The organism is Pseudoalteromonas sp. APC 3358 (assembly GCF_030408075.1).
Classification (GTDB): Bacteria; Pseudomonadota; Gammaproteobacteria; order Enterobacterales; family Alteromonadaceae; genus Pseudoalteromonas; species Pseudoalteromonas arctica.
Genome location: NZ_JASDCE010000005.1, coordinates 1 through 115,343 on the forward strand (window position 1 = coordinate 1; position 115,343 = coordinate 115,343).

109 protein-coding genes, 5 tRNA genes and 2 rRNA genes are annotated in these 115,343 nt (G+C 39.1%); 80 read left to right on the forward strand and 36 right to left on the reverse strand.

The features are described 5' to 3' along the window. Together QL995_RS09080 and rrf are read left to right on the forward strand one after the other, a co-directional pair. Positions 1-105, forward strand: a 23S ribosomal RNA gene (locus QL995_RS09080); the annotation flags it as partial. 212 nt (positions 106-317) lie between these two features. After that, a 5S ribosomal RNA gene (gene rrf, locus QL995_RS09085) occupies positions 318-432 on the forward strand. 177 nt (positions 433-609) lie between these two features. On the opposite strand, the gene QL995_RS09090 is transcribed toward rrf, so the two are convergent. The 3 genes from QL995_RS09090 to uvrD form a co-directional block, all read right to left on the reverse strand. After that, positions 610-1,458, reverse strand: coding sequence for a chemotaxis protein (locus tag QL995_RS09090; protein ID WP_197173315.1), 849 nt, complete (start codon positions 1,456-1,458; stop codon positions 610-612). Positions 1,459-1,560: 102 nt separating this feature from the next. Then, positions 1,561-3,630, reverse strand: coding sequence for a GNAT family N-acetyltransferase (locus QL995_RS09095; protein WP_290294026.1), 2,070 nt, complete (start codon positions 3,628-3,630; stop codon positions 1,561-1,563). Continuing rightward, complete coding sequence (gene uvrD / locus QL995_RS09100) at positions 3,608-5,773, reverse strand: DNA helicase II (RefSeq protein ID WP_007586555.1); 2,166 nt, start codon at positions 5,771-5,773, stop codon at positions 3,608-3,610. Before uvrD ends, QL995_RS09095 begins: the two co-directional genes overlap by 23 nt. 303 nt (positions 5,774-6,076) lie before the next feature. On the opposite strand from uvrD, the gene QL995_RS09105 reads away from it, so the two are divergent. From QL995_RS09105 to QL995_RS09115, 3 genes are all read left to right on the forward strand, one after another. Next, positions 6,077-6,301 carry a hypothetical protein gene (locus tag QL995_RS09105; RefSeq protein ID WP_002963009.1) on the forward strand — a complete coding sequence of 75 codons (225 nt, stop codon included), beginning with the start codon at positions 6,077-6,079 and terminating at the stop codon, positions 6,299-6,301. 116 nt (positions 6,302-6,417) lie between these two features. Beyond that, entirely contained in the window at positions 6,418-6,786 is a 369-nt protein-coding gene (locus QL995_RS09110) for a YacL family protein (protein WP_024592461.1), read from the forward strand. A gap of 105 nt (positions 6,787-6,891) precedes the next feature. Continuing rightward, a complete protein-coding gene (locus tag QL995_RS09115; RefSeq protein ID WP_007586550.1) occupies positions 6,892-7,515 on the forward strand; it encodes a dUTP diphosphatase in 624 nt (207 codons plus the stop codon). A gap of 15 nt (positions 7,516-7,530) precedes the next feature. Here QL995_RS09115 and yrfG read toward each other — a convergent pair whose 3' ends face one another. Continuing rightward, positions 7,531-8,178, reverse strand: a complete 648-nt coding sequence (gene yrfG / locus QL995_RS09120; RefSeq protein WP_007378908.1) for a GMP/IMP nucleotidase — start codon at positions 8,176-8,178, stop codon at positions 7,531-7,533. A gap of 61 nt (positions 8,179-8,239) precedes the next feature. On the opposite strand from yrfG, the gene nudE reads away from it, so the two are divergent. The 7 genes from nudE to QL995_RS09155 all read left to right on the forward strand — a co-directional run bounded on the left by nudE (position 8,240) and on the right by QL995_RS09155 (position 12,841). Then, the gene (nudE, locus tag QL995_RS09125; protein ID WP_007586548.1) at positions 8,240-8,812 is read left to right on the forward strand and encodes an ADP compounds hydrolase NudE; all 573 of its coding nucleotides are present in this window, start codon (positions 8,240-8,242) and stop codon (positions 8,810-8,812) included. Continuing rightward, on the forward strand, positions 8,805-9,608 hold the full coding sequence (cysQ, locus tag QL995_RS09130) for a 3'(2'),5'-bisphosphate nucleotidase CysQ (RefSeq protein WP_290294027.1): 804 nt from the start codon (positions 8,805-8,807) through the stop codon (positions 9,606-9,608). The genes nudE and cysQ overlap by 8 nt, the downstream gene beginning before the upstream one ends. Positions 9,609-9,744: 136 nt before the next feature. Next, positions 9,745-9,821: transfer RNA gene (locus tag QL995_RS09135), tRNA-Met, on the forward strand. Positions 9,822-9,900: 79 nt separating this feature from the next. Next, a tRNA-Met gene (locus QL995_RS09140) sits at positions 9,901-9,977 on the forward strand. Between the two features lie 62 nt (positions 9,978-10,039). After that, positions 10,040-10,116: transfer RNA gene (locus tag QL995_RS09145), tRNA-Met, on the forward strand. Positions 10,117-10,680: 564 nt separating this feature from the next. Continuing rightward, on the forward strand, positions 10,681-11,295 hold the full coding sequence (locus QL995_RS09150; RefSeq protein ID WP_007587018.1) for a trimeric intracellular cation channel family protein: 615 nt from the start codon (positions 10,681-10,683) through the stop codon (positions 11,293-11,295). Between the two features lie 34 nt (positions 11,296-11,329). Further along, a complete protein-coding gene (locus QL995_RS09155; RefSeq protein ID WP_024590552.1) occupies positions 11,330-12,841 on the forward strand; it encodes a YifB family Mg chelatase-like AAA ATPase in 1,512 nt (503 codons plus the stop codon). On the opposite strand, the gene QL995_RS09160 is transcribed toward QL995_RS09155, so the two are convergent. Together QL995_RS09160 and QL995_RS09165 are read right to left on the reverse strand one after the other, a co-directional pair. Beyond that, a complete protein-coding gene (locus tag QL995_RS09160; RefSeq protein ID WP_290294029.1) occupies positions 12,838-13,542 on the reverse strand; it encodes a response regulator transcription factor in 705 nt (234 codons plus the stop codon). The genes QL995_RS09155 and QL995_RS09160 overlap by 4 nt on opposite strands. Before the next feature lie 216 nt (positions 13,543-13,758). Continuing rightward, entirely contained in the window at positions 13,759-16,254 is a 2,496-nt protein-coding gene (locus tag QL995_RS09165) for a prolyl oligopeptidase family serine peptidase (RefSeq protein ID WP_290294030.1), read from the reverse strand. Between the two features lie 84 nt (positions 16,255-16,338). On the opposite strand from QL995_RS09165, the gene QL995_RS09170 reads away from it, so the two are divergent. After that, positions 16,339-17,415: a hemolysin family protein gene (locus QL995_RS09170; RefSeq protein ID WP_024590554.1), complete on the forward strand. Its 1,077-nt coding sequence runs from the start codon at positions 16,339-16,341 to the stop codon at positions 17,413-17,415. Between the two features lie 32 nt (positions 17,416-17,447). Here the strand turns inward: QL995_RS09170 and QL995_RS09175 are convergent, their stop codons facing one another. Further along, positions 17,448-18,659 carry an EAL domain-containing response regulator gene (locus QL995_RS09175; RefSeq protein ID WP_290294032.1) on the reverse strand — a complete coding sequence of 404 codons (1,212 nt, stop codon included), beginning with the start codon at positions 18,657-18,659 and terminating at the stop codon, positions 17,448-17,450. A gap of 166 nt (positions 18,660-18,825) precedes the next feature. Between QL995_RS09175 and QL995_RS09180 the strand changes: the two genes are divergently transcribed. The 5 genes from QL995_RS09180 to QL995_RS09200 all read left to right on the forward strand — a co-directional run bounded on the left by QL995_RS09180 (position 18,826) and on the right by QL995_RS09200 (position 24,466). Then, positions 18,826-19,842, forward strand: a complete 1,017-nt coding sequence (locus QL995_RS09180; RefSeq protein WP_101217613.1) for a site-2 protease family protein — start codon at positions 18,826-18,828, stop codon at positions 19,840-19,842. A 131-nt stretch (positions 19,843-19,973) separates the two neighbouring features. After that, positions 19,974-21,215 carry an HlyD family efflux transporter periplasmic adaptor subunit gene (locus QL995_RS09185; RefSeq protein WP_290294033.1) on the forward strand — a complete coding sequence of 414 codons (1,242 nt, stop codon included), beginning with the start codon at positions 19,974-19,976 and terminating at the stop codon, positions 21,213-21,215. A gap of 202 nt (positions 21,216-21,417) precedes the next feature. Continuing rightward, positions 21,418-21,600 (forward strand): hypothetical protein, encoded by a 183-nt coding sequence (locus QL995_RS09190; RefSeq protein WP_290294034.1) that lies wholly within the window; start codon positions 21,418-21,420, stop codon positions 21,598-21,600. Between the two features lie 13 nt (positions 21,601-21,613). Next, a complete protein-coding gene (locus QL995_RS09195; protein WP_155945840.1) occupies positions 21,614-21,787 on the forward strand; it encodes a hypothetical protein in 174 nt (57 codons plus the stop codon). A gap of 567 nt (positions 21,788-22,354) precedes the next feature. After that, positions 22,355-24,466, forward strand: a complete 2,112-nt coding sequence (locus QL995_RS09200) for a peptidase domain-containing ABC transporter (RefSeq protein ID WP_290294035.1) — start codon at positions 22,355-22,357, stop codon at positions 24,464-24,466. 46 nt (positions 24,467-24,512) lie between these two features. On the opposite strand, the gene QL995_RS09205 is transcribed toward QL995_RS09200, so the two are convergent. Continuing rightward, entirely contained in the window at positions 24,513-25,823 is a 1,311-nt protein-coding gene (locus QL995_RS09205) for a TIGR00366 family protein (RefSeq protein ID WP_290294036.1), read from the reverse strand. 169 nt (positions 25,824-25,992) lie between these two features. Between QL995_RS09205 and QL995_RS09210 the strand changes: the two genes are divergently transcribed. Both QL995_RS09210 and QL995_RS09215 read left to right on the forward strand, forming a co-directional pair. Beyond that, positions 25,993-27,060 (forward strand): potassium channel family protein, encoded by a 1,068-nt coding sequence (locus QL995_RS09210; RefSeq protein ID WP_007587041.1) that lies wholly within the window; start codon positions 25,993-25,995, stop codon positions 27,058-27,060. Continuing rightward, the gene (locus QL995_RS09215) at positions 27,060-27,257 is read left to right on the forward strand and encodes a PLDc N-terminal domain-containing protein (protein ID WP_007587044.1); all 198 of its coding nucleotides are present in this window, start codon (positions 27,060-27,062) and stop codon (positions 27,255-27,257) included. The genes QL995_RS09210 and QL995_RS09215 overlap by 1 nt, the downstream gene beginning before the upstream one ends. Positions 27,258-27,293: 36 nt before the next feature. On the opposite strand, the gene QL995_RS09220 is transcribed toward QL995_RS09215, so the two are convergent. Together QL995_RS09220 and QL995_RS09225 are read right to left on the reverse strand one after the other, a co-directional pair. Beyond that, on the reverse strand, positions 27,294-28,328 hold the full coding sequence (locus QL995_RS09220; protein WP_007587047.1) for a hypothetical protein: 1,035 nt from the start codon (positions 28,326-28,328) through the stop codon (positions 27,294-27,296). 69 nt (positions 28,329-28,397) lie between these two features. Then, complete coding sequence (locus QL995_RS09225) at positions 28,398-28,856, reverse strand: EVE domain-containing protein (RefSeq protein ID WP_290294037.1); 459 nt, start codon at positions 28,854-28,856, stop codon at positions 28,398-28,400. A gap of 77 nt (positions 28,857-28,933) precedes the next feature. On the opposite strand from QL995_RS09225, the gene tesB reads away from it, so the two are divergent. Continuing rightward, a complete protein-coding gene (tesB, locus tag QL995_RS09230; RefSeq protein ID WP_002957902.1) occupies positions 28,934-29,791 on the forward strand; it encodes an acyl-CoA thioesterase II in 858 nt (285 codons plus the stop codon). A gap of 21 nt (positions 29,792-29,812) precedes the next feature. On the opposite strand, the gene plsB is transcribed toward tesB, so the two are convergent. Beyond that, on the reverse strand, positions 29,813-32,251 hold the full coding sequence (gene plsB / locus QL995_RS09235) for a glycerol-3-phosphate 1-O-acyltransferase PlsB (protein WP_101217114.1): 2,439 nt from the start codon (positions 32,249-32,251) through the stop codon (positions 29,813-29,815). A gap of 417 nt (positions 32,252-32,668) precedes the next feature. Between plsB and rpsJ the strand changes: the two genes are divergently transcribed. From rpsJ to QL995_RS09340, 21 genes are all read left to right on the forward strand, one after another. Beyond that, positions 32,669-32,980 (forward strand): 30S ribosomal protein S10, encoded by a 312-nt coding sequence (gene rpsJ, locus QL995_RS09240; protein WP_002957900.1) that lies wholly within the window; start codon positions 32,669-32,671, stop codon positions 32,978-32,980. A 27-nt stretch (positions 32,981-33,007) separates the two neighbouring features. Continuing rightward, positions 33,008-33,643 (forward strand): 50S ribosomal protein L3, encoded by a 636-nt coding sequence (gene rplC, locus QL995_RS09245; RefSeq protein ID WP_002957898.1) that lies wholly within the window; start codon positions 33,008-33,010, stop codon positions 33,641-33,643. Between the two features lie 17 nt (positions 33,644-33,660). Further along, positions 33,661-34,266, forward strand: a complete 606-nt coding sequence (gene rplD / locus QL995_RS09250) for a 50S ribosomal protein L4 (RefSeq protein ID WP_002957897.1) — start codon at positions 33,661-33,663, stop codon at positions 34,264-34,266. Then, a complete protein-coding gene (gene rplW, locus QL995_RS09255; RefSeq protein ID WP_002957896.1) occupies positions 34,263-34,565 on the forward strand; it encodes a 50S ribosomal protein L23 in 303 nt (100 codons plus the stop codon). Before rplD ends, rplW begins: the two co-directional genes overlap by 4 nt. 15 nt (positions 34,566-34,580) lie before the next feature. Next, positions 34,581-35,405 (forward strand): 50S ribosomal protein L2, encoded by an 825-nt coding sequence (rplB, locus tag QL995_RS09260; protein ID WP_002957895.1) that lies wholly within the window; start codon positions 34,581-34,583, stop codon positions 35,403-35,405. A 15-nt stretch (positions 35,406-35,420) separates the two neighbouring features. Then, a complete protein-coding gene (gene rpsS / locus QL995_RS09265) occupies positions 35,421-35,699 on the forward strand; it encodes a 30S ribosomal protein S19 (protein ID WP_004588689.1) in 279 nt (92 codons plus the stop codon). A gap of 13 nt (positions 35,700-35,712) precedes the next feature. Further along, entirely contained in the window at positions 35,713-36,045 is a 333-nt protein-coding gene (gene rplV, locus QL995_RS09270; RefSeq protein ID WP_002957892.1) for a 50S ribosomal protein L22, read from the forward strand. Between the two features lie 11 nt (positions 36,046-36,056). Beyond that, positions 36,057-36,758: a 30S ribosomal protein S3 gene (gene rpsC, locus QL995_RS09275; protein ID WP_002957891.1), complete on the forward strand. Its 702-nt coding sequence runs from the start codon at positions 36,057-36,059 to the stop codon at positions 36,756-36,758. A gap of 12 nt (positions 36,759-36,770) precedes the next feature. Next, on the forward strand, positions 36,771-37,184 hold the full coding sequence (rplP, locus tag QL995_RS09280; RefSeq protein ID WP_002957890.1) for a 50S ribosomal protein L16: 414 nt from the start codon (positions 36,771-36,773) through the stop codon (positions 37,182-37,184). Next, positions 37,184-37,375: a 50S ribosomal protein L29 gene (gene rpmC / locus QL995_RS09285; RefSeq protein ID WP_002957889.1), complete on the forward strand. Its 192-nt coding sequence runs from the start codon at positions 37,184-37,186 to the stop codon at positions 37,373-37,375. Before rplP ends, rpmC begins: the two co-directional genes overlap by 1 nt. Then, on the forward strand, positions 37,375-37,632 hold the full coding sequence (gene rpsQ / locus QL995_RS09290; protein WP_002957888.1) for a 30S ribosomal protein S17: 258 nt from the start codon (positions 37,375-37,377) through the stop codon (positions 37,630-37,632). Before rpmC ends, rpsQ begins: the two co-directional genes overlap by 1 nt. A 487-nt stretch (positions 37,633-38,119) precedes the next feature. Next, positions 38,120-38,587 carry a tRNA (adenosine(37)-N6)-threonylcarbamoyltransferase complex ATPase subunit type 1 TsaE gene (gene tsaE / locus QL995_RS09295; protein WP_007586392.1) on the forward strand — a complete coding sequence of 156 codons (468 nt, stop codon included), beginning with the start codon at positions 38,120-38,122 and terminating at the stop codon, positions 38,585-38,587. 27 nt (positions 38,588-38,614) lie between these two features. After that, positions 38,615-39,958, forward strand: a complete 1,344-nt coding sequence (locus tag QL995_RS09300; protein WP_024597271.1) for an N-acetylmuramoyl-L-alanine amidase — start codon at positions 38,615-38,617, stop codon at positions 39,956-39,958. 36 nt (positions 39,959-39,994) lie between these two features. Next, positions 39,995-41,842, forward strand: a complete 1,848-nt coding sequence (gene mutL / locus QL995_RS09305; RefSeq protein ID WP_197173305.1) for a DNA mismatch repair endonuclease MutL — start codon at positions 39,995-39,997, stop codon at positions 41,840-41,842. Between the two features lie 10 nt (positions 41,843-41,852). After that, positions 41,853-42,770 (forward strand): tRNA (adenosine(37)-N6)-dimethylallyltransferase MiaA, encoded by a 918-nt coding sequence (gene miaA, locus QL995_RS09310; protein ID WP_007586400.1) that lies wholly within the window; start codon positions 41,853-41,855, stop codon positions 42,768-42,770. 78 nt (positions 42,771-42,848) lie between these two features. Continuing rightward, the gene (gene hfq, locus QL995_RS09315) at positions 42,849-43,112 is read left to right on the forward strand and encodes an RNA chaperone Hfq (protein ID WP_007586402.1); all 264 of its coding nucleotides are present in this window, start codon (positions 42,849-42,851) and stop codon (positions 43,110-43,112) included. A 15-nt stretch (positions 43,113-43,127) separates the two neighbouring features. After that, the gene (gene hflX / locus QL995_RS09320; protein ID WP_007586404.1) at positions 43,128-44,417 is read left to right on the forward strand and encodes a ribosome rescue GTPase HflX; all 1,290 of its coding nucleotides are present in this window, start codon (positions 43,128-43,130) and stop codon (positions 44,415-44,417) included. Positions 44,418-44,517: 100 nt separating this feature from the next. Next, positions 44,518-45,687: an FtsH protease activity modulator HflK gene (hflK, locus tag QL995_RS09325; RefSeq protein ID WP_010554352.1), complete on the forward strand. Its 1,170-nt coding sequence runs from the start codon at positions 44,518-44,520 to the stop codon at positions 45,685-45,687. A 5-nt stretch (positions 45,688-45,692) separates the two neighbouring features. After that, a complete protein-coding gene (hflC, locus tag QL995_RS09330; protein ID WP_010554353.1) occupies positions 45,693-46,571 on the forward strand; it encodes a protease modulator HflC in 879 nt (292 codons plus the stop codon). Between the two features lie 214 nt (positions 46,572-46,785). After that, positions 46,786-48,099 (forward strand): adenylosuccinate synthase, encoded by a 1,314-nt coding sequence (locus QL995_RS09335; RefSeq protein ID WP_010554354.1) that lies wholly within the window; start codon positions 46,786-46,788, stop codon positions 48,097-48,099. A 111-nt stretch (positions 48,100-48,210) separates the two neighbouring features. Next, positions 48,211-48,849 (forward strand): SEL1-like repeat protein, encoded by a 639-nt coding sequence (locus QL995_RS09340; RefSeq protein ID WP_007586412.1) that lies wholly within the window; start codon positions 48,211-48,213, stop codon positions 48,847-48,849. Between the two features lie 70 nt (positions 48,850-48,919). Here the strand turns inward: QL995_RS09340 and QL995_RS09345 are convergent, their stop codons facing one another. Continuing rightward, a complete protein-coding gene (locus tag QL995_RS09345) occupies positions 48,920-50,767 on the reverse strand; it encodes a sodium:proton antiporter (RefSeq protein ID WP_290294039.1) in 1,848 nt (615 codons plus the stop codon). Between the two features lie 870 nt (positions 50,768-51,637). Here QL995_RS09345 and proB point away from each other — a divergent pair. After that, positions 51,638-52,744: a glutamate 5-kinase gene (proB, locus tag QL995_RS09350; RefSeq protein ID WP_010554355.1), complete on the forward strand. Its 1,107-nt coding sequence runs from the start codon at positions 51,638-51,640 to the stop codon at positions 52,742-52,744. After that, entirely contained in the window at positions 52,741-53,988 is a 1,248-nt protein-coding gene (locus QL995_RS09355) for a glutamate-5-semialdehyde dehydrogenase (RefSeq protein WP_007586417.1), read from the forward strand. Before proB ends, QL995_RS09355 begins: the two co-directional genes overlap by 4 nt. Positions 53,989-54,064: 76 nt before the next feature. On the opposite strand, the gene QL995_RS09360 is transcribed toward QL995_RS09355, so the two are convergent. From QL995_RS09360 to QL995_RS09375, 4 genes are all read right to left on the reverse strand, one after another. After that, entirely contained in the window at positions 54,065-56,272 is a 2,208-nt protein-coding gene (locus tag QL995_RS09360; RefSeq protein ID WP_010554356.1) for an EAL domain-containing protein, read from the reverse strand. 59 nt (positions 56,273-56,331) lie between these two features. Next, positions 56,332-59,550, reverse strand: a complete 3,219-nt coding sequence (locus QL995_RS09365) for an ATP-binding protein (RefSeq protein ID WP_290294040.1) — start codon at positions 59,548-59,550, stop codon at positions 56,332-56,334. After that, positions 59,550-60,812, reverse strand: coding sequence for an extracellular solute-binding protein (locus tag QL995_RS09370; protein ID WP_290294041.1), 1,263 nt, complete (start codon positions 60,810-60,812; stop codon positions 59,550-59,552). Before QL995_RS09370 ends, QL995_RS09365 begins: the two co-directional genes overlap by 1 nt. A 178-nt stretch (positions 60,813-60,990) precedes the next feature. Next, positions 60,991-61,066, reverse strand: a tRNA-Ala gene (locus QL995_RS09375). A 166-nt stretch (positions 61,067-61,232) separates the two neighbouring features. Between QL995_RS09375 and QL995_RS09380 the strand changes: the two genes are divergently transcribed. Then, the gene (locus tag QL995_RS09380; RefSeq protein WP_010554359.1) at positions 61,233-61,628 is read left to right on the forward strand and encodes a hypothetical protein; all 396 of its coding nucleotides are present in this window, start codon (positions 61,233-61,235) and stop codon (positions 61,626-61,628) included. A gap of 1 nt (position 61,629) precedes the next feature. Continuing rightward, a complete protein-coding gene (locus tag QL995_RS09385) occupies positions 61,630-62,130 on the forward strand; it encodes a prolyl-tRNA synthetase associated domain-containing protein (RefSeq protein ID WP_010554360.1) in 501 nt (166 codons plus the stop codon). Here the strand turns inward: QL995_RS09385 and QL995_RS09390 are convergent. Then, positions 62,097-63,245: an MFS transporter gene (locus QL995_RS09390; RefSeq protein WP_282115018.1), complete on the reverse strand. Its 1,149-nt coding sequence runs from the start codon at positions 63,243-63,245 to the stop codon at positions 62,097-62,099. The two genes, QL995_RS09385 and QL995_RS09390, sit on opposite strands and share 34 nt — an antisense overlap. 198 nt (positions 63,246-63,443) lie before the next feature. Between QL995_RS09390 and QL995_RS09395 the strand changes: the two genes are divergently transcribed. From QL995_RS09395 to QL995_RS09410, 4 genes are all read left to right on the forward strand, one after another. Next, positions 63,444-63,983 carry a DUF2058 domain-containing protein gene (locus QL995_RS09395; RefSeq protein WP_002957867.1) on the forward strand — a complete coding sequence of 180 codons (540 nt, stop codon included), beginning with the start codon at positions 63,444-63,446 and terminating at the stop codon, positions 63,981-63,983. A 183-nt stretch (positions 63,984-64,166) separates the two neighbouring features. Continuing rightward, a complete protein-coding gene (locus QL995_RS09400; protein WP_002957866.1) occupies positions 64,167-64,490 on the forward strand; it encodes a c-type cytochrome in 324 nt (107 codons plus the stop codon). Between the two features lie 165 nt (positions 64,491-64,655). Then, positions 64,656-65,423, forward strand: coding sequence for a class II aldolase/adducin family protein (locus tag QL995_RS09405; RefSeq protein ID WP_010554363.1), 768 nt, complete (start codon positions 64,656-64,658; stop codon positions 65,421-65,423). A 26-nt stretch (positions 65,424-65,449) separates the two neighbouring features. Next, positions 65,450-66,625, forward strand: coding sequence for a mandelate racemase/muconate lactonizing enzyme family protein (locus tag QL995_RS09410; RefSeq protein ID WP_007375956.1), 1,176 nt, complete (start codon positions 65,450-65,452; stop codon positions 66,623-66,625). A 94-nt stretch (positions 66,626-66,719) separates the two neighbouring features. Here QL995_RS09410 and QL995_RS09415 read toward each other — a convergent pair whose 3' ends face one another. The 8 genes from QL995_RS09415 to QL995_RS09450 all read right to left on the reverse strand — a co-directional run bounded on the left by QL995_RS09415 (position 66,720) and on the right by QL995_RS09450 (position 72,442). Then, the gene (locus QL995_RS09415; protein ID WP_290294043.1) at positions 66,720-67,091 is read right to left on the reverse strand and encodes a hypothetical protein; all 372 of its coding nucleotides are present in this window, start codon (positions 67,089-67,091) and stop codon (positions 66,720-66,722) included. A gap of 49 nt (positions 67,092-67,140) precedes the next feature. Beyond that, a complete protein-coding gene (locus QL995_RS09420; protein WP_290294044.1) occupies positions 67,141-67,980 on the reverse strand; it encodes an amidohydrolase family protein in 840 nt (279 codons plus the stop codon). A 10-nt stretch (positions 67,981-67,990) separates the two neighbouring features. Next, the gene (locus QL995_RS09425) at positions 67,991-68,719 is read right to left on the reverse strand and encodes an SDR family oxidoreductase (protein ID WP_197102058.1); all 729 of its coding nucleotides are present in this window, start codon (positions 68,717-68,719) and stop codon (positions 67,991-67,993) included. Positions 68,720-68,740: 21 nt separating this feature from the next. Further along, complete coding sequence (locus QL995_RS09430) at positions 68,741-69,229, reverse strand: peptidylprolyl isomerase (RefSeq protein ID WP_007586440.1); 489 nt, start codon at positions 69,227-69,229, stop codon at positions 68,741-68,743. A gap of 66 nt (positions 69,230-69,295) precedes the next feature. Continuing rightward, entirely contained in the window at positions 69,296-70,765 is a 1,470-nt protein-coding gene (locus QL995_RS09435) for a LysM peptidoglycan-binding domain-containing protein (protein ID WP_290294045.1), read from the reverse strand. 55 nt (positions 70,766-70,820) lie between these two features. Further along, positions 70,821-71,843 carry an MBL fold metallo-hydrolase gene (locus QL995_RS09440; protein ID WP_290294046.1) on the reverse strand — a complete coding sequence of 341 codons (1,023 nt, stop codon included), beginning with the start codon at positions 71,841-71,843 and terminating at the stop codon, positions 70,821-70,823. A 63-nt stretch (positions 71,844-71,906) separates the two neighbouring features. After that, the gene (locus QL995_RS09445; protein ID WP_290294047.1) at positions 71,907-72,212 is read right to left on the reverse strand and encodes a cell division protein ZapA; all 306 of its coding nucleotides are present in this window, start codon (positions 72,210-72,212) and stop codon (positions 71,907-71,909) included. After that, positions 72,212-72,442 (reverse strand): hypothetical protein, encoded by a 231-nt coding sequence (locus QL995_RS09450; RefSeq protein WP_007586448.1) that lies wholly within the window; start codon positions 72,440-72,442, stop codon positions 72,212-72,214. Before QL995_RS09450 ends, QL995_RS09445 begins: the two co-directional genes overlap by 1 nt. 238 nt (positions 72,443-72,680) lie before the next feature. Between QL995_RS09450 and rlmJ the strand changes: the two genes are divergently transcribed. Beyond that, on the forward strand, positions 72,681-73,520 hold the full coding sequence (gene rlmJ, locus QL995_RS09455; protein WP_101217101.1) for a 23S rRNA (adenine(2030)-N(6))-methyltransferase RlmJ: 840 nt from the start codon (positions 72,681-72,683) through the stop codon (positions 73,518-73,520). A gap of 105 nt (positions 73,521-73,625) precedes the next feature. Here rlmJ and QL995_RS09460 read toward each other — a convergent pair whose 3' ends face one another. From QL995_RS09460 to QL995_RS09470, 3 genes are all read right to left on the reverse strand, one after another. Beyond that, positions 73,626-74,444 (reverse strand): META domain-containing protein, encoded by an 819-nt coding sequence (locus QL995_RS09460; RefSeq protein ID WP_101164326.1) that lies wholly within the window; start codon positions 74,442-74,444, stop codon positions 73,626-73,628. Positions 74,445-74,563: 119 nt separating this feature from the next. After that, positions 74,564-75,130, reverse strand: a complete 567-nt coding sequence (locus QL995_RS09465) for a PhnA domain-containing protein (RefSeq protein WP_007586451.1) — start codon at positions 75,128-75,130, stop codon at positions 74,564-74,566. 78 nt (positions 75,131-75,208) lie between these two features. Beyond that, positions 75,209-75,958: a transporter substrate-binding domain-containing protein gene (locus QL995_RS09470; RefSeq protein WP_290294049.1), complete on the reverse strand. Its 750-nt coding sequence runs from the start codon at positions 75,956-75,958 to the stop codon at positions 75,209-75,211. Positions 75,959-76,108: 150 nt separating this feature from the next. On the opposite strand from QL995_RS09470, the gene QL995_RS09475 reads away from it, so the two are divergent. The 7 genes from QL995_RS09475 (at position 76,109) to QL995_RS09505 (ending at position 85,264) form a co-directional block, all read left to right on the forward strand. Continuing rightward, positions 76,109-77,374 (forward strand): EAL domain-containing protein, encoded by a 1,266-nt coding sequence (locus QL995_RS09475; RefSeq protein WP_101217098.1) that lies wholly within the window; start codon positions 76,109-76,111, stop codon positions 77,372-77,374. 2 nt (positions 77,375-77,376) lie between these two features. After that, entirely contained in the window at positions 77,377-77,991 is a 615-nt protein-coding gene (locus QL995_RS09480; RefSeq protein ID WP_007586454.1) for a paraquat-inducible protein A, read from the forward strand. A 94-nt stretch (positions 77,992-78,085) separates the two neighbouring features. Further along, complete coding sequence (locus QL995_RS09485; protein ID WP_225913250.1) at positions 78,086-78,448, forward strand: hypothetical protein; 363 nt, start codon at positions 78,086-78,088, stop codon at positions 78,446-78,448. A 112-nt stretch (positions 78,449-78,560) separates the two neighbouring features. Then, positions 78,561-79,937, forward strand: coding sequence for a TolC family protein (locus tag QL995_RS09490; protein ID WP_290294050.1), 1,377 nt, complete (start codon positions 78,561-78,563; stop codon positions 79,935-79,937). After that, positions 79,927-81,480 (forward strand): efflux RND transporter periplasmic adaptor subunit, encoded by a 1,554-nt coding sequence (locus QL995_RS09495; protein WP_290294052.1) that lies wholly within the window; start codon positions 79,927-79,929, stop codon positions 81,478-81,480. The genes QL995_RS09490 and QL995_RS09495 overlap by 11 nt, the downstream gene beginning before the upstream one ends. 8 nt (positions 81,481-81,488) lie before the next feature. Beyond that, positions 81,489-84,608, forward strand: a complete 3,120-nt coding sequence (locus QL995_RS09500) for an efflux RND transporter permease subunit (protein ID WP_007586458.1) — start codon at positions 81,489-81,491, stop codon at positions 84,606-84,608. A gap of 200 nt (positions 84,609-84,808) precedes the next feature. After that, on the forward strand, positions 84,809-85,264 hold the full coding sequence (locus tag QL995_RS09505; RefSeq protein ID WP_007586459.1) for a hypothetical protein: 456 nt from the start codon (positions 84,809-84,811) through the stop codon (positions 85,262-85,264). A gap of 176 nt (positions 85,265-85,440) precedes the next feature. Here QL995_RS09505 and QL995_RS09510 read toward each other — a convergent pair whose 3' ends face one another. After that, positions 85,441-85,947, reverse strand: coding sequence for an ACT domain-containing protein (locus tag QL995_RS09510; RefSeq protein WP_007586460.1), 507 nt, complete (start codon positions 85,945-85,947; stop codon positions 85,441-85,443). Positions 85,948-86,326: 379 nt separating this feature from the next. Here QL995_RS09510 and QL995_RS09515 point away from each other — a divergent pair, with 379 nt between their 5' ends. The 7 genes from QL995_RS09515 to QL995_RS09545 all read left to right on the forward strand — a co-directional run bounded on the left by QL995_RS09515 (position 86,327) and on the right by QL995_RS09545 (position 94,968). Further along, positions 86,327-88,561, forward strand: coding sequence for an ABC transporter permease subunit (locus QL995_RS09515; RefSeq protein WP_010554378.1), 2,235 nt, complete (start codon positions 86,327-86,329; stop codon positions 88,559-88,561). A 15-nt stretch (positions 88,562-88,576) separates the two neighbouring features. Beyond that, the gene (pstA, locus tag QL995_RS09520; RefSeq protein ID WP_007586463.1) at positions 88,577-90,226 is read left to right on the forward strand and encodes a phosphate ABC transporter permease PstA; all 1,650 of its coding nucleotides are present in this window, start codon (positions 88,577-88,579) and stop codon (positions 90,224-90,226) included. A gap of 27 nt (positions 90,227-90,253) precedes the next feature. Beyond that, positions 90,254-91,081 (forward strand): phosphate ABC transporter ATP-binding protein PstB, encoded by an 828-nt coding sequence (gene pstB, locus QL995_RS09525; protein ID WP_007586464.1) that lies wholly within the window; start codon positions 90,254-90,256, stop codon positions 91,079-91,081. A gap of 46 nt (positions 91,082-91,127) precedes the next feature. Next, positions 91,128-91,829, forward strand: a complete 702-nt coding sequence (gene phoU / locus QL995_RS09530) for a phosphate signaling complex protein PhoU (protein WP_007586465.1) — start codon at positions 91,128-91,130, stop codon at positions 91,827-91,829. 150 nt (positions 91,830-91,979) lie between these two features. Then, on the forward strand, positions 91,980-92,657 hold the full coding sequence (locus QL995_RS09535) for a TIGR00153 family protein (protein ID WP_002957838.1): 678 nt from the start codon (positions 91,980-91,982) through the stop codon (positions 92,655-92,657). A gap of 39 nt (positions 92,658-92,696) precedes the next feature. After that, on the forward strand, positions 92,697-93,965 hold the full coding sequence (locus QL995_RS09540; protein WP_007586466.1) for an inorganic phosphate transporter: 1,269 nt from the start codon (positions 92,697-92,699) through the stop codon (positions 93,963-93,965). 82 nt (positions 93,966-94,047) lie between these two features. After that, the gene (locus tag QL995_RS09545; protein WP_007586467.1) at positions 94,048-94,968 is read left to right on the forward strand and encodes a hydrogen peroxide-inducible genes activator; all 921 of its coding nucleotides are present in this window, start codon (positions 94,048-94,050) and stop codon (positions 94,966-94,968) included. 24 nt (positions 94,969-94,992) lie between these two features. Here the strand turns inward: QL995_RS09545 and QL995_RS09550 are convergent, their stop codons facing one another. Beyond that, on the reverse strand, positions 94,993-95,205 hold the full coding sequence (locus QL995_RS09550) for a hypothetical protein (RefSeq protein ID WP_024592496.1): 213 nt from the start codon (positions 95,203-95,205) through the stop codon (positions 94,993-94,995). 181 nt (positions 95,206-95,386) lie between these two features. Then, complete coding sequence (locus tag QL995_RS09555; protein ID WP_290294053.1) at positions 95,387-97,918, reverse strand: GGDEF domain-containing protein; 2,532 nt, start codon at positions 97,916-97,918, stop codon at positions 95,387-95,389. Positions 97,919-98,105: 187 nt separating this feature from the next. Between QL995_RS09555 and queA the strand changes: the two genes are divergently transcribed. The 6 genes from queA (at position 98,106) to QL995_RS09585 (ending at position 104,776) form a co-directional block, all read left to right on the forward strand. Continuing rightward, positions 98,106-99,137 (forward strand): tRNA preQ1(34) S-adenosylmethionine ribosyltransferase-isomerase QueA, encoded by a 1,032-nt coding sequence (gene queA / locus QL995_RS09560; RefSeq protein WP_290294054.1) that lies wholly within the window; start codon positions 98,106-98,108, stop codon positions 99,135-99,137. A gap of 183 nt (positions 99,138-99,320) precedes the next feature. Next, entirely contained in the window at positions 99,321-100,448 is a 1,128-nt protein-coding gene (gene tgt / locus QL995_RS09565; protein WP_290294056.1) for a tRNA guanosine(34) transglycosylase Tgt, read from the forward strand. A 25-nt stretch (positions 100,449-100,473) separates the two neighbouring features. After that, positions 100,474-100,809, forward strand: a complete 336-nt coding sequence (gene yajC / locus QL995_RS09570) for a preprotein translocase subunit YajC (protein WP_007586472.1) — start codon at positions 100,474-100,476, stop codon at positions 100,807-100,809. Positions 100,810-100,828: 19 nt separating this feature from the next. Beyond that, the gene (secD, locus tag QL995_RS09575; protein ID WP_007586473.1) at positions 100,829-102,688 is read left to right on the forward strand and encodes a protein translocase subunit SecD; all 1,860 of its coding nucleotides are present in this window, start codon (positions 100,829-100,831) and stop codon (positions 102,686-102,688) included. Between the two features lie 9 nt (positions 102,689-102,697). Continuing rightward, positions 102,698-103,645 (forward strand): protein translocase subunit SecF, encoded by a 948-nt coding sequence (gene secF / locus QL995_RS09580; RefSeq protein WP_007586474.1) that lies wholly within the window; start codon positions 102,698-102,700, stop codon positions 103,643-103,645. 321 nt (positions 103,646-103,966) lie between these two features. Further along, positions 103,967-104,776, forward strand: coding sequence for a transporter substrate-binding domain-containing protein (locus QL995_RS09585; RefSeq protein ID WP_290294057.1), 810 nt, complete (start codon positions 103,967-103,969; stop codon positions 104,774-104,776). Positions 104,777-104,829: 53 nt separating this feature from the next. Here the strand turns inward: QL995_RS09585 and suhB are convergent, their stop codons facing one another. After that, complete coding sequence (suhB, locus tag QL995_RS09590; RefSeq protein WP_002957826.1) at positions 104,830-105,633, reverse strand: inositol-1-monophosphatase; 804 nt, start codon at positions 105,631-105,633, stop codon at positions 104,830-104,832. A gap of 276 nt (positions 105,634-105,909) precedes the next feature. Between suhB and QL995_RS09595 the strand changes: the two genes are divergently transcribed. After that, entirely contained in the window at positions 105,910-106,326 is a 417-nt protein-coding gene (locus QL995_RS09595) for a VOC family protein (RefSeq protein WP_010553381.1), read from the forward strand. Between the two features lie 44 nt (positions 106,327-106,370). Here the strand turns inward: QL995_RS09595 and QL995_RS09600 are convergent, their stop codons facing one another. Continuing rightward, on the reverse strand, positions 106,371-107,033 hold the full coding sequence (locus tag QL995_RS09600; RefSeq protein WP_010553380.1) for a LiaF domain-containing protein: 663 nt from the start codon (positions 107,031-107,033) through the stop codon (positions 106,371-106,373). Between the two features lie 328 nt (positions 107,034-107,361). On the opposite strand from QL995_RS09600, the gene QL995_RS09605 reads away from it, so the two are divergent. From QL995_RS09605 to QL995_RS09630, 6 genes are all read left to right on the forward strand, one after another. Continuing rightward, positions 107,362-107,928, forward strand: a complete 567-nt coding sequence (locus QL995_RS09605; RefSeq protein WP_007586486.1) for a BON domain-containing protein — start codon at positions 107,362-107,364, stop codon at positions 107,926-107,928. A gap of 72 nt (positions 107,929-108,000) precedes the next feature. Further along, positions 108,001-108,159 (forward strand): YqaE/Pmp3 family membrane protein, encoded by a 159-nt coding sequence (locus QL995_RS09610; protein ID WP_002957822.1) that lies wholly within the window; start codon positions 108,001-108,003, stop codon positions 108,157-108,159. A gap of 378 nt (positions 108,160-108,537) precedes the next feature. Continuing rightward, the gene (locus tag QL995_RS09615; RefSeq protein WP_010553379.1) at positions 108,538-109,044 is read left to right on the forward strand and encodes a hypothetical protein; all 507 of its coding nucleotides are present in this window, start codon (positions 108,538-108,540) and stop codon (positions 109,042-109,044) included. Between the two features lie 247 nt (positions 109,045-109,291). Continuing rightward, a tRNA-Ile gene (locus tag QL995_RS09620) sits at positions 109,292-109,368 on the forward strand. Between the two features lie 307 nt (positions 109,369-109,675). Continuing rightward, complete coding sequence (locus QL995_RS09625; protein WP_290294058.1) at positions 109,676-111,802, forward strand: ATP-binding domain-containing protein; 2,127 nt, start codon at positions 109,676-109,678, stop codon at positions 111,800-111,802. After that, positions 111,783-112,490, forward strand: a complete 708-nt coding sequence (locus QL995_RS09630; protein WP_182768338.1) for a DUF2290 domain-containing protein — start codon at positions 111,783-111,785, stop codon at positions 112,488-112,490. Before QL995_RS09625 ends, QL995_RS09630 begins: the two co-directional genes overlap by 20 nt. Before the next feature lie 135 nt (positions 112,491-112,625). Here the strand turns inward: QL995_RS09630 and QL995_RS09635 are convergent, their stop codons facing one another. The 3 genes from QL995_RS09635 to QL995_RS09645 form a co-directional block, all read right to left on the reverse strand. After that, the gene (locus tag QL995_RS09635) at positions 112,626-113,507 is read right to left on the reverse strand and encodes a site-specific integrase (RefSeq protein WP_290294059.1); all 882 of its coding nucleotides are present in this window, start codon (positions 113,505-113,507) and stop codon (positions 112,626-112,628) included. Further along, the gene (locus tag QL995_RS09640; protein WP_197185563.1) at positions 113,500-113,721 is read right to left on the reverse strand and encodes a hypothetical protein; all 222 of its coding nucleotides are present in this window, start codon (positions 113,719-113,721) and stop codon (positions 113,500-113,502) included. Before QL995_RS09640 ends, QL995_RS09635 begins: the two co-directional genes overlap by 8 nt. A 461-nt stretch (positions 113,722-114,182) precedes the next feature. Then, positions 114,183-114,449: a helix-turn-helix transcriptional regulator gene (locus tag QL995_RS09645; RefSeq protein ID WP_101162788.1), complete on the reverse strand. Its 267-nt coding sequence runs from the start codon at positions 114,447-114,449 to the stop codon at positions 114,183-114,185. A gap of 76 nt (positions 114,450-114,525) precedes the next feature. Between QL995_RS09645 and QL995_RS09650 the strand changes: the two genes are divergently transcribed. Together QL995_RS09650 and QL995_RS09655 are read left to right on the forward strand one after the other, a co-directional pair. Beyond that, complete coding sequence (locus tag QL995_RS09650) at positions 114,526-114,729, forward strand: hypothetical protein (RefSeq protein WP_242401503.1); 204 nt, start codon at positions 114,526-114,528, stop codon at positions 114,727-114,729. Next, positions 114,726-115,106: a hypothetical protein gene (locus QL995_RS09655; protein WP_290294060.1), complete on the forward strand. Its 381-nt coding sequence runs from the start codon at positions 114,726-114,728 to the stop codon at positions 115,104-115,106. Before QL995_RS09650 ends, QL995_RS09655 begins: the two co-directional genes overlap by 4 nt. The last annotated feature ends 237 nt before the right edge of the window (positions 115,107-115,343 follow it).

Here is a 115,343-nt window from a genome sequence, read left to right on the forward strand (position 1 = left end):
AAGTCTCTGAAGGGCCGTTGAAGACTACAACGTTGATAGGCAAGATGTGGAAGTGGTGTGAGCCATTAAGCTAACTTGTACTAATTACCCGTGAGGCTTAACCATACAACGCCAAACGCGTTTTATGTGATAGTGAAACAAGCGAAGAAGTTAATATAACTAAAGTAGAAATTACTTAAGAAAGACTTAAAAAATATTATCAGATATTTTCCAAATTCAAGAGGTGACTCTTAGCGCGTAGCGTTAACATTGAGGCACCTTGCGCAAAGAAAATGGTAGCACTACGTGCTTGTCATTGATTCTTTGCACCTAATTTGCTTGGTGACAATAGCGTTTTGGACCCACCTGATTCCATGCCGAACTCAGTAGTGAAACGAAACAGCGCCGATGATAGTGTAGCATTTGCTATGTGAAAGTAGGACATTACCAGGCTTCAAATTGTAGAAAGCCCGAATCTAACGATTCGGGCTTTTTTACGTCTGCAAAAAAGTGAAATATGAGTAACTAACATTACGCACTCGATTTCTCTCCAATTTATCTAAATGTACAAGTCGAGCTGAATAGCTCATTACTTCAGTACTAAAGTTTATAACCAAATCTAAAGGCTATTTAAAATAGTCCGTAAGCTTGAGTTTCTTCACTTTCAGATTCTTCTAGTTGTGTTGGTTTAAATATTACGCTTGGATCAATTAATACACTGTGCTTTTGTGAAAGCTTGATTAATCCTCGCATCATATTTTTAGTTTGTGGGTCTAGATCAAAACCAACCTCAGTGAGCTTATCTAGTGGTTTAATGTCTTCTTTTTTATAGTCGATATTATCTTCGACTTTATCTACCAATAACCCTACGTGTGGGTTTAAGCCGTCTTTAGTGGTAAAAACAATAATAGGTTTATAGTCTAAGGTTATTTGCTCTTTAGCTGATTCGAATAAACGCTCTAGCTGAATTAGGTTACTACGCTTAATTTTTTCGAGCAGAGCTGATACTTGTTTATAATCGCTTTGATTATGAGCTGATATAGCTTCTTTTACCGTTTCTAGCAATGATTGGAAAGGTTCGTTAAGTCGAGACATTGTTAGTTTTAAGTCTTCATTATCGGTGTTGAACTCTTTGTAAAACAGAACAAAATCTTGTAGTTCTGCATCATTGCTTGAAATAGAAGCCGAGCTATTTAGCAAGGTACTTTGAAGGGTATTGAACCAGTTTAATAGTTTTTCTTGCCATGTTCTTAGTTGTTTTAGTACATGCGCATTACTTTGTTCGGTTGAGATATTATTTAAAATAATACCTAAATCAAACACAGGCGTTGGTATATCCATATAATCTTTAACACCAATAAAGCTTTTATTATTGTTGGGTAAAGTTGTTAGATTATTGTCAAAGCGCTCTGTTAATAAAATATCGAGTATTTTAAGTGAAATTGTTTTGCAGCCCACTTTAAAGTTTATTAATTCCATGCCTTTATCTTAATTTACCTGTTAATGCTTTAAGGATAGAACAAATTAAATAAATAGCTTAAAGATGGATAAGATTTAATAGAGATAGGTAACTAGGTGTTATTAGATGGCACTAGTGAGGTTTTTTATGGCACGTTTAAATTGATTCTCAAGCTGCTTTTTTCCTAATAAACCTAAGTGTTGAATCACTTTTTCATTACATTCATTTTGCATCACTAACTTTATTAAAAGTTGTTTATCAGACTCTGTTAATTGAGACATACAAGAAGGAGACTGATTCACTACCTGCCAGAGAGTCGCAGAGATATTAAATTGAGTGAAGTTACTGTTTACGAGCAAGGCTAATCGTTCGCGAGTCTCGGGGCTTACTAACTCATCGCTAAATCCTTCAATTAAAATACTTACAAGTTGCCAATCTAGTGTTTTAAAATGTGTTAAAAGAGCATAAAAAAAGTCGTTTTTAAACTGCTTTTTCAAAGGTTGGATAATTGCACTTTTATTGCTTAAGCATTTAACCACAAGCGCTGAATGTTCAGCTGTGCTTTTATCGCGTTGATAACCCAGTTTTACGGTATCAAACCCTTGTTTTTGCCAAAAGTTAAGTAGCTGCGCTGTTGCGCCAAAACTTGCACCAAACCAATTACATTGGCTTTTCACTTGCGACTCGCAATAGCTAAGTAGCTTTTTACCAAAGCCCATATTGTGAGAGCTCGGATCAATCGCTATTCGTACAACGCGAGCGCTCAACTGTGTTAAGTAGTCATTATTAAAGCTAAGTTGTGAGAGGGTTTGAGCCATTAAATGACCCTGTGGGCGGCGCTCTCCGCTTATAACCTGTAGAGCAAGTTCTTCACTTAAACCACCTTCTATTGCGATTAAACATACACCAACTAATTGATTGTTAATTTTGCTGATGAATATTCGTTGCGATGGCGCGTCTAGTAGTTGGCGTAAATCGTTTACACTACTTTGATAGTGAGCCAATGCAAGCAGGGCAATAACTTGTTGCAGTAAAGGCTCATTGTTTACAAGGGATTGCTGAGTTATTTCGCTATGAACTGGCTGCTCTAATTGCTCACTACTTAACTCTTTATATTGTGCATCGAGTGCAAGCAAGGTGCGAATGTGCTTCTCGAGGGGATCGTGTTTAGCAAAACGCAGTGGCTCATCAAGCGTTACAACTTTAGAGGCTTTATAGTGCGCTTTTATATAGTTACTAAAGCGAATGGTATAACCCCTACCATTGCCCTCATACCCAACCAGTGTACTTGCAAATACTATACGAGGGTAATGAGCTAGCATTTTTAGCAATAACGGAACAGGGATCGCGGCAGCTTCATCAATGAGTAATAAATCGCACACAGGTAATGCATTTAATAACGCGTCAGGTGCAACGTAGTGCAAGTTGGCGAGCTGTTTATGTTCAGCGTTGTATTGAAGGCTCAGCTCGTTAGCTAAATGTTTAAAGCTACTATGGGTCGCTTTAAACTGAGTGCTGCAAATAATTACTTTTTTATCAGTCAATTTTGCGGCAGCTAAGCCAAGTGCTGCCGACTTACCTCTGCCTCTATCAGCATTAATGAGTAAAGGTCTGTTGGCACGGCCATTAGCTACTTTTACTATTTGTTCAACGCAGTTTTGCTGTGGTAGATAATCAATTTTATTATCCGTAACAGAGCTGACGAGATTACTAATACAGCCATTTTGTTCACTAAAATGAAAAGCGGGTAATCGCTTAATAATAGCCGCGAAACGATGATTAAATAAACTGTAGTCAATACTTTGACCGTGTGATTGCACTGTACTTAATGAGGGGTCTTGCCAAAAGGCTAAATCATTTAATTCGGGCAGTAATAAAAACAGTATACCGCCTGCTTTAACAGTGCCGGTAAGTGCTGCAAGTTTATCAGGGTGCAAACCACTAAAACCATCATAAACAGCATGAGCAAATTCTTGCCCTAAAATTTGGTGAGTGCGAGTAGGCCAGTACGAATTTTTAATCGCGCACTGCTTTGATACAACGAGTGTATTGTTTTCATCTATTAATGAGTTAAGTAATTCATAACACCAAGCAGGGCTGCCGGTAATCAACACTAGCTGACGATGATACGCGCCAGCTAGTTGTTGTTCTAACTCATTTAGGTGAGATTTATACAGCTTGTAATCGTGCATAGGCCGTTACTAACCATTTACTGCCAAGGTCGTCAAAGTTAACTTGTACGCGAGATTGCGCGCCACTGCCTTCGTAATTAAGTACGGTACCAACACCAAACTTAGCATGCAAAACTCGTTGCCCTAAGTTAAAGCCACTGTCTTCAAATGCGGCATGGCTAACTGATGCGCTAAAACGCCCGGCGGCAGGTGGACGAGAAACCTGTGTTTTAATACGGATTTCTTCTACGCAGTCCTCAGGTATTTCGCGTAAAAAGCGTGATGGGCTATGGTATTTTTCTTGCCCGTATAAACGGCGACTCTCAGCATGGCTAATGTATAACTTATCCATTGCTCGTGTCATGCCTACATAACAAAGGCGGCGCTCTTCTTCCAAACGACCAGACTCTTCGTTACTTTGCTGAGAAGGGAACATGCCTTCTTCTACGCCCACCATAAACACTAGCGGAAACTCTAATCCTTTAGCTGAGTGAAGTGTCATCATTTGAACGGCGTCTTCGTGTTCTTCTGCCTGCCCTTCACCTGACTCAAGTGATGTATGTGCTAAAAAGCCTTGTAAAGGCGAGCTGTATTCTTCGTCTTCAGGAAGTTCGTACTGGTCACATGCGCTAATTAGTTCTTCTAAGTTTTCTACGCGAGCACGGCCTTTTTCACCTTTTTCAGCTTGGTACATTGCCATCAAGCCTGAGGTTTGAATTGTGTACTTGGCTTGCTCATGCAAAGTTAGATCGCTAATTTTATCTTCTATTTGTTCAACTAGTTCTACAAACTTACTTACTGCACCAGAAGCACGACCAGATAAATGCTGTTGTTCTACAATTGCTTTTGCGGCATACCAAAGCGGTAATGATTCTGCTCGTGCACAATCTCGTATATGGCTCAATGTTTTGTCGCCAATACCGCGTGCTGGCGTATTAATTACACGTTCAAACGCGGCATCGTCTTGACGATTACCTACTAGGCGTAAATACGAAAGCGCATCCTTAATTTCTTGTCGTTCGAAGAATCGCATACCACCATAAATACGGTATTTTAAGCCTTCTTGCAGCATGGCCTCCTCGAGTACACGAGATTGCGCGTTACTACGGTATAAAATTGCGGCATCTTGTAGGGCATTACCTGCATTTAACCAGCTTCGTAGTTTGCTACTTACAAAGCGTGCTTCGTCTAACTCATTAAATGCTGCATAAATAGAGATTGGCTCGCCATCGTTACCGTCGGTCCACAAGCTTTTACCCATACGTTCTGAGTTATTTTGAATTAATGCGTTGGACGCTTTCAAAATAGTCGCGGTTGAACGGTAGTTTTGTTCAAGACGAATGGTTTCTGCGCTGAAGTCAGTTAAAAAGCGTTTAATGTTTTCGATTTTAGCACCACGCCAACCATAAATGCTTTGGTCATCGTCGCCTACAATCATAATGCTGTTAGTATCGCCAGCAAGTAACTTTAACCAAGCATATTGAATGGTATTTGTATCTTGGAACTCGTCTACTAGCATATGTGCAAAGCGCTGCTGATAATGTCGTAATAACGTAGGGTTATTTTTTAACACTTCGTAGCTGCGTAGCAATATCTCGGCAAAATCAACTAAGCCGGCTCTATCACAGGCCTCTTGATAGGCGGCATAAACACGCAGCATCATTTGCTCATTAATATCGTATGCTTGAATATCTTTAGGGCGAAGTGCTTCATCTTTTTTAGCGCTTATATACCAGCCAAATTGTTTTGCTGGCCATTTTTTATCATCAATATTCATCGACTTTAATAAGCGCTTGATCATTCTAAGCTGATCGTCAGAGTCTAAAATTTGAAAGGCTTCTGGTAAATTAGCTTCACGGTGATGAGCACGTAAAATACGATGCGATAAACCATGGAAAGTACCAATCCACATGCCACCTACAGGCGCTTTTAGTGTTTCTTCAACGCGGCCACGCATTTCTTTAGCGGCTTTATTAGTAAAAGTAACTGCAAAAATACTGTAAGCGGAGGCTTGCTCAACTTGCATAAGCCACGCAATACGATGAACTAACACTCGTGTTTTACCAGACCCAGCACCTGCTAATACCAGCATGTTTTGTAGTGGGGCTGCAACGGCATCGCGTTGTTTGTCATTTAAGCCATCGAGTAATTGTGAAACGTCCATCGTTACGCCTTTTTAATCAATATTGTGGCCAGTATAACAGGTGTTTTTGTTAGGCTAAATAAAATACTGTTTTTATAAACAGCTATTTATAAAATAGTGTTCAAAACGAGTAACTTGCTAATTAATTGAGCGAATAGAAAAGTGCAAACACATAACAAAAATTGCTAATTTGACCTAAAGTTAGCAAAATTTACTAACTCTCTAAATCTAGACTAATTTAACTATTTGATTTGTAAGCTTTAATAAATTGGCATAGAGTGTGTAAGTAAATAATTATAAAATCAAATAAATACAGAGGTTAGTATGGCAGATCAAGGTTCTGGCGGTAACGTAATCGCAGCATTATGTAATATATTTTTTCCTGGTTTAGGGCAGTTAGTGCAAGGGCGTATTTTAGCGGCTATATTTTTTGCACTCGCTATTATAATAAGTTACGCACTAATTTATGTGCTTGTAGGCTTTGTACTTGTGCCTATTATTTACTTATGGTCGATTATTGACGCAGCGCGTTATAGATCGCGAAGTTAACGGTTTTAAAGTTGAGTAAAATAGCGCCCATGTGGCGCTATTTTACTTTATATGCCCTGTGGTTTACGGGCGTTTACGTATATAATTACGCAATTAAAGATTTACAGGCAAACCCTATGGAATATCAATTTATTCGCGACCCTATTAGTGGGCTACGTATTAAAATAAGCAGTGAACACGCTATTATTGGTCGCTGGCTAAACGAAGAAATAGGCAAAGACAAAGTAGCCATGGTGCAAGCGCTTATTGCATCGGTGAGTTCAAGCTATGAGCCGCTAACGCTAAAAGGCCAAGAAATAGATTTAATATTAACGAAAGACGAAGCATTATTTGAAGCCCATGCGCTTCATCAAGACAGCGAAGACCTAATAGCGTATCAAGATGACGATTTAGCGCTTGAAGAAAATGGTTTAAGTAGTGGTTGTGGCTTTGAAGATTTCATTGATTTAATTGATTCATGGCATGAGTTTACGACGTCACGATAAACATAACTAGCACACTAATAAAAATATACAGCAATGCACAATCAGCATTTTATCTGTATTATTACACCAACGAACATTACGCCAATCAAAACGACAGGAACTGATATGTCTGCCAATTTAAACAAGCTAGTAGTGATGCTAGAAATGCAAAACGCCATGAATACTAAAGTACATGAGCAATGGTTTACTCAAGGGTTTGAATGGTACCGCGCTATTTGGGTTGAGTGTGCTGAAATGTTGGATCATCATGGTTGGAAATGGTGGAAAAAACAAACACCAGATACTGAACAAGTTATTTTAGAGTTGGTTGATATTTTTCATTTTGGTCTATCGCTTAGAATTGACGGCGAAACTAGCTACGAAGACTTAGCAAAGCAACTTGAAACTGAGCTTAGTAATGCTCAACAAGCTGATGATTTTAAACAAACACTAGAGATATTAGCGGCGTCTGCTGTTGCTGATAAAACGTTTAATGCAGGTGCCTTTGCCGGCTGTATGGCGCAAATGGGTATGGATATTGATGATTTATATCGCGGCTACGTAGGTAAAAACACGTTAAACTTTTTCCGCCAAGATCACGGTTACAAAGATGGTAGCTATATTAAAGAATGGAATGGGCAAGAAGATAACGAGCATTTAGTTGAAGTAGTTAAAAGCCTTGATACAGAACATGCAGATTTTGCAAAGTTAGTATATCAAGGGCTAGAAGCGCGTTACCCAAAAATTTAAGTCACGTAAGTTGAGTTAGATAATCTTACGATAGTCGGTAACACTTAGGTAATCGGCTATTTCGTTATGTGGTTGTTGGCTATCTGGGTTAGCAACTGCAAGTAAGTGCTCGATGCCGTATTCTCGTGCGGCATTTAATACCGGCACACTGTCATCTACAAACAAAGTACGCTGCTTATTAAACCCTAAGTCTTTTTGTACTTGGTGCCACAAACTTTGTTGCTCTTTACTTACTCCATATTCATGAGTAGACACTACGCCATCTAGGTAGTTATCAATCGCTGTATGCTCAAATTTAAGCATGACACTCTCAGGGTGGGCGTTGGTAAGTAAAATTAACTCTTTGCCTGCTTTTTTAAGCTCAGTTAAAAAATGAGGTACGTCTTCGCGCATTTTAATTAAATGCTGAGACTCTCGTTTAAGCTCCATTATAGGCAAGCTTAATTGCTGCTCCCAATAATCTAAACAATACCACTGTATTTGACCGCTCACAGCTTGATAGCGTTTTAAAATATCTGCTTTAGCTGCATCTAGGCTAATGCCCCTTGCTAATGCGTGTTGCGCAGGAATAACGTTAAGCCAAAAATGACTGTCGTAATGTAAATCGAGTAATGTTCCATCCATGTCGAGCAAAACGGTATCGATTTTTGACCAATTTAACATAGGAATTTCAACTTATAAGGTTTATTATTGAACTAACTGCCATGATAGCAAATTAACGCCAATGACACAGAAAAAGCACCCAACACCACCACAAATCCTCAGTAACAATGTTGTCGCTAAAAGCCGCCTGTTTACTGTGGAGTCTTTAGAGCTAAAGTTTTCTAATAACGAAGAGCGCCAGTATGAGCGAATTCGCGGCGGTGGCCGGGGAGCAGTGATGATTGTTCCGTTAAGTGCAGACAACGAATTACTACTTGTACGTGAATACTGTGCGGGCACAAACGATTACCAGTTAGGTTTTCCTAAAGGCTTAATCGATCCGGGCGAAACGCCAGAGCAAGCTGCTAACAGAGAGCTTAAAGAAGAAATTGGCTTTGGTGCTGAGTATTTTAAACCATTAAGAACAGTAACAATGGCGCCGAGTTACTTTAATGCCACTATGCATATTTTATTTGCTAAGCAATTATACCCACAAACCCTTATTGGCGACGAACCAGAGCCGCTTGTTGTTGTTAAGTGGCCATTAACTCAGTGGCAGTCATTATTAGACCAAGAAGATTTTACCGAAGCACGCAGTGTTGCAGCTTTGCTATTATTAGATAAGTATTTAGCGTCTGGAGCTGCCGATGAATAAATTAATCGAACCGTGTATTGAATTAGCTGAGCGTGCTGGCGATGCAATTATGGCCATTTATAAAAAAGGCGATATTGGCCAACAAGAGAAATCAGATAATACGCCTGTTACCAAAGCTGACTTAGCAGCAAATGACGTACTGGTTGCTGGATTAAAAGTCTTAGCGCCCGATATCCCAATTATGTCGGAAGAAACACCTATACCTGCACTCGCCGACAGACAGGACTGGCAGCGCTATTGGTTGCTCGATCCGATGGATGGTACAGGCGAATTTATTTTAGAAAGTGGCGACTTTGCAGTAAACATTGCATTGATTGAAAATAATCATCCTGTGCTTGGAGTTATTCATTGGCCTGCAAAAGGTGTGACTTATTTTGCTACAGCTAAAAATGGTGCCTTTAAACGTGAAAACTCAATTGATAAGCAAATATCTGTAGCGCCGCCAGAGAACTTGACGCTTGCAGTGAGCCGCCGCCAAAAAATAGAAGCGGTGAGTCAGTATTTAAATAGTCAGTTTACAACTATTGCTATTGGTTCGTGCTCATTAAAAGCTTGTACTGTTGCAGAAGGCAAAGCAGATTGTTTTTTAAGAATTGGTCCAACGGGAGAGTGGGATACAGGTGCTTCACAAGTTATTGTTGAAGAAGCCGGTGGTTGTATTACCGATGCAGAATTTAACCCGCTAACGTACAATCAACGCGAGAGTACTGAGAACCCTGACTTTATAGTGATGGGACATCCAGACTGGGAATGGCAAAAAATGATTAATCCGCATCAAAGGTTGAGCACAGAATAGCAATTTGATTGCTTTTTGTCCGGTTGAACAACTTTAATTAGTTTAGGCCTTGCATTAAATGTTTATTCCTATATAGTAGCGCTCTCTTCAAGGCAGGCTCGTAAATATTACGAAAATGTTTTAAAGAAATTACAGGCGCGGGATGGAGCAGTCTGGTAGCTCGTCGGGCTCATAACCCGAAGGTCGTCGGTTCAAATCCGGCTCCCGCAACCAATTTTTTATAAGATTTGGTTACTGTAAACTCTAGCTTAAGAGATAAAATAAAGTAGTCGATAGACTTAAAATATACAGGCGCGGGATGGAGCAGTCTGGTAGCTCGTCGGGCTCATAACCCGAAGGTCGTCGGTTCAAATCCGGCTCCCGCAACCAATTCTTTAATTGGAAGCCAAGTTGTAATGTAAGCAACTTTAAACAAGTCTACAAATTTCAGGCGCGGGATGGAGCAGTCTGGTAGCTCGTCGGGCTCATAACCCGAAGGTCGTCGGTTCAAATCCGGCTCCCGCAACCACTGAAATTAAATACCTAAAAAGTTAAAACAAAATAGCACTCTTTATCGAGTGATTTTTTGCGTCTGCAGTTTAATAAATTCTTATAATTATAAAACTCACCGTTACTGCGCAAAACACTTTGCACAAGTAAGCGAAGGTCGTCGGTTCGCTTTTTACAAACTCAAGCTCCCGCAACCACTGAAATTAAATACCTAAAAAGTTAAAACAAAATCGCACTCTTTATCGAGTGATTTTTTGCGTCTGCAGTTTAATGAATTCCTATAATTATAAAACTCACCGTTACTACGCAAAATACTCTGCATAAGTAAGCGAAGGTCGTCGGTTCGCTTTTTATAAACCCAAGCTCCCGCAACCACTGAAATTAAATATCTAAAAATTTAAAACAAAATCGCACTCTTTATCGAGTGATTTTTTGTGTCAGCAGTTTGATAAAATACCTTATATTCTGCTTTATTTAATGACTTTACTCTAATATCTGTGACGTTTAACAAATAACTTATTTTTTAAAAAAGAGTATTTTATGTTAAAACGGTTAAAAGATTTTAAGTAACAATACACATCACATGACAGAACTTTATCACTGGTTTGATTTAATAGGCATTGCGGTGTTTGCTGTGTCGGGCACTTTGCTAGCGTACGAAAAAAAAATGGATGGCTTTGGAGTCGTAGTTTTAGCGACGGTAACTGCTATTGGTGGTGGTACAGTGCGAGATCTAATTTTAGATGTTCCTGTGTTTTGGTTACACGATCAAAGTTACTTTTTTGCCATACTAGCTTCAGTATTTGTTACAACACGCCTTATAAATAAACAAAAGCCGATACCTCATTATATTTTACAAACAGCGGATGCGTTTGGTTTAGCTTTTTTTGCAGTAATGGGGGCGCAAAAAGCGCAGCTTGTTGGTATGCCCGATATGACAGCGGTAATTATGGCTGTAATTACAGGCTGCTTTGGTGGATTAATTCGAGATGTGCTTGCACGCGAGATCCCTATGCTATTAAAAGGTGAGCTTTACGCTATTACCTGTATAGCGGGTGGCACTGTTTATACGCTTGGCATTAGCTTTTCGTTAGTAACCGAAATGGCGATGGTATTAGGTATGTTAATGACCTTATTACTTCGTTTAGCTGCTATAAAATGGCAAATCACATTACACGTTTTTAAATATCCTGACTAAACTGGTGTAATCACACCATTTACTAGGATAAGGAATGTCGTTAGCTCGTATATTTTCTCGTGCTCAAGTGGGTATAAATGCCCCTGAAGTTATTGTAGAAGTTCACCTAGGAAATGGTTTACCCGCTTTTCATATAGTAGGCCTGCCCGAAGCGTCCGTTAAAGAATCAAAAGATAGAGTACGTAGCGCACTCGAAAACTCACAATTTGGTTTTCCCGATCAACGAATAACTGTAAATTTAGCCCCAGCCGATTTGCCAAAAGATGGTGGACGGTTTGATCTTGCTATTGCGGTGGGTATTCTAGTCGCCTCTGGGCAAATAGTGTGTCCTGATATTCACAAGTACGAGTTTTATGGTGAGCTTGCTCTTAATGGTGAGGTGCGTGGTGTAAACGCTATTTTACCTTCGGTACTTGCTGCAAAAGAGCAAGATCGTTGCTGCTTTTTACCTCTTGCAAACGACAGCCTAGCAAGCCTAGTTAATGGCGTTAAACGCAAAGCCGTAAGCTCTATTCAAGAAGTGTGGGGGGATTTACTTAATCAACAACCCTTACCATTAAATATAGAGTATCCCGACTGCACACAAGCCCCTGACTTTTTACTTGATTTAAGCGATGTGAAAGGTCAGCCCGGTGCAAAGCGAGTACTCGAAATTGCTGCAGCTGGCGGGCATAATTTACTTTTTTTAGGCCCTCCAGGTACTGGTAAATCGATGCTGGCCCAGCGAATGGCAACTATAATGCCTACTATGTCGGACGATGAAGCTATTTCGACAGCTGCGCTTTACTCTATTATTGGACAATCCATAGATTTAACTAATTGGCGACAGCGGCCATTTCGTAATCCACATCATACGTGCTCAGCTGTTGCTTTGGTGGGGGGCTCTTCAAATCCCAAGCCTGGTGAAATTTCACTGGCACACAATGGCGTACTTTTTTTGGATGAATTGCCTGAGTTCGAACGCAAGGTGCTTGATTCACTGCGTGAGCCAATGGAAACCGGTACGGTTACTATTTCACGTGCAGCTAGGCAAATGGAGTTTCCGGCGCAGTTTCAGCTTATTACAGCATTAAATCCAAGCCCAACAGGGAGTCATACAGATAAGCGGGCAACTCCCGATCAAGTTATGCGTTATTTATCGCGCGTGTCGGGACCTTTTATTGACCGTATTGATTTGCAAATAGAACTACCTCGTTTAACGAGTGTTGAACTACAAAGTACTCAGCCGGAGGAAAGTAGTGCAGAGGTTAGAGCAAGAGTTGAAGCGGCTTATTACCTACAACTAAAACGCCAAGGTAAGGTTAATGCGAGGCTTAATAATAAAGAAATGAGTGTGCACTGTGTACTGGCGCCAGCAGAGTTACAGTTTTTAGCCAGAGCAAGCGAGAAGTTGTCTTTATCGCCACGCTCTTATCATAGAGTGATTAAAGTGGCGCGTACTATTAGTGATTTAAAAGGCGCTGAAAACATTAGTTTAAATGAGCTTAAAGAGGCACTTAATTACCGCGCATTTGAGCGCCTTATTGCGCAATTAACTAAGTATTAAATAGAAAGCATATACCCTTTACCGCGTACGGTAACAATGCGTTTTTGATCTTTTTCGTCATTTAATTTTTTACGTAAACGACCAATCAGCACATCAACAGTACGATCGTTTGGACTCCAATCGGGCTGGCCTATTTCTTCTGATATTTTTTCACGGGATGTGGCTTTACCTGCATTACTAATTAAGCAAATAAGCACTTTATGTTCGGCTTCGGTTAAGCGTGATTCAACGCCTACAGCAGTAATTAGTGTGCGGTTATCGGGGTGAAGCTTAAAGTCAGCATATTCTATAAATTCTTCGCTTTCGTCGTCTTCTAGGTTAACGGCAACACGCTTATAGAGCGCGCGCATGCGAAGTTCTAACTCAAGTAAATCGACAGGCTTACAAATATAGTCATCAGCACCTTGTGCAAGGCCTGCAATACGATCGGCTTGGGAGTCACGACTCGATAATACAATAACGCCAATATCGGTAAGTGTGTTTAATTCTTTTGCCAGCTGAAGCCCATCACGCTTTGGCAAAACAATGTCAATTATGGCTAATGATATAGCACCGCGCAGGTTTACCCGCTGCCTTACAATGTTAAGTGCATCAGCGCCAGTTGGGTCTACCTCTATTGTAAATTCGGTATCTGCAAAGTGATTTTGGATGCGTTTAACGAGTAGTTCATCGTCTTCAACCAATAAAACATTAATAGCCATAGTACTTTATTTTGAATGCTTATAGCTCTGTATGGTAGCACCATTAGGTAAATGCTGAGAAGGGGGTTTATTAGTTTTAAGTAACTTAATATTTCAAAGGTGTATAAGACGTTATTAGAGGATGAGGTTAGCACCTTTAAACTAATTAAAAGGTGCTAAATAATTAATACTACTATTAATAAATATGTATTAAGTCGTTATTTTAAAGGTTTAGACTCAGTCATTTTTATACATTGAGTCCCACCATTGAGGTTCATCTTTTAGCTTTTTATCAAAGTATGCAAGCATGGTGTTCCACCAATCAAATCGTTTATCGCGTGCAAAAATTTGGTGGTCGGCGCCTTTGTATTCGATTAACTCTACGTCCTTATTAAGCAGTTTAAGCGCAGTGTACATGGTTAAACTTTCGCCAACAGGTACATTGGTATCGCTATCACCATGAAGAAGTAACATAGGAGTTGTTACTTTGTCGGCATGAAACACAGGGCTGTGCTTGCTGTAAAGCTCAGGGTTATTCCACGGAAAGCTATTTTTTGATGCTTCGCCAGAATATAAGTAGCCCCACCAACCTTCACCCCAATACGAGGTAATATTAGAAATACCCGCATGAGCTATTGAAGCACTAAATATATCGGTTTTAGTTGCCAATAACATGGTCATGAAGCCACCGTATGATGCCCCTAAATTTCCTATCTTTTCACTATCAACATAGTTGTATTTCTTTAAAAAGGCTTGCGTGCCTTCGATAATATCGTCTGCAGTGTAGTCGCCCCAGGCATTAACATGCTGCGCTGAAAACTTTTGTCCAAACCCTGTTGCGCCAGTAGGCTGTACTACATAAACAACGTAGCCATTTTCTGCCCATAAGTTAAACGGATAACGACCTGTAAAACCACGCGTAACTGGTGAAGTGCCGCCGTAGTAATACACGAGCGCCGGGTGCTTTTTAGTTTTATCTAAATTGCTAGGAATATAAACGCGGCCAGTTATTTCAACCCCATGTTTATTTTTAAAATTAAACTCCTCTAATGTAGGGAGTCGTGTATTTGCATAGCTACTTGGTTTTGAATCCCATATTAAATCTGTTTTATTTTTACTTACGTTAAGGCGTTTTAGCTGTTGTGGCGCTAAAGCGTTAGTGCCACTTAATAAAATTTCGGTATTACGGTCGTGTGAGTAACTAAATTGTTCAACAATATCCAATCCTGTATTTAACTTTTTAAAGCGCTGTTTACTTAAATCAAATAGGTAAAGCGGTTGAGTGTCTTGCTCTGTTACTTTAATGAGCGCATCGCCGTTTTCTAAAACTTGCAGTTGGCCAATAGCAGAATCGAATTGTTTACTAAGTGCTTTTACGTTTTTACCGCCTTCAGTAAGTAGGTAAAGTTGCCCGTCGTAGTTATTAGCAAGCATTGCTTTTGGTAGAGCTCTACCTACGCCATTTTTAAAGTCAGGGCCTGCAACCACATAAATATCTTTATTTGCGTATTTGGCTAAATTAAACGTTTTGAATTTACCAAGCGATGAAAGCTTGTTTGATTTTAAATCGAGTTCAGCTAACTCTGTTTCAGGGTGGGTTGATGCTTGCATTGCCATTACTGGGCGGCTCATTAATATTTTGCCACGGTTACTATTTGAATCTTCAAGGCTGTAAGAAAGAGGACCTTGGCTAAGTGCTTTTGTTAAACCACTTTTAGTATCAAGCATATAAATTTGGCTGGTGGTACGTGCATACGACCAGCGATCTTGTAGACCTTTATAGTGCTTGGTTAAGCTGTTAGTGCTCTCAGGTGATTTAGACCAGCTAAACAAAAGACTGGTGTCGTTATAAAAGGTAAAGCCATTGGCTCCTTCTAAATCGTTTGCTAATGTTTTTATTGAGAAGTTTTTACGGCTAAGTTGTTTAAGCTCACCATTTAACAAATACACTAAATATTGGTTATCTGGACTCCAAATAATGTTACTTGGTTGGCCTGCTTCGAAGCGATAAAGCGTTTGATTATCTGAATCTTTAAGTACAGTAACTGTATTTGCTTGGTTTTGTGTTTTATCGCTATAAGTGCGAGTAGTAGTAACGTACTGCTTAGCATTAGGTGCGAGTGATAATTGGCTGATTGTAGGGGCATCAAACAATTGCTTTGCAGATAAGCGTTTTGTTTGTGAGGCGCTAAGCGTAATTTTATCAACGTCGCTTTTAGGTGCAAAATCAAGCATTACGTCGTGCCAATTAGCTACTTGTTGGGCTACTATTAAAATAGAGTGAGTACTGTTATTTAAAGCTAACTTATAGCTATTTTTATCGCCTGTTTGTAGTTCGCCATTAATAAATAACTGACCTTGCTCAATCCCTTTTAAGGTAAGCGTACCTTGTGTAAAGCGGGTTGTTTCAATATTAAATTTTAGTGCCTGTAACCCACCTAAAGTGAGCGCATTGATTTTATTAAACGGCTGCCAGTTTTGTTTTTTCCCAAATACAGAAAAACTATCTGAGTCTGCTTGTAGTTGCGGCAATAGGTTATTAATAATGGCATTGCCATGAGGTGTTTGAAAAGGCTTTAACTGCATGTCTTCGGCAAGTGGGCCGATAAACTGAATTTTTGATTTATCCAATGGTGCAGCTATTGCAGCAAAGCTTAAACTGCTAAGCGTTAAAAGAGTCGCAGCATGCTTAAGTAGCTTATTTTGATGACACCAAGGTGCGCTAAATTTCATTATTATGCCTATTATTATTGGAAGTTTGGCCAAATATAGCATGTATTGATACCATGCTCACATATCCAATATAGAGGAGAGAAAGTGACTTTACTGATAGTTTATATGGTAGTGGCGATTGTTATTTCGTTTTTATGTTCTGTGATGGAGGCTGTGCTATTAAGTATTTCGCCCAGTTATGTTGCGTCACTTAGAAAAGATCACCCTGAGCTTGCTAAACAGCTCGAAAAACTTAAAAACAATATAGATCAGCCTTTAGCTGCTATTTTAACTTTAAATACGGTTGCCCATACTGCGGGTGCTGCTGGGGTAGGCGCACAGGCAGCTGTCGTGTTTTCCGATGCGGCTGTAGGCATTGCATCAGCCATTATGACATTCCTCGTATTAATTCTTTCTGAAATTATCCCTAAAACCTTGGGGGCTAATTACTGGCGAGCTCTAACGCCAAGTGTTACTTACGCTTTGCGGTTTTTAGTTATATCGCTAAAGCCTTTTGTATGGTTTGCACAAAAGCTAACAAATTTAATGGGTCCAAAGCACGATGAGGCTTACTATATTCGTCAAGAGATAGAGGCAATGGCTGATATAGGTACGGAGTCGGGTGCATTACATCAGGATGAGTCCGAAATAATTCGTAATTTATTGCATTTTAGACATGCAAAATTATGCGACTTAATGACGCCTCGAACTGTAATTTTTAAAATCCACAAAGACTTAACAGTGAATCAGTATTTAAACGATCACGGCTCGTCGTCATTTTCTCGTATATTGGTATTTGATAAAGACAGCGACGATATTGTTGGGTTTGTGCATAAAAACGATATTATGCTGGCATTTCACCGTTTAGGTACCGATTACAAAATTAGCAAATTGATTAAGCCTATTTATACGGTGCCGAGTTCTCAAAATGTATCGTCGTTACTGCAAACTCTTTTAACAAAGCGCACGCATATATGCCTAGTTGTAGATGAGTACGGTGACGTGCAAGGTATTGTAACGCTAGAGGATATGATTGAAGCTTTAATGGGGCTAGAGATTGTAGATGAGCGTGACCAATCTACTAATATGCGCGCAGTAGCAAGGCAGCGTTGGCACAAACGTTTAGCAAGTAGTGCGCATATAGTCAGTGAAGAAGATAAACACACTCGGGGTGATAATTAGTTAACCAGCCCCGATTAAATATTAATACCTCTTTAAGCGGGGCTGCCATCAGTTTTCAGCCAATCTTTAGCCCAAGATATAAATTCGTCTTGTGGTTTAGGGCGGCTAAATAAAAAACCTTGTATAGCTAGTTTTCTTTTATAATGCCTTAAATAAACGAGCTCTTCTGGGCGTTCAACGCCTTCTGCTACTAAGTCTAAATTATCTTTACTCGTAATATTAAATAACGAACTTACGACCACTTGAGAAAATAAATCTGTTTCTATATGGCTAATAAGTGAACGGTCTATTTTAATTTCAGTAAAAGGAAGATTTCGAAGCTGATTCATATTAGTAAAACCAACACCAAAGTCGTCTAGCGATATACCAAAGCCATGCATTCTTAATCTGTTTAGTGTTTCTAATTGCATTAGGCTTGAGAGTGCATGTTGTTCTGTTATTTCTATAATTATGTTACTAGGCGTGAGTTGGTTTAATTCTAAAATGAGCAGTAATTTATTAGGGCAGTTTAAGTCGTCGAGCTGAGTTGGCGATAAATTAAATGCCATTTTAAAATCATGACCTAGTTGCGCTTTCATATTTTTGAATTCGCTGGTGGCCTTTTCAAAAAGAGAAAATGTAATTTGATTAATTAAGTTGTGTTGCTCGGCAGTGTTTATAAAACGGTTAGGTAAAATAATATTGCCGTCTTTACTTGATAAAATACGTGCTAAGACTTCAACGCTTTCAATTTTATTGTTATCAGCGTTTATTTTTGGTTGGTAAAAAGGCGTTATTTCATCGTTTTCTAATGCATCAATAAGCTCATCTTTTGAAATGACTGACTCTTTTAATAAAGTGTGGCTGTTTAATTGCGCCACTTTAATAAGTAACCTACTAACCTGAGACAGTTGCACTGGCTTTGAAATATTACCAATGAGGTGAGCGTTATGTTGTTTCGCGAGATTGGCAGCTAAGCTAATAACTTTATGGTCCATTTCAGAAACAATTATAATACCGCCTTGATAATGTAACTCTCCTAAGTGGCGGATTAGTTCCATGCCGTCCATTTCGGGCATATTGAGATCAGTAAAAATAGCATCAAAGTAGTTGATATCCTCTTTAACTTTTTCAAGAGCTTCTTTTGCATTCAGGCACGTAGTTATAGTGTTAGACATACCCAATTCGTTAAGTATAGCTTCCATAACGATCAAAATTGCTTTTGAATCGTCAACAACTAAAATATTAGGCACTATTTTGTCCACTGTTATCCCTTTCAATGTATCGCTTGGAGTTACTATAAAAGTAGTAGTGTTTTTTTATTTTGTCAGTATCAAATACTTTTATTTTGAAAATAGTTACCTAGCACCTTCACTCGTGTTTTTAAGCTGATTAGGTATACTAGCGCCATTATTTTAAACGGTCTTAATTATGATAAGAATAGATCTTACTTTAGCCGAGCAACCATTTTCGCTTATGGTGTCTGGGCAAAGAATTGTGCAGGTATTTCACGCGCAACAAGCCATTACCTTTGATAACCCTCGTGAAAACTATTTTCAATTTACTTACGACAACAAAGTAATAGGTATCGATACAGCGGCGGTGAAAGAGCAAAGCATTTCGCTCTTTGTAGATGATCAATTTGCAACACAACTTGCGTTACCAGCACCTACAAATGGGTCACCTAAAAAAGGCTTTTTAGGTCTGGCTGCATTAGGTTTTAAGCTTTTTAAAAGTGCTAAAGTAATTAAAGTAGTGCTTGCAGGGGCTTCTGTTGCAGGCTATGCGTGGTTATTTAGTATAGAATTTGCATTAATGCTAATTGGGTGTTTAGTTGTACACGAATACGGCCATGTGCGAGCAATGAAATACTTTGGCATAAAAACTAAAGGTATTTACTTAATCCCATTTGTAGGTGGGCTAGCTGTAAGTGACGATAAAATAACGACTCGTTGGCAAGATGTCGTTATATCGCTAATGGGGCCTGCATTTGGTTTAATTACCTCGGTACTGGGTGTCGTTTTATATTACGCCACCGAGATGGAAATATTTGCAGGTGTGGCGGTTCTTAGTGCGTTATTAAATTTATTCAACTTGTTACCAATTTTGCCGCTTGATGGCGGGCATGTATTAAAAAGTATCAGCTTTTCAATGCGTTCATGGATTGGTTTAAGTGTATGTTTACTCGGTGTACTGTTTGGTTTATGGCTGAGCTACACATTTGGCTTAATGTTACTGGTATTCTTTTTGTTTGTAGGTGCGCTGGAAATTGTATTTGAATGGCGAGGCCGTCACTATTCACATTTAATGCCACTAGATAAATATGGCCAAGGTTTTTCAGCGGTTATGTATGCAATTGTAGTAGCTGGGCATGTAGCTGTAATGATGCACTTTGCCGATTCGGAAAATCCAATATTGAGCCTGCCGATGACTATTTTATCGAGCTAGTATTTTTATTTTTTCTAACTAAATAAGTTAGTTTTTTGCATTAATATTTTATTTTTCGACTTTTATGTTGATTTATTGTTAATTGAATTCTAGTGTAATATAAATTAGAACAATCTTAGCGGATCAACTGGATGTTATTTAGAAAGGAAGCTGTCGCTCAGCAAAGTGAGCGTTTAACTGGTGTGATTACGCTAGCACAACCACTATCAATAAAACTTATCGTATTTGTTTTGGTATGTATTGCGATTGTAGTGATAAGCTTTTTATTTACAGCAGAATATTCACGCAAGGAAACAGTGCGGGGGTTTTTAATACCCAATAAAGGGATAATCCAAAGCTTTGCTAGTCAAGGTGGTATGATTGAGCTGCTATTTGTACAAGAGGGTGATGCCGTTACTAAAGGTCAGCCGTTGGCGACCATTATTGTGCAGCAAAATAACAGCCAAGGCATAGCCTTGAGTACCCAGCTTGTTGAGCAGCTAAGTATGCAAATACAGTTGCTCAATGATGAGATAACACAAAACCTTACCCTACAAAAGCAAGAGTCACTTAACTTGCACGCGCAAAAACGTGCACTTACTAATGAGCAAGCTGCATTACAAAGTCAACTTGCTCTAGCTGATGAAAAATTAGGGCTACTTAACCGCCAACAAAGCAACCTTAATCAACTTAATAAAAATGGCTTTTTATCAAACATCGAGCGAGAGCAACAGCAGCAAGCCCTGTTAGATGCTAAGCAAGAAAAACAAAACCTAGCGCGCTTGCTGATGCAGCAAGAAAACCAATTAAGTCAACTTAGCTTTAATATTGCCAATGTGCCCCAGCAGTATACGTTGCGTATAAATAGTCTTAAACGCCAACAAGCGGATATTCAAAACCAGCTCACACAAATTAAAAGTAACTATCAATATACCATAACAGCCAGTAACAGCGGTGTTGTTACTGGCATTCAAGTGGTTGAAGGCGAAACACTTACCCAAGCCAAACCACTGTTGCATATTATTCCCGAAGGCTCAGAGCTAGTAGCAGAGTTGCTGCTACCAACACGTTCAGCAGGCTTTATACAGCTAGGTAACGATACGCGCCTGCGTTTTGATGCTTTCCCTTATCAACGCTTTGGTTTCATTAACAGTAAAATTATCCGCATCGACAAAGCACTCATTACCCCAAATGAAATACGCCTGCCTATTACCCTGCAAGAGCCTGTGTACCGTTTGCGAGCAACACTCAGCCAACAGCAAATGCAGGCCTATGGTAAGGCGTTTGAGCTGAAAAGCGGCATGTTGTTTGAGGCAGATATTATGTTGGAGCAGCGCACATTAATCGAGTGGTTACTCGAGCCACTGTACAGCCTAAAAGGGCGCGTAAGTTAAGTGTAGCGTTTTATAAAATGAAGAAAAATTTGAAAGTTTTGGTGGTTTGCTAAATGCAAACAACCGAAAAAGACGGCCAGCTTTAGTTAACTTTAGCGAGCAGCTAAAGCCAGCCTATTAATCGCTCACCTTTATTGAAGGGGAGCATATTAACAACCCGATGACTTAACTAAAAAGCATCGGATTTATGGAGTATAACATTATGCGTGAATTAAACGTAAATGAAATTAAAGACGTAAATGGTGGTAATCCTATAGTTGTAGCACTTATTGCTTATAGAATTTATAAAATAGTTAAAGCAGGAACGAAAGCTACGGCTGCTGCTGCAGCTTTAGGCGGTGCTGGTGTTGTAGGTAACGAAGTTGGAAAAGCTTTAGCTAATTAATAAGGGACTAATTATGAGAGAGTTAACCAAGAAAGAGCAAAGTAATGTTAGTGGTGGTTTTCCTATATTAGGAGCTATAGCTGCTACTTTTATTGCAGGGGTTATTGTTGGCTATGCACATGAAAAGTACAAACAATACCAAAGTTCTAAAGAAACAAAACAAGCAGGGTGTGAACCGACCTGTTAACTAGCATATTTAGCTGAAAGAGGTAATAGAGTAGCTTTTTAAAGCTGCTCTAAAAAGCCGCAGGAAAATGTATGAATAATATTCAAAAAATTATCTTATCTTTACTTTATATTTTATTAATTCATTTGATCTTTAATATTTATGAAAAAATAATAAGTCCTGATTTATATTATCCATTATATATAATATTTTTAATGATCCCATCTTATTATTTATATGAATATTTAAAAAATATTAGAAAATAAAACTACTTTAGTTTCGTTGGCAGTTACTAAGAGGAGTTTTATCGTAAAGGTTGAGGCTATTAATGATACTTTTTCAGCTAGACAGAGGGATTAGAAAGTATTTCTAATCTGAATATACGTGTCGCCAAAATAGATATTTTAGTTGTAATTATTGAGATAGCGTCAGTTTTTATTTGTGCATACATATCTAGAAGAAAGTAAAACTATATAGAAAACTTCTTAGTTGCACTTCCATTCTGCCATCTTATTTATAGTGGTAATAATATTAACAACGGAAAATTTACCCTTTATCATGCAAGCTACAATAGAATTTAAAATAAACATGTCAGTTCCTCTAATTCTCCAATCCGAAATAGCTGAATGCGGCCTAGCCTCTGTGGCAATGGTGGCAAGCTATCACGGTCATAGGCTGGATATGCCAGCCATGCGTAAGCGCTTTTCGGCTAATTTAAAGGGGATGAACTTACAGCAACTGATTGAGCTAGGTGATAATTTAGGGCTAGCTAGCCGTGCGCTACAATGTCCGCTTGATGAAGTGCATAAACTACAAACGCCGTGTATATTGCACTGGGATATGAATCATTTTGTGGTATTGACCAAAGTCTCTGGTAAAGGATCTTCAGCTAAGTTTGCTATAAACGACCCTGCTGTAGGTAAACGCAGTTTAAATAGTAATGAGTTTAGTAAACACTTTACCGGTATTTGTTTAGAGCTGACTCCAACCAGTCAGTTTGAAGCCAAACAAGAACAAGTACAGATGAAGTTTACCCAACTTTGGAGCTCGATGAAGGGCTTAAAAGCAGGGCTAATAAAACTGATTGCGTTGTCACTGGTATTGCAATTATTTGCTTTGATGACCCCTTATTATATGCAGTGGGTGGTGGATGAAGTACTAATCAGTTTTGATGAATCGTTATTAACGGTACTTGCCATGGGTTTTGCATTAATTGCGATAATTTCAGTGGTGACTAATGCGGTACGAAGTTGGTTGATTTTACGGCTTTCGAGTTTGCTCAATATGCAAATGGGCGTGAACTTGCTTAGGCATTTATTACGTTTACCTATGAATTATTTTGAGTCGCGCCATGTCGGCGATATTGTGTCGCGCTTTGGCTCATTAGCGCAAATACGTGAGCGTATTACCACGGGGTTTGTAGAAACACTGGTCGATGGCGTGATGGCTATTACCGTATTGATTATGATGCTAATTTATTCGCTAAAGCTCACTGCAATAGTTGTAGGTGCAATTGTGCTTTACACCTTAGTACGTTTAGCGCTGTATAGGCCGCTGCACCAAGCTACTGAAGAAATGATTCAATCATCTGCCAAAGAGCAATCGAACTTTTTAGAAAATATTCGCGGTATGCAAACTATAAAATTGTTTGGTAATGAATCGCAGCGCCAAGGCATTTGGCAAAACCGTTATGCTGAAGTCATTAATAGTGAAATCCGTTTAGGGCGTTTAAACATTAGCTTTGATTCATTTAATAAACTGTTATTTGGCCTTGAAAATGTATTGGTGATTTACTTTGCTGCATTACTAGTTATGAACAATAGCTTGTCTGTTGGTATGGTACTGGCGTTTATTGCTTATAAAAACCAGTTAACCAGCCGCTTTGCCAACTTAATTGAGCAAATTATTCAATTCAAAATGATGCGCTTACACTTAGACCGTATTGCAGATATAGCACTCACGAAACAAGAAGCTAATCGTGACGGTGAAATGGCCTATACAGGTGATGACGAAGGTAAAGTGAGAGGTCAGCTTACGCTCGAAAATATTTGCTTTAGTTACAGTGAAGAGCAAGTGCCGATTTTAAACAATGTTAATTTAACGCTGAATTCCGGTGACTCGATTGCGATTACGGGTCCGTCAGGTGCGGGTAAAACTACGTTGATGAAAATAATGCTAGGGTTATTACAGCCAACCTCAGGGACTGTGTTGCTTGATGGCAAAGATATTACTCAGCTTGGCCTTAAAAACTACCGCAAACAAATAGCTGCAGTAATGCAGGATGACACATTGTTAGCTGGCTCAATCGCTGATAACATCAGTTTTTTTGACCCACAGCCGAATTATTTAAAAATAGAGACGTGTGCTCGTCATGCGGCTATTCATGATGATATTACCAAAATGACTATGGGCTATAACTCATTAGTTGGGGACATGGGATCAAACTTATCGGGCGGGCAGGTACAGCGTTTACTTCTTGCTCGCGCATTGTATCAATCGCCCTGCGTGTTGTTTATGGATGAAGCAACTAGTCATTTAGATAAAGACAACGAAGCGAAAATAAGTGAACAAATTCAGCACTTACCCATCACACGGATTATGATTGCTCATCGCCAAGAAACCATTAACATGGCCAGCAAAGTCTATCAACTGAAAGAGGGTAGGTTGGTGGAGCTACAACAGCAGAGCGAGAGTGCATAAAATGACCAGTGCTTGTGTTTTACACGCCTTTTTATTATGTTTACATTTAATAAAAGCTCAATACCAGCGATATAAAAACCCCAGTTACAAACAACTGCACAACACAAAACCCCATAATATCTTTTGCTTTTAAGCCTGCGATAGCAAGGACGGGTAATGCCCAAAAAGGTTGAATTAAATTAGTCCACGCATCACCCCACGCAACAGCCATTGCAACGCGAGATATATCGGCGCCTAGCTCTTGCGCTGCGGGTATTACAATGGGTGCTTGTACAGCCCATTGGCCACCGCCAGAGGGAACAAACATATTAACGAGCCCTGCACTTATAAAACTAAAGAATGGCAAGCTATCAGCATCTGCAACGGCAATAAAGCCACGTGATATCTGTTGTGCTAATCCGCTATCAACCATTACCGCCATGATGCCGGCATAAAAAGGAAATTGAATAACAATGCCAGCCCCGCTTGGAATTGCTTGTTGCAGACTGTTAAGTAAATTATGGGGTGTTTGATGCAGCGTAATAGCTAAAAACAAAAATACGGCAATAACGCTATTAAGGTTTAAGTTTCCGCCAGTAATAAAGAAGTAATAGCCTAAATATGCCAAACCTAATAAGCCAATTGTCATACCGAGTAGTTTACTTTGTTCCAAATGTTGGGCAGGTCTGGTTATTGTTGTGGGCTTAGGTGTTGTCTCTTGTAAAAGAGCTGGGTCGATATATACGCTTTCTTGCTCGCTTGGCAGCATATAGCGATTAACGAGCGGCATAATAATGAATAAACCAACTAATATGGCTATATTAAAGCCCGCAAATAAAGTGTGCTCTGTACTAATAATACCAATACTGTCCTCTGAAAAGTGGCCTTCGGTTGCAATAGTTAAAGGAATCGAACCGGCTAATCCGCCATGCCATACAACAAAACCTGAGTAAGCGCTGGCTACTAATAATCGATAATCAACACGAGTATGTTTAGCAATTGCTTTGGCAAAAAGGGCACCAATAACTAAGCCAAATCCCCAATTTATCCAGCTCGCTAAAAGCGAAATAAGCGTGACTAATATAATTGCTTTAGGTGCGGTGCTTGCAAATGTTGCTAGTTTTTCTAATAACTTACTTATAGGTGGCGTACTTGCCAACATGTAGCCTGTAACTAACACTAGTAGCATTTGCATAGCAAAACTTAATAAGTTCCAAAATCCACCTCCCCACGCTTGTAATACTTCAATGTTGGTTGCGGTTGTAAATAAGCTCGCACTAATAAGGGTGATTATTGTAAGTAAAATTACAAATATAAAAGGGTCGGGAAGATAACGCTCTACAATTTTAGTAAAAGGGCGGGCTATTTTATTAAGCATAAGCACAACTGTTTTGGTTATTATTTTAACGCTAATTAATCATGAAAAATCACCATTGGCAAACAGCATTTAGTCTTATATTTGCGGTTAAAAGCTTAAACATTGCTTAAAAGCATCGCTTACAGTAACGTACTGTTTATAGATAATTTACTAACGAAGACTTTGTATTATGCCGGTGATATTTAAAAGGCTAGCGTTACTTGTTCGCGCTCATATAGATCAGTTGAGTTGGCAAGCAGTGGCATTAGCTATTTTGACTCATATGCTATTAACATGGAGCTTACTATTTATAGCGAATGAGAAAGCGTTAACCTCGCTTACTACCTTTTTTTACTATTACACAGTAACAACATCAACAGTGGGATATGGTGACTTTAGTCCAACTACTGATCTTGGTCGTTGGGTGGTTGCATTAATACAAATTCCATTTGGTTTAGCTTTATTTGGTGTTTTGCTAGGAAAAGCAGGACAAACTGTTACTTACTTAATTAGGCGCGCTATGACTGGTGATAAAAACTTTGCCCACAGTAACCACCATATTATTATTTTTGGTTGGCATGACACTCGTACAAAAAAGATGATTGATTACATTTTGGCAGATACGAAGCGAACTGACCGTCGTATTTTACTCGCAGTAACAGAGCAAATGGATCATCCTTTTTTAGCTAACGAAAGCGTTGATTTTGCACGTTTAACGAGTTTTACAAATTTAGCTGAACTAGAGCGTGTAGCTATTCGTAGTGCTGATAAGGTGATTATTGATGGTCAAGATGACGACCAGACATTTACGACAGCCCTGCGCATAAGTCGCTTAGTAAAAGATGATTGTCATATAAGTGCTCACTTTTTAGATGAAACTAAAGTTGAGATGATGTTAGAGCATTGCCAAAATGTAGAATGTAGTAGTGCAAAATCAGCTGAGATATTAGTACGCTCAATGCAAGATCCAGGTTCGAGCCGTGTGCAAGAGGAGCTGCTATCTACTTTGCACGGCGATACACAATTTAGCTTGAAAGTACCAAGTGGCTGCAAAGATATGGAGTTTGGTACTTTGTTTCATCATTTTAAGCTTGAGCATGATGCAATACTGTTAGGTGTTGCCCATAATTTAAGTGCGCAAAATATGGATTTAAACCCACCATTAGATTACAAAGTAAGTGAAGGCGATATTTTGCACTATATATCGGTAGATCGAGTATTAAGTAGTGAAGTAGACTGGTCGAGCCTAGAAAAATAATGAATGAAGTTGTATTTTTAATTGTTGTTTTAAGTGCTTACATATTACCTGTCGTTATTGTACTTAACAGTAAGCGTACACAGGGTCATGAAAAGAATGGCTGGCTAATGGGAATCATTATATTTTCTTGGTTAGGTTTAATGATGTACTTTACCATTGTGCCCAAGCATAGGCACAAAAAGAAAAAGGCTAAATAGAGTAATTAGCCTTTATAGCCGTTTTCGTTGGAATAATTACTCTTCCAACTGTTTGAGTTTATGCTCAATTAGAGGGTCGTCAGGTAGAAGTTGCTGGGCGACTTCTAATAGCTGAATAGCATCATTAGGGTGCTCATCTTGGTGCTTAAGTGCCACATCTATTAATGGCTGAATATCAATTTTTGCTTGATGCTCTTGTACATACACTTCTTTTTCATCAGCTAAAATTTTATGCGCTGTACTCAATAATGCTAAACGATGGGGAGAGTCTGCATTAGCCGTATTGAGACTTTGATAATAATCTTCTTTTAAGCGTAAGGTTTTGGTTTGCAGGCGAAACTGTGCAATATCGATTTGCTGATGTTGAATGAAATCAACGGCTACTTGCTTATAAAACCCAAACTTATTCAAATATGTAGCGTGTGTGCCATGTCCCATACCAAATACTCGCAAGTGAGTTAACTGCTTATAGCGCTTGGCGTGCATTCGGTCTATACGATTAGTAGGATCGTAAATAATATAGCCTTGGGCATCTCCTAAATCTAGATCGTGATAATCTTGTTGCCAGTCAAACTGCTGAGCTATATCGGTACTAGAGCGGTCATCCCACGGTACTAATTCTTTATTTTTAGTACTTACCGGGTGAAAGAACAGTACTTGGTTTAGCTTTAATAGTTTAGCAAAAGCGCCAACAGCAAATCCGCCACGGCTTAAGCCATAGCCTAATCGACAATTAAACGGCGTAAGTAATGTTGATAATTGCTCGAGAAAAAAGATTAAATTACGATTACGAAACCAATTACTTTTACCTAAATGCTGAAAAGCGATTACGTTTACGTTTTGTTTTTGAGCCAAGTGATAACCCCATGGTGCAAAATCAGGGTGAAGATCTTGCTCTTGCACGTTAGTGCCTGCGGGTGAAAAGGTAAAAAGCAGGGGCTTATTAACGTCAACAAAATCATACTTAACAAATACATCGCCGAGTAAATCACTACCCGTCATGGGTAATCGAGTTTGTTGCTCATTGCGCGGGAGAGTTAACCATTCATCTAACCAATACAGTAATTTCATTAATCCTCCAGCTATAAGTCAGCATAGATCATATCAAACTCAATGAAATTAGGTCAAACCGAGAGGGTGTTACTGCGCCATTTTGATTATTTCATCCCAGTCATTTTTAGTAACAGGCATTATTGATAGTCGTCCGCCTTTTTTAAGTGCGATTTCAGTAATATTATTATTGGCTTTAATATCTTTAAGGCTAATTAATTTTTTTAAATGGCTTTGATAAGTAACTTCAACAACAACCCAGCGTGGTTTGGCGCTGGTGGCTTTTGCATCGTAATAGTCGCTACTTAAATCAAACTGAGTAGGGTCAGGGTAGGCATCGTGTGTCACTTCGGCAATACCCGCTACACCTACGTGTTTACAGCTTGAATGGTAAATCATCACTGAATCACCGAGCTTAACGCCATCACGCATGAAGTTTCGCGCTTGGTAATTACGCACGCCTTCCCAAAGAGTCGTTTGTTTTGGTGCGTTTTTTAAATCATCTAATGAAAACGCATCGGGTTCAGTTTTAAATAGCCAGTAAGCCATAACAGTATTCCTAACAAATATTTACTTCCCACTATTGTATAGTATCATTTGGATACTAGGGTAATGAGGAAGAAGTAATGAGCCAAGTATTAGATGATTTATTGTCGTTGTTAACACTTGAAGAAATTGAGCAAGGTTTATATCGAGGACAAAGCCAAGATTTAGGCTTTGGTGCTGTGTTTGGCGGTCAAGTTATGGGGCAGGCGCTTTCTGCCGCTAAAGAAACTCTACCTGAGGGGCGTATAGTTCACTCATTACATTCTTACTTTTTACGCCCAGGCGATCCAGCTAAACCGATTGTTTATGATGTAGAAACTATTCGCGATGGAAAGAGCTTTAGTACTCGCCGAGTAAAAGCGATTCAGTACGGTAAGCCAATTTTTTATATGACAGCGTCGTTTCAGGGTGAAGAAAATGGTTTGTCGCATCAAGCAACAATGCCTGATGTACCCGCACCTGAAGAGTTACGCTCATCACTTGAGTTTTATCAAGATAACGCTTCGCATATCCCTGAAGTTATCCGTAATAAGTTTACCCGTGAAATGCCAATTGAAATGAGACCGGTTACTTTTCATAACCCGTTTAAACCAGAAGTTATGGAGCCGGTAAAGCATATTTGGTTTAAAGCTAATGGTGAAATGCCAGACGATCAGCGCATCCATAATTACTTATTAGCGTATGCCTCTGACTTTGAGTTTTTACCAACAGCATTGCAGCCTCATGGTGTATCGTTTATGCAGCCAAATATGCAAGTAGCTACTATTGATCATGCAATGTGGTTTCATCGCCCATTTAGAATGGATGATTGGATTTTGTATTCAATTGATAGTCCAAGTGCGAGTAATGGGTGTGGTTTGGTACGCGGGCAGTTTTTTGATCGCCAAGGCAACTTGGTTGCCTCAACAATGCAAGAAGGGGTTATGCGTCAGCGCTAACCCCCTTTTATGGATAGAGTACTAGTTACACTGATCTTGTACTATATCGCTGATTGACTGCCAGACGCGTGCTGGCAGTAATGTTTTAAGGTGTGCGTAGGTTTCGCAAAGTTGTGTACTGCCTACTAAGCCTTTATCACCCTCTGTTATTAACGACTCGCCACGTAAGTTTTCGATAAAACTAACAAGTACTTTTTTATCAAAAAATTCAGGTGTTTTAATACCATGCAGTGTGCCTAAACGTTGTGCAAGCACTTGGCTCTCTCGTTCTAATTCTGCTTTTTCAATGCCATCACTTGTTTGAATAAAACCAATCACAATAGCGTAACGTTGTAGAGTAAAACTAAGTGCTCGTCCAAGCATTTCTAGCTTAGCTAAGCAGTCATTACTGTTCGTTATATGAATGTTATCGCCATCAAACTCAATTAAATTTTGATCAGCAAAATTAGCTAAAATACGCGTTATATAGTTTTCATCAAGAGGCTGTAAATACCATTCTTTAGCAAATAACGGATAAAACGTTTTTACAAGTTGCTGGCATTGCTCAATAGTTGTGCTGTGTTGTTTGAATAGATGTAGTGCAATTAAGCTTGGTACTGCAAACAAGTGCAAAATGTTGTTTCGGTAGTAATTAAACAGTACTTTTTCTTTATCGCTAATAGTAATAATTTCGCCAAATTCATCACTGATAACTTCAAACTTATTCAGCTTTAATGCATGCGTTAGTAATTGCTCTGGTGTTTCGTCTGGCGCGGTTACTTTATCGCTATAGCTTGCATCGCGCTGTAAGCGCAGATAAAAATCAAGTTGTGCTAATAGCTTTGGTTTACTCAATGCTTGTTTATCGTTAACCAGCAATATCATCGCTAGTAAGTTAACCGCATTAAGCGCGGCCGCATTATTAATTTTAACCATTACTTGGTCGGCAAGTTTAGTTACTTGTGGCGCTAACCATTGTGGCTTTTGCACATCGGTAGGGTGTATTGAATCACGCCAATCAGGTTGGTTATCGTTTAAGTATTGGTTAATCGAGATTGGATCACCAAAGTTTAAATTACCACGACCGTAGTTTTTAAGGTTTTTGATTGCCTTAAAAATACCAAATATGGATTCGCCTTTTTTATCTTTTCCATCTAGCTCTTTAAGGTAGGTGTTAATTTCCATTACGTGCTCGTAGCCAATGTACACAGGAACGATAGATATTGGTCTGTCTATTCCGCGTAGCATTGCTTGTAATGTCATAGATAGCATACCTGTTTTAGGTGGAAGTAAGCGCCCAGTTCGGCTTCGACCGCCTTCCGTGTAAAACTTAACAGAGTAACCTTTAATAAACAGTTGGCTTAAATACTCTTTGAATATGGCAGAATAAAGTTTATTGCCTGCAAACGAGCGACGAATAAAAAATGCCCCAGAGCGTCTAAATATGCCACCGGCAGGGAAAAAGTTAAGATTTATACCTGCAGCTATATGTGGTGGAACTAAGCCTAAATGATAAATAGAGTAAGTAAGCAGTAAGTAATCCATATGACTGCGATGACAAGGCATATAGATTATTTCATGGCCTTTATCTGTTAGTTCATGAATTTGTTCTGCGTGTTTAATATCAATACCGTTATAGAGCTTATTCCACAACCAAGTTAAAAATCGCTCGGCCACACGTATCATTGCTTCAGAGTAATTAGCAGCTATCTCATCAAGTAGCTTAAGTGCATTTTGGCGGGCTTCTGTTTGGCTAATATTTTTAGCTTTAGCTTCATCTTGAATTGCTTTTTTTATTGTAGGTGACGCTAATAATGAATTAAATAATTGTTCACGAGAGGGCATTTTAGGGCCTGTAGCAGCTAGCTTTTGGCGCTTAAAGTGAACACGTGCTACACGTAATAATTTATGTGGTAACTCGCTTACATCGGCTTTTTCATTGACTAAAAGCGATAAGTCGAGTGGTTGGCTAAAGCGAATAAAGTTGTCGCGTCCTGAAAACAACACCACAAAAAACTTTCTAAACCAGCTAGGAGTTAGAGAGTGCGTAATTAAAGTGCGTAGCCCCGGCTTTTCTTTACCCGGGTCGCGACCCCATAAAATAGTAACCGGAACCACTTGTACGTTTTGCTGCCCACTTTGTATTAGGTATTCAATAATTTGTTTACCTTGAGCTAAAGCATTGGTTGGCTTAGCTTCATCACCAAACAGTGGTGGTGGATTTTTAATACCAATAAAACGGTCTAAATCTTGGTTACCTAATACTTGCTCTTCGGTTGGGCTAGGTAGACCATTTTTTTTACACGCATGTGCGAGAGCCGCTAAATCAAATCGTGAATTTAAACGCACTATATAAAATGTAGGGTACTCAGGGTTTAGATCATACTGTTTAATCGGATTTTCTGGCAGCACTTTGCTTTTTACAAATAAGCGGCTAAATCCAGCAGACATAACATTTAAACAATAATTAAAAATACGCATCGACTCACCATATTGAGAGTATTAAGGGCAAAATTAGCGCAGTAGGATACCATAATATCTAAAAATCCCTTAGTTTGCGTAATTAAGGTGTTAACTTGTTTATTGACTAACAGTAGAGGTATTAGTTCAAGTATAGCTAGTAAGCATGTATGGGTGCTTATTTAATCAAATTTATAGGCATTGTATTGTTTCTAAATAGTTGTTGCATTTATCACCAATACCTCTATAATACGCAGGCTTTCAAAATTCCTCTGGGAACTAGAAAGGATAAATTAAGCTTGGATTTCAAGCTAATAAACAGGAGTTCCGATTTGGAACTCAACGTAGATATAATCAAACAGCCGACATCTTAAGTTTTAAGATTGTTTCGGTCGTTTTTTTATGCTCTTTTATATGCTCTTTATATTGAGGTTAAGAATGTCAAATCAACGCATTCGTATTCGCCTAAAAGCTTTTGACCACCGTTTGATTGACCAATCAACGGCAGAAATCGTGGAAACTGCGAAACGCACTGGCGCACAAGTACGTGGTCCAATCCCACTACCTACACGCTTTGAACGTTTTACTGTACTAACTTCACCGCACGTTAATAAAGATGCGCGTGATCAGTACGAGATCCGCACCCATAAACGTCTGATAGACATCGTAGAACCAACTGACAAGACTGTAGACGCGCTTATGCGTTTAGATCTTGCTGCTGGTGTTGATGTTCAAATCAGCCTGGGTTAATCGAAAGATTAGAGAGGTTTTAGGAAAATGGCATTAGGTCTAGTCGGTCGTAAAGTGGGTATGACACGAATCTTCACTGAAGATGGTGTATCTATCCCTGTGACAGTTATTGAAGCGACACCTAACCGCATTGCTCAGATCAAATCTGACGCAACAGACGGTTATAACGCGCTTCAAGTAACCGCAGGCACTAAAAAAGCAAGTCGTGTAAACAAAGCTAAAGCGGGTCATTTCGCTAAAGCTGGTGTTGAAGCGGGTCGCGGTCTGTGGGAATTCCGCCTTAACGGTGGTGAAGGCGATTTTGAAGTAGGCGCTGAGCTTACTGTTGAATTATTCAACGAAATCAACAAGGTTGACGTAACCGGTACTTCTAAAGGTAAAGGTTTCCAAGGTGGTGTTAAGCGCTGGAATTTCAGCATGCAAGACGCTACACATGGTAACTCTCTATCTCACCGTGCTCCTGGTTCAATCGGTCAAAACCAATCACCTGGTAAGGTGTTTAAAGGTAAGAAAATGGCCGGTCATATGGGTGCTGAGCGTGTAACGACTCAAAACTTAGAACTAGTTCGCGTTGACGCTGAGCGTAATTTGCTTTTAGTTAAGGGTGCAGTACCTGGAGCTATTGGCGGTGACGTTATCGTTAAACCAGCTGTTAAAGCATAAGTCCTGGAGATTTAGTGATGGAATTAGCAATTAAAGACGCTTCTGGCGGTCTTGAAGTTTCTGAAGCTACTTTTGGACGTGAGTTTAACGAAGCATTAGTACATCAAGTAGTTGTTGCATACGCAGCAGGTGCTCGTCAAGGTACTCGTGCTCAGAAGACACGTTCTGAAGTAAGCGGTGGTGGTAAAAAACCATGGGCTCAAAAAGGTACTGGCCGTGCACGTGCCGGTACAATCCGTAGCCCAATTTGGCGTTCAGGTGGCGTTAGCTTTGCAGCTAAACCACAAGACCACAGCCAAAAAGTAAACCGTAAAATGTACCGTGGTGCGATCAAAAGCATCTTATCTGAATTAGTTCGTCAAGAGCGTTTAATCGTTGTTGAAAGTTTTGCTCTAGCAGCACCAAAAACTAAAGAACTAGTTGCTAAGCTTAAAGAACTTGAGCTTAAAGATGTTCTTATCGTGACTGAAGAAGTAGATGAAAATCTTTTCTTATCGGCACGTAACCTTTATAAGGTTGACACACGTGATGTAGCTGGTATCGATCCTGTAAGCTTAATTGCTTTCGATAAGGTACTTATTACAGCCGCTGCTGTTAAGCAACTTGAGGAGGCGCTAGCATGATTCGCGAAGAACGTCTTTTAAAAGTGATCCTTGCTCCACATATCTCTGAAAAAAGCACAATTGCTGCTGAAGAAAACAATACTATTGTTTTTAAAGTAGTAAATGACGCAACTAAAGCTGAAATTAAAGTAGCAGTTGAGAAGCTTTTTGAAGTAGAAGTAACTGGTGTTCGCACACTTAACGTTAAGGGTAAAACAAAACGTACTGGCGCACGTTTCGGTCGTCGTAGCGACTGGAAGAAAGCTTACGTTACTCTTAAAGAAGGCAGCGAGCTAGACTTTGTCGGCGGCGCCGAGTAATAAGGGGATAGAATTATGGCACTTCAAAAGTGTAAGCCTACTTCTGCGGGCCGTCGTCACCTAGTTAAAGTGGTTAACTCTGATCTACATAAGGGTAAGCCATACGCACCACTTTTAGAGAAAAACTCTAAATCAGGTGGTCGTAATAACAATGGTCGTATTACGGTTCGTCATATCGGTGGTGGTCATAAACAACACTACCGTTTAATCGATTTTAAACGTACTAAAGATGGCATTCCAGCTACTGTTGAACGTTTAGAATACGATCCAAATCGTAGCGCAAACATCGCTCTTGTATTATATGCAGACGGTGAGCGTCGTTACATTATCGCACCTAAAGGCTTAAAAGCTGGCGATGCAATCCAGTCTGGTGTTGATGCACCAATCAAGCCTGGTAATGCATTACCAATGCGTAATATGCCTGTAGGTTCGACTGTTCACAACGTAGAATTAAAACCAGGTAAAGGTGCTCAAATCGCACGTTCTGCTGGTGCATACGTTCAAATCCTTGCTCGTGATGGTCAGTATGTAACATTACGTCTTCGTTCAGGCGAAGTTCGTAAAGTTGAATCTGATTGTCGTGCGACTCTAGGTGAAGTAGGCAATGCTGAGCATATGCTTCGTTCACTTGGTAAAGCAGGTGCAAATCGCTGGCGTGGTATTCGTCCGACAGTTCGTGGTGTTGCCATGAACCCGGTAGATCACCCACACGGTGGTGGTGAAGGTCGTACATCTGGTGGTCGTCATCCTGTGTCTCCATGGGGTAAACCGACTAAAGGTGCGAAGACGCGTAAGAACAAGCGTACGGATAAATTTATAGTACGTCGTCGTACTAAGTAATATTGAGGAATAGCCATGCCACGCTCTCTCAAGAAGGGTCCTTTTATAGACCTACACTTGCTGAAGAAGGTAGAGAAAGCTTTGGAAAGCGGTGAGAAAAAGCCAATTAAAACTTGGAGCCGTCGTTCAATGATCATACCTAACATGATCGGATTGACCATTGCTGTCCATAATGGTCGCCAGCACGTACCAGTTTTCGTTTCTGACGAAATGATCGGTCACAAACTAGGTGAATTTGCACCAACTCGCACTTACCGTGGCCATGCTGCGGATAAGAAAGCGAAGAAACGATAAGAGGGGAAGATAAATGCAAGCATTAGCTAAACATAAATTCGCCTCTGGTTCGGCGCAAAAAGCACGTCTAGTTGCAGATCAGATCCGCGGGTTACCTGTAGATCGCGCACTAGAAATCCTGGCGTACAGCCCGAAGAAAGCGGCTGTATTAGTTAAGAAAGTACTTGAGTCTGCTATTGCTAACGCAGAGCATAACGAAGGTGCTGACATTGATGAGCTTCGTATAACAACGATCTTTGTGGACGATGGTCCTACAATGAAACGTATTATGCCTCGTGCTAAAGGACGCGCAGACCGCATCCTTAAGCGTACAAGCCATATCACTGTTATGGTTTCAGATAGCTAGGAGTATAAGTAATGGGACAAAAAGTTCATCCTACTGGTATTCGCCTAGGTATATCTAAACCTTGGGTTTCTACCTGGTACGCGAGTTCAAAAGATTTCTCTGCACAGCTTTTTGGCGATCACAAAGTTCGTACATTCCTTACTAAGGAATTGAAAACGGCTTCTGTGTCTAAAATCGTTATTGAGCGTCCAGCAAAATCAATCCGAGTAACAATCCACACGGCTCGTCCGGGTGTTGTTATCGGTAAAAAAGGCGAAGACGTAGAAAAATTACGTCAAGCGGTAACTAAAATCGCTGGTGTACCTGCTCAGATTAATATCTCTGAAGTACGTAAACCAGAACTAGATGCACAACTAGTAGCAGACGGCATTGCCTCTCAACTAGAACGTCGTGTTATGTTCCGTCGCGCTATGAAGCGTTCGGTACAAAATGCAATGCGCATCGGTTCTAAAGGGATTAAAGTTGAAGTTAGCGGTCGTCTTGGCGGCGCTGAAATCGCACGTTCAGAATGGTATCGTGAAGGTCGTGTACCTCTACATACTCTTCGTGCTGATATCGATTACGCAACTTCTGAAGCCTTAACCACTTATGGTATCATTGGTGTTAAAGTTTGGATCTTCAAAGGCGAAGTTATTGGTGGTTTACCACTAGTACAAGAGCAAGAGAAGCCAGCTAAACGCGCACCAAAGAAAGCCAAGAAAAGTGCTAAGTAGAGGTAGCGACTAATGTTACAGCCAAAACGTACAAAATTCCGTAAAATGCACAAAGGCCGCAACCGCGGTTTAGCGCAAAACGGTAACAAAGTAAGCTTCGGTACTTTCGGATTGAAAGCAACTGGCCGTGGCCGTATGACTGCTCGTCAAATCGAAGCAGCTCGTCGTGCTATGACGCGTCACGTGAAACGTCAAGGTAAAATCTGGATTCGTGTCTTCCCTGACAAACCGATTACAGAAAAACCTCTTGAAGTTCGTATGGGTAAAGGTAAAGGTTCTGTTGAATATTGGGTTGCTGAAATTCAGCCTGGTAAAGTACTTTACGAAATGGAAGGTGTTTCAGAAGAGCTTGCTCGTGAAGCATTCGACCTTGCTGCTCGTAAATTGCCATTCAAAACAACTTTCGTAACTCGGACGGTAATGTGATGAAAGCTAGCGAACTAAAAGACAAAAGCGTAGAAGAGCTTAATGCTGAACTTCTAGGACTACTTCGTGAGCAATTTAATATGCGCATGCAAGCTAGCACTGGTCAGTTAGCTCAGACACACACGCTAAGAACAGTACGCCGCGATATCGCGCGTGTAAAAACAGTTATTAACCAGAAGGCAGGTCAATAATGAGCGATAAAATTCGTACTCTTCAAGGCCGTGTAATCAGCGACAAGATGGAAAAATCTTTCACTATCGCTATCGCACGTTATGTGAAGCACCCAATCTATGGGAAATTCATTAAACGTACGACTAAGTTACACGTACATGACGAAAATAACACAGCAAAAGCGGGTGACGTAGTTACTATCCGTGAATGCGCACCAATTTCTAAGAATAAATCTTGGACTTTAGTAGACGTTATTTCTAGTCCAAAACAAGCTTAATTTTTTAATTAAGTTAGTTTTGTAAAAAAGCCCCGGCATTAGCTGGGGCTTTTTGTATTTAAAGCACCTGCAAACAGTAAACTAGGGTGAGTGGGTCACCTGGATTAGTCTTTTATCTGAAAATACAAAGTTATCTTGGGGAGTAGTGAGAGTTTCATGTACCAGTTACTTTTTTGCTAGCAGAACCATCTACTGAATCAGAAGAAGTTAGATAATAAACTTACATATCTCAGTTAATTTAATGCCAACATGGGGTCATCTAATTCATGGTGTTACTTTTCTTTTACAGTCTTTTAGTCTGAGAACTCACTTACCTTATTTTATTACAATAATACAGTTTCAAAGTATCGAAAATAGACATCCATACACAACTTTCATTATCAGCTTATCTGGTTTTTTTATGTCTAAAACCTCAATTTATCGCCTTAAATTAATATTCTGGTATGATTAGCAAATATGCGCTTTTGAATGAATTTTTGAGGTAGTAATGACGCGTAGTTTTGAATTTCATTTGACTGATGAAGTAGCCACGGTCGCAATGGGTAATTGCGTTGCTGATATTATAGAGCAAGGTGCGGTTATTTATTTACATGGTGATTTAGGCGCTGGTAAAACAACGTTTACAAGAGGGGTAGTGCAAGGCTTTGGACATACAGGCAAAGTTAAAAGCCCAACGTATACACTTGTTGAACCTTATGAACTCGAGCGCGCAAATGTTTATCATTTTGATTTATACCGCTTAGGTGACCCTGAAGAACTAGAATACATGGGAATACGCGATTATTTTTCACCAGATGCAATTTGCGTTGTTGAGTGGCCAGAAAAAGGTGGTGAATTTATTCCTGTGCCTGATTTAGATATTACTCTAAGCTATATGGGTAACGAACGTAAAATTGTTATTAATAGCGCCAGTGAGCGTGGTGTAGCAATTGTCGAAAAACTAAATAACAAATAATAATATAGTTAAGGCAGTAATTATCAAATGAGCCGAGGTGTAGTTAAACTCTTTATTTACCTTATGGTTATTACCATAAGCTTGCCGCTGTGGGCCAAAAATACAATTAACAGTGTACGCGTATGGCCATCCCCTGACAGTACGCGTGTGGTATTTGATTTAAATGATAAGCCTGACTTTAGCTATTTCATGCTTAAAAACCCAAGCCGCTTAGTAATTGATTTAGAAAACACTAGCGAGTTAAAAATACTACCAGGTGTACCACCAAAACATCAAATAGTGAGCAAGCTACGCTACTCAAAACCTAAAAATAAGCACAGTGTTCGGTTAGTGTTTGAATTAAACGCACCAGTAAAGCCAGTTGTATTTGCTTTAGCGCCTACAGGTCCTTATAAAAACAGGCTCGTTGTTGATTTATACAATAAAAGCCAAGCTGCCACAGTTGTTTCTCCTGCTCAAACAGCCGCTAAAAACCGCCAGTTAAGCCAAGAACGCGATATTGTGATTGCAATTGATGCGGGTCATGGCGGCGAAGATCCAGGTTCAATTGGTCCCTCTGGCACGTACGAAAAAACAGTAACACTGCAAATTGCAAAACGTTTAGAGCGCATGATTGATGGCGAACGTGGGATGATTTCGCGCATGGTACGAAGCGGTGACTACTTTGTAAAACTTAATACGCGAACCAATCGTGCTCGTGAAAAAAAGGCCGACTTTTTTGTCTCTATTCATGCTGATGCATTTACGAGCCCGGGACCAAATGGTGCCTCTGTTTGGGTGTTGTCGTTAAGGCGTGCTAATTCAGAGATAGGTAAATGGATAGAAGATAAAGAAAAGCACTCTGAGCTTTTAGGTGGCGCTGCGGATGTAATGAAAGATGCCGCTAACGAAAAATACTTAGCGCAAGCATTACTTGATATGTCGATGGATCACTCTATGAAAACCGGCTTAAACGTAGCTGACGAAGTGGTTAAAGAGCTACGTAAAGTTGCTAAGTTGCATAAGAAAGATCCCCAACATGCGAGTCTTGCTGTACTTAAATCACCAGATATCCCATCAATTTTAGTAGAAACAGGGTTTATATCTAACCCACGAGAAGAAAAGCTGCTTAAAAGTGCTAACCATCAAGAGCGTTTGGCTAAAGCTATATTTACTTCAATTAAAAATTACTATTTAAAAAATCCACCTGATGACTCTTTATTTGCTAAATTAAAGTCGCAATATCCAACAAAGCACAAGGTACGCCCGGGTGAATCTTTAAGTATGTTGGCGAGTCGCTATGGCATTACAGTCACTGAATTAAAACAAGTTAATAAGCTTAGCTCTAATACTTTGTTTATTGGGCAAGAGCTCGATATACCACAAAGTTAGTCATTATTATTAGCGCAATGCTTGCTAGGAAATCTCATGAATATTGAAATATTACCCGCGCGTTTAGCTAACCAAATTGCCGCAGGCGAAGTGGTTGAGCGCCCAGCGTCGGTAGTAAAAGAGCTAGTCGAAAACAGTTTAGATGCTGGCGCTACACGTATTCAGATAGATATAGAGCGTGGCGGTCATAAGCTTATTCGTATACGTGATAACGGTTCAGGGATAAGTAAAGATGAGCTAACGCTCGCGCTTTCTCGTCACGCTACGAGTAAATTAAAATCTCTAGATGACCTTGAAAATATTTGTTCACTTGGTTTTAGGGGAGAAGCGCTTGCGTCAATTAGCTCTGTATCGCGTTTAACGCTGAGCTCAAAACCAAAAGATCAAGAAGCTGCTTGGCAAGCATTTGCAGAAGGTCGCGATATGGCCGTGCAAGTAAAGCCAGTAGCGCACCCTGATGGCACAACCATTGAAGTAAAAGATTTATTTTTTAACACCCCAGCTCGTCGTAAATTCTTGCGTACCGAAAAAACGGAATTTAGCCATATTGATGAGTTGATAAAGCGTATTGCGCTTAGTCGCTTTGATGTCTCTATTACACTAACTCACAACGAAAAAGTAGTAAGGCAGTATCGTGCGAAGACAGATCCCTCTCAGGCTATTACACGTGTAGCGCAAGTTGCAGGTAAGGCTTTTGCTGAGCAAGGTTTGCATATTCAATCAGGAGAGGGTGGCTTACAGCTGCATGGTTGGGTGCTACCTGTAGGTTCAGCTAATACGACTCAGTATACTTATGTTAATAATCGTATGATGCGCGATAAACTTATTCTGCATGCTATACGCCAGGCATTTGAAGAAGTAAGCGGAACACAAGAATTACCCGGTTTTGTCATTTATATTGATATAGACCCTCGCCAGGTTGATGTAAATGTTCATCCAGCTAAGCATGAAGTCCGTTTTCATCAAGGGCGCTTAATTCATGACTTTATATTACAGGCTATTAAGCAAGTGGTAGTGCCGCTGCAAGGTGAGTTTACGAATGAACCGCTTAGCTCTGAGGTGGAATCTGCGCCTGTGTTTATGGGGTCAGCGCATAGTAGTTCTAATGATATAAAAGCGGATGGAGTATTTGATTACCCTAAATCGCAATTACAGCCCTCTTACTCTGGAAGTGCTGGTAGTTCAGCATCAGGTACTAGAAGTGTTGGCGGTGGCGGGGCATACCGTGCTACACCAAGTACGAGCCATCATGATGTAAACGCGTTTTATCAAGGTGTGAGTGAGCAACACGCTGCGCATTTTGATAATGTAGCAAACATACCCGTAGCACAACACCAGTTAGAGTCTGCGCATAATGTTTTAAAGACAGTTTCAATCATCAGTGTTAATGAAGGTGCGTGTGTATTTAGTGTTGAGCAGCAATTGTATTGCTCACATTTCAAATATGCATTGGTAGATGATTGGCATAATCAAATTAAAGAGTCCGGAAGTTTAGAAGGGAAAGCTCTTTTGCTGCCCGTAAGAGTAAACTTATCAAAAGAAGATTGCTTACTTATAGAAGCTCAGCAATCGTGGTTTACTTTACTTGGTTTTGAACTCGTAATAGAAAAACAGTTTGTAATGGTTAAAAAATTGCCAGCGTGCTTATATTTACTTGATGTAAGTACAGCGATAGGTGAGCTACTTGATGGGTGTAAAGCAGGGCTTGAAAATATAGAGAATTGGTTAGAGTGGCAGATAAAATGTGTACCTCCCCGGTTTTATTTAAGCAATGTGTTTTTAGCGCAACAAATGCGCTTACAAAATAATCCGCAAACTATTGAACGCTTACGCGAAAAAGCAGTTAAAATAGAGCTAAATCACTATTTAATGCAATTAGATTAAGGTATCAGTGTTGAGTAATTTACCAGTCATATTTTTAATGGGTCCAACTGCTGCTGGTAAAACAGCATTGGCAATCTCACTGTGCGAGCATTTAAATACAGAAATAATCAGCGTTGATTCAGCGTTAGTGTATAAAGATATGAACATTGGTACTGCAAAACCCGATGCAGAAGAACTTGCTAAAGCTCCGCATCATCTGATCGACTTACTTGACCCGAGTGAAACATATTCAGTTGCTGATTTTAGGCGCGATGCAGTACAAAAAATTGACGAATTTCATAGACAAGGTAAAGTGCCTGTATTGGTTGGAGGTACAATGTTGTACTTTAAATCTTTAATTGATGGTTTATCGCCTTTGCCTGAAGCAGATACAGTAATAAGATCAGAGCTAGAAGCACAAGCTAAAGAATTTGGCTGGCCTCATTTATATAAAGAATTAGTTAAAGTTGACCCAAAAGCAGCCGAAAAAATAAGTGAGAATGACTCACAAAGGATTAACCGAGCTTTAGAGGTTTACAGGTTAACTGGTAAGACCATGACTGAGTTGCAAAAGCAAAAACAGCCGGCTTTACCTTATACTTTTCATCAATTTGCGATTGCACCGCAAGAACGTAGCGAATTACATCGCCGAATTGAAGAAAGGTTTAAAATAATGATTGATCAGGGGTTTGAAAATGAAGTTTCGACCCTATATCTACGTAAGGATTTACACCCCAATATGCCTTCTATTCGTTGTGTTGGTTATAGACAAATGTGGGATTACCTTGCGGGTGAAACAAGCCATGATGAAATGGTTTTTCGTGGCATCGCAGCAACACGTCAATTGGCAAAACGTCAGTTAACGTGGCTTCGTAGCTGGCCTGATGTTACTTGGTTAACAACGGGTGACGAAGAAAACTTGCATCGTGTAGTAAGTTCGCTAAGCTAGTAGTAGTTGAATATTGTTTTTTATCAAATAAGTTCAGCCACTTAATTATAATAACACCTAGAACGAAGGAACAATAACATGGCAAAAGGCCAATCGTTACAAGACCCATTTTTGAATGCACTACGACGTGAGCGCATTCCAGTATCAATCTTTTTGGTAAATGGCATAAAATTACAAGGCAAAATTCAGTCATTTGACCAATTTGTTATTTTACTAGAGAACACCGTAAATCAAATGGTTTATAAGCATGCAATTTCAACAGTTGTCCCTGCTCGCGCAGTTAACTTCCAAGCAGTTCAAGGGAGTGAAGACACTGAAGAACCAGAAGCTGGTAACTTTTAATTAGGAGCATAATGTTTGTTTGACCGCTATGAATCCGGCGAACAGGCAATTTTAGTTCATATCGACTTACCTAAAGAAGGGGATCGTGAAGATCTTCATGAATTAGAAATGTTGGTATCTTCTGCTGGTGTTAGTAGTTTGGCGGTTGTGCAAGGCAGCCGTCAAGCACCACATCCGAAACTATTCGTCGGTACCGGTAAAGCAGAAGAAATAGCTGAGATTGTCAAAATCCACAATGCAGATGTCGTAATTTTCAATCATCAACTCAGGCCGTCACAAGAGCGTAATTTAGAGCGTGTTTGTCAGTGTCGTGTGCTTGATAGAACGACGCTAATTCTTGATATTTTTGCCCAACGTGCACGTACCCATGAGGGTAAGCTGCAGGTTGAATTGGCACAACTTCGCCATATGTCGACTCGATTAATTCGGGGCTGGACCCATCTTGAACGCCAAAAAGGCGGGATTGGTTTACGTGGACCTGGTGAAACCCAACTTGAAACAGATAGACGATTACTTCGTGCCCGAATTCAAAATATCCGTGCGCGTTTAGCTAAAGTAGCAGTGCAACGCGAACAAGGTAGGCGAGCTCGTACTCGTAACGAAATACCTACGGTATCGTTAGTTGGCTATACCAATGCGGGTAAATCTACATTATTTAATCGAATTACGAATTCAGATGTATACGCGGCCGATCAGTTGTTTGCAACGCTTGACCCGACTCTACGTAAGCTTGAATTAGGTGATGTTGGTCCTGTTATCTTGGCTGATACAGTGGGCTTTATTCGTCATTTACCGCACGACTTAGTTGCTGCTTTTAAAGCAACGCTAACTGAAACTCGTGAAGCTGATTTACAGTTACATGTAATTGACGCAGCAGACTCTCGTCTTCAAGAAAATATTGAACAAGTACAATCGGTGCTTAAAGAAATTGAAGCCGATGAAGTACCACAGCTATTAATTTATAATAAAATTGATGCGCTGGATAACGTAAGCCCACGTATTGATCGAGATGACGAAGGCCAACCTATAAGAGTATGGCTTAGCGCTCAGACTGGTGAAGGGTGTGAATTACTTAGTGAGGCTATTAGTGAACTGCTTGCTAAGAAGATGTTTAACGAAACATTATTTCTTACGCCATTGTATGGTCGCCTAAGGGCTGCATTGTTTAGTTTAAATGCAGTACATGAAGAACGCTTTGATGAGCAAGGTAATTGGCTGTTAGATGTTAGAATGCCAATGGTTGAGTGGAATCGTTTAATTAAAGAATTTGGTCCTGAAATTGCTGGTTTTATCAACCGTAATTAAAAATTGACGTTTTAATGTCGGTTTTTGTATGAGAAACGCGGTAGATTTGTTAGATTTAACACAATTTCCTAATTTATTTAGATAACAATGGAGTATAGCTATGGCCTGGAATGAACCGGGTAATAATGGCAATGACAAAGATCCGTGGAATAATAAAGGCGGACGTGATCAAGGCCCACCTGATTTAGACGAGGTGTTCCGCAAGTTTAGTAACAAGTTCGGCGGCTTATTTGGCGGGAAAAAATCCGGCAATGGTAGCGGCGGTGGACTTGGCGGAGCCGGTATTTCATTCATACTTATTATCGCCGTTATTGTATGGGCGTTAAGTGGTATTTATACGGTTAAAGAAGCCGAGCGTGGTGTGGTTCTTCAATTTGGTAAATATGACCGAATTGCTGATCCTGGTCTGCGTTGGAAAATGACGTTTATTGAAACGGTAATCCCAGTAGATATTGAAGCAGTTCGTTCATTATCGGCTTCTGGTTTTATGCTTACTGAAGACGAAAACGTAGTGAGCGTTGAGTTTCAGGTGCAATACCGTGTTATTGACCCATACCTTTATGAATTTAGCGTAACTAACGCTGATAGTAGCTTAGAAGAAGCACTAGATAGTGCACTACGTTACGTTGTGGGCCATGCAAAAATGGACCAAGTATTAACTAATGGCCGTGAGGTTGTTCGTCAAAATACATGGGATGAGCTTAATAAGATTATCGAACCATATAACTTAGGTTTAATTGTTACTGACGTGAACTTTAAAGACTCTCGTCCGCCAACTGAAGTTAAAGATGCATTTGATGATGCGATTGCTGCACAAGAAGATGAAGAACGTTTCATTCGTGAAGCAGAAGCATATGCTCGTGAAATTGAACCGCGTGCTCGTGGTCAAGTAACGCGTATGACTCAAGAAGCGGAAGGTTACCAAGAGCGTATTACATTAGAAGCACAAGGTGAAGTAGCTCGTTTTGAAAAGCTATTACCTGAATATCAAGCAGCTAAAGAAGTTACTCGTGAGCGCTTATACATTGATGCAATGGAAGAAGTGTTAGGGAGTAGTTCTAAAATATTGGTTGATGTTAAAGGCGGTAATAATATGCTTTATTTACCACTTGATAAGATCATGGATAAGCAAGGGACAGCAACACGTGTTGCACTTCCAAGCTCTAGTGATATTCAAGATTTACGCAATAAAGTAAATACGTCGCGCAATAGCTCTGTTAATAGTGGCAATGACCGCTTTAACAACGACCGCTTCAATGATGGGAGATAATCATAATGAAAAACTTTAGTTTAGTAATACTATTAGCTGCCATTGTTATGTCTTTTTCATCGGTATTTGTTGTACCTGAAGGGCAAAAAGCAATTGTAATGTTATTCAGTAAAGTACAAAAAGACAGCGACGATCAAGCGATTGTATATGGCCCAGGCCTACAATTTAAGGTGCCATTTTTTAGCCAAGTACGTCGTATTGATGCACGTATTCAAACGCTAGATGGTGCGCCGGACCGCTTTGTTACTAGTGAGAAAAAAGACTTAATTGTTGATTCGTTTGTAAAATGGCGTGTTAATGACTTTAGCGCTTTTTACTTACGTGCCCGTGGCGATAAGCAATATGCTGAAACGCTACTTAAACAAAAAGTAAATAATGGTCTTCGTACAAACTTTGGTACACGTACAATTCGCGAAATTGTATCGGGTGAGCGTAGCGAGTTGATGGAAGAAGCGTTAGTACAAGCTTCTGAAAGTGCACGTGAGCTTGGTATTGAGGTGCTAGACGTACGTGTTAAGCAAATTAACCTACCACAAGAAGTGAGTAGCTCTATTTACCAACGTATGCGCGCTGAGCGTACTGCTGTTGCAAAAGAGCATCGTTCTGAAGGTCAGGAAAAAGCCGAGACTATTCGTGCGGGTGTTGATCGTCGTGTAACAGTAATGCTTGCCGATGCAGAGCGTAATGCGCGTTCTGTACGTGGTCAAGGCGATGCTGATGCCGCAGGCATCTATGCAAGCGCGTATAACAAAGACCCTGAGTTCTTTAGTTTTGTGCGTTCTCTTGAGGCTTACAAAAAGACTTTTAAAAATAAGCAAGACGTTATGGTGCTTTCACCTGATAGCGACTTCTTCCAATATATGAAAGGCGCTAAAGCTCAATAGGTTTTACGTTAATTATTTAAAAGTTAAAAAGCCTCGCATTTGCGGGGCTTTTTGTTAAACACAGTCTAGTGCTTTAAATCACTGTTATTTATGTGGTTATTAGCTAATATTTGGATATAACAAATGCGCGCAGAAAAAATAAGCTGAACAGGGGTGATCTTTACTTTAGTTTTCTGGTAAAATCTCGTCCTAATTTTCTCTAAGTGAATTTACGATGGGTAAAAACGTTGTTGTATTAGGCACCCAATGGGGTGACGAAGGAAAGGGTAAGGTAGTTGATCTCCTTACAGACAAAGCATCTTTAGTAGTTCGTTATCAAGGTGGCCACAATGCGGGTCATACTTTAGTTATCGAAGGTGAAAAGACGGTTCTACACCTTATTCCATCGGGTGTATTACGTGACAATGTTAAATGTGTGATTGGTAATGGTGTAGTTTTATCACCAGAAGCGCTAATGAGAGAAATTGGCATGCTTGAAGAACGCGGCGTACCAGTACGTGAGCGTCTTTTAATAAGTGAAGCATGTCCGCTAATCTTGCCTTTCCATGTTGCATTAGATGTAGCCCGCGAAACTGCTCGTGGCGATAAGCCAATTGGTACAACTGGCCGTGGTATCGGTCCTGCGTACGAAGATAAAGTGGCTCGCCGTGGTTTACGCGTAGGCGATTTATTTAATCCTGAATTATTTGCAGCTAAATTAAAAGAAGTTCTTGAATACCATAACTTCACTTTAGTTAACTACTACAAAGTAGACGCTGTAGATTTCCAAAAAACGTTTGATGATGCAATGGCTGTTGCTGATATCTTAAAAGCAATGGTTGTAGATGTAACTGAGCTTTTAGATCAAACGCGTTTAGCAGGCGAAAACATTTTATTTGAAGGTGCACAAGGTACGTTACTTGATATCGATCACGGTACTTACCCTTATGTAACATCTTCAAATACTACAGCTGGTGGCGTTGCTACTGGTGCAGGTTTTGGTCCATTAAACCTTGATTACGTTTTAGGTATTATTAAAGCGTACACTACACGTGTTGGTTCAGGTCCTTTCCCTACAGAGCTTTACGACGGTCTTGAGAAACAAGATCCAGTTGGTAAGCACTTAGGTGATAAAGGCCATGAGTTTGGCGCTACAACAGGTCGACTTCGTCGTACTGGTTGGTTAGATGCAGTGGCTATGCGCCGTGCGGTTCAAATCAACAGTATTTCAGGTTTTTGTTTAACTAAGCTTGATGTTTTAGATGGCTTAGAAACGCTTAAAATCTGTATTGGTTACAAGCTTGAAGATGGCACAGTTACTAACGTAACACCATTAGCAGCTGAAGGTTACGATAAAGTAACGCCAGTATACGAAGAAATGCCAGGTTGGTCAGAAAACACTGTTGGTGTAACGAGTCTTGACGGTTTACCAAAAGCTGCGATTGACTACATCAAGCGTATTGAAGAAATTACGGGTGTTCCAATTGATATTATTTCTACAGGTCCAGACCGCGTAGAAACTATGGTACTTCGCAACCCGTTTGCGTAATTACCATTAGATTAAAAAAAGCTGCCTAGTGCAGCTTTTTTTGTATATAAAATTCACCTTGGAACGATCTTTGTATATATTTTAATAAGTTTATTTTTATAAGTGGTGAGCATGCGTTTATTTTACCGTAATTGCGTATTAAGGCTTTCATTAATTCCGCTGTCTTTATTTATAGCAACCAACAGCTTAGCTACAGAAAGCCCTGCTGCTGTACCGCTGTATACAGAATCTGAGCTAATTGCGTTAATAAATAAAAATACGCATTTAGCGCGGGTAAAGGCAGATGATTGCCAGTTAGTGCAAGATATAGAAGCACGAGCCAATAAAATGGCATTGCCGTCTTATCAATTTTTATACGGCGATATGCTGGCTTATAACGTGTGCGTGGATCGTAATGTAGAGTTAGGTGTGTATTACATGCGAAAAGCGGCTGAACAAGGCTTAGCGGCAGCGCTAGAGCAGTTAGGGCGTTACTACGACACCGGGCGTTTAGTTCAGCAAGATAAAGCAATGGCAATTACGTATTTGCGTGAAGCGTCGTCGCAAGGCAATTTAAAAGCACAACTACGTTTGGTTAAATTATTTAATGATGGCTATGGCAGCCCGCGTGATTTTGAAGATGCATACCGTTGGCTGTTTAATTCTATGGTCGCAGATAAAGCGACTCATAAAAAAATTGAGCGAGCGCTGACTAAGTTAGCGCAAAAAATGCCAGATAGTGTGGTTGCGCGAGCTCGCCTTCCTATTTAATGGCCCTTAAAAAACAAAACCCTAACTTTTTAAGTTAGGGTTTTTGAGTTTTTACAGGTAGTAAAAGTGTTTAACTTTCTTCTTTAGCCTTTGTTTGCGGGTCTTTTAAGACCGACATTTTAGGCGGCTGTAATGCAACAACACGCTCGCCTTCTTGCGGCGGTTTCTCCATGTTGATTGTAAACGGTCTTAGCTTAATTGGCGTATCGTCGTCGCTGTCTTTATCACCTTTAAGAATAAACAAAGGGATAGCCTCAGGGTTCATTTCTAGGTATTGCTCCCAGCTAAACTCATCCGAGATACGTGTTGAACTAACCTTACCGCCTTTAGCTATGATACTGCTCAAACGAGCGTATGAGCCTTCGTCGCCAAACAATATTTGTCTAGATAAAAACGTTGCGCTGTCTTTATTTGCTTTAGCATGCGACGTTGATGAGCGAAGCGAAAATACATTTTTTTCATTAAGTAAATGCGAAAAGTATTGAACGCCTAGCGCATTATGATGACGGTTTGGCGATAGCGCTAAGACACTGCGAATAGTTGTTAGAGGTAAGTAGCGTTCAGCATGCTCTGATTGCGGGTTACCATAATAACAAGCTAAGCCATCCATACGTGCCATTCTGCAGTTTTCCCATGCAGGATCTGAGAGGTGAACCGGAATATTCTGCTCTTGTAAGCCACGTCCAATTGCACGCGATACATGGTTTGCACCAATAATTAATATTGTGTTTGGCGATGGTTGGCGTACACCTAATAGCTTGGCAACAGGGATGGCTGTTAAGCTTTGCAGCACAACCGTAATGATGATCACCGTAAATATAAGTGGCACCATCTTTTCAGCATCAGCAACGCCAGCTTCCATCATACTTAGTGCAAATACTGACCCAACGGCTGCGGCAACTATACCGCGTGGAGCAATCCAGGCAAGCACCAAGCGAGACTTCATTGGTAAGTCAGTACCAAAGGTCGAAATAGCAATACACAGTGGGCGTGCAACAAAAAGCACAATAGCTAAAAATATAAATACATCGCTGTCGAGCATCATCAAATCAGAAAGCTGTAAACGTGCTGCAAGTAAAATAAACAGCGTTGATATTAATATCATCGACAAGTCTTCTTTAAACTCAAGTACAGAATCTATTTCTAAATCGTCTTGGTTCGCAAGCCAAATACCAAATACAGTTACTGCTAATAAGCCTGATTCATGGCTTAAATAGTTTGATACAGAAAAACTAATAAGGACTAGTGCTAAAATTCCAAACTTATGTAATTCAAATGGCAGCCACTCGCGACGCATTAATAGGGTTGTTAGCCAACCTGCAGCAACACCAATACTTAAACCAACACCCAGGGTTTTAACTAAAGCAATAATAGTATGACTAAATACTTCGCCTTGGCCTACAAGCATTACAGCTTCAAATACCAATACAGCAAATAATGCGCCAATAGGATCTATTACAATACCTTCCCAGCGAAGTATGCGGTCTATGTCTTGTGTTGGACGCATTGAGTTTAATAGCGGTGCTATAACTGTAGGGCCAGTAACAACGAGTACTGCGCCTAGTACCGCAGCAACACGCCAATTGAGCTCAAGCAACCAGTAGGCGCTTAAGCTAATAATAATGCAGGTAGTAAGCATACCGATTGAGCAGAGATTCCTTACAACTTTTCCTATCCCTTTTAATTCTCTGAAATGCAGAGTTAAGGAACCTTCAAATAAAATGATGGCAACGCTTAGTGATACTACTGGAAACAGTAAATCACCTAAAAGTGCATCAGGGTCTAAAACACCACTAAATGGTCCAAGTAAAAGACCAGTAAGCAATAAAAAAAGAATAGCGGGTACTCTAAAAGCCCACGCGATCCATTGGGCAAGCACAGAGCAAAGTGCGATACCGGCTATGTAAATTGCTGACATAGATTAAGAATTCCTTATTTATGACGATATGTTTAGAAAGTATAACTTTTGTTAATTATTAATACAGGGGTATACACCGGAAACTGAAATATTACTAATCAATTTTAGCTGCTTATAAAAGATTAGTAGGCTTAAATTATTTAGCGAGAACTTAGCCACCTTATTTTGAAGTGTATTAATTGTTTAATTTATTGAATTTTAATAACAATATAAAGGGTATGAGTATTTCGTATTAACTTAGTTCGAATTTTAACCTTGATTTTAAAGGGGTATTTGGTGTATTATACTTCGTGTTCTAATAATTAGTCATCTAACGAAGTTTATTGAAGATAAAACAGGCTTGTTAATCTTAACGTTATTTTTAATCTTTATAATCATGTGTTAGTGATGTTTCTAGTATTAGAGCATTACAAAATATCATTTGCCGAATTCTTGGTATGGTTTTGCCAAACAAGTTTATTTAATTATTTAAGTAAATAAAGGTTTGAGTTGAACTATTACTTTCAATATTTAGCCCCCCATCGTGGCGGTTAAATCTCGGTCCTTTGGTCTTCACCCTATCTGTTGGTGTATCAGACTTTAGAGGCTCTATGTATGTTGTTAATAAAAAAGCCACACACAGCTTTTTACAGCGATGCATAAACAACACTTTTAAATTTTTTGATTAGTGCTGCTCAATATTATTGGGTTGTTGCTACTTTTACTTAACCTCAAATCTAAGCTTCTTGTTTTAGATATGGTTTTTGCGTGTGTGTAAAAAAGTGTTGCCTAAATGAAAAGAAAAATTCGAAGCTATGTTTTAAACCTAGCTACTTAGTTTTAGCTCGTCTAATTAAGATGAGCGCAGATAAAATGGAAAGTTGAGCATTTATGCAAAAGTTAAATTGGCGACGTATCGTACTTAAAGTAGGTAGTGCATTAATTGCACCAGATCAAGATGGCTGCCGTTCGCGTTACATATTAACCATCGCACAGTTCATTGTTCGTTGTCGTGCTCGTGGAATCGAGGTGATTTTAGTATCATCGGGTTCTGTAGCGGCTGGAGCGCATTTATTCCCATCAGACAAACCTCGCTCTGTGGTGATGAAAAAAGCAATGGCAGCAGCAGGCCAAACAGAAATGATCGCCATGTGGGACCGCTTTTTTGACTTTCCATCTGCGCAACTATTATTAACGCACGGCGATTTACGTGACCGCGAGCGTTACCAAAGTATTCGCGAAACAGTGTTTACTTTGCTTGAGCATGGTGTTTTTCCTATCATTAATGAAAATGATGCTGTAACTACCGACGACTTAAGAGTGGGTGATAACGACAACTTATCAGCAATGGTCGCAGCAGCAGCCGATGCCGATGCTTTATTAATATTCTCAGACGTTGATGGGTTATATGATAAAAACCCTAACTTACATGATGATGCGGTGTTACTGCCTGAAATAAAATCAATTGATGAATCTATTTATGCTATGGCAGGATGTGCTACAAGTGCTGTTGGTACTGGTGGCATGAAAACCAAAATAGAAGCGGCAGAAAAAGCAACGTCACATGGTATCGCGACTTATATTATAAACGGCTTTAAAGAAGAAACATTTACGAAACTGCTAGCTGGGGAAAATCCTGGTAGCGTATTTTTACCGTACGAAAAGCCGATGCAAGATTCTGTACATTGGATGACACACACAGCAAATGAGCAAGGTGAAGTTGTTGTTGATGGATCATTTGATGAATCCCTTGAAGGTGAAAGTGGATGTATTCGCGGTGATGAAATCATGGAAGTCCATGGTGAATTTGCTGTTGGTGATACCATTTTAGTACGTAGTGAAGACGGTACGCGTTTAGCTAAAGCGACCGCAAATTATAGTAGCTGTTTGTTAAACTTTATTGCAGACAACGAACAGAGTGAATTCAGCGAAAAAATGCAGGATTCAATTGGACCAGTTATATCTGAAAAACATATCGCATTATTGGAGAAGTCATGAGTTTAATTACGGACATTTCACGCCAGACAGCTAAAGCTGCCCATACACTTGCTTTACTCGATACCGAGACTAAAAATCAAGTACTAGTTGAAATGGCAGCGGCATTAAGAGAGCAAAAAGCATTTATAATCAAAGAAAACGAAAGTGACCTAAGCGCAGCACGCGACAATAACTTAGCAGCCTCAATGATCGACCGCTTAACGCTAAACGATGAGCGTATTGAAGCAATGGCAGAAGGTATTGAAGTAATCGTAAGCCTGGACGATCCTGTTGGTCAGCTACGTGATATTACAGAGCGTCCAAATGGCATTAAAATTCGTAAAATGCGCGTACCTCTTGGCGTTGTATGTATGATTTACGAAGCACGCCCAAATGTAACAGCAGACGCTGGCGCATTATGTTTTAAATCAGGTAATGGCGTAATTTTACGTGGCGGTAAAGAAGCACTTAAAAGTTCGCAAGCTATCGCAAGTGTAATGCACAGCGTACTTGAAAAGCATAACTTACCAGTATCACTTATTTCAGTGATTCCAGATCCAGATCGTGCACTATTAATGGAATTAATGCAGCAACGTGAAAGCATTGACTTAATAATTCCACGTGGCGGTGAAGGCTTAATTAACTTTGTTACTGAAAACAGTACGATTCCAGTAATTCAGCATTACAAAGGCGTTTGTCATCTATATGTAGATAAAGATGCAGACCTAGAAATTGCGCTTAACTTACTACTTAACGGTAAAACGCAGCGTACCGGTGTTTGTAATGCACTTGAGGGCTTAGTAGTTCATCAAGATGTTGCAGATGAGTTTTTAAATCTGTGCGCAGTTGTATTACGCCAAGAAGGTGTAAAAATAAATGCTGACAGCTTTGCAGCTAAATACTTTGATAATGCAACTGTGTTAGCCGATAACGAATTTGGTGAAGAATATCTAGACCTAGAAATCGCTATTCGCGTTGTACCAAACTTTACGGCAGCGGTTGAACACATTGCACAGTTTGGATCAAACCACACTGAAGTAATTTGCACTAAAAACGCAGCCGCTGCAGAGTTATTCCAGCGTAGTGTCGATGCTTCTGTAGTGATGGTTAATACATCATCTCGCTTTTCTGATGGCTCACAGCTGGGTCTAGGCGCAGAGATTGGTATAGCAACTTCTAAGCTTCATGCATACGGCCCTATGGGACTTGAGTCACTGACTACTGAGAAGTACTTAGTGAATGGTGAAGGCCAAGTTCGCGAGTAACCGCTAAAGCTTAATTTCATTAAAAAGCCGAGTATGGAAATACTCGGCTTTTTTGTTTTTTCAGACTACTCTGTAATTAATTTAGTTTTTCAAGCCAGTCGCTTGCAGGTTCAGGCCTGTGTAAATAATAGCCTTGAAGAATAACTTCTGGATATTCTTGCAATAAATCAAAGTGGGACTGGTTCTCTACACCTTCAGCAACTATCTCGAGTTCAAATAAACGGCCTAAGCTTACAATCATATCAATAATTAGCTTATCGTTATTATCAGTCGGTGCTTCCAATACAAAAGAACGGTCAATTTTTAGTTCTTGTATGGGTAATTGTTTAAGGTAAGTTAAACTCGAATATCCAGTACCAAAGTCATCAATTGATACCCTAATACCTAGCTTCTTGATAAAGTGAACAGCCTCAATAGCCGCTTCCATGTGATTAAGCAATGTACCTTCAATTATCTCAATAGTGAGTTGCTGAGGATTAATGCTATGTTGCTTTATTTGTTGGCTAATAAAGCTTAAAAAACGCGCTTCATGAAAGTGCCTGCCACTTACATTAATTGATAGGTTTAACTCAGGGTGAGTTTTACTAAGTTGCGTTAATATTTCAAGTGCATTTGAAGTTACCCAGCAATCTAAGTCATAAATTATATCTGACTCTTCGGCTATAGATATAAACTCACCAGGGCTAATGAAGCCTTTTTGAGGATGCTCCCATCTTAATAAAACCTCAGCCCCTTTAAGGGTTTGGCTTCGGTCAAATTGGGATTGTAAATATAGGGATAACTCATTATTTGAGATTGCTTTACGTAAATCTTGCTCTATTTCAAAACGGCGTTTTGCTTGCTCGCCAAACGAAGTATCAAAAAAGGTAACTCTATTACCGCCTTTTTCTTTTGCTTTGTAACAAGCCGCCTCACAGTTACGGATTGTTTCTATAGCACTTTCCCACTGATCTTCCCGAGGAAAAATATACGTGCCAATACTTACTGTTAAGCTAACGTCTTGTTCATCAACGACAAAGGGGTGGTTTACACTTATGATCAGTTCTTGGGCTTTATTTTCAGCCATAGCTTGGGCTCTGATCCTGCCAACGCCTTTTTCAACTGTACACAGTACTGCAAATTCATCACTGCCTAAGCGAGCAATAACATCTTTTTTATTCACCTTAGAATGAATTCGTTTAGTTAATTCTTTTAAAATGTTATCGCCAGCGAGTAGGCCTAATCCATCATTTATTGAGTGGAAGCTGTCTATGTCAATAATATAAATATAGGCATAACTATTTTCGGTACTACAAACCTGAAGTTGCTGCTCCAACTGCTTTAAAAAACCATTTCGGTTGGGCAAACCTGTAAGTTCATCATGCCATGTGAGGTAGTGAATTCTTTCTTGCGTTATCTTAACGCTAGAAATATCACTAAATACACCAATATAGTGCACGTTGGTATCTTGCTCGCCTCTTACCATACTAAGAGTTAATAACTCAGGATAAAGCTCGCCATTTTTTCGTCTGGTTACTAGCTCTCCACTCCAATATCCTGCTTGGTTTGCATGATGCCATACTTGATCAAAGCTAATACTAGGGTGGTTATTTTGTTTAATATCGTGCAACTGCATTTGCAGGGAGTCAGATTCAGAGTAACCTGTAATCCGGCAAAATGAAGGGTTTACGGCAATGATTTTTCCGTTACTGTCGGTAATAACAACGCCATCAGCGGTTCCCGTTAGGGCTTGATAAAATAATTTTTGTTTTGATGAGAGCTCTTTTAATTCTTCTTCACGCTGGCTTAGCTCTTGTATTAGTGATTCTATTTCAAGTAGCTTGTCGTGCAGGTCAAAGTTTTTTTCGATAAGCCTATCTAGCATGCCTTGAGCGGTAATATGAGTGCGAATGCGTGCTCTAACGAGCGCTAGCTTGTAAGGTTTGTGTATGTAGTCAATTGCGCCCATAGCAAAGCCTTTTTCTTCAGACTCTTCTTCGGTAAGCGCAGTTACAAATATGACGGGGATGCCTTTGGTATTTTGTTTCGCTTTGAGTATATTACATACTTCGTAGCCGTCCATGCCAGGCATCATTATGTCTAATAAAATCAAGTCAGGCCGAGTTGACTCAATAAAGATCAAAGCCTGCTCACCACTAGTAGAAATACGTACATCGTAGTCAGTTAAAAGTCCTTCTACTAATACGTGTAAATTACTAGGTTCGTCATCAACAATAAGAATTAAAGGTTTATGTTTTTTCTCTGTGGTTAATCCATTACTGTTTGCGAGGTAATTTGAATGCACTATCTGTCCTTCTCTGCGTTCTTTACAATATTAAATCTAGTTCAGGTTAGTGGTTATGCCTAATTTTTATTATCGTTTCTATACTTATCAATAAGCTCAATTACTAACGCGTAGTTAAAATGATCAATTGCTTCTTTGAGCTTAAATAGAGAGTGGCCTCTAGCATATTGATTCATTTCTAGCTGTCTAATCAAACTGCTAGGTACGGGGCGAGCCGTTAATGCTAATGAGTATATATTATCAATAACCGAGTCTTCGTTTTCTAGTTCATGTTGCTGTATATGTTCTTTTTTAAAGCTATCAGCTATCAAAAATTGTTTTACAGCAAAAAGTGTAAGTATTAATTGCTCATTAAAATGAGATAAATTAATACTTTTCTTATCTATTAAGCTTTTCTCAACACTTTGCGCACTTTGTTGCAGTAGCTCAAAGCCTAATGTGCCGGCCAAGCCTTTGAGTGTATGTACTAGTCGAATTAAGCTTTCTAACTCTCCATTTTTGATTAATATATCAGCTTTAATCGAAAAGTCATTGTAATCGTTGACAAACTGAGTAAATAATTTAGCTAACAATTCGTCATTGTTTTCTAGGTTTTCTTTTGCTAAAGGCAGGTTTATAGTGCTCAGAGATTCGCTACTTTGCAGATGCTTTTCAATACTTTCGTAAAGCGCATCAAAAATAATCGGTTTTACTAAAAAGTCATCCATACCCGCTCTAAACGCTGCTTTTTTATCATTAGGATCTGCGGCTGCCGTAATGGCAATTATGGGAGTTTTGTAGCCTCGCTCTCTTAATATGCTTGTTGCTTCAAGCCCATCCATAACTGGCATTTGAACATCCATAAAAATAATATCGATGTCATTTATCTCTACTTTATCTAATGCATCATGTCCATTATCAGCAATGATCACGGTCATATCTAATTTTGCTAAAAGGGCGGAGGCTATTTCTTGGTTAATTCTATTATCATCAACAACTAATGCATTAAAACCCGAGAATTTAGGGTGAGGCTTCAATTGCTTTTCTTTAAAATTATTTGGTGAAAGCTTTCTTAAAATTTCAACTTCACTATTTTTATTACCAATAATTATAATGTCTATATTTTCATTTTTTGCAATTGGCTCAGGAGACTCTTCATCGGTAATTAATAAAATCAGTGTCAATTTTTCATTAACGTTTTTATTTTGAGCGTACAGTTGTTGTAAAATAAAGTTATCGTTGAGCTCTTTTTTTTCTATCGACATTATTACAATACTAAATGGGCTACTAGGCTGAGACATTTTTGCAATGGCCCTTAATGGTTCTTGTGTTGTTTCTGTCGTTATATTTATATCACTTAGTAAGTCCATTAATTTTTTAATTTGCTCATTATCGGGGCTAATTAATAAGGCGTGTTTTTTAAGCTTTTGTTGCTCAGATAAAGTAAAGGGTAGAGTAAAGAAAAACTCGCTACCTTGATTAATCGTGCTCCTTACTTGTATATCTCCGCCCAGCAATTTAGTTAATTGTTTGCTTATAGTGAGTCCTAAACCGGTCCCACCATACTTTCTTGTTGTGCTTGAATCACCTTGCGAGAAAGACTGAAATATAATTTTTGATTGCTCTTCAGTCATCCCAATACCCGTGTCTTTTATACTAAAGCGAAGGTTTATTGTTTTTTCGTGTTGAGATGTCGCTTCTATAATTAATGATATTTCACCATGCTCAGTAAACTTAATTGCGTTACCTACACAGTTATTTATTATTTGACTTAAGTGCATTGGGTCGCCAATAAGTTCAAGCCCTGCATCAACGTGTAAAGTAAAGTTTAATAACAAGCCTTTTTGCTTAGCATTTGTTGAGAATAAATTTTGAACGTTAGAAACTATAGTATGTAAGGTAAAAGGGATTTGCTCTAACTGAACTTTTTCCGATTCTAGTTTAGAAAAATCTAGAATATTATTTAAAATCTGCAATAAATTTTGAGCACTTGAAAAAGCTTTATCTGCATAATGTTTTTGTCTTGAGGGAAGCTCACTGCTTTGTAAGAGTTGCAACATACCTAATATGCCATTCATTGGGGTGCGAAGTTCATGACTCATATTGGCTACAAAATCTATTTTTGTTTTATTGGCTTTATCAGTTTGCTCCATAGCACTCGTCAGGTCGGCATTCATTGCTTCCATTTGGGAATTTAATACGCGGGTTTCGTTGAGTAGCTCTTTGGTTTGCTTATTTTTTAAATATAAAGCGTTGGCTGCTTTTATTACCGACGCTATTTCAGTTTGATTTTGGCTGTTATTTGAAATAGTTACTGGCTTTTCGCTATTCATATCTTTAAGTAATAAAGTGAGCTGAGTAATTGGTTTTATAACCGATCTAAAAATAAAATAGCTTAAAAATAAAATGATTAACATAATTAAAACGGCAAATATATTTGCCTGTTCTGTATTTTTTGTTAAGTGGCTACTTAGTAGCTCTTCTGTTTTGATTAGTTTATTTTTTTCTATGTTTTTAATTTCATTAGTTAAATACAGCAATTCGTTTTCTATGCCTGTAAGCACTACATTTACAGAAAAAGTGTAGCTACGGGTGAGTAATACAAGTTGGTTATAAGCTTGTTTTAAGCTTGTTGTTTTATTGGAGAGGGATTCATTTATTACAGAGGTGCTCGTTAGTTTTTTATGTAAGTGATTTAAGTTTTGTTTTACATTTTGTGCTTCATCAAAATTAGGTTTATAGAGATAGCTTATAATTGCGTGTTTTAAATTACTTATTGTGAGTAAAACATCGTTAAAAATAACTTTATTACCATTGTTTGAAGACCCTTCTAAATCACTAATTGTTACCTGTAGGTCATCAATAGGCTGTTTGAACTGAGTAGTGTAAAGGTGTTCGCGTTTTTGTCTGTTTACGACAACTTGGCCAAATGTATCTTGGTAATTATTTAGATACTCGCCAAGGCGTATTAGTGAGTTTTGATACTCAGGGGTCTGGTTTTGAGTGTTTGTTTTTAGCTGCTCGAGATTTAGATTTGCCTTATTTAAATAAAAATTAAATTTGGTAATCGTATTTTCATTTGCATTGTCAATAAATGAAACTGCATGCCCTTGCAGGGAAATAATATCGTTTTCTAAGTGATTCACAGCTTCACTTTGAATAAGCGCGTTATGCTGCGACTTTTGCAAGTTAAGTAAGGACGTTTGCGAATAGTTAAACAAATAGCTTTGTAAAAGAAGTAATCCAATCAGCGAACACAAAGCTAATATTATTTTTGATTTAATTGAATTTATTATCATTATCGGCTAATCAACTCATACCATTTTTGTAGACTGTAGTCATAGGTTGGCATAACTGTATTCCATACTGCTACATTGCTAAAGCGTTTATAGTAACTACCACCATTACGTTGCGCACCAGCTTTAATAGCTACGTCGCCATTTGTATTTAATAAGTCTATGTTTGTTGCTTTTCCACCGTACCAGTAATCCCATTCGGCCGGCGATAAGAGTAGTTTAGAGCGTTGTGGGTTACTAATGTAATAACCTTGGCGAGCAATAAATGCACCAGGCCAGCCTGAAAGCCACCAATTCATATAATCGTAAGCTGCATCTTTTACGCTACTTTGTGTTTGTGACGATAAACACATAACACCATGCCAGCCTCGGTAGCCTTCTTTTGGCGCGGCAAAACGAATATTAATATTTTGGCTGTTTAACGCAGAGACGGCAGGCGAAAACATACTTTCTATATGGGCTCGCTTACTTCTCATAAATTCAATCGACTCAGGAACCGAGTTCCAATAGCCACTAAAGTGACCTTGGCGTTTAAAGTCGAGTAATATACTAAACAATCTATCAAGTTCTGGGCGAGTCATCGCCCCTATATTTTTAAATTTTATAAGCCCTTTACTTTGCGCTGCTAGGGCTAGGTCAAAGAGTCCAATGGTAGGCGCATTTACGATAGCTACTTTACCTCTGTTCTCGTCATCAAGCAGCCAACTCCAGCTTTCTGTTTCGTATGCTATACCGGGCTTAATAAAATCGGTGTTGTAACCAAAAGAGTCAACATTATGCACATAAGGTAAAAAGCTAATATGATCGCTTTCTTGTGCGCTTAATGTGCCATCGGGTTGAACATTTAATAATTTATAGGGAGCATCACCTGCACCAATACTTGCAGTTTCGGTTAATTTTCCCGTTTTAGTAAGTGGATTTATCTCGTTAAAGTAGGTGAGTCGTTTTTTTTCTATTGGCTGTATAGAACCTGCATCCCAAAGCACATTAATGCTGTTTGACCATTGTTCGTATAAATCAAAGGAGCTAGGGTCCATTGATGCCTTTTGCAAAACGGCAGCGCTGCCTGCGGGAGTAAATTCTATATTAATACCCAAGTCACTCATCGCTTGTTTGCGGATAGCCTCTTGGAGTGTTACATGCGTACCAAGCACTCTTAATGTGACTTTTTTTCGGGCAAAAACATAAGGCGCATGTGTTATTGCACCAGCTGTTAAACCTATAGCAGCTAGCTTTTTTAGCGTCGAACGCTTAGGTATGTCCATGTTAAGCCTAAAGTACTAATGTGTGACATTATGTATAGCTAAGAACTTGTAAAGACACAAGTTGAATGGATAAATTTAAAATTATATAGAATGAGAAATTAAAATAGTAGGGTATCAAAAAATAATAAAACAATGGAAAAATAGAAGAGTAGAGCGAATTTGAAAAGGAGTAGGAAAGTGGTGGAGCTAAGCAGGATCGAACTGCTGACCTCCTGCGTGCAAGGCAGGCGCTCTCCCAGCTGAGCTATAGCCCCACATTCCTAAGTTACATATAATGTAACTGCTTGACTGCTGAGTTCCAAGCGGGACGAACTTTAAGTTTTTTTATAAAATTGGTCAAGTATTTTTTCGTAAATTTTCACTGTTTACGTCAATTTTTGTTAGACTCGGCTTAATTCAAAACTAAAACGATAAAAAACAATGAAAAAATGTGTTCTAGCGCTTATGGTTTTACTCGCTGGCTGTGCCTCAAATGATGAGCCGCCTTTTGAAATAAATAATAAACAGTTTCACGAAAAGCAAGATGAGCAAGGCAATAAGCTTTTTGCTTATGTTGTTTCGGTAAAAGCTAAGCATCGTGAAAACTTTAACCTAGACCGTGGTCCTAACAATAGACCAAGCCGTGGTGAGGTTAAGCAGTATATAGAGAAAGAGCATTTTGAAGAGTCGAGCATTCTAAAGTTACAGCTAGAAGATCAAGCAGTTGAATTATTAAATCAAGAGCTAAAAGAGCGTGAGTATTGCGATAACAAACATGAAGTTAATGATGTTTTATGGCGAGATTTGAGCGTACAGCTAAGAGGACGTTGCTTGTAATATGTTGGCTGATAAAACTAAGTTAGCAGAGCTTTTAGTGCGCCTAGATATTACTTACGATGCAATAGAACATCCGCCGCTACATACTAGCTTAGCGGCTGATGAGTTTATGATTGAGCGTCCAGGTACTCGTCTTAAAAACCTATTTTTACGCGATAACGAAGGCAAGCGACACTTTTTAGTTATTACAGCGCACAATAAGCAACTCGATTTAAAGGCACTATCAAAGCAACAAGGGCTTTCGCGTTTAGGGTTTGCATCGAGTGAACGCTTAGCAACGTATTTAAAAGTGGCTCCTGGGTGTGTATCTATGTTGGCTCTTTTAAATGATAAGCAAAACGAAGTGAGCTTATGGGTCGATCAAGATATTTGGGGTGGTGATTTGTTTCATTGTCATCCGTTTGAAAACACCCAAACATGGTTGCTTAGTAAAGCTGATTTAGAAACATTTTTTAATCACACAAAGCATCAACCGCGCGTTGTATTTTTACCCTCAAAATAAGCCCACATAATTAACGATAAACCGCATAAGCAAACCGCGAGCAGCGTAAACATAAACGCTGTTTGCCCATGATGTTGGTATACCACACCGGGTAATAACGACCCCAATGCCCCACCACTGTAATAAAACGATACATATCCGCCATTGGTTACGCTTGGCGGGGCTTTACTTATTTTATTAACGAGCGGTGCGGCAGTTGAATGAATCACAAACATAGCACCACAAAACAAAGTAAATGCGATTAAAAATAAGCTAAACTGGTGGCTCATTAATAAAATAATACTCACACTATAAAAACTAAATACCGCAGTTAATAAATGCCAAGGCGAAGGGACTTTTTTAAGTAACCAAGGTGCAGCAATAGAGGCGAGGGCACCAACTAAATAACCACTGTAAACTAAACCTATGTCACGAGTATTGGTAATTAAAAACGTGTTTTGTAATATAAACGGTAAGTAATTAAGTAATGCAGCAAAACAAAAAAACATACAAAAGACGGCACCGTACACTTTAAGGATAGCGCCTTCTTTAAGTTGTTTAATGTAATCCAGAGGGGAGAGCTGCGACTGTGTAGCTGGGTTTGTAAAGCGAGAATGCTTAATTGTCAAAGCTAAGCAAATAAGCATAAAAGCAATTACGTAATAAAAGCTCTGCCAATTCCATAAGTCGCTAAACAAAGCTGCGAGCACACGACCAAAGTAACCACCAACTATACTGCTACCAATATATAGGGTCATATTTTTTTGAAGTGTATCAGCGCTATAACTCATGCCTATATAGCTAGTCATTGCTGTTAAAGCTGCGGGGAGCGTTAAACCTTGTAAAAATCTGACTAATAATAAAAGCTCAAAGCTAGGTACATAAATAAAAAGTAAGCAGCTAAGGCCTAAAAGCACCATTGCAATACGTAATATAAGTAGTGGATTTATTTTTGCTAAAAATAAACCATAAACGAGCGGGGCAATGGCTAAGGGCAGCATAGTTGCAGTCATTAAGCTGCCAGCTACCGCAGGTGCTACATTAAATTCGCTCGCAAAAAGGCTAAGTAGGGGCTGCGGTGCATAAAGCACAAAAAATATAAATACCGAGCAAACGAGTAGATGAGGTAAACGCATTATGTGGCTTGTGCATTTGCTGATTGGTTGCGTGGTATTGTATTAAAAATTGCTTTTAATTCATAATTAAAACCATAGCCATTGCGCTATATCATGGTTTGTTTTAACTAGTTTGCTAGATTAATGTCGATAGCGCTGTTATTTGAACTCGTTGGTGATTAAAATAGCGATAATATTAGTTTTTAGTGGAACAAAGTCATGGGTTCATTACAAGACCAATTGCTTCAAGCAGGATTAACAACATCGCATAATGCTAAAGTTGCTAAATCAGAAAAGCGTAAGCAACAAAAAAAGCAAAAGAAAGGGGCTACTAGCAACCCAAGTGATCTGCAAAAGCATATTCAACAAACCAAGCTAGAGCAGCAAAAAAAAGCTGAAGAGCTTAACCAAACACGCCAAGTGAGCTTAAAGCAGCGCGAACAAGAAGCGCGTGTTAAACAAATTTTAGAGCACCACAACCAAGACGCTATTCGTGGTGAGCGCACATTTAATTTTACTTATCAAAATAAAGTAAAAAATATCGACGTGAACGAGAAAACGCAAAAAGCGTTATCGGGCGGTCGTTTAGCTATTTGTGTACTAGAAGGGCAGTTTTACGTACTAGACGACGAACCAGCACGCAAAGTGGCTGAAGTTGACGAAAAGTATATTGTTTTTCATGTAGAGCCAGAAAACAAACCAAAAGATGAAGATGACCCATACGCAGACTTTGAAGTACCAGATGATATAGTGTGGTAATAAGTTATTAAGGGTAAGCTCATTTTTATTTGCTAAAGTATATGAAAGTGAGACAGAAACGAGTTAGCGGTTTTTGGTTAAGTTGATCGTCTAGCGTCGTTTCGTACGTATGCTTTTTATTTGATTGTTTACTACAATCAATAGAACAGTTTTTCTAACCGTCAAAAAAGAAGAGTAAATACAATGAGCAAGATGAAAACACTACTATTAGGCGCGGGTATTACTTTAGCCGCAAGCTTCTCGTTTAATGCAGCTGCTGCCGATGGCGCTGCACTTTATACCGCTAAGAATTGCCAAACTTGTCATGGCGCTGAAGGTAAAGCACCAATTATGGGTATGTACCCTAAACTAAACGGTCAAAACAAAGACTACTTAGTAGCGCAAATGAAAGATATTAAGTCAGGTGCACGTAATAACGGTATGACCATGGCAATGAAAGCAATGGTTGCAACGGTAACTGATGAAGAGTTTGAAGCAATTGCAGATTACCTAGCTAACGTAAAATAATTTACGCAGTTATACCATTTTAATGCAATTGGTATTTTAGTTTTATAAACAGCCACACAATAGTGTGGCTGTTTTGTTTGGTGTTTGCTATAAAATAGAGACTGCTTTAGACTTCTAAACATCTGTTCGTACAGGTTAATAATGTACGTTTTTAAAAGGCTTATTATGTTTGATTTACCCCAACTCGATTTAAAAAATAAAGTATCAGCACAAGAGTGGCAACTTCGTGTTGATTTAGCCGCGTGTTATAGACTGGTAGAGCACTTTCGTTGGGGGGATTTAATCTATACGCATTTATCAGCACGTTTGCCTGGCACAGATCACTACCTAGTAAATGCCTTTGGTTTAACCTTTGATGAAGTAACTGCGTCTAATTTAGTAAAGGTCGACTTAGACGGTAACATTATTGACGATACGCCATTTAGTATTAATCCAGCTGGTTTTACTATTCACAGTGCGATTCACGAGGTACGCGAAGACGCTCATTGTGTTATTCACCTTCATACTAAAGAAACAATCGCAGTCGCTACACAAAAAAATGGTTTATTACCGCTTAGCCAATATTCAATGTTTTCACTGCCATCGCTTTCTTATCATGGCTACGAAGGGCTTGCAGTAAACGACGACGAGCGAAAAGTGCTGCAAGATGATTTGGGCAGCACTAACCATATGTTATTGGTAAATCACGGTGGCTTAACAGTAGGCCCAACGGTAGGCGATGCGTTTATGCGCTTTTATGATTTACAGCGAGCGTGTGAAATTCAACTAGCGCTACAATCAAGCTCGCAAGAGGTGATTGAAGTACCGCAACCTATAATCGACAATATTTATAATCAAGCAAACGTAGTACACAGTGGCAGCACCGGCGGGCAACTTGCGTGGCCTGCAATGTTACGAAAAGCGTATCGACTTGACCCTAGTTTTGCAAAATAACCCATAGCGGTTAATAAGGAATTTTAATGAAAGTAAATCGCGTTGAAGTATTTGATATTCACTGTCCTGATAGACCTTCGTGGACACCTGTGTTTGTACGAATTCATACTGACGAAGGTATTAGTGGTGTTGGCGAAGCCGGCCTTGCATACGATTTAGGTCACAGTGCTGCAGCGGCTATGATTAAAGAAATGGCCGACGCCTTTTTAATCGGCCACGACCCATTTCAAACAGAAAAACTATGGTCACGTATGTTACGTGAAAGCTTTTGGGGTTTAGGCGGCGGACCTGTTGTATATGCTGCAATGAGCGCAATTGATACCGCACTTTGGGATATAAAAGGTAAAGCGCTTGGTTTACCTGTATACCAGTTATTAGGCGGTAAAGTTAACGACAAACTACGCACTTACGCATCGCAATTACAGTTTGACTGGGATAGCGAATTTAAAGCGCTAGTACAACCGCAAGAATATGCAGAAGCGGCTTTAAAGGCGATGGCCGAAGGTTACGATGCAGTAAAAGTAGATCCAATTCAGTACGATAAAGACGGTAATACTTATTATGACCGTACAAAAATAATTTCACGTACTGAAATGAAGCTATACCGTGCGCGCATGCAAGCTATTCGCGAAGCAGTAGGCGACGAAGTAGACATTATTTTTGAATGCCACAGTTTACCTGGCGTGACAACAGCCATTCAGTTGGGTGAAATTGCAGAAGAATTTGACTGTATGTACTTTGAAGAGCCAGTTAACTACCTAAACCATTCATTGCATGCAAAAGTAGCAGATAAAGTTAATGTGCCAATTGCTGGTGGTGAACGTTTGTATAATCGCTGGGGTGTACGTCCGTATTTAGAAGATCAAAGTATTGATGTACTACAGCCAGATATTGGTTTGTGTGGTGGCTTTACCGAAACTAAAAAAGTATGTGATTACGCAGATATCTTTGATGTGCGTATTCAGGCTCACGTATGTGGCGGGCCTGTTGCAACAGCAGCATCACTGCACTTAGAAACGGCTATCCCTAACTTTTTGATTCATGAGCACCACACTTATGCGATTAAAAAGTGGAACCGCGAGTTATGTTTACAAGACCCACAACCTAAAAATGGTTTCTTTGAAGTGTCAGAAGAGCCAGGGTTGGGTATTGAATTAAATGATGAGATTGTTATGCGGTCTCAACGCGTAGAAATAAAATAATAGTCTTTTAACCTAACTTTAGGTCATGCATTAAAAAGCCGGTAAGTGATTGGTCACTTACCGGCTTTTACTTGTTTGGGGGAGGCAAAGCTTGTTATAACTCGTTGATTTTACATTCCACGTCTTTAAGTTCAATAGTTGCTTTACTATCGAGATGGCGTATGTAGCACTGATTACCTTTAATCATCAATTCAAACTGATCGGGTGTATTGCGACTTTGCGTGTCGATAATATTATTACCATCTACATTGCTAAGGGTTACTGTGCTGCTGGTAGTAAATACATCATCAGCTAATTGAGCCTCTTGCATATGTACAAGTGTTTTAATTGCTTTGCTAACGGCTGTTTTATTTGGCTTTGCCAGTAGGGCATGTTGCAGCTTAGGTGTCGGGTCTGGGTTTTGAGATATGCAGCCATTGAGAAGAAGCGCTGAAAATACAACGATTAGTAAAAAGTACATTTTCATAAATTGGCCGTATTATCATAAAAAGAGAGTTTAATATAACTAGTTTTACTTACACTTGGTAGTAGTGCTTAGCGTTTGTATAGCTAAGGTCATGCCATGTCTTATCGTTTGAGCATAACGCCTTATGGCAGTGCCATAGATTGTTGTAGCTTGTATTTATTTGGCACACAGGGAAGTTGCTAGCAAACATAATACGCTGCTGGCCAAAGTGATTAAAAAGAAAACTAAAACACGCTGCTTGTTGCTCACTGGTGAGTTGTAGTAATTCAAAACCAGAGAATTTAATTGCTATGTTGTCATGCTGAGCAAGTAACTCAACACCTTGTCGCCAATCATTTAAATTACTTGGCAGTCCTGCATGATTAATTATAATTTGAAGCTGCGGTAGCTGCTTAGCGTAGTAAGCTATTTGTTTGGTTATTTCGCTATTTTCAATATCAAATTGAGCTTCAAAATGCAGTTGGGTATCTGATAATATTGTTAGGTTTTTAAAACTATTAGCATCTAATAAACGCTTTGCGTCAGTACCTTCGGTTATATCTCTAATGCCACACAAACTCAGATGAGCTAAAGCTTCTAACGAGTTTATAAACTGATCAGCCGATGAGTCAATTTGGTTGTAACTAATAGCCTTAAATGAAAGGCTTTTTAAATGCGAGTCTAGCCAGTTTAGCTCGTTAATAGGGGAGGTGTTATCAAACCCTGCTTCTATATGAACAAGCCCTACTAGCTCAAAGTCAGTACTTTTAACAAGTTGCTGTGCACTTACTGGCTGTTTTATTTTTTCTAAATTTGGCCACGCTGGTGGGTTAGCGCCTTGTAACCATGAGTATTGACCTTCTACTAAATTAAAAAAGTGTACGTGTGGGTCAATAATTTTTAGGCTCATTGCACATTACTCATTGGGCAGTGTAGCCACCGTCAATGCTTTGTAGGCTGCCAGTAATAAAGCTGGCATCGTCGCTTGCTAAAAAGCTCACAAGGGCAGCAACCTCATCGGCTTGACCTAATCGGTTAAGCGGTTGAAGACTTGCTTCCTCGGCAACTATTTCAGCTTTGTTTGCGCCACTTTTTGCGCAGTACGCATCTATCGCGTTATGAAATAGCGGGGTTTCTATTGTGCCAGGGCATACCGCATTTGCTCTAATATTAAAACCCGCGTAATCAAGCGCTGTTGTTTTAGCCATTGAGGCAAGGGCATGTTTTGTTAGGTTATACGCAAAAGAGTTTTGCTTACCTATAATTGCCTGATCGGAAGCGACTAATATAATAGCGCCGCCATTTTGCGCTTTCATGCTTGGCAATACGCTTTGTATCGCGGCATAAGCGCCTTTAACATTAAGCGCAAAAAGTGCATCGAGAGTTTGCTCGTCGGTGCTTTCTATATTTGCGCTTAAGTGTTTTCCAGCATTAGAAACAAGTACGTCAATACGTTTGCTTTGTTTACAGATAGCGTTGATACAGCTTTGTACCGCCGATACATCACTTACATCACACTGATGAAATATACCGATTTCGCTTAGCTCTATATCAAGGTTATGTACTTCATAGCCATTGTTTAGCAAACGCTTTACTACGGCTAAGCCAATACCTTTTGTACCACCTGTAACGACTGCAACTTTAGACATACTTACTTCCTTTATTGCTAACTAGTGAGAGTGACCACAGCCGCCTTCAGCGTGCACGTGTCCGTGAGAAACTTCTTCACTTGTTGCTTCACGTACCGATATAACTTCAACGTCAAACGTTAGTGTTTTGCCCGCAAATGGGTGGTTTAAATCACAATCTGCGTTAAAACGACCAACCTTAACAATAGTAACCTGATGACGACCTTGGTTAGAGCTAACCATTGCTGTCATACCTGGTTTCCATACTTTAACGTCGCCTTGTAGGTGCTTAAGCGGAATACGTTGAATTAAGTCATCAACACGCTCGCCGTATGATTCACTTGGCTCTAGAGTTACACTAAATTTTTCGCCAGCTTCTTTGCCTTCAAGTGCTTTTTCTAAACCAGGAAGCATGCCTTCGCTGCCATGAATGTAAGTAAGTGGCGCTTCGTTTGTGCTACTTTCAATTTGCTCGCCCGCTTCGCTAAGGGTGTAATGAAATTCAACTGCTGAATTTTTGCTAATTTGCATGCTTGTCTCTTCAAATAATAACTATGTTAGGGCGCAATTTTACGCGAAATATACTTGTTTATAAACTTAACGTGGCTGATTTAGTGTTTTTTGTAAATTTAGCAGAAAATCTTTTTTTGTTGGGGCTGCTTTTTGCTTTTCAGCCTGTGGTATAAACAGTACTAATTGAGTACCAGGCTTTAAAATGCTCGATGCAGAGAGTTTATTCCATTTTGCCAAGTCGCTATGGGGTACATCGTAAAGCTGACTTATACTCCAAAGGCTATCGCCCGACTTAACTTCGTAATCTATTTCAATGGTGGGAATCGCAATCTCTTGGTGTTCTAAATAAGGGCTAATTTTGTAATCAACTGTTAATGTGCTTGGCAGGGTTTTAGGTTGTCCAACTAATAACTTTTCTCCAACGCCTATTAAATTATTATTTTTGTTATTAAGTTGTTTTAAAGCTTTTACCGACATACTAAAACGTCTAGCAATACCGTAAAGCGTGTCGTTTTGTTTAACGATGTACTCTCCAGCAAAGTTTGATTTAAAAAACTGACTTTTTAATAAGGCCTCTTGCCCTATAGGCAGCAGTAAAGTATGCGGCCCGTTAGGTGAGCTTTGATTTTTTAAATATCCCTGATTAATCGCGTGTAACTGCTTTGAACCTATACCAGAGAGCTTAGCGATGACTGAAAAGTCGAACTGCTGGCCTATATTCATCTGTGTTGTAAATGGCTTATATGCAAGCTTTGGGCGTTTAATGCCCTTTTGTGGGTGCTTAACTAAATAGCTTAAAGCGAGTAACTTGGGTACGTAGTCGGCGGTTTTTTTTGGCAGACTGAGTGACCAGTAATCGGTGCTTTTACCGCGTTTTTTGTTTTTTTCGATTGCGCGTTTAACGCGGCCCTCACCGCTGTTATAAGCAGCCAAAGCATGTAGCCAATTACCATCAAAGCGTTTATGTAAGTAGCTTAAGTAATCAAGTGCTGCATCGGTTGAAGCAAGTACGTCTTGGCGCCCGTCGTACCATTGGTCTGACTTAACTCCAAAGTGATGCGCTGTTGCGCCAACTAACTGCCAAACACCAACAGCTTGCTGTGATGAGGCTATCGTTGGTCTAAAATCGCTTTCTACAAATGGTAGTAAAGCGAGCTCCATAGGTAGTTGCTTTTGCTCAATTTTTTTTACGATATGATACAGGTAAGGCGCTGCGCGTTTACTCACAGTTTGCAAGTAGTTAGGTTGCTTTGCGTACCAGCTGATACGCTTTTTTAACGCGCGATTTTGATAAATCGTAAAGTGTAGATTATTGGCTATGTGCACCCACAGATCGGTGGTTTTTGGTGGGCGCTTTTTTACGATTGTTTTTTTGAATTGAAGTGACGTAACGTGCTCACTAACTTGGGGCGTTTGAGCTACTTCATCATCAGTATCATAAGTATAGTCAGGCTCAAAATGAGTAAATATTTGTGGAGCTTCTTGTGGTTCTTGCTCCGTTGATTGACAACCAAATAACAAAATACCCAAACAACATAAAACCAAACTGCGCATAGTGATCACTTTTGTAAATTCCTTTTATTATTTTAACACAATCCGTTGTGTTGAGTTATTCTGCGCTTTTTGCGCGATTTAGGCCAGCTTGTAAAAAGAAGTTGCTCGATTTTATATTAAGCGCTTCTTGTTTATAAGGCTCAATAACTGATTCAGGAAACGACAGCATTAACTGCTCAATACTTTGATCTTTATTGTTTTTAACGTGCTCTGTTATGGCTGTTAAAAATGATAGAGGCTGTTTCAGCTGCTCTTTTGTTAATGTACCGCCGTGCCCAGGTAAAATAATAGTGAGCTTTTCGTCGTTAATATATTGCTTAAGCAACGTTTGCCAACTTTTAAGTTCACCGTGCCCAGGGTAAGGAAGCCAGTCAACGATATCGCCACCAATCAGCACACTGCCATTATTAGTAGTAATAGTTAAATCACCGTTAGTATGGGCTTGCTGCGGCTCAAGCGTTACCTCAAAATCACCAAGGTCGATAACTTTACGACTATCAATTACTATTTCGGGTTTGCTAAGCTGATACTCCTGCCAGCGAAAAAGTCGTTTTTTTGCAAGCTCTAACTTATTTCGCCATTTAGCTTGCTCTTCTTTGGGCACATTCGCTAATCGTTGGTAGCTCAGCTCAATGCTCTTTTCATAGGTGTCTAGCTTGTCGGTATATGCTGTTTGATAAAGGTTAAAATTTTTATTTACCTGCTGATGAACAATGAGCTTGGCATCAGGATAAAAATTTTGCATAACCGCCATACCTAGCAAGTGATCGTCATGGTAGTGGGTAGCCACTAAATAGCATAAGGGTGTTTTAAGGCGGTTCTTTAAATCTTCAGCAAGTTGTTCAACTGCAGCAAAATTGGCGCTCGTATCAACAAGTAGGGCACATTTTTCGCCTTCAATTAACACTTGGTTAGAGTCGTAAAAGCGAAGCTTGTCTTGTTGCTTTAAAAACTGAATATGAGGGTTTATTGTATTCCAAGTGACGGCAGCATAGGTGCTAGGTACTATTGATAATAAAGTGCATGCTAATAGTAAGTGCTTACATGAAGAGGCTATGTTTGAAAGTTTTAACTTCATTTATTATCTCTACGCTGATGTTTAATTACTTTAATAATAAACAAAAAGCGCAGTATGCGCTTTTTATTTTTGGTGTTTGGGGTCATTTGCCAAATACTGACTGAGTTTATCAATCATTTGGTCTTGATGCTGTTGCTCAACTGTAGCCTGTGTTTTTGCTTCTAGCAATTCGTGGCTTAAGTTTAATGCTGCCATTAGTAGGGCTTTTTGATCGTTTCTAACGGTTGAGCGTTGCTTCATTTGCTCAACTAAGTCATTTAGATTTTTAGCTGCTGCTATTAATGCATCTTCCTGCCCTTCAGGGCAAGCAAATTGCTGCTCTTTACCTAGCAACTCAACAGTGACCCGCTGGTTTTGCAGCTCAGACATTAGCTAGCCTGTTGTGCGCTTTGTAACTTATCAAGAAGACCAGATAAAGTAGTGCTGGCATCTTTTTGCTTTTCTTCATTTTCTAAAGCTTCAAGTTGTAGCAATTCGTTGTCATCGCTTAGTTTAGTGTTCTGTTCTTTTAAAGTAACAACATCTGTTTGTAATTGGTTATTACGTTCGATTAAAGAATCGATCAGTTGTTCGAGTTGTTGAAGAGTAGTGTTATTCATAAAGGCGCTCATATAACTGTAATTAATGTCATGCAAATGTAAAGCAAAGTGTGTTGATTTGCCAGCATTTACGGTGGTTTTAGCTGATTTTTCTTTTGCGTTAAGGGATAATTCAGCATATGGGCTTTTTCATTCAGAAATGGTTCACTTAAACACTCTCTTATCTTGGTGTGAGTTGCCAAAGCCTAGTGCTTATGGTTCACTTACGATATTAAATTGCGTATGGCGAAAATAAATAATGCTTAGTTACAGACACTCATTTCATGCGGGTAATCCTGCCGATGTACTTAAACACTTAGTACTGGCACAAGTGCTAAATTATCAAACAATTAAAGATAAACCGCTTGATTATATAGACACACATTCAGGTGCTGGCTTTTTTGAACTTGCAGCTGCCGATGCGCAAAAAACGCAAGAGTATCAAGATGGTATTGAAAAACTTTGGCATCATAAAAGTGAGCATGCTGAGCTTAATGAATACATTGAATTAATTAAGTCATTTAACGACACTGACGAACTTGCGTTTTATCCAGGTTCACCAAAAATTGCAGAGCACTACTTACGCCGCCAAGATAAGGGTTGGTTTTTTGAACTGCACCCGCGCGATTTATTATTACTTGAAGAAAACATGCAAGGTAAGCGATCTATTCGTGTACGTGGAGAGGATGGTTTTGCAGGTTTAGTTGGTTTATTACCACCAGCATCTCGCAGAGCGTGTGTGTTAATTGACCCTCCATACGAAATTAAAGATGACTACGAAACGGTTGTAAAAACCTTAGTTAAAGCTTATCAGCGTTTTGCTACAGGTACTTACATGATTTGGTATCCGGTTGTAGATAGAGAGCGCATTGATAATATGGAGCAGGGCTTAATTGATTCAGGAATGCGCAACATTCAGTTATTTGAATTAGGCACTGAAGCGGATACTGACGTACACGGTATGACAGCATCGGGCATGATTGTAATTAATCCTCCATGGAAGCTAAAGCAAACAATGGATGCAATAATGCCTGAACTTGTTAGTTTGTTAAGTGAGCCAAGTGGTTTTTACAGAAGTGAACAACTCGTTGATGAGTAACTTTAAATAGCGCTTATAACGAATAATAAAATGCCCAGCTTTGCTGGGCATTTTATTTAAAATCAATACGAATGTGTTAGGTAATATATATAAGGGAGCTAAATATTAATTAAAATAAACCGCACTAAAAGTAGCAAGCGTATTACCGCGACTGTTTTTAAGTTTTAGTGATTCACCTGTTATTTCCCACTTTGAAGTTTTGCTAAGTACGTCAGACATAGCCGCTTCTTGGCTCATATTATCCGAGCACATCTTTTTTGTACTTGCTAGCTGACTAAGTGTAATTGTTTGCTGCTCGGTACTATAGCTTCCGCTAAAATTATTACAGCCTAAAAAGCCATTAACGCGGTGGTCTTTATTGAACTGAATGAATGGTTCTTTAGTTGTAACATTCACAGTTTGAGCATTTATTGTTATTGCTTTCCAGTAAGTATTTGTGAGTGTTACATCGGGTTTTTGAGTCGACACTTTTGAAAGCTCAATTTTATAGGGGGTAGTTAACTGTGATTCTGCAAACGGGTCATGATTTGTTGTACTTGTGTAAAGCACTTTGTCTTTATTTATAATTCTGGCGCTTAGGCTATAGCGATGTTTATCGCTAATTTTGCTGGCATCATAAATTAGCTCAACGGTAAATGGCGGGGCTTGGGTTACATCAATCACTTCTTGTGTGATTATATCGGCTTTTACGTCCATTTTAGATACATTGGAAAGCGTAACTATTAATTGCGAGCCAGGGCGAAGCATACTGCGATCTTTGTAGCTAGCTTGGATAGTTAGGCTGGTTATTGCTTCTGCAATTTCTGTGTTTTCAGTCGATTTAGTTTGCTCACCGCAGCCAGTTACTGCAAAAGCGCTAAGCGCCAATAAGCCAATCCCTGCAACTGCCTTTTTACGCGAAGATACTGCTTGATGCTTTTCCATGTTGGTTATCCTTACTCAATATTATGTCCTTAGTGTATTACCTAGTTACTTAATCATTCCTTAACTTATTTTAAACATAAAAAAAGGCGCATTAGCGCCTTTAATAATTAAAAAAACGATTATTTTTTAACAAACTTAGTTAAAATAACAATGCGCTGGCCGTCAACTCGCCCTTCAATATGTTCAGGGTTGCTGGTTAGGCCAATATTACGAACAGCTGTTCCACGTTTAGCGGTAAGGCTACTGCCTTTAACGTCTAAGTCTTTAATTAGGGTAACAGTATCGCCTGCTTGAAGTACTACACCGTTGCTATCTACATGCTTTAAATCGTCATCTTCGGCAAGTGCTTTTTTAGCCCAGGTTAGCGTGTCTTCTTCAAGGTAAATCATGTCTAGCGCATCTTGTGCCCAGCCATTATCAGGCGCTAAACGCGAAAGCATTCTGTAAGCTACAACTTGTACTGCAGGAGTTTGGCTCCACATGCTATCGTTTAAACAGTGCCAATGTGTAGGCGTTATTTCGCTGTTATTCTCGATTTGATCTTTACATGTTTGACACGTGTAAATACATTTATCTGAGTGGGTTTCAGTTACCGGTGGTACTTCATAAACAGATAAGTTCTCGGTGGCTGCACACAATTCACATTGATTATTACTACGTTCGATTAAGGCTTTTTCAATACTCATGGGGCTCTTTCTGATTCTGGTCGAGTTAACATTTGCTGCTATTATACTCCAAAACACGAGCTCTGCGCCATTAGTCCCTTAATTTTGTGTGGGTATATTACTCATATACTTATCTTCAATACTTTTTATATATCCTTGAGCGTGAAGGTTTTTAATTGCTAGGTTTATTTGGGGCAATAACCCTTTATGTTTGCTCAATAAACGAATTCTTAAAAAACCATGGGAATGCTGTGCGCCAAAGGCAATGTTTATCCCTAACTGCTTTGCCCAATAGAGCGCAGTTAACTTACCTATTAGCGCTGCTTCTACACGGTTTCTTGATAGAGCGGTCATAAGTTCTTTCTCGGATGGAAAGTCAACACGCTCAAAGGTATTGTCATTAAAGTAATAGTAACCTAGTACCGTTCCTATATTTTTGCCCTTTAAGCTATCAGCGCTTTGCCAGTTCTGGGCATTTTGAGGCAAGGTAACAATCATTTCTGTGGCATAAATAAGGGGCTCTGAAAAAACATAACGAGAGTCATTTCTCTCATCCTTTGGGAGCCATTCTAATGAAATAACATCAAAATCGATTATTTTATCTTGTAAATATTTGGTAATACGCTTTGTGGGTAGGTCGATATGAGAAGCTGCAATATTTGCATCATCGAGTGCTTTTTCAATAATTTCGGGTAATACACCAGGCTTTTCTGGATCATTTGTATAATATGGATAATGGCTACCTGACGCGCTAACATTGTATTTGAGGGGAGTAGGGTTAATGCTGGCATAGCTAAAAAATACAAATAGCAGAGGGCTCAGTACTAATAACCGAATAAAGTTAGCCAAATCTCCACCTTTTATATTAATATTTTTATATTAGTGTTGTGTAATTTTAACATTTTTGCAATGACGACTATGTTTATCTTATGCGAGTTGCATTAAAGTACACATATTATTGGCTGTTTTGCCATCTCTTATTTATAGGTTTAGAGCCAAGTGAAATTAAATAACATACCTGATGAGGTACAAAAAATAACTCAGTTTGTCGCGCGGCAACCTATTTTTGATATAGACCAGAATGTTTTCTCGTACGAACTGCTTTATCGAGACTCAGCCAACAATGCGTTTCCTGTGGGCACTTCTGATGTGCATGCGACAAGCCGCCTGTTTTTTAATGCATTAATGCTGGTAGGTTTAGATAGACTTACCGCGCATCATTTAGCTTTTATCAACTTGTCATCAGAAACTATTCTCGATAACTTTCCCAAACTTTTATTGCCAGAAAATAGTGTTATTGAAATAGTAGAGCGCACGGGCAATATTTCTGCGGTTGCTGAGCGTGTGCAAGAACTTAAAAAAGAAGGGTATGTTTTTGCACTTGATGATTACGATGGCGATCCAAAATGGGAGCCACTATTAGCACATGTTGATTACATAAAAATTGAGATAGATGATCCGGTTATTAAAACCAATATGCGCATCAAAAAAATAAAACGCGCAAATCCACATGCAAAAATAATTGTTGAACGAATAGAGACGCATGAACAATTTAATATATTAAAATTGGCAGGCTGTGATTTATTTCAGGGGTTCTTTTTTTCTCGCCCAGAAATGATTACGTATAAAGGTGTAGAGCCTTCAAAGTTAACTGTTTTTGATCTATTGCGTTTTACAGCAAAACAAAAACTTTGCTTCAAAGAAGTTCATCAACGAGTGGCCAGAGATGTAGCCATAACAGCCAGGGTTTTAAAGCTGGCTAACGCGCGTTCAGGAAAAGCAAATTTAGTTATTACTTCTATTTCACAAGCGGTTATTTATTTAGGTGAAGATACAATAAGGCAATTTGTTCGTGTATTAGCAATTAGTGAGTTGGGGGTCGAAAAACCAACCGAATTAACTAAGCTTGCTTTAACGCGGGCTCAATTTATGTCGCTTATTTTAGAGCAAAATAATAAAGAGCTGACCGAGCAAGGGTATCTAGTGGGTTTGTTCTCGGTGCTTGATGCTATTTTAGATGCTGATTTAAAAGACATAGTTAAAGAGTTTACCTTAGATGCTGCAATATCAGATGCTTTGCTACTTGAAAAAGGCACTTTAGGTGAGTGTTTATCGCTTATAAAAGAATTTGAATTAGATAATGTAGATGAAGCTATGGTCCATTTGGCCAACATAAACTCAGAGCTACACATTGGCGATATATTTAATTTTTTACTGGATGCTGTTTTATACAGTGACGACATTATTGAGGCAATAGCAGAATAAATATGCGTAATTGGTTGTCGGTTATAAGTGTAGTGGTTGCTCTTTGTTTATTGTTTCCTGGTATTACAAAACCAGTATTAACAATAGAGGGCAACATAGATAAATCAAAACTAGCGCAAGCGGGTATTGAAATGCTGGCTGAAGAGGGCGATGGTCGAACTCGCAGTATGCTAATGATGTTCTCGAACATGCTAGGGCTTGATAAGTTAGAAGGTGAGATTAGCGCCTATAACAAAACACAAAGTATTTTAGGCACAGTTAAAGAGCTTGCTAGCAATAATAATTTATTTGTAGCCGCTTTAGTGGGGTTGTTTTCTATTGTTATTCCAAGCTTAAAGCTGCTATTACAATTGCTTTATTGTTGCCTACCTTTGAATGGGTTTAAGCAAAAGCTCGGTCTGGTTATTTGTGCATTAAGTAAGTGGAGCATGGTTGATGTATTTGTTATTGCATTAATAGTGACTTACTTAGCAGGTAACGCCCATGGTAAAAGTGGCGAGCTACTTGTTATGAATGCACAATTTGGTGAAGGGTTTTGGTATTTTAGCGCATATTGTATATTTGCAATTATCGCGAGTAACTTAATTAAAACACCTGCTAAACCGCAGTCTACATAATTAAAGTATTTGTGGTTGCCGTTAGGTTACCTTACAATCATTTTAAAGTTTATTAAAAGGCATAATGTTGCAACGTTTTTACTCTAGTTTACTCATGATAACTTTACTGCTCACTTTTGTGGGTCAGGCAGTTGCGTCTGTAGCTATGGTATGCGAAATGCCACATATGCCAACTAAGACAGCAACGCATGCCCAAATGCCAATGACACAAAGTAGTGATGCAACAGCTGTCGTTAGCATGTCTGAAAATATGATGCAGATGGATTGTTGCGACGACGAAAGTACGCCACAAAATGACTGTAAATGCCCTATGAGTGGCTGCGCTGCTAACTCAATGCTTAATGTTGATACTTTATTTAGCGTTACTTTACTTGAATCTGAAAAAGTAAATGTACGTGTATTTACTACACAAATTAATATACCTCGTTCACTCTACCGCCCTCCTATGTCTGCTTAATAGCAGGATAGGTGTATGTAAAAATTGCGGTAACCCCGTTTATTGGTAACTCCTAAACACCTTTTTTGCTTCCTAATTTAAGATTTTCTTTTATTTTTAGATGGAGCAGGTGATGAACCACGCTGTAAGTATTAAAGTCGTATTATGTAGTGTTGTGTTATTTAGCACAGCTGTTAATGCGCAAAACAATCAAAATAACCTAAATACCGAAACACTAAAGCAAACTAGTAATGAGCAAACGCTTAGCTTAACGCAAGCGCTTAATTATGCGCTAACGCATGAGCCATGGCTAAAAGCGAGTGGCTACCAAGAAGATGCAGCAATAGCGCAAAGCATTGCCGCTGGCACCTTACCCGATCCTGTTTTAACGGTTGGCTTACTCAACTTACCTACTAACGGTTATGCGTTTGATCAAGAAGGGATGACGCAGCTTAAAGTTGATTTGAGCCAAAAGTTTAGCCGAGGGAATAGTTTAGCGCTTAGACAAAAAGCATTAGCACAGTCTGCTCAACAATATCCTTGGCAGCGCGCCGATCGCTTAGCACAAGTAAAAGCAATTGTGATTGAGTCGTGGTTAAACGCGTATCGTGCTCAGCGAAGTATTGCTTTAATTGAGCTAGATAAAGGGCTATTTACTCAACTTATTGACATTACCGAAGCAAGCTACGCAAGCACCTTAGGTAAAACACGTCAGCAAGATATTATTCGTGCGCAATTAGAACTCACCCGTCTTGAAGATAAGCTGGTTATGCTTGAGCAGCAATTTGAAAGTGCTAAAAACCGTTTAGCACAGTGGTTACCTATGAATATGCTTATGCAGCCTTTAAATACTGAGTTTACTAAAACCGCAGGGCTGGTTGATTTTGCGAGCCTTGAATTTGATGAGCTAATACAGTTGCTTATGACGCATCCCGCAATTATTGCGATAGATAAAACCGTAACGGCAAAGCAAACCGAAGTTGCACTCGCTAAGCAAAGCTACAAACCTCAGATGGGCGTTAATGTGGGTTATGGTTACCGAGATGATACCCCGATGGGTGAGTCGCGAGCTGATTTACTCTCTGTAGGGTTTAGTATTGATTTGCCATTGTTTACTGATAACAGACAAGATCAACAGATTAAATCGGCTATTGCGAGTGCAGAAGCTACTAAAACACAAAAGCTGGTGGCGCTTCAAAAACTCAAAGGCATGTACTTTAAGGAGTTTAGCCAACTCGCTCGTTTGCAAAAACGCGATGCGCTTTATCAAAATACGTTATTACCGCAAATGTCAGAGCAATCTCAGGCAACACTTAATGCTTATACACGCGACGACGGGGATTTTTCTGACGTGATGCGTGCGCGCATTAGTGAACTTAACGCCAAAATTGATGCACTGAATATTCAAGTAGATCAACATATTATTACCGCCCGCCTTAATTATTATGCAAGTAGCTTAGACCCCCAAGTAATGAGCGAGCAAACTGGAGAATTACACAATGAATACTAATTTAAAGTTACTTGTTGCCGCCTTAGTTGGCGCAGGCGCCTTTGGGTTAATAGGCGGCTTAGTAATGCAATTTTTACCTAGCAACTCGGCAATGAATGAACAACAAAACACTGACAAACAGCCCTTATATTGGGTAGCCCCTATGGATAGTAATTACAGGCGTGACACGCCAGGGCTTTCTCCAATGGGAATGGATTTAGTCCCTGTGTATGAAAACGCTAGCAACGCTCAGGATGGACCTGGCGCTGTAACTATTTCGCCTGCAGTCGTTAATAACTTTGGCGTAAGAACCGCCAAAGTAGAGCTTAAAACACTTCGCAGCGATATAAATACTGTGGGTTATGTGCAATATAACCAAGACCAACTTATTCACATTCATCCGCGTGTAGAAGGCTGGATTGAAAGTTTATATGTTAAAGCACAAGGCGCAGAAGTTAAAGCCGGTGAGCCTTTATATACATTGTATTCACCACAATTGGTGAACGCACAGGAAGAGCTTTTATTGGCGGTTAATCGTAATAATACCGTGTTAATTCGCGCTGCAAAGGCGCGTTTAGAGTCGTTGAATGTGTCTGATGGATTTATCGAGCGCTTACAAAAAAATAAAAAGATAATGCAAAATATTACTTTTTACGCAAAGCAAAGTGGTGTGGTAGATGAGCTAACAGTACGAGAAGGCTTTTACGTTAAACCAGGCACATCAATGATGAGTATTGCCCAGCTTGATGAAATTTGGGTAGAGGCGGAAGTGTTCGAGCGCCAATCAGAACAAGTGAGTGTTGGGTTGCCCGTTACAATGACGCTTGATTACTTAAAAGGTCAAAAGTGGGAAGGTAAGGTTGATTATATTTACCCCGCGCTTGATGCTAAAAACCGGACTCTGCGTGTAAGGCTTAGGTTTGAAAATGTAGATCATCGGTTAAAACCAAATATGTTTGCACAAGTGAGCATTCACGCTAAAGCGAGTAAGGCGCAATTTACAGTCCCTAAAGAAGCGGTAATCCGCACGCAGCATCAAAACCGTGTGGTTATTGCATTAGGTGAGGGGCGTTTTAAATCAATAGAAGTTGAAGTTGGGCAAATTAATAGTAATGAAGCGGTCATTTTGTCAGGTGTAATGACAGGTGACACGGTAGTGACTTCAGCGCAATTTTTAATAGACTCTGAATCGAGTAAAAGCTCCGACTTTAAACGAATGGAAATGCCTAGTTCTAGTATTAGCTCAGGTATGAGTTCGGATTCTGGTTCAGACTCAAATATGAACATGGATATACAGCCACAAAACGCCACGGTTAACGGCACTATTAATGCCATAGATACACAAAATCGCATTATTAATATTAGCCGAGAAGCCATTGAAAAATGGAATCGAGAACCCGCCACAATGGACTTTGTATTAGCGCCAGATATTGATATTAGTCAGTTTGAAAATGCCCAGTATATTAATTTTACTTTTAGCATTATTAACGATGAATTTGTAATTACTAAAGCGCAAAACGCAGAGCCGATTGATCATTCTACTATGCAACATAGTTCTCACTAGGAGCCATTATGATAACTGCCATTATTCGCTGGTCTGTTAGCAATCGCTTTTTTGTGTTGTTGCTTACATTAATTTTACTGGGTGGAGGGTTGTTTGCTGTAAAAAATACTCCAGTGGATGCCTTGCCTGACTTATCTGATGTTCAGGTCATTATAAAAACCACTTACCCGGGGCAAGCGCCGCAAGTAGTGCAAGACCAAGTTACATTTCCGCTCACCACAGCAATGCTTTCTGTGCCGGGTGCACAAACTGTAAGGGGTTTTTCGTTTTTTGGAGACTCGTACGTTTACGTTATTTTTGACGAAAAAACCGATTTGTATTGGGCGCGTAGCCGAGTACAAGAATACCTAAGCCAAGTAGCGAGTAGATTACCCGATAGCGCTACGCCAGAGCTTGGCCCTGATGCAACAGGCGTAGGTTGGATTTACTTATACGCACTAATTGATAAAACAAATAAACACGATATTAGTCAGCTACGAAGCTTACAAGATTGGTTTTTAAAGTTTGAGCTACAAACTGTGCCCGGTGTATCTGAAGTGGCTGCTGTTGGTGGCATGGTTAAGCAATACCAAGTCAATGTAGAGCCCGATAAATTACGCGCATATGGTATTCCGCTTAGCCTCATTCAAACCGCTATTCAACAAGGCAACCAAGAGATGGGCGCCTCAGTAGTTGAAATGGCTGAAGCAGAATACATGGTAACAAGCACAGGCTACATTAAGAGTGTTGCCGACTTGGAAGCTATTCCGCTTGGTGTAAACGCCAACGGTACTGCGCTGCAATTACGTGATGTAGCCGATATTAGAGTCGGACCGCAAATGCGCCGTGGTATTGCAGAACTGAATGGTGAAGGCGAGGTAACCGGCGGCATTGTTATTATGCGCTATGGCGAAAATGCACAAAAAACCATTGAGCTCGTAAAAGCAAAATTAGAATCGCTTAAAAAGGGATTGCCAGAGGGCGTTGAAATAGTCCCTGTGTACGATCGCTCCAACTTAATAAATAACGCGGTAGATAATTTAACAAGTAAGCTAATTGAAGAGCTTATTGTAGTTGCCTTAGTGTGTGTGGTGTTTTTGTTTCATGTGCGCTCATCGCTGGTGGCGATTATTACGTTACCGCTTGGAATTTTAACGGCATTTATAATTATGTATTGGCAGGGGATTAACGCCAACATTATGTCTTTAGGAGGAATTGCAATAGCGATAGGCGCAATGACCGACGGCGCTATCGTCATGATTGAAAATATGCATAAACATATGGAAAAAACGCCCCTTACCAACGAAAACCGCTGGGAAGTTGTGGCTAAATCGGCGAGTGAAGTGGGTCCTGCATTATTTTTTAGTTTATTAATTATTACCGTCAGCTTTATGCCGGTATTTATTTTAGAAGCGCAAGAAGGACGTATGTTTGCGCCACTCGCTTACACTAAAACCTATGCTATGGCAGCGTCTGCTGGGCTTGCGATTACCTTAGTGCCGGTATTGATGGGTTACTTTATTAGAGGTAAAGTTATTTCGGAGCAAAAAAATCCAGTTAACCGATTACTCGTCGCAGCGTATCGACCACTACTTAACTGGGTGCTTAAATTTCCAAAAATGACACTGGTACTCGCGGTGGTTGTTTCTGTTATTGGCTTTTACCCGGTAAATAAAATAGGCAGTGAATTTATTCCGCCACTCGATGAGGGCGATTTAATGTATATGCCCACAACGTATCCGGGTTTATCGGTAGGTAAAGCGCGCGAAATACTACAGCAAACCGACAAGTTAATTGCCACAGTACCCGAGGTTAAAACAGTATTTGGTAAAGTTGGGCGAGCAGAAACTGCAACAGATCCTGCGCCGCTTACAATGATAGAGACGTTTATTCAGTTAAAACCAAAAGACGAATGGCGCGAGGGTATGACTCTTGAAAAACTTAAAAAAGAACTCGACGGTTTGGTTAAGTTTCCTGGGCTTACAAATGCGTGGGTAATGCCAATTAAAACGCGTATTGATATGCTCGCAACCGGTATTAAAACTCCCGTGGGCATTAAAGTTGCGGGACCAAAGTTGAGTGAAATTCAAAAAATTGGTCAGCAAATAGAAGTGCTATTAAAAGATGTGCAAGGCACCGCATCGGTTTACTCAGAGCGAGTAGCCGGTGGACGTTATATAAAAGTAGATATAAATCGTGAAAAAGCTGCGCGTTATAGTTTAAACATTAGCGACGTACAGCAGGTTGTATCTACTGCAATAGGGGGTACAAACGTAACACAAACGGTAGAAGGGCAAGAGCGTTACCCTGTTAATTTACGTTATCCGCAAGCATACAGAGACTCGCCAGAAGAGTTAATGTTGTTACCTATTGTAACGCCTACAGGGCAGCGTATAGCACTTGGTGATGTAGCCGATGTATTTATTGAAGATGGACCGCCTGGTATAAAAAGCGAAAATGCACGTTTAAACGGTTGGAGTTTTATTGATATAGATGGCGTTGATATTGGTACTTACGTTGAGCACGCTCAGCAAGTGCTCGATAAAGACCTAATACTACCTGCTGGCTACTCAATTACGTGGGCTGGGCAGTATGAATACATGCAGCGCGCTAAAGACAAACTGACTTATGTATTACCTCTTACATTAGCGATTATTATTGTATTGCTTTACCTTAATTTTAGAAGCTTTGCTGAGGTCACTATTATTATGGCTACGTTGCCACTGGCAATGATTGGTGGCGTATGGCTAATGTATTTAGAGGGCTTTAACTTTTCAGTTGCAGTAGGTGTGGGCTTTATTGCCTTAGCCGGTGTTGCGGTAGAAATAGGGGTCATTATGTTGGTGTATTTAAACCAAGCCTATCAAGAAAAATGCCTCGAAGCAGAGCAAGCCGGAAAACCGCTTAGCTTAGTGCAATTACAGCAAGCTATTATTGAAGGGGCAGGGCTTCGAGTACGCCCGGTTATGATGACTGTCGCGACAATTATTATCGGTTTATTACCTGTACTTTATGGTACAGGCACCGGAAGCGAAGTAATGAGCCGAATAGCAGCGCCTATGGTTGGCGGTATGGGCAGTGCAATTGTACTCACCTTACTTGTTATTCCTGCTGTTTACTTGCTGTGGCGCAAACAAGGACTTAAATAATATAAAACAACAAGACGATAGAGCAATGCTGTTACTACTCACGCATTGCTCTATAAAAATTACCTATAATTTGTAAGTTGTTCTATTAAATAGCTAGTTATTACTCATATTCAAATTAACTAACTGTTTTTAAATAGCTTTTTAATTGGCACGCTTTACGCAGTGTATTACCTATAAAGTCAACTAAGTAAGGAATGCACATGCAAGTTAAAACAATTAAAGAGGTATACGATTGGACCGTTTTGTTTCATACGCAAATGGCGGCTAATTTTTATAGCGTAAAGGATTTACTCGATGAACATAATGCAATGCTGGTGGACTACTACCTAAATTACGAAAAAAAACTCGCCGAAGATTTAGTCGGGTTTAAAGCGATAACCGAAATAAATACGCTCGATACGTACAGTTATGAATACTTTGCTAAAAATCCTGAGCTAATTACTTTTGAAGACATTAGTAAAGATCAGCAATTCGATGAAGAAGTCATTCAAGGGTATTTAGCACAGCAACATCAAAAAGTGATTGAGTTATATGAATACTTACTTGAACGCGCCGAAACCGAAAGTGGGCAAGAAAAGCTTCAACAAATACTAGAGCTTGAAAAGCAAGGTATAAAGCAAATGATGCAAAGTACTAATCGTCATATGGATATGTAGCTTTATAAAAGAGCGGGATTACTGAGTTTATCTCGCTCTTATTAGCTTTAAGGTGATTATTTAAAATAGCTGATGCTTGCATCGGCTTATTTTATGTCTGCGTTAAATAATCTGCAGAGCATTTTGATGGACTAAAATGGTATGCGTGTCAGTTGTATGGCACGCATAAATGGAGGTTAAACTTCTTCCGTATCTACAATTAAATCACTTGTAATTGATTCCAATGCTTCAATAACTTCGTCTTTATCCATACCATTTGGCAAAGTAACGGTAGCAACAGCGCTAAAAATAGGCACTCCCCAATTAGGTGCACTTTGTTGTCTTGAATTTAAGTGAGTAATATTAGCGCCTTTATGACGTATTACACTTGCCAGTTCTTGAACAATACCAGGACGGTCGTTACCTGTTATAACTAGATTAATTTGCTCTAGTGTTGATGGTTCAATCTCTGTGTTTCCGGTTTCAATACGAACGTCTAACTTAGGTAACTTATTTAAAGCACTTTGTAATGATTGAAAATGCTCCTCAGCAACTTCAAGTTGAATAATACCTGCAAAATGACCTAATAAATGGCTTAAGTTACTACTAAGCCAGTTGCCATGATTTTGTAATACGACTGATGAGATGCTCTCTACTAAACCAGGGCGATCTTTCCCTAAAATAGTTATAACCAACTGCTTCATAAATAATTCTCTTTTTAAGCCCAAAGAAAGTAAATGCATAGGCATTAAGTATGTTGTCTAATTTAAATTGTGTGTTGTTGCACTTTTTATAAATCTTTGATTATAAATTAAAAAATGAATATAGTTGTGTTGACTATACGCAGTATTAATAGTCATTATTATTTACTAAGTACTCTTTTAGTATTGACCTCGATAAATACTTTGTCCAATTATTTTATAATTTAGTTCACTTATAAATCACCTATTTGAAGCTAATTTAGACTTTTCCCTCGTTAGTTTTATTTAAAGCTGTTTTAGAGTGCTTATTATTACTGCTGTAACATTACTGTCATCTTGATGAAATATAATTTATGCAACGTTAAGATTTAAGGGTGTTTTGATGACTTCAAATCCGAATAAGCCGACTTTTAATACGGATCGAAGCCGTCTATTTAAAGATCGGTTTGCCAAGTTTGGCATAACCGCAGGTGGGATAATGGTATTGGTAGCACTGCTATTAATATTCTTTTACCTTCTTTATGTAGTACAGCCAATTTTTGAATCAGCAAAAGTAGAAAAACGCGATAGCTTTCATGTTGCTAATTCACAGCAAATAGCAGGCTTAGGTGTAGAAGAGCAAACTGAAGTTGCTTATTTACTAAGTCAGCAAGGTCAGGTTGATTTTTACAGTGTTGAGTCAGGTAGTTTTGGTAAAAAACTCAAAACACTTAATGCAGATTTACCAAGTGATGCAACAAGCTTTGCAACAAGCGCGCCTTTTCAAGGGCATTATGCGTTTGGTTTAGAAGATGGCACCGTAATGGTTGTTGCACCTAAATTTTTAGTTACCTTTCCAAACAACGAGCGTAAATTAACACCTCGCTTAGGTTTTCCTCTAGGGGAAATGGCTTTAGAAGTAGATGAACAAGGTGCAGCTATTAAACGCTTTGCATTTAGTCACTATGAAGACAAAACAGCGGTTGTAGCTCTTACAGAAGATAAGCGTGTATTATTTAGTAGCTTTATTGCTGAAGAGAATATGTTTACCGGTGAAGTAGAATGGGTTGTTGAGCGTACAGAACTTGATGTTAATGGACGTGTAGACGAATTATTAATGTCGCCAGATACAACACGTACTTTTGTACGTTCTGCTAATCAAGTGTATGTATACGATACGCGTGACCCAAGTGATGTAGAGCAAATTCAGTTGCTTTCGGCTAACGAAGAAAATGCAAATATTGTATCTGCACAACTGCTAGCGGGCGCAAATTCACTCATGCTTGCTAATGATAACGGTGAGGTTTCGCAGTGGTTTGAAGTAAACACTGACACAGGCCGTGAATATCAAAAAATTCGCTCATTTGAAACAACTAAGCAAAGTAAATTAAATGTATTTACTGAGTTTTACCGTCGTACTTTTTTTACTACCGGCGATAATGGTGAGCTAGGTGTGTACTACACAACCAGCGAAGCAAAACTTTGGCAGGGGAAAGTAAGTGAAGGCGCAATAGAAAACTTTGCAATTGCACCACGTTCAAATGCTGCGTTAATTTTAGCGGATAATAAGCTAACAGTATTAGACATTCATAACGAGCACCCAGAAGTTACGTGGTCAGCACTTTGGCAAGAAGTGTGGTACGAAGGTTACCCAGAGCCAGGTTATATTTGGCAGTCAACATCAGCCAGTGACGACTTTGAATCTAAGTTTTCACTTGTGCCAATTTCGTTCGGTACATTAAAAGCAGCACTTTATGCAATGTTGTTTGCTGTACCAATCGCGCTTTCGGCGGCTATTTACACGGCATACTTTATGTCGAGCAAATTACGTAAAGTGGTTAAGCCTACCGTTGAAATAATGGAAGCATTACCAACCGTTATTTTAGGTTTTTTAGCGGGTCTTTGGTTAGCCCCATTAATAGAAGAGCACTTACCTGCCATTGTTGGGTTACTCATATTATTACCTTTAGGTATGTTAGCGACAGGTTTAGCCTGGACTAAATTACCAACAAAAATACGCCATAGAATTCCTGATGGTTCGCATTCAATCATCCTTATTCCGGTCGTTTTACTTATTGGTTGGTTTTCGTTTGCTATGAGCGAATTTGTTGAACTTTGGATGTTTGACGGCAATGTACGTCAGTATTTAACAAATGAGCTGGGTATGACATTCGATCAACGTAACTCGCTTGTTGTAGGTATTGCGATGGGTTTTGCGGTTATTCCTACTATATTCTCAATTGCAGAAGACGCGGTATTTAGTGTTCCAAAGCATTTATCAAATGGCTCATTAGCATTAGGTGCAACGCAGTGGCAAACACTAATACGTGTTGTATTACTAACAGCAAGCCCAGGTATCTTCTCTGCGGTAATGATGGGACTTGGCCGAGCAGTTGGTGAAACCATGATTGTACTTATGGCAACCGGTAATACACCGATTATGGATTGGAGCATTTTCCAAGGTATGCGTACGCTTGCAGCAAATATTGCAGTTGAAATGCCAGAGTCAGAAGTAGGTAGTTCGCACTATAGAATATTATTCTTAGCAGCCTTTGTATTATTCATATTCACATTCATTTTTAACACAGTCGCTGAGTTTGTTCGCCAGCAACTGCGTGAAAAATACAGCTCAATGTAAGCGGAGAGACATGACATGGTAAAGCAGTGGTTTAAGTCTGGTTCTCCTTGGATTTGGATGACCGGTGGTGCAGTGAGCATCAGTTTGATTTCAGTTTTAGGCTTATTAGCAATGATAGCCTGGAAAGGGTTAAGCTTTTTCTGGCCTTCAGAAGTTGTACAGTTTGAACTTGAAGGGTCGATTGCAAAGCAAACCGTTATTGGCGAAGTTTATGACCGTGAATTAGTACCAAAAACGCGTTTAGCCGCGACAGGTATTGATGTTAGCGGGTTTGAAAAAGAAGAAATAGAGCGCTTACTTATTAAAACAGGTAACCGCGAATATGTAGATTTAGATTTTCGTTGGATATTAGAAACCGACATAACAAATAAAACAGCACCAGCGGCGCTTGCAGTATTTGAGCGTAGTAAAAACGGTAACTTTTATGGTTATGTGCAAAACGTTATTAAAGACGGTCAACCGGTTAATGGCGATAAAATAGAAGCGCTACATGAGCTTGTTGAGCGTGCAGTTGATTTAAATGACGAAGCACTTGATTTGCAAAATGGCGACATTGGGCATATTAACTACGCACTTGAACGCTTACGTTTAAAAGAAAAAGGCTACTTACTTGATAACGCTCTCACTGATGAACGTGTTGCTGAGCTTGCTCAAGCACGTGCTGAATTACGTGCAGAGTATGGTGTACTCGAAAAAGATTTATTTGCACTACGCAAACAAGCTAAACGTGACCACGTAACTGTAAAAGATATGCGCGGTGAAGTTGTTACAATTCCTATGTATCAAGTACTTGATGTTTGGTTTCCAAACGATATGGGCTTTTTTGCAAAGCTAGGCCACTACTTTGTGCAACTAGGTAAGTTTGTATCCGATGATCCACGTGAAGCAAATACAGAAGGCGGTGTTTTCCCTGCTATATTTGGTACTGTATTTATGGTTATGCTGATGGCTGTAATTGTGACGCCGTTTGGCGTTGTTGCTGCAATTTACTTACACGAGTACGCCGCAAAAAATGCAATCACTAAAATGATTCGTATCGCAGTGATTAACTTGGCCGGTGTTCCTTCAATTGTATACGGTGTATTTGGCCTCGGCTTTTTTGTATACATGTTAGGTGGTAGCTTAGACCAATTATTTTATCCAGAATCGTCGCCAACGCCAGTATTTGGTACGCCAGGTGTAATGTGGTCTGCATTAACGCTCGCCATACTAACGCTGCCAGTTGTTATTGTATCGACTGAAGAAGGTTTATCTCGTATTCCAAGTACCGTACGTGATGGTTCACTAGCGCTTGGCGCAACAAAAGTTGAAACGTTATGGCGCATAATTATTCCAATGGCAAGCCCTGCAATTATGACAGGTTTAATACTGGCAGTTGCACGTGCTGCAGGTGAAGTTGCACCGTTAATGCTAGTAGGCGTTGTAAAAATGGCCCCTACATTACCACTTGATGGCAACTTCCCGTATTTTCACTTAGATAGAAAGTTCATGCACTTAGGCTTTCATATATACGATGTTGGCTTCCAAAGCCCTAATGTTGAAGCGGCACGCCCGCTGGTATACGCAACGGCCTTTTTATTGGTGTCGGTGATTATTACCCTAAACATAACAGCCATTGGTATACGTAACCATTTACGTGAAAAGTACAGATCGCTTGAACACTAATTAGTAAAGATTTTATAGGTAACAAAAATGATTACAGTCGCTCCAAAAGTAAACCAAGCTAATATAGGCCAGAAGTTAGACCTAGAAAATTTAACGGATGACCAAAAAGCGCTAGAGATTAAAGATCTCGATCTTTACTACGGTGATAAGCAAGCGCTTAATAAAGTAAATATGAACATTCCAAAAGGCCAAGTAACTGCGTTTATTGGACCATCGGGCTGTGGTAAATCAACTCTATTACGTTGTATTAATCGCATGAACGATTTGGTTGATATTTGTCGTATTGAAGGTGAAATATTACTTCACGGTCAAAATATTTACGATAAGAGCGTAGATGTAGCAGCACTTCGTCGTAATGTAGGTATGGTGTTTCAGCGTCCAAACCCATTTCCTAAATCAATTTATGAAAATGTGGTTTATGGCCTACGCTTACAAGGCATTAAAGAGAAGCGTAAGTTAGACGAAGTGGTAGAGCAATCACTTCGTGGTGCTGCTTTATGGGATGAAGTAAAAGATAGATTACACGATAGCGCGTTTGGCTTGTCGGGTGGTCAGCAACAGCGTTTAGTTATTGCTCGCTCAATTGCAATTGAGCCAGAAGTTCTTTTATTAGATGAACCTACATCAGCACTTGACCCTATTTCTACTTTGGTAATCGAAGAGCTAATAAACGATTTAAAAAACCAATTTACCGTTGTTATTGTTACACATAACATGCAACAAGCAGCACGTGTATCTGATCAAACAGCCTTTATGTATATGGGCGAATTGATTGAGTACTCAGACACAAATACCTTATTTACTACACCAACGAAGAAAAAGACCGAAGATTATATTACCGGTCGTTACGGTTAATTAGCTCGTTGTAGCGTGTTGTGCAAGATTAAGAGAGAAGGTAACTATGGAACATAATATTAATAAACATATTTCTGGGCGTTTTAACCAAGAACTAGAAAATGTACGTAATCATGTATTAAGTATGGGTGGCTTAGTTGAGCAGCAGTTAAATAGTGCGCTTGATGCGGTGAGTCGTAACGATGCAGAGCTTGCTCAAAAGGTACGTCAGAACGATTATAAAGTGAATGCAATGGAAGTAAGCATTGATGAAGAGTGTACGCGTATTATTGCTCGTCGTCAGCCTGCAGCAAGTGACCTGCGTTTAGTGATTGCAATTGCTAAAACAATCGCTGATTTAGAGCGTATTGGCGATGAAGCTGAGCGAATTGCTAAAGTTGCACTAGACTCATTTACCAAAGATCAGCAAGATTTATTAGTAAATATTGAAAATATGGGCCGCCAGGTTTTAAAAATGCTACACGACGTACTAGATGCATTTGCGCGTATGGATGTGCAACGTGCATTTCAAGTACATAAAGAAGATGCAAAAGTTGACCGCGAATATGAAGCCATCACACGTCAAATAATGACTTACATGATGGAAGATCCACGCTCAATACCTAAAATCATGGACTTAGTCTGGTCTGTTCGCTCATTAGAGCGTATTGGTGATCGCTGTCAGAACATTGCTGAATACATTATTTATTTTGTTAATGGCAAAGATATTCGCCATACATCTCAAGAAGATATAGAAAAATCACTATGATTTTTTACCCATCATGCTTTTCTATTAAAGCGGCTTAGTGTCGCTTTGTGTATTGCAAGCTTTAGTGAAGTAATAAAAAGCGTTCACAATCTTGGTTAATACTGTAAAATTCATGCTGCAAAGCATATCAATTTGATTAAAGGGTCAGTTATGCCTACAAACGCGTTTTTAGGAGTATTTGCAAAATCTCCTATCAAACCAATGGAAGAACACATCAAGAAGGTTCATCAAGCAAGTAAAGCTTTGATACCTTTTTTTAATCACGTATTTAAAGAAGAGTGGGTACAAGCAGAAGAGCTTCGCATCACTATTCGCAATTTAGAACGTGAAGCTGATGATATGAAAAGAGATATACGTTTACAATTACCGCGTGGTTTATTCATGCCGGTAGAGCGTACAGATCTTCTCGAACTAGTAACTCAACAAGATAAAATTGCCAATAAAGCAAAAGATATTGCAGGGCGAGTGATTGGTCGTGAAATGACCATTCCAAAAGTTATGCAAGCTGATTTCTTAGCTTACTTAACCCGTTGTGTAGATGCGACTAAACAAGCATCTAAAGCAATTAACGAATTAGAAGAATTGCTAGAAACGGGTTTTAAAGGTCGAGAAGTCACCTTAGTAGAAAAAATGTTAGTTGAATTGGATGCCATAGAACAAGACACGGACGAAATGCAGATAAAAGTACGCCGCCAGCTACGTGATGTAGAGGGTGAGTTAAATCCAATTGATGTTATGTTTTTGTACAAAATCATTGAATGGGTTGGCGAGCTTGCAGATATTGCAGAGCGCGTAGGATCACGTCTTGAGCTGATGTTAGCTCGTTAATTTAAAATCAGTTCAAACACGAAAGATTAAGGTTTTACAATGGATATCATTGCATCTTACGGCACGGTATTAATTTTAATTGCCGCAGCAGTCGGCTTTTTTATGGCTTATGGTATTGGCGCGAACGACGTAGCGAACGCCATGGGCACATCTGTAGGTTCAAAAGCGCTAACAATCAAACAAGCTATTTTTATAGCGATGATTTTTGAATTTGCAGGCGCTTACTTAGCAGGTGGTGAGGTTACATCAACAATTCGTAAAGGAATTATCGATGCCGCACCATTTGCAGACATTCCTGAACTTATGGTTCTGGGTATGATTTCGTCTTTATTTGCAGCGGGTGCTTGGTTATTAATGGCCTCGTTCTTGGGTTGGCCAGTATCAACGACTCACTCAATCATTGGTGCAATCATTGGTTTTGCGTTAGTTGCTGTTGGTACTGAGGCGATTCAATGGGATAAAGTAGGTGGTATTGTTGGTAGTTGGATTATAACGCCCGCCATATCAGGCTTTATTGCATACTTAATATTTATGAGTGCACAAAAACTTATTTTTAATACAGATGCACCACTAAAAAATGCTAAACGCTATGTACCACTTTATATGGGTTTAGCAGGTTTTATAATGGCCTTGGTTACAATTAAAAAAGGCTTAAAGCATGTTGGTGTTGATTTAGGTGCAGCCGAAGGGTACGCCTTAGCAATAGCTGTAGCAGTTGTCGTTGCTATAATTGGTAAAATTGCTATTTCTCGTTTAAATATCGATCCAAAAGCAGATAAACAAATGCAATTCAACAATGTTGAAAAAGTGTTTGCTGTTCTTATGGTATTAACAGCATGTTGTATGGCCTTTGCACATGGTTCTAACGATGTTGCTAATGCAATCGGTCCACTAGCTGCTGTTGTAAACATTGTTGAAAACAATGGTGAAATTGCTAAAAAAGCGGCTATTGCTTGGTGGATTCTACCTCTAGGTGGTTTTGGTATTGTTGCGGGTCTTGCTATTTTGGGCAAAAAAGTAATTAAAACGATTGGTGAAGGCATTACACATTTAACGCCTAGCCGTGGTTTTGCTGCTGAACTAGCCGCTGCTTCTACCGTTGTTATTGCATCAGGTACTGGTATGCCAATCTCTACTACTCAAACCTTAGTGGGTGCGGTATTAGGTGTAGGTATGGCACGTGGAATTGGTGCACTTAACATGGGTGTTATCAGAAACATTGTAGTTTCTTGGGTAATTACATTGCCAGTTGGCGCTGCCCTTGCTATTGTTATTTTCTACGTACTAAGAACCGCATTTGGGGTTTAACAAAAAAGTACTCAAAGACTTTTAGCTTGAAAAGATCTCAATGCCCTAGGTGTTGGGGTCTTTTTATTTGTGGAAAGAAAAAATGACCAATCTTCCAAGTATCAAACAGCTACAGTATTTATTAGCTGTTCATCAACATCAGCACTTTGGCAGAGCTGCCAGTGCCTGTTTTATAGGGCAATCTACTTTAAGCAGTGCTATTCAAAATCTTGAAGAAACGTTGGGTTGCCAGCTTATTGAACGCGAAAATCGCAGCCTTATGTTTACCAGTATTGGTGAAGAAGTTGTTGAGCGCTCTCGTAAAATAATTAACGATACAATTAGTTTAAAAGAGCTCACTAAAAGCTTTTTAACACCGCTGAGTGGTAAATTAACAGTGGGTGTTATACCTACAATTGCTAGCTTTATAGCGGCTCCTCTGTATCACTTTTGTAAAGAAACCTTTTGTGATTTAGAGTTGGTATTAATAGAAGATACGAGTGATAAGCTACTGGATAAACTTGAGCATGGGCATATTGATTTAGCGCTACTTGCACTGCCATACGAAACCGATAAATTTCATACACAAGTATTGGCAAAAGATCAGTTTAGTTTAGTGCACCATAAGGACTACAGCGCTGCAAAGGGCGTAGTCGACTTTAATCTATTACCAGAGGCTAGCGTATTCTTACTCGAGCGTGAGCACTGTATGACAGGCCATGCGCTTAGTGCATGTCATTTAAACCGTGCTAGTTGTATTAACCCATTTGAAGCAGCAAGCTTGCATACATTATTGAGTATGGTTGAGCATCAGCTCGGGGTGACTTTTTTACCACAAATGGCGATTAACGCCGGAATTTTAGATAATAAAAATATGGTGGCAACACCATCACAAAGCGATGCATATAGAGATATTGGCATATTGTGGCGGAAAACTACGGGGCGGATCCGCGACTTTAAGTTATTTAGTCAACAGCTTGAGATATTTTTAAAGCGCCAATGTAGTTTAGATTTTTCTAAATAAGAATAGGAAATGAATGAAAGCAGCTTATAAAGGCTGCTTTTGATTTTTAAGATGGCTTTCAAAAGGCTCAAGTTCGGGTAAAAATAGTAAATAAATCCATACCACTAAGTTAAAGTAAGGCACGCAGCCTAATACAGTAAAAACCTTAACTGGGTAGCCTTTAATATTTGCGTAACGATAACACTGATACGCGATTGCAAAATGTATAATCAGTAATAACATAACTAGCTGTGTCATACCTTTCTCCTTAAAAGCTTAAATAGCTTTGAAACCCACTATAAATATCAGTACTATGCCGCCAAAAGGTAATGTCATGTTTTTAAAGTGAAATGCATTAAAATGCACGACATTTCTTATTTGATACTGAAAGTATAGGCAAGAAAGGTAATATTGGTAGTAACAAATTGTTTAATTTTGTTTATTTTGGGCTAGCTTGTTGTTGGTAAAACGTTTTATTTTTTGAAATTTTTTCAAGTTCATCTTTTACTTTTTCAACAGGTACTGGGCGTGCAATAAAGTAGCCTTGTCCATAATCAACACCTATCTCTTTTAGTGCAAAAAATATCTCTTCGTTTTCGACGTACTCAGCTACAGAACGCTTATCGAGAGACCGACTAATATCATTTATTGCTTTTACTAACGCTAAGTCTATAGGGTCATTAAGCATGTCGCTTACAAATGAGCCATCAATTTTTACATGCTGTGCTGGAAGCTGCTTTAAATAGTTAAATGTACTAAAGCCAGTTCCAAAATCGTCAATAGAAAAATGACAGCCTAAGCTATTAAGCTTCTCGATCATTTTACGAGTCGCTTTTAAATTGTTAATACTTGCTGATTCAGTTATTTCAAAAATTATCCGCGAAGGGGGCACGTTATACTTTTCAAGATTTGATTCAATTAATGGCAGTAAGCGTTCATCTAAAAATGATTGTGCTGACAAATTGATAGCAACTTGGTTTAACTCTGGGTGCTTAGACACACAAGCAATGGCATTACGTATAACGCATTGATCCATCAAAAATGTGTCGTTAAGCATCTCTAAAGAGGGAATAAATTGATTTGGGTATACAAGTTCACCTTTGAGTTTTAAGCGTAAGAGCGCTTCAAAATAAGCAACTTTACACTCTTTAAAATCCCAAATAGGTTGGTAATGCAGTTCAATATTATCTTGCTGCAGTGCTTGTCGAATTTCGTGACCCCATTCAAGCCCAGTTTGAAGCGTATTGTTTTGAGCGTCCTCTTTTGAGTAGCAATGTACTAAGTTACGCCCTAAATTTTTGGCAATATACAAAGCAATATCGGCTTGTTTTAAACATTCATTAGGATCATTGTTTTGTGTCGTAATTTGAGTTAAACCGATAGAGCAGCTAATTGTGTATATCTGATCTTCTGATTTAAAAGCATGTTTTTCTATTGCGCTGCACACACCTTCAGCAATAAGGTGTGCATCCAGTAAATTCATATCGGTAAGTATGACTGCAAACTCATCGCCGCCTATTCGGCACACCAAATGGTCTTCGCCAATATTTGCTTTAAATAATTGCGCCACTTCTTTTAATACTATGTCACCTTGGTGGTGACCTTTGCTGTCGTTTATTATTTTAAAGTGATCGAGGTCAATATAAATAACAGCATGCTCTATGCCATCATACGTGTATTTATCTTGGCATATTTTATTAAGCTGTTGATCAAAGTAATAACGGTTATGTAAACCAGTTAATGGGTCATGGTGTGCTAAATGACGTAGTTGGATCTCTGCTTGTTTACGTTCGTGTATGTTGTCGATAGTGGCGGTTATGGTCGCGTTATTACGACTATTTTTGATTAGCTGTAATCTGCATTCGACCCAAATTAAATTGCCATTTTTATGGGTGAGCTTTACTTCTATTTGTTGCTGTTGCTCGCCACCATGTAAAATGTCATTAATAGTATAATTTAGTCTTCCTTTATCTTCGTTATTACAATAAGCGCTTAGTGGGGTTTGTAGTGATGATTTAACACCAAAACCGCTTAATGTCTCCCATGCAGGGTTAATAAAACGAATATGCCCTTGCTGATCAAGCTCTAAAACAACCGTATTTAAATGCAATAAAATACGCTGATGAGCCGAAAATAACTCTTTGTAACGCACTTCGCTCACGCTTAGCTGCTCTACTTTGTAAGCAAACTCAGCATAACTCACCATAAAATCTTCACGTCGTGCGGCGTGGTCACACACTTTATTTAAAAATGAAGGGTCGTATGGGGCTCTAATAAAATCGGTAACACCAGACAGCAAAAGCTGCTCAGCGTAATCAGCATCATCACTTTCTATAATCGTAACAATAGCTTGTTTAGAATTGTGCTGTAGGATTTCTTCAACGAGTACACTCGAGCTCTCTGCACTTGATGTAGTGGCATCGAGTAGCACAATTGAAAACTGCTGTTGATTGTAAGCGTTTAGTGCTGCTTTAGCTGAGGTAACGTGAGTAATAGCAAAGTTTAACTTTAACTGTTCACTTATTTTGTCGGCCGTATTTTGAAGTGGCTCTAATAGCAATAAATTTAGCCGGCTACTTTTTTCTAAGTGCGTAGATAAAACATTCGCAAGCACCTGAGGAAGCATGTCTTTATGTTCAAACGGCAGTACAGCATCTATCCCGTAGCTTCGGGCTGTTGTTTCGGCAATACGCTCACAGTAAATTGGCGGAATAAGTAAAATTGGGGTGTTTTTTGGTGTTTTTAATAATCCTGAGCGGATCATCCTCGAAAAGCGCCAGCCGTCAATTTTTCCAACATTAATGCCCGTTATTATAATATCAACAGGGTGTTGTTTTAAAAGCTTTAAAGCTTGTTGGCTATCTTGCGCATCAATAAAGGTAAATACATTTAAGCTATCTAAAGTGCCTTTAATCGCGCGACGTTCAGCACTACTTGCGTTTAATATTAGCAATTTAAGCTGGTTTGGCACGTGTTGAACACCCCTAATATAACTTATAATAATTCAGCCGAACAAGAATAGTGACATTTAACCATAAGAACAAGAAAATTTAATGAGAAACACGCAAACAAGACATTATAAGTTTGGCTGATTTCTTGAGCTTAATACCCGATACATATACACTTGGCGCGATTTTAAATGATGTGGATTACTAATTATGCGCGTGGCTGACTTTAGCTTTGACTTACCTGATGAATTAATAGCTCGTTTTCCTAAAGCGGACAGAACTAGCAGCCGTTTACTTACTTTAGATGGCCCAAGCGGAACTCTAGAACATAAAGTGTTTAGCGACATACTTGATTTAGTAAACGAAGGCGATTTGTTAGTCTTTAACAATACACGCGTTATTCCAGCACGTATGTTTGGTCAAAAAACCTCTGGCGGCAAAGTTGAAGTGCTTGTAGAGCGATTGCTAGATGAACATCGCGTACTTGCGCACGTACGCGCGAGCAAGTCGCTTAAGGTTGGTAACGAAGTTATTCTTGAAGGCAAAGCCAAGGCAATAATGGTTGCACGCCACGATACATTATTTGAGCTTGAGTTTGATCATAGCCAAAACGTGCTAGATATACTTAATGATATTGGTCATATGCCACTGCCTCCTTATCTTGACCGACCTGATACCGAAGCTGATCGCGAACGTTACCAAACTGTTTATGGAGAAAAGCCAGGTGCAGTTGCTGCGCCAACAGCGGGCTTACATTTTGACGATAAGTTAATGACGGCACTAAAAGATAAAGGTGTAAACATGGCTTTTGTTACTTTGCACGTTGGCGCCGGTACTTTTCAGCCAGTACGAGTGGATAGTGTTGATGAGCATGTAATGCACTCCGAGTACATTGAAGTACCCGATGATGTAGTTGCTGCCGTTGCACAAACCAAAGCAAGTGGCGGGCGCGTAATTGCGGTTGGCACAACATCAGTACGCTCATTAGAGTCGGCAGCTAAAGTTCACGGCGGCAAATTAGATACGTATTTTGGTGATACCGATATATTTATTTTTCCGGGTTACCAATTTAATGTTGTTGATGCCATGGTCACTAATTTTCACTTACCAGAATCAACGCTTATAATGCTAGTCAGCGCTTTTAGCGGACAAGACAATATTATGGGTGCATACAATACGGCAATTGAACAAAAATACCGATTTTTTAGTTACGGTGATGCGATGTTTTTAACACGTAAGTAACCATTTATTATTTAATACTCAGTAAAAAATACTAAAAACCCCAGCAACGAAGCTGGGGTTTTTGTTTAGCATAATAAGCAAACCTGAATTTATCGCAGCTAATAGTATTAATGAGGCAAAAAGGGTAGAATCGAGCGGTTAAATTATAGCTTGTTGGACTGTTTTTCTGACATTGAGGATGATATGAAATTTGAATTAGATTGTACTGACGGAAAAGCGCGCCGCGGCCGCTTGATTTTTGACCGTGGTGTAATAGAAACACCTGCATTTATGCCTGTTGGTACCTATGGTACTGTAAAAGGTATGACGCCAGATGAAGTAAAAGCCACTGGTGCGCAAATATGTTTAGGTAATACCTTTCATTTAATGCTTCGCCCAGGTACTGAAATCATTAAGCAACATGGTGATTTACACGACTTTATGAATTGGGATTTTCCAATTTTAACAGACTCAGGCGGTTTTCAAGTCTTTAGCTTAGGCGCAATGCGTAAAATCACTGAAGAAGGCGTGTTATTTCAATCTCCAGTAAATGGTGATGAAATCATGATGTCGCCTGAAAAGTCGATGGAAGTACAGCGCGACTTAGGCTCAGACATCGTTATGATTTTTGACGAGTGTACGCCATATCCAGCAACTGAAAAAGAAGCTAAAGATTCTATGGAGTTATCTCTTCGTTGGGCTAAGCGCTCAAAAGAAGGGCATGGCAACAATCCATCTGCTTTGTTTGGTATTATTCAAGGTGGTATGTACCCAGAATTACGTGCACAATCGCAAGCAGGCTTAGAAGAAATTGGCTTTGATGGCTATGCATTAGGTGGTCTATCAGTAGGCGAGCCTAAAAACGAAATGATGAATATTCTTGATCATTGTGCGTTTAAAATGCCAGAAGACAAACCACGCTACCTTATGGGTGTAGGCAAGCCAGAGGATTTAGTTGAGTCTGTTCGCCGTGGTATTGATATGTTTGACTGTGTTATGCCAACACGTAATGCGCGTAACGGCCATTTATTCATTACCACGGGTGTAGTTAAAATACGTAACGCAGTACATAAAACAGACACAGGGCCACTTGACCCTGAGTGTGATTGTCATACGTGTGGAAACTATTCACGAGCTTATTTGCATCACCTTGATAAATGTAACGAAATTTTAGGTGCGCGACTAAACACAATTCATAACTTACGTTACTATCAACGTGTTATGGAAGGTTTACGTAATGCAATTAGCGAAGGTAAATTAGAAGAATTTGTACAAGATTTTTATGCTCGCCGAGGCCAAGACGTGCCAGAGCTAGTAGATATAAAAAATTAAACTTTAAAATTAAAGAGGAAGTATCATGAGTTTATTTATTTCAAATGCACACGCAGCAGCTGGTCAACCTGCGGCAAGCGGTGGTTGGGAAATGCTAATAATGTTAGCTATTTTCGGTTTGGTTTTTTACTTTTTAATCTACCGCCCGCAAGCTAAGCGCGTTAAAGAGCACAAAAGCTTAATGAGTATGATGGCTAAAGGCGATGAAGTACTTACCCAAGGTGGTTTAGTGGGTAAAATTGTGAAGATTTCTGAAGAGAAAGATTTCATCGTTATCTCTTTAAACGAGCAGGCAGAAGTAACAGTACAAAAATCTGCAGTATCTGCAGTATTGCCAAAAGGCACAATGAAGTCGCTATAAAAATAATAAGGACGACCCCGTGTTAAACAAGTTTCCAGTTTGGAAGTATTTACTTGTTTTAGCTGTGGTAGCCATTGGCCTTTTATATGCCTCTCCAAACTTGTATGGTCGCGATCCGGCTATACAAGTTTCAGGTGCTAAAGGCGCTGATGTCGATCTCAGTGTTGTAGACAAAGTAAACGCAATCCTTGAAAAAAATAATGTAACCGCTAAATCGACAATACTTGAAGATGGGCAAATTTTAGTTCGTTTAAAAAATGTTGAAGAACAGCTTAAAGCGCATGACTTACTGCGTGATTCGCTGAGCGACGATTACATTTCTGCTATTAATATGGCACCTGCTCAACCAGCTTGGTTAAAAGCGGTTGGTGGTAACCCTATGAAGCTAGGTCTTGATTTAAGTGGTGGCGTACATTTCACCATGGAAATCGACATGGCAACAGCGGTTGATAACCAGCTTGAGCAAATGGAACAAGATTTTCGTAGCGACCTGCGCGAAGAAAAACTACGTTACCGTAGTGTTCGCCGCGTAGCAGGCTCCGATCGTATGCGTGTAGAAATGCGTACTGAAGAAGACAAAAATGCAGCAGAGAGCTTCTTAGAAACTCGCTACCCGCTAAATGTCTACATTGATGACAGCAGTAACGATAAAGCATTTTTTGCGACAATGAGTGAGCAAAAACTCAAAGAAATTCGTGACTACGCTATCAAGCAAAATGAAACGATTATTCGTAACCGTATCAACCAAATTGGTGTTGCAGAACCTAACGTACAACGCCAAGGCGCTGAGCGTATTATTGTTCAACTACCAGGTATTCAAGACACAGCACGCGCTAAAGAAATTTTAGGCGCAACAGCAACACTTGAATTTCGCGAAGTAGACGAAAACGCTGATATTAGCGCAGCTGCTCAAGGTCGTATCCCTGCGGGTACTGAAATGATCATGAGCCGCGACGGTTACCCTGTTGTACTTAAAAAGCGTATTATTCTAGAAGGCAGCCATATAACTGGCGCGCAATCTGGCGCTGATGAATATCAACGCCCGCAAGTGAGTATTACGCTAGATAGCAAAGGTGGGGCAAAAATGAATGCCTTTACCAAGCGTGCTATTGGTAAGCGTATGGCAACGGTATTTATTGAATACAAGCCATCAGGTAAAAAAGATGCAGACGGTAAAGCGCTTCCGCCTATTAAGGTTGAAGAAGTTATTAACGTAGCAACAATTCAAGCACGTCTTGATCGCTCGTTCCGTATTACAGGTATCGATAACCCAGCTGAAGCACATAACTTAAGTTTGCTACTTCGTGCAGGTGCGCTTGTAGCACCAATTCAAATTGTTGAAGAGCGCACTGTAGGTCCAAGCTTAGGTCAAGAAAATATTGAAGCGGGTATGACTGCGGTTGCACTTGGTTTTGCGTTTGTACTTGTGTTTATGCTTGTGTACTACAAAGGCTTTGGTATGGTTGCAAACCTTGCGCTTGCGGCTAACTTAGTACTGATTGTTGGTGTTATGTCTTTAATTCCAGGCGCGACACTGACGCTACCTGGTATTGCAGGTATTGTATTAACCGTAGGTATGGCAGTTGATGCTAACGTACTTATTTTTGAACGTATTCGTGAAGAGCTGGCCGATGGCCGCAGCCCTCAACAAGCGATTCATTTCGGTTACGATAGCGCATTTAGCACTATATTTGATGCTAACATCACCACGTTAATCGCTGCCATTATACTGTTTGCAGTAGGCACAGGTCCGATTGCGGGCTTTGCAGTGACACTTGCGATTGGTATTTTAACTTCAATGTTTACAGCCATTGTTGGTACCCGTGCGGTAATCAACTTATTTGTTGGTGGTAAACGTATTGATAAACTTTCGATTTAAGGAGCTGACATGCAAATTTTAAGTTTGGGTAGTAGAACCCTTCGTTTCATGTCTCTTCGTAAAGTGGCTATGGGTTTTTCGACGTTATTAATTTTAGCGTCGTTTGCATCAGTTTTTGTTAAAGGTCTAAATTTTGGTTTAGATTTTACCGGCGGTACTGCGGTAGAAGTTGGTTTTTCACAGCCAGCAGACCTTAAAAAAGTACGTGCTGCGCTAGCTGATAATGGTTTTGCTGATGCATCAGTACAACTATTTGGTTCAAGCCAAGAGATTTTAGTTCGCTTAGCACCGCGCGGTAGTGATGTTAAAGCTGAAGTAATTGGTAACCAAGTAATCGATGCGCTTAAAAAAGCTGATGACAGCGTAGTAATGCGCCGTATTGAGTTTGTGGGCCCAAGTGTAGGTGAAGACTTAAAAGAGCAGGGTGGCCTTGCCATGTTAACTGCACTTATTTGTATCTTAATCTACGTTGCATTTCGTTTTGAATGGCGCTTTGCTGTGGGTGCGGTAGGTGCACTACTACACGATGTTATTATTACTGTGGGTTTATTTTCGATATTAGGTTTAGAGTTTGATTTAACTATATTAGCGGCAATTCTTGCGGTAATAGGTTATTCACTTAACGATACGATTGTTGTATCTGACCGTATACGTGAAAACTTCCGTAAAGTGCGCATTGACGATACTGTAGAAATTATTGATATTTCACTTACACAAACACTTAACCGTACACTTGTAACATCAATCACGACTATTTTAGTATTGATTGCTTTGTTTGCATGGGGCGGACAAACCATTCATGGCTTTGCAACTGCATTGCTGTTTGGTGTGTTTATTGGTACTTATTCTTCGATTTATGTTGCGAGCTCTGTTGCTATAGCAATGGGCGTAAGCAAAGAAGACTTAATACCTGAAGTAATTGAAAAAGAAGGTGCAGACCTAGACGCAATGCCGTAGTAGAGTCTCATTAAATAAAAACCGCTCCTATGAGCGGTTTTTTTATACCTGCAATTTATTAATTGTTCAGGCGTCTAAGTTTTCATTAGCGGATGTAACAGTGCAAGCTTACGAAAACAGTGCTAACTTTGTAGTGTGAATCGGTAGGACCTTTTTGCAATAATATATAAATCGCCATAGGTTAAGTCACCGGCCACTGAGGCTAAAATAAGCCAAGTGTTATCGCTCTATTATCTATTTATTCATGTGCTCAAGGGATGCTTTAGAAGTGTTTAGCCTTTCAGTCAATAATAGGTAATTTAAACAAAGCAGGTAATTATTATGTTACCAATAAAAGTTTCTATCAGTGTATTTAGTTTGTTTATAAGTTTTGCACTCATGGCGCAAGAGCAAATAATTAATGTTGCTCAAAAGCAAGATACCCAAAACGCACGAGAAGAGTACCTCAATGAGTTATTAGTACGCGCACTTGAAAGTGTTAACTACCCCGGTGTTATCCGAATGACCCCCATATCAGAACTGCAAAAGCGTAAGTTAATAAACCTAGATGATAACGAATTAGATATGTATTGGAGTATGAGCAGTCCAGAGCGAGAGGCGCTTGCTTTGGCGATAAAAATACCACTATTTAAAGGCTATATAGGTAAGCGAGCTTTATTAACTAATAAGCAAAACTTGGCGCGCTTTAAAAAGGTAAAAAATATTGAGCAGCTAGCTACGTTTTCGGCTGTACAAGGGCACAACTGGCCAGATACAAGAATAATGTCCTATAACGGATTACATGTAAGGCCGCTTACTAACTACCAAGCGATGTTCACTTTAACGAGCCGTGGTCGAATAGATTACTTTCCTCGCTCGTTTATTGAGGTTAACTCTGAACTTATTGAAAACAAACAAAGTAATTTAGTAATCGTGCCTAATTTATACATAAGTTATCCAACCGGTATTTATTACTTTGTGACTAAGAGTAAACCTGAATTAGCAAAGGCTGTTGAAGAGGGATTAATAATGATGCAGGAAAGCGGTGAGTTTGACGCATTATTTAATGAATACTTCGCAAAGGATTTAAATACACTACCTTATACAAAAGGCAAAACGATAGAGATTAAGCTCGATAACCCTTATTTTTAGGCACAAAAAAAGGAGCCTGAGCTCCTTTTTAGCATGCTATTAATAGCATCAAATTAGCGAAGTAACGACTCAGTTAGTACTGGACGAATTTCACGAATAATTGCTTGAGTCAATTTTGGTGAACCACAGATAATATTGCCGCTGTGGTTATAGTTATTACCACCAGCGAAATCTACAACCATACCGCCCGCTTCTTTAACCATAAGTTCGCCTGCAGCAGAGTTCCAAGGTTTTAAACCAATTTCAAAAAATCCATCAACACGGCCAGCTGCAACGTATGCCATATCTAAAGCAGAACAACCTGCGCGGCGAATGTCTGCAGTGTGTACAAATAATGCTTTAAACGCTTCAGTGTATGCATCCATGTGGTTTTTGTTTTTGAAAGGGAAACCAGTAGCAAGTACAGTGCCTGCAAGAACCGTAGTTTTGCTAACACGTAGACGTTTGCTGTTTAACTGAGTGCCTTGACCGCGAGATGCAGTGAAAAGCTCACCACGAATTGGATCATAAATAACAGCTTGGTCTAAACGACCTTTAACTTTAAGTGCGATAGAAACCGCGTAATGAGGGATACCTTTGATGAAGTTAGTTGTTCCATCGATAGGATCTACAATCCATTGGTAATCATCATCCTTGCCTTTATGCTCACCTAATTCTTCACCAACAATAGAGTGAGTAGGGTAAGACTGTAAAATAGTGTCACGAATTACGGCTTCGGCTTCTTTATCAATGTTAGTTACTAAGTCGTTAGCGCCTTTTTGTTGCACTTCAACTTTTGATAAATCTTCACTTGCGCGAAGTAAAATTTTGCCTGCGTTGCGCGCAGCGCGAACCGCAATGTTTAACATTGGATGCATGGTATTACCTTTGGGTTGTAAAAGAACGTTTATATATTTCAGCCGGCGTATTTTAGCGACTTTTGACATAAAGTAAACAATAAACCCCAAATACTTATGTTTGTTTTTTATACAAGATTGAAAAGTGTCTATATTTTTAAAAAATAATAATGAGCAATTAATAAGTCATTATGTTCCTTTGTGTGTTAATTAAATTTAATTAATTTTAAATAACGCTTTACCTAAAGTTAGCTTGAGGTTTTATCGTGATCCTAACTTAATTGATAGGACAACATTATGTATTTAGAGCACGTAAACTTAGTCGCGAGTGATATAGGCAGCATGCTTAAATTTTATCGCGCTGTATTTCCACATTGGTCGATTAGAAGTGAGGGCAGAGGCGATTGGCATGGAAAACCAAGACGCTGGGTACACTTTGGAGATGACACGCATTACATTGCGATAAGCGACCATGGTGAGGGTGAAAACAGAAACTTATCGGGCCATCAAATTGGTTTTGCACACTTTGCTTATGTAACTAATAATTTAAGCGCAGTAGTAATGCGCTTAAATAAAGTGGGTTTTACAGTAGGCAAGCAAGGTAGCGAGAATCCTTTCAGAAAGAATGTTTACTTTATTGATCCCGCCGGGTTTGAGGTGGAATTTGTAGAGTATTTAAGTGACATACCAAGCGAGCGAAATAACGATTTATAATAAAATACCAAGCAGCACGCTAAAGTGCTGCTACTCAATTATAGTTAGCGGCTATTATTACCCGTGCCAAACTGGGTTTTTAGCTCATTTGCAAAGCTCATAAATTTTTCTTTAATTGTGCGCTTTATTTTTACTTCAACCGATCCCATAACTGCCTTTCCTTCAATATGAATAGTAGGACCTTGGCGTTTGTTAAGCGACACCGATTTATTTTCAAGACTACTTAAAATACAAAACATTTTAGACACTACATTTACATGCTCTGGTACGTAAATCTCATCGCTACCAAAAATACAGTTAACGTGAATAGTTACATTTTGATGCGCAAAAATGGCATCAGTAAAATCAAGTACCACCGATCCCATAAAGTTACTTAAATATATATTTTTTGGCACGACCCACTGACCGCTTCGTTCGTTAGAGCCTAAAATACTACGTAATGTAAAATCATCATCACTGTTTTGCTGTGCACTATAATGTGGTTTAAATTGCGATTGTTTTTCTGCTTTATATTGCTGATCGGTATTAAGTGTTAAGTCTTCTACTAAGGCTAAAAGAGCGTCGTTATTAGGTGCATCCATCGCGCTATCGAGTCGTCTCTCAAATGCATCAACAGAAATAACCCCATGACTGTAATTATAAATTAATTGATCAATTACTTGTTCGCGTACTTGCTCTATTGGGCGGTCTTCAACTTTTACAGACATGGGGCATTCCTTATTATATTTACTATTGATACTGCTCTTGATGTTTATATGCAAAGCACGCACCAAATATAATCACCCTAATTATCAGTAGGTTAATTTATAATGATGTTTTTTATTTTGTTATATTAACGATAGATTAACCAAAAATGCAATTATCTAGCTATTTTCACTATTTGAGAAAGTTTTACCGAGTAGCCTGTAAATAGTTACACAACTATAGATAATGCCTCACTCCAAAATAAACTCAACCCATTGAAATCTAAGTATAAATAAAGTTGGCCCAAAGCTCGCATTAGTTAAAGTGTCTTTAATCAAAAGGAGAAAGATTATGAAAACATTTAACAAGTCTATTATCGCAGCTCTAGTTCTTGGTACTACGGCTATGGGTGCCCAAGCAAACAGCTGGGAAAACGAAAGTAAAGATGCTTGGATTGATGGTAAGGCAGAAACAGTTCTACTTATGAACACTAATCTAAACAACTTTGACATTAACACTGATGTAAAAAATGGCAAAGTAGTACTTACAGGTAAAGTTAATAGCGAGCTTGATAAAGAGCTAGCAGAAGAACTTGTACTTAGCCTAGATGGTGTATCTGATGTTGATAACAGCCTTACTGTTGTTAAAAGCATGGATACCAAAGATAAAAGCAATGACATGATGGACGATGATGATAACGACCTAACGGACGCTAAAATCACCACTGTAATCACAACTCGCTTCCTGTTTGACTCAGAAGTTGGTGGTACAGACATCGATGTTGATACCGACAATGGTATTGTAACTCTGAACGGTTCAGTAGAGTCTGAAGCTGAAAAACAACTAGCAGTTAAAATTGCTAAAAATGCTGAAGATGTTCGTGACGTAGTTGATAAACTAGCTATTGTTGCTGAATAATACAGTATAGTTAAGGCCCACTAACACTGGGCTTTACGCCTTTTTAATGCTTAATTTAAATGGAGTTTAGTCATGGATATTATTCGTATAATACTTTCGGTTTTATTACCGCCATTAGGTGTGTTTTTGCAAGTTGGCTTAGGTATGCATTTTTGGTTAAATATTTTATTAACACTGCTAGGTTATTTCCCAGGTTTAATACATGCAATCTACATTATTGCGAAAAAATAATGACAGATTATATATTGTGTAAGCCGACTACTGAGGCCTAATGATACAAGTGCCCCAGTACTGTTCGGCTCACAATATTAGTTTTTAAAGTAAATATTTTTTATCAAAATCTAATTTTTAATTTACTCAAACTAAGTGATTTATTTCTTGTAACTCACTCCCAAAATTCCCTCAGCCAAAGCATTGTTTACTTCAATTAAGCTTTCTAACTAACTGCAGTGTTCTGATTCTGTATTGATGCCAGTTAGGAAATCTTTAACATTAGTTTGTTTATATATCTACAATACGCGATTAATTACTCTATTATTTAGTGACAATATTACCATCACTTCTAGTGTTATCATTACACCAAGCTTTTACGCATATTGAGGTAGCTAATTGAATATTCGACTTATACTGTCAGGCGTTGTGTCATTCGTTTTTTATTTTAGCTGGGCCTACTGGGCGAACAGTTCGGCAGATATTGCTAAATCGGTCACGCTTCAAGCTGCATTAGTACAAGGTTTGTATAGTGGATTTGTAACGCTGTTTTTTACTTTTATTTTAGAAAAGGTCGTCAACAAGTATAAGTCTAGTTATGTAACGCTTGCGTTTGTAACTCCAATTATTTGTATGTTTCATTCTAAAACACCACAAAACGTAGCAATACGACAAAGCTTCAATAATGCAATTAACTCTAGCGCCTCGTATTTAGGTAACAAAAAAATAGCAGGTGTACTTTTTGCGCCTATTATTCCGATTACTGTTCAATCGAGCTTAGTGATTATGGTGAATGTAATTAATCAGACACCTAATTTGGCACTTACAGTAGCCCCAAGCATATTTTTTACAGCCTTGTATGCCTACACATATATGTTAGCTTTACTTAAAAAAGTAGAGCGTTAAATATAAAAGACTACATGTGGGAGGAAGGTTTTTATAATTTAATGCAGAGAATATCATGGGAAATATCTTGTATTTTATGTTTATACCCACCTAAAAGATTACTATTTAAGCAGTTAGCTTACTGATTGTTAAAATAAAGGTGTTTGGTAGTGACAAGCACCTAAAAAGTTTTTATACTGCAACCCGCTTTAGTCGCTCTGTGACTGAACGCTTCAAAAATTAACTGCCTAGCAGTTATATAAAAGTTGGCCCCTTAGCTCAGTTGGTTAGAGCACACGACTCATAATCGTTAGGTCCCCAGTTCGAGTCTGGGAGGGGCCACCACTTTTACAAGCTTTCCAAGTAAATACCTACTAACAGAAATTACCCTGTGCTACCTCTGTGCTACTTTCCAGTATAATTATATTTAAAGTATTTAAGCAAGATTTAAGTATAGAGCTCCTATTATTCATATGGCTCCGTTTAATGGGAGATTTAGTCTTCCATATCAATTATTAAAATTTTGTTTATATGTATATCTAGAAATTTACCAAATGAACACCCTAAGAATGCTCTTATTAAACCAGTTCAATTAGCTCACCTTTGATGGTAATCTCAGTATGCATCTATATTTATTAAAATGGACATCGTCTTGGAAAAGATAATAGCGACAGAGATTGAACCTCAAGGTATCGATAACGAATTACTTAGTTTTCTCGAAAGTAACAAAGACAGTCTTAATATTGAAGACGCTATTCTTTATTATGGATTTCCTGTTTTCAAGGATTATGAGGATCACTCTGTAAAATCTAAAATAGCCCTCCTATCGAAAAATCATGGAATAGTGCTTATTTCTACTACAACAGCTTCATCTGTTGAAGGTGATGATGAAAATTTAAGTCAGGTCTATAATTTCATAGAGGCTGCTATTAAAAAAAGCAAGATGCTGAGAATTAATAAGAGAAAACTTGCTGTTGATATCGAAAGCTATTTATTCTGTAGTCAGGATGTTGAATTCGAAGGTGATAGTGAAATACTAACTTCTTTGACTGGAATAAATGACGTACTTTCAGATCTTCATCTTGAAGAGCCTATTTCAGAAGAACATTTTAGTGAAGTTAGATCAATAATAGAAGGTGCTAAGGCACTTAGTAAGTCAATTAAGCGTAATAAGATTTCAGAAGATCCGAGATCAAAGTTAAACATCTTAATAAAGTTAGAAAACGAAATTGCTAACTTTGATATTGAGCAAAGGAAAATAGCTATTAGCTTAATTAATGGCCCTCAAAGAATTAGAGGTTTAGCGGGGTCTGGTAAAACGATTGTACTTGCTATGAAAGTTGCCCATATACACTTACAACATCCGGCCAAAAAGATACTATTTACTTTTTATACAAAAAGTTTGTATGGATTAATAGTAGAAATGATCGGTAAATTTTATCGTCACTTTGCTGGCTCAGAGCCTAATTGGGAGATGATAGATATTCACCATGCATGGGGGGGAAAGTCTATTGATGGTGTCTGTTATAATGCGTGTATAGATAATGATATAAACCCTCTTTCTTTCCCTCAGGCTAAAGCCCTTAACAGTCAAGATCCATTTAATGAAGTCTGTAAGCATGTTCTATTACGGCCAGTAAAAAGTAAATATGATTACATATTAATAGATGAAGCACAGGATTTACCGAATAGTTTTTTCAAATTATGTTTTGAATTATCAAAAGGTGATGAAGCTAAGTTTAAGAATATTATATGGGGTTATGATGAATTGCAGTCTATTTTTAACGTTTATCAAAGAACTCCTGAGGAACTGTTTGGGCATGATGAAAGTGGTCAACCAAAAATAGATCTTAAAGAGCTAAGTAAAAGTTTAGGGTTTGGGCAAACAAATGACCTAATACTATATAAATGCTACAGAAACCCTTTAGAAGTTCTCATCACTGCGCATGCATTAGGCTTTGGATTATATAGCCAGTCGCCAGTACAAACACTTGAGAATGAAGCTCATTGGAATGATGTTGGTTATCGCTTAGAAGATGGATTCGACTTAACAGTTGGAGATGAAACCGTTATTACAAGAGATAGGCAAAACAGTCCGTTATCAATTTATGAACAGCAAACTCCTGATGAGCTAATAGAGTTATATCAAGCAAGTGACCTTAAAAAAGAATGTATGTGGATTGCGAACAGTATTGAGAGCTCAATTAATCAAGGTCTCAAGCCTCATGACATTATGGTAATTTCAATGGATGATAGAAATGCGAAGGCATACTTTTCAGAGTTATCCAAAATACTTTCTTTTAGGGGGATACGTTCGAATAATTTGCTTACATCTTCCTCAGCTGCTCCACCTTTCAAGTTAGAAGATATGGTTACCTTCACTACAGTTCATAGAGCTAAAGGTAATGAATCAATAGAGGTATACGCAATTGGTCTTGATGCTCTTTTCCCTATACGAAATACTCGGAGTGGTAGAAATAAAATATTCACCGCATTTACTAGAACTAAGGCTTGGTTAAAAGTTAGTGGGATAGGTAGTAGAGTTGAAGGATTCTTTTCTGAAATTAAGCAAAGCATAGCCAATAGTCCGAGTTTACGGTTCACAGTTCCTGATACTGAAAAGATAAAAAGGGACCATGATGAAAAACCTCAGCAAATATTAAAAATCCAAGAGGCTTATAGTGAGCTAATAGAGCAAGGCTATACAAAAGAGCAGTTGCAAATAGAATTTGGATTTGATTTCAAAGGTGCAGTTTCCGATGATTCGTCAAAGCTTTAATCAAAGCATTAAGGCGACTATCGCTTTAGCTGATAAATATGGGTTATTGCTGCAAGCCGGTGCCAGTAACTCTTTTACTGCTCCTGCAGAAGTAAAGCATATGACCCGTCGGGCTAAATCTTATAAGGAGGTCTATGATGCTATTGTTTCTTATCAATCATTCAATTTAATGCTAACCGATAAAGCAGTGTTTCAGTTTACGGAAACAGAGCCTGAACGTGACGTGAGATTAGCTTATTATCCAAATCCATATAGATTTACTGGGTATCTATCAGAGCGTAGAGATGCTTTGGAGTTACTCCAAAATGATGAAATTTCTGAAATCGAATATGAACAGCTCACATCAGAGGCTGATTTTATGAGTGATATTCCAGTAATTCGCTACGATTTATCTTTAGATCAACACTGTAAATTTTATCATCCAGCTGCTCATTTTCATATTGGGTTTCATGCTGAAAATCGATGGCCTGTAGATCGGATCTTAACTCCGAAAGCATTTTTCTTTAAAACTTTGTGTAATTATTATCCAGATAAATGGAAAGAGCCAGAAAATTATGTAGGAAATAAACTTGAAAACCCTTTAGATAGATTATATCGATTAGAACTGAGTAAAAACTGCCCTTCAATTTCGGTTAATAGTCCCGATCATTTTGCTCAAATCGAGGCTGAAAGGTTGCACTTTAAATAGATTATATTTTTGTGCTGCTCATGCTCATGCTCATGCTCATGCTCATACTTCTGATTATTAAATACTGGTTTAACTTGAAAATCTAAACTGCATGGTTGCAGCATCAAAAGGCTTTAAAGCTTCGGGAAAAAGTTATTACTTTAAATAAACCTCAGTAATTTCAGCTCTAAAATGACCTAGCTCTTGTGATACAGCTTCGAGAGCTATTTGCCTACTAAGCCCCAAACCTTTTAGCTCATCCATTCTCTCTTGTGCGTAACTATGCCTAAGGCCATGACCGCCATTAGAAAAAAAGAGTGTGCGACTCGATGCTTTTGAGAATGAGCATGACCATTTATGACCACCACCAATATCATAACGTTGCAAGTAGTTAATTTCTCTATCACGAACAGTTATAGGCTTTGCTAAGCGCCTTTGTTCTAGCTGTGTAGCTAGTGCGTTAGGTATTAGTACATCACGGATTAGGCCGCCTTTGCCTTTCACTGTATAAACACTACCTTCTCGACCAAGCCATTTGCTGACTAGCGCTGGACGGCTATCTGCTTTTCGCTCTGATACTCTGGCAATTGTTAAAAGTTCATGGGCTCTTAATCCTGCTGCGTAGGCTATTTGTGTAGATAAATTATAATTTCTAGTTTGATGTTCACTGATTGCAAGAGCTTGGGCTGGAGTGTAGGCGCGAGACTTTTCGATTATCTCTTTCTCGGATTTTATTACAGTCAGCGTTTCTTTAGGGCCAAGTTTGCCGTTGAGTTTAAACATAGCTTGAATTGCTTGTCGTTCCATATCCAGCGTTTTTTGGCCTGCAAACTCACTGCGGTAATCAAGATACTTATAAGCGTCTTGAATACTCATGCCTTGTACACCATTAATCCCAATATCCTTTGACCATCTAGCTATTTTTATAAGTGCCGTTTTATAATTACGAGCAGTGCCAAGCGATTTAATAACTTTGTGCTTGTATAAGTTTTTAGCTAGCTTCTTCGCTTGCGTTTCAGGCTTTGCGAACTTAGGCATTTTTATCAATCCATCGTTTTACAGTGCTCCAATGTGTTTTTACTCCTTTACGTAAAAGCCAACGTTGTAAACAAGCAATACTTGTTGCTTCTTTATGAAGCGCTAGTAGCTTGTGTTTATGAATATCGAGCTTTGATGGCTTGAATCGTTTTTTACTGATTAGCTTTTTTTCGTTTTTCAGGCGCAATGCTTCAGCCTTAGCATTAAAGGACATAGTAACTCTCCAAGGGATTTGTAAGATAGACTGGCTATTAAAGCTCAGCGGCTAACGCCTATTCGCCCCCGTTCAACGCATAGCGTTTGGCTCGGACTGATCTCGCCATTAATTATTTTTGATACGTAAAAGCATCAATATGATTTTCACAGTGAAGTGAAACTTGTAAACCTCGTTACTACGTTTTGAAGGCAGCTGAACAGCGCCTGTATTTTTCTTTGCTCGTTAAGAGCTAACTAGCTTTTAGATTAGCACTTTTTCAAACCATTTCAATCTGCAAATAAAAGTATGCGTATAACGCCTTATATCCCCAGACCCCGCTATGTGTAAGCCGATTTTAGGCTTCTACATAGCGGGGTCTGGGCAAAGCCCAGTAAAAAGGAGGCGAATTGCTCATGATGCCTCATTTTGAAATGGTTTGAATTACAGTGGAGGGAAGTTTGGCATGCCAAACTTAATACCTACTTACTACAGAAATATAAAATTTTTTCTGCGAGTTCATCTTCTATGCAATACAAAAATGCAGTAGGCACTTCTAAAATATGAGCTAATGCTTTAACTGTTTTGAAGTCAGGAGCATGAACACCCTTTTCATATTGGTTCATTCTGGCCGATGCTGCGAACTCATCCATACCAGCTAAGATCCCTAGTTTTTTTTGAGATAGCCCTTTTGCTTTTCTTGCTTCTTTTAATCGTTTTGGAAAAGGTGAGTCATCATTAGTTTTCATTAATATCTATTCTTAACTTGAAAACTAAGAGTTTCTTAGCTTTAATGTGTTTTAGATACTAAGTAATGCTTAGCTTTTGAGGTGGTATATGATTTGGAAAACATTAAAGGTTATTGGTTCGGTAGCCGTGGCTGTTATCTTAGACGTTGACGATAAGTCAGAGGAGGATCGCTTTATTGATGAGTACAGTGATGGGATGGGAAGTGTAAATCATTGTGGGGACGACTACGCTGAACAGGAGGCCAGAGATGCACATGCCCGTGGAGAGCTCTATAAGTGAAAAGTAATATGATTAAGCCTGAAAATAAGCCATATCTGCCTGTGCTTGCAGTATTATCAGTACAGCTTTATGGTTGCCAGAAAAGCTCTCAACAATTAGCGCTATTAACCAGCCAACTAAATAACATATCGGAACCTAGGTTAATTAGTTCATTGCTTACCTTAGATTTTATGCTTCATCATTATATAAATGATAAGGGGGAGGTTTGGGATATCCAAAAAGAAAGTTATCAGATGTTTTGTAATCGCTCGGAGGCTTTAAATATTGTGAATAGTGGTTACTCTGAAAAAGACGTTCAGCACTTTTTCCAATGGATTGTTATGCTTTCCAATTGGGATCATGATTTAAACTTGCCAATCACCTACAGTTTTCATTAAATTTTTAGCTTGAGTTTGGCATGCCAAACTTTAAGCACTCTGTTTTGAGCAAAAATTTAGCCTTATATTATTCGATAAAGTGCTAATTTCCTTCTAAGACCCTTACTTATATCTAACTTTAGATCATCAGACTTACTTTGTATTACCATCTTTTACTATTTTAAAAAAAAGCATCGAAAAATTGACCCCCCCCTTTTTGAGAGTCAGGTTAAGAAATATGTGGAGAATAGGTTATTC

Bases quoted from the DNA above. Each gene is read 5' to 3' on its own strand.
- QL995_RS09090 (WP_197173315.1), bottom strand. From the start codon at position 1,458: ATGGAATTAATAAACTTTAAAGTGGGCTGCAAAACAATTTCACTTAAA.
- QL995_RS09095 (WP_290294026.1), bottom strand. From the start codon at position 3,630: ATGCACGATTACAAGCTGTATAAATCTCACCTAAATGAGTTAGAACAA.
- uvrD (WP_007586555.1), bottom strand. From the start codon at position 5,773: ATGGACGTTTCACAATTACTCGATGGCTTAAATGACAAACAACGCGAT.
- QL995_RS09105 (WP_002963009.1), top strand. From the start codon at position 6,077: ATGGCAGATCAAGGTTCTGGCGGTAACGTAATCGCAGCATTATGTAAT.
- QL995_RS09110 (WP_024592461.1), top strand. From the start codon at position 6,418: ATGGAATATCAATTTATTCGCGACCCTATTAGTGGGCTACGTATTAAA.
- QL995_RS09115 (WP_007586550.1), top strand. From the start codon at position 6,892: ATGTCTGCCAATTTAAACAAGCTAGTAGTGATGCTAGAAATGCAAAAC.
- yrfG (WP_007378908.1), bottom strand. From the start codon at position 8,178: ATGTTAAATTGGTCAAAAATCGATACCGTTTTGCTCGACATGGATGGA.
- nudE (WP_007586548.1), top strand. From the start codon at position 8,240: ATGACACAGAAAAAGCACCCAACACCACCACAAATCCTCAGTAACAAT.
- cysQ (WP_290294027.1), top strand. From the start codon at position 8,805: ATGAATAAATTAATCGAACCGTGTATTGAATTAGCTGAGCGTGCTGGC.
- QL995_RS09150 (WP_007587018.1), top strand. From the start codon at position 10,681: ATGACAGAACTTTATCACTGGTTTGATTTAATAGGCATTGCGGTGTTT.
- QL995_RS09155 (WP_024590552.1), top strand. From the start codon at position 11,330: ATGTCGTTAGCTCGTATATTTTCTCGTGCTCAAGTGGGTATAAATGCC.
- QL995_RS09160 (WP_290294029.1), bottom strand. From the start codon at position 13,542: ATGGCTATTAATGTTTTATTGGTTGAAGACGATGAACTACTCGTTAAA.
- QL995_RS09165 (WP_290294030.1), bottom strand. From the start codon at position 16,254: ATGAAATTTAGCGCACCTTGGTGTCATCAAAATAAGCTACTTAAGCAT.
- QL995_RS09180 (WP_101217613.1), top strand. From the start codon at position 18,826: ATGATAAGAATAGATCTTACTTTAGCCGAGCAACCATTTTCGCTTATG.
- QL995_RS09185 (WP_290294033.1), top strand. From the start codon at position 19,974: ATGTTATTTAGAAAGGAAGCTGTCGCTCAGCAAAGTGAGCGTTTAACT.
- QL995_RS09190 (WP_290294034.1), top strand. From the start codon at position 21,418: ATGCGTGAATTAAACGTAAATGAAATTAAAGACGTAAATGGTGGTAAT.
- QL995_RS09195 (WP_155945840.1), top strand. From the start codon at position 21,614: ATGAGAGAGTTAACCAAGAAAGAGCAAAGTAATGTTAGTGGTGGTTTT.
- QL995_RS09200 (WP_290294035.1), top strand. From the start codon at position 22,355: ATGTCAGTTCCTCTAATTCTCCAATCCGAAATAGCTGAATGCGGCCTA.
- QL995_RS09205 (WP_290294036.1), bottom strand. From the start codon at position 25,823: ATGCTTAATAAAATAGCCCGCCCTTTTACTAAAATTGTAGAGCGTTAT.
- QL995_RS09210 (WP_007587041.1), top strand. From the start codon at position 25,993: ATGCCGGTGATATTTAAAAGGCTAGCGTTACTTGTTCGCGCTCATATA.
- QL995_RS09215 (WP_007587044.1), top strand. From the start codon at position 27,060: ATGAATGAAGTTGTATTTTTAATTGTTGTTTTAAGTGCTTACATATTA.
- QL995_RS09220 (WP_007587047.1), bottom strand. From the start codon at position 28,328: ATGAAATTACTGTATTGGTTAGATGAATGGTTAACTCTCCCGCGCAAT.
- QL995_RS09225 (WP_290294037.1), bottom strand. From the start codon at position 28,856: ATGGCTTACTGGCTATTTAAAACTGAACCCGATGCGTTTTCATTAGAT.
- tesB (WP_002957902.1), top strand. From the start codon at position 28,934: ATGAGCCAAGTATTAGATGATTTATTGTCGTTGTTAACACTTGAAGAA.
- plsB (WP_101217114.1), bottom strand. From the start codon at position 32,251: ATGCGTATTTTTAATTATTGTTTAAATGTTATGTCTGCTGGATTTAGC.
- rpsJ (WP_002957900.1), top strand. From the start codon at position 32,669: ATGTCAAATCAACGCATTCGTATTCGCCTAAAAGCTTTTGACCACCGT.
- rplC (WP_002957898.1), top strand. From the start codon at position 33,008: ATGGCATTAGGTCTAGTCGGTCGTAAAGTGGGTATGACACGAATCTTC.
- rplD (WP_002957897.1), top strand. From the start codon at position 33,661: ATGGAATTAGCAATTAAAGACGCTTCTGGCGGTCTTGAAGTTTCTGAA.
- rplW (WP_002957896.1), top strand. From the start codon at position 34,263: ATGATTCGCGAAGAACGTCTTTTAAAAGTGATCCTTGCTCCACATATC.
- rplB (WP_002957895.1), top strand. From the start codon at position 34,581: ATGGCACTTCAAAAGTGTAAGCCTACTTCTGCGGGCCGTCGTCACCTA.
- rpsS (WP_004588689.1), top strand. From the start codon at position 35,421: ATGCCACGCTCTCTCAAGAAGGGTCCTTTTATAGACCTACACTTGCTG.
- rplV (WP_002957892.1), top strand. From the start codon at position 35,713: ATGCAAGCATTAGCTAAACATAAATTCGCCTCTGGTTCGGCGCAAAAA.
- rpsC (WP_002957891.1), top strand. From the start codon at position 36,057: ATGGGACAAAAAGTTCATCCTACTGGTATTCGCCTAGGTATATCTAAA.
- rplP (WP_002957890.1), top strand. From the start codon at position 36,771: ATGTTACAGCCAAAACGTACAAAATTCCGTAAAATGCACAAAGGCCGC.
- rpmC (WP_002957889.1), top strand. From the start codon at position 37,184: ATGAAAGCTAGCGAACTAAAAGACAAAAGCGTAGAAGAGCTTAATGCT.
- rpsQ (WP_002957888.1), top strand. From the start codon at position 37,375: ATGAGCGATAAAATTCGTACTCTTCAAGGCCGTGTAATCAGCGACAAG.
- tsaE (WP_007586392.1), top strand. From the start codon at position 38,120: ATGACGCGTAGTTTTGAATTTCATTTGACTGATGAAGTAGCCACGGTC.
- QL995_RS09300 (WP_024597271.1), top strand. From the start codon at position 38,615: ATGAGCCGAGGTGTAGTTAAACTCTTTATTTACCTTATGGTTATTACC.
- mutL (WP_197173305.1), top strand. From the start codon at position 39,995: ATGAATATTGAAATATTACCCGCGCGTTTAGCTAACCAAATTGCCGCA.
- hfq (WP_007586402.1), top strand. From the start codon at position 42,849: ATGGCAAAAGGCCAATCGTTACAAGACCCATTTTTGAATGCACTACGA.
- hflK (WP_010554352.1), top strand. From the start codon at position 44,518: ATGGCCTGGAATGAACCGGGTAATAATGGCAATGACAAAGATCCGTGG.
- hflC (WP_010554353.1), top strand. From the start codon at position 45,693: ATGAAAAACTTTAGTTTAGTAATACTATTAGCTGCCATTGTTATGTCT.
- QL995_RS09335 (WP_010554354.1), top strand. From the start codon at position 46,786: ATGGGTAAAAACGTTGTTGTATTAGGCACCCAATGGGGTGACGAAGGA.
- QL995_RS09340 (WP_007586412.1), top strand. From the start codon at position 48,211: ATGCGTTTATTTTACCGTAATTGCGTATTAAGGCTTTCATTAATTCCG.
- QL995_RS09345 (WP_290294039.1), bottom strand. From the start codon at position 50,767: ATGTCAGCAATTTACATAGCCGGTATCGCACTTTGCTCTGTGCTTGCC.
- proB (WP_010554355.1), top strand. From the start codon at position 51,638: ATGCAAAAGTTAAATTGGCGACGTATCGTACTTAAAGTAGGTAGTGCA.
- QL995_RS09355 (WP_007586417.1), top strand. From the start codon at position 52,741: ATGAGTTTAATTACGGACATTTCACGCCAGACAGCTAAAGCTGCCCAT.
- QL995_RS09365 (WP_290294040.1), bottom strand. From the start codon at position 59,550: ATGATAATAAATTCAATTAAATCAAAAATAATATTAGCTTTGTGTTCG.
- QL995_RS09370 (WP_290294041.1), bottom strand. From the start codon at position 60,812: ATGGACATACCTAAGCGTTCGACGCTAAAAAAGCTAGCTGCTATAGGT.
- QL995_RS09380 (WP_010554359.1), top strand. From the start codon at position 61,233: ATGAAAAAATGTGTTCTAGCGCTTATGGTTTTACTCGCTGGCTGTGCC.
- QL995_RS09385 (WP_010554360.1), top strand. From the start codon at position 61,630: ATGTTGGCTGATAAAACTAAGTTAGCAGAGCTTTTAGTGCGCCTAGAT.
- QL995_RS09390 (WP_282115018.1), bottom strand. From the start codon at position 63,245: ATGCGTTTACCTCATCTACTCGTTTGCTCGGTATTTATATTTTTTGTG.
- QL995_RS09395 (WP_002957867.1), top strand. From the start codon at position 63,444: ATGGGTTCATTACAAGACCAATTGCTTCAAGCAGGATTAACAACATCG.
- QL995_RS09400 (WP_002957866.1), top strand. From the start codon at position 64,167: ATGAGCAAGATGAAAACACTACTATTAGGCGCGGGTATTACTTTAGCC.
- QL995_RS09405 (WP_010554363.1), top strand. From the start codon at position 64,656: ATGTTTGATTTACCCCAACTCGATTTAAAAAATAAAGTATCAGCACAA.
- QL995_RS09410 (WP_007375956.1), top strand. From the start codon at position 65,450: ATGAAAGTAAATCGCGTTGAAGTATTTGATATTCACTGTCCTGATAGA.
- QL995_RS09415 (WP_290294043.1), bottom strand. From the start codon at position 67,091: ATGAAAATGTACTTTTTACTAATCGTTGTATTTTCAGCGCTTCTTCTC.
- QL995_RS09420 (WP_290294044.1), bottom strand. From the start codon at position 67,980: ATGAGCCTAAAAATTATTGACCCACACGTACACTTTTTTAATTTAGTA.
- QL995_RS09425 (WP_197102058.1), bottom strand. From the start codon at position 68,719: ATGTCTAAAGTTGCAGTCGTTACAGGTGGTACAAAAGGTATTGGCTTA.
- QL995_RS09430 (WP_007586440.1), bottom strand. From the start codon at position 69,229: ATGCAAATTAGCAAAAATTCAGCAGTTGAATTTCATTACACCCTTAGC.
- QL995_RS09435 (WP_290294045.1), bottom strand. From the start codon at position 70,765: ATGCGCAGTTTGGTTTTATGTTGTTTGGGTATTTTGTTATTTGGTTGT.
- QL995_RS09440 (WP_290294046.1), bottom strand. From the start codon at position 71,843: ATGAAGTTAAAACTTTCAAACATAGCCTCTTCATGTAAGCACTTACTA.
- QL995_RS09445 (WP_290294047.1), bottom strand. From the start codon at position 72,212: ATGTCTGAGCTGCAAAACCAGCGGGTCACTGTTGAGTTGCTAGGTAAA.
- QL995_RS09450 (WP_007586448.1), bottom strand. From the start codon at position 72,442: ATGAATAACACTACTCTTCAACAACTCGAACAACTGATCGATTCTTTA.
- rlmJ (WP_101217101.1), top strand. From the start codon at position 72,681: ATGCTTAGTTACAGACACTCATTTCATGCGGGTAATCCTGCCGATGTA.
- QL995_RS09460 (WP_101164326.1), bottom strand. From the start codon at position 74,444: ATGGAAAAGCATCAAGCAGTATCTTCGCGTAAAAAGGCAGTTGCAGGG.
- QL995_RS09465 (WP_007586451.1), bottom strand. From the start codon at position 75,130: ATGAGTATTGAAAAAGCCTTAATCGAACGTAGTAATAATCAATGTGAA.
- QL995_RS09480 (WP_007586454.1), top strand. From the start codon at position 77,377: ATGCGTAATTGGTTGTCGGTTATAAGTGTAGTGGTTGCTCTTTGTTTA.
- QL995_RS09485 (WP_225913250.1), top strand. From the start codon at position 78,086: ATGATAACTTTACTGCTCACTTTTGTGGGTCAGGCAGTTGCGTCTGTA.
- QL995_RS09490 (WP_290294050.1), top strand. From the start codon at position 78,561: ATGAACCACGCTGTAAGTATTAAAGTCGTATTATGTAGTGTTGTGTTA.
- QL995_RS09495 (WP_290294052.1), top strand. From the start codon at position 79,927: ATGAATACTAATTTAAAGTTACTTGTTGCCGCCTTAGTTGGCGCAGGC.
- QL995_RS09500 (WP_007586458.1), top strand. From the start codon at position 81,489: ATGATAACTGCCATTATTCGCTGGTCTGTTAGCAATCGCTTTTTTGTG.
- QL995_RS09505 (WP_007586459.1), top strand. From the start codon at position 84,809: ATGCAAGTTAAAACAATTAAAGAGGTATACGATTGGACCGTTTTGTTT.
- QL995_RS09510 (WP_007586460.1), bottom strand. From the start codon at position 85,947: ATGAAGCAGTTGGTTATAACTATTTTAGGGAAAGATCGCCCTGGTTTA.
- QL995_RS09515 (WP_010554378.1), top strand. From the start codon at position 86,327: ATGACTTCAAATCCGAATAAGCCGACTTTTAATACGGATCGAAGCCGT.
- pstA (WP_007586463.1), top strand. From the start codon at position 88,577: ATGGTAAAGCAGTGGTTTAAGTCTGGTTCTCCTTGGATTTGGATGACC.
- pstB (WP_007586464.1), top strand. From the start codon at position 90,254: ATGATTACAGTCGCTCCAAAAGTAAACCAAGCTAATATAGGCCAGAAG.
- phoU (WP_007586465.1), top strand. From the start codon at position 91,128: ATGGAACATAATATTAATAAACATATTTCTGGGCGTTTTAACCAAGAA.
- QL995_RS09535 (WP_002957838.1), top strand. From the start codon at position 91,980: ATGCCTACAAACGCGTTTTTAGGAGTATTTGCAAAATCTCCTATCAAA.
- QL995_RS09540 (WP_007586466.1), top strand. From the start codon at position 92,697: ATGGATATCATTGCATCTTACGGCACGGTATTAATTTTAATTGCCGCA.
- QL995_RS09545 (WP_007586467.1), top strand. From the start codon at position 94,048: ATGACCAATCTTCCAAGTATCAAACAGCTACAGTATTTATTAGCTGTT.
- QL995_RS09550 (WP_024592496.1), bottom strand. From the start codon at position 95,205: ATGACACAGCTAGTTATGTTATTACTGATTATACATTTTGCAATCGCG.
- queA (WP_290294054.1), top strand. From the start codon at position 98,106: ATGCGCGTGGCTGACTTTAGCTTTGACTTACCTGATGAATTAATAGCT.
- tgt (WP_290294056.1), top strand. From the start codon at position 99,321: ATGAAATTTGAATTAGATTGTACTGACGGAAAAGCGCGCCGCGGCCGC.
- yajC (WP_007586472.1), top strand. From the start codon at position 100,474: ATGAGTTTATTTATTTCAAATGCACACGCAGCAGCTGGTCAACCTGCG.
- secF (WP_007586474.1), top strand. From the start codon at position 102,698: ATGCAAATTTTAAGTTTGGGTAGTAGAACCCTTCGTTTCATGTCTCTT.
- QL995_RS09585 (WP_290294057.1), top strand. From the start codon at position 103,967: ATGTTACCAATAAAAGTTTCTATCAGTGTATTTAGTTTGTTTATAAGT.
- suhB (WP_002957826.1), bottom strand. From the start codon at position 105,633: ATGCATCCAATGTTAAACATTGCGGTTCGCGCTGCGCGCAACGCAGGC.
- QL995_RS09595 (WP_010553381.1), top strand. From the start codon at position 105,910: ATGTATTTAGAGCACGTAAACTTAGTCGCGAGTGATATAGGCAGCATG.
- QL995_RS09600 (WP_010553380.1), bottom strand. From the start codon at position 107,033: ATGTCTGTAAAAGTTGAAGACCGCCCAATAGAGCAAGTACGCGAACAA.
- QL995_RS09605 (WP_007586486.1), top strand. From the start codon at position 107,362: ATGAAAACATTTAACAAGTCTATTATCGCAGCTCTAGTTCTTGGTACT.
- QL995_RS09610 (WP_002957822.1), top strand. From the start codon at position 108,001: ATGGATATTATTCGTATAATACTTTCGGTTTTATTACCGCCATTAGGT.
- QL995_RS09630 (WP_182768338.1), top strand. From the start codon at position 111,783: ATGATTCGTCAAAGCTTTAATCAAAGCATTAAGGCGACTATCGCTTTA.
- QL995_RS09635 (WP_290294059.1), bottom strand. From the start codon at position 113,507: ATGCCTAAGTTCGCAAAGCCTGAAACGCAAGCGAAGAAGCTAGCTAAA.
- QL995_RS09640 (WP_197185563.1), bottom strand. From the start codon at position 113,721: ATGTCCTTTAATGCTAAGGCTGAAGCATTGCGCCTGAAAAACGAAAAA.
- QL995_RS09645 (WP_101162788.1), bottom strand. From the start codon at position 114,449: ATGAAAACTAATGATGACTCACCTTTTCCAAAACGATTAAAAGAAGCA.